General features: G+C 65.5%; 93 protein-coding genes, 4 rRNA genes and 1 pseudogene (2 of these 98 only partly in view). 48 read left to right on the top strand and 50 right to left on the bottom strand.

The features are described 5' to 3' along the window. The 6 genes and pseudogenes from HNR05_RS15160 to HNR05_RS15135 form a co-directional block, all read right to left on the bottom strand. Window positions 1-1,583, bottom strand: partial view of an N-acyl-D-amino-acid deacylase family protein gene (locus HNR05_RS15160; protein ID WP_179579899.1) — the 5' portion only. Its footprint begins 7 nt before the window's first position; only the first 1,583 of its 1,590 coding nucleotides appear in the window; it begins with the start codon at window positions 1,581-1,583; the stop codon falls past the left edge of the window. Between the two features lie 121 nt (window positions 1,584-1,704). After that, the gene (locus HNR05_RS15155) at window positions 1,705-2,637 is read right to left on the bottom strand and encodes an SDR family NAD(P)-dependent oxidoreductase (RefSeq protein ID WP_179579898.1); all 933 of its coding nucleotides are present in this window, start codon (window positions 2,635-2,637) and stop codon (window positions 1,705-1,707) included. 248 nt (window positions 2,638-2,885) lie between these two features. Further along, window positions 2,886-3,197: pseudogene (locus HNR05_RS17660) on the bottom strand (chorismate mutase); the annotation flags it as partial. Between the two features lie 81 nt (window positions 3,198-3,278). Next, window positions 3,279-4,241, bottom strand: coding sequence for a DMT family transporter (locus HNR05_RS15145; RefSeq protein ID WP_343062622.1), 963 nt, complete (start codon window positions 4,239-4,241; stop codon window positions 3,279-3,281). Between the two features lie 232 nt (window positions 4,242-4,473). Then, window positions 4,474-4,590 (bottom strand): 5S ribosomal RNA (gene rrf, locus HNR05_RS15140). Window positions 4,591-4,669: 79 nt separating this feature from the next. After that, window positions 4,670-5,689 (bottom strand): YeiH family protein, encoded by a 1,020-nt coding sequence (locus tag HNR05_RS15135; protein WP_343062621.1) that lies wholly within the window; start codon window positions 5,687-5,689, stop codon window positions 4,670-4,672. Between the two features lie 183 nt (window positions 5,690-5,872). Between HNR05_RS15135 and HNR05_RS15130 the strand changes: the two genes are divergently transcribed. Beyond that, window positions 5,873-6,805 carry a LysR family transcriptional regulator gene (locus HNR05_RS15130; protein ID WP_179579896.1) on the top strand — a complete coding sequence of 311 codons (933 nt, stop codon included), beginning with the start codon at window positions 5,873-5,875 and terminating at the stop codon, window positions 6,803-6,805. 1,538 nt (window positions 6,806-8,343) lie between these two features. Here the strand turns inward: HNR05_RS15130 and rrf (HNR05_RS15125) are convergent. From rrf (HNR05_RS15125) to HNR05_RS15115, 3 genes are all read right to left on the bottom strand, one after another. After that, window positions 8,344-8,460 (bottom strand): 5S ribosomal RNA (rrf, locus tag HNR05_RS15125). Between the two features lie 168 nt (window positions 8,461-8,628). Further along, window positions 8,629-11,757: ribosomal RNA gene (locus tag HNR05_RS15120) — 23S ribosomal RNA — on the bottom strand. A 473-nt stretch (window positions 11,758-12,230) separates the two neighbouring features. Further along, window positions 12,231-13,753 (bottom strand): 16S ribosomal RNA (locus HNR05_RS15115). The 16S, 23S and 5S rRNA genes sit together here, the layout of an rRNA operon. A 639-nt stretch (window positions 13,754-14,392) precedes the next feature. Between HNR05_RS15115 and HNR05_RS15110 the strand changes: the two genes are divergently transcribed. Then, on the top strand, window positions 14,393-16,123 hold the full coding sequence (locus tag HNR05_RS15110) for an amidase (protein ID WP_179579895.1): 1,731 nt from the start codon (window positions 14,393-14,395) through the stop codon (window positions 16,121-16,123). An 85-nt stretch (window positions 16,124-16,208) separates the two neighbouring features. On the opposite strand, the gene HNR05_RS15105 is transcribed toward HNR05_RS15110, so the two are convergent. The 6 genes from HNR05_RS15105 to HNR05_RS15080 all read right to left on the bottom strand — a co-directional run bounded on the left by HNR05_RS15105 (window position 16,209) and on the right by HNR05_RS15080 (window position 21,824). Then, the gene (locus HNR05_RS15105; protein WP_179579894.1) at window positions 16,209-17,495 is read right to left on the bottom strand and encodes an adenylosuccinate synthase; all 1,287 of its coding nucleotides are present in this window, start codon (window positions 17,493-17,495) and stop codon (window positions 16,209-16,211) included. Window position 17,496: 1 nt separating this feature from the next. Next, a complete protein-coding gene (locus tag HNR05_RS15100; RefSeq protein WP_179579893.1) occupies window positions 17,497-17,955 on the bottom strand; it encodes a DUF3151 family protein in 459 nt (152 codons plus the stop codon). A gap of 77 nt (window positions 17,956-18,032) precedes the next feature. Next, a complete protein-coding gene (locus HNR05_RS15095; protein ID WP_179579892.1) occupies window positions 18,033-18,422 on the bottom strand; it encodes a hypothetical protein in 390 nt (129 codons plus the stop codon). A gap of 145 nt (window positions 18,423-18,567) precedes the next feature. Beyond that, window positions 18,568-19,149, bottom strand: a complete 582-nt coding sequence (locus tag HNR05_RS15090; RefSeq protein ID WP_179579891.1) for a TetR/AcrR family transcriptional regulator — start codon at window positions 19,147-19,149, stop codon at window positions 18,568-18,570. A gap of 33 nt (window positions 19,150-19,182) precedes the next feature. Beyond that, complete coding sequence (locus HNR05_RS15085; protein WP_179579890.1) at window positions 19,183-21,147, bottom strand: YhgE/Pip family protein; 1,965 nt, start codon at window positions 21,145-21,147, stop codon at window positions 19,183-19,185. Between the two features lie 2 nt (window positions 21,148-21,149). After that, window positions 21,150-21,824, bottom strand: coding sequence for an ATP-binding cassette domain-containing protein (locus tag HNR05_RS15080; RefSeq protein ID WP_179579889.1), 675 nt, complete (start codon window positions 21,822-21,824; stop codon window positions 21,150-21,152). A 146-nt stretch (window positions 21,825-21,970) separates the two neighbouring features. Here HNR05_RS15080 and HNR05_RS15075 point away from each other — a divergent pair, with 146 nt between their 5' ends. Both HNR05_RS15075 and HNR05_RS15070 read left to right on the top strand, forming a co-directional pair. Further along, the gene (locus tag HNR05_RS15075; protein WP_179579888.1) at window positions 21,971-22,609 is read left to right on the top strand and encodes a hypothetical protein; all 639 of its coding nucleotides are present in this window, start codon (window positions 21,971-21,973) and stop codon (window positions 22,607-22,609) included. Further along, entirely contained in the window at window positions 22,606-24,504 is a 1,899-nt protein-coding gene (locus HNR05_RS15070; RefSeq protein WP_179579887.1) for a YhgE/Pip family protein, read from the top strand. The genes HNR05_RS15075 and HNR05_RS15070 overlap by 4 nt, the downstream gene beginning before the upstream one ends. A 263-nt stretch (window positions 24,505-24,767) precedes the next feature. On the opposite strand, the gene HNR05_RS15065 is transcribed toward HNR05_RS15070, so the two are convergent. The 6 genes from HNR05_RS15065 to HNR05_RS15040 form a co-directional block, all read right to left on the bottom strand. Next, window positions 24,768-25,421, bottom strand: a complete 654-nt coding sequence (locus HNR05_RS15065; RefSeq protein ID WP_179579886.1) for a TrmH family RNA methyltransferase — start codon at window positions 25,419-25,421, stop codon at window positions 24,768-24,770. A 38-nt stretch (window positions 25,422-25,459) separates the two neighbouring features. Continuing rightward, the gene (locus HNR05_RS15060; protein ID WP_179579885.1) at window positions 25,460-26,725 is read right to left on the bottom strand and encodes a sugar ABC transporter permease; all 1,266 of its coding nucleotides are present in this window, start codon (window positions 26,723-26,725) and stop codon (window positions 25,460-25,462) included. Next, complete coding sequence (locus tag HNR05_RS15055; RefSeq protein WP_179581049.1) at window positions 26,722-27,474, bottom strand: ATP-binding cassette domain-containing protein; 753 nt, start codon at window positions 27,472-27,474, stop codon at window positions 26,722-26,724. Before HNR05_RS15055 ends, HNR05_RS15060 begins: the two co-directional genes overlap by 4 nt. A 192-nt stretch (window positions 27,475-27,666) precedes the next feature. Further along, window positions 27,667-28,782: a sugar ABC transporter substrate-binding protein gene (locus tag HNR05_RS15050; protein WP_179579884.1), complete on the bottom strand. Its 1,116-nt coding sequence runs from the start codon at window positions 28,780-28,782 to the stop codon at window positions 27,667-27,669. Window positions 28,783-28,879: 97 nt separating this feature from the next. After that, a complete protein-coding gene (locus tag HNR05_RS15045) occupies window positions 28,880-29,995 on the bottom strand; it encodes an ROK family protein (RefSeq protein ID WP_218869242.1) in 1,116 nt (371 codons plus the stop codon). A gap of 131 nt (window positions 29,996-30,126) precedes the next feature. Then, complete coding sequence (locus HNR05_RS15040; RefSeq protein ID WP_179579882.1) at window positions 30,127-31,731, bottom strand: DUF222 domain-containing protein; 1,605 nt, start codon at window positions 31,729-31,731, stop codon at window positions 30,127-30,129. Window positions 31,732-31,935: 204 nt separating this feature from the next. Between HNR05_RS15040 and HNR05_RS15035 the strand changes: the two genes are divergently transcribed. The 3 genes from HNR05_RS15035 to HNR05_RS15025 all read left to right on the top strand — a co-directional run bounded on the left by HNR05_RS15035 (window position 31,936) and on the right by HNR05_RS15025 (window position 34,843). Beyond that, entirely contained in the window at window positions 31,936-33,273 is a 1,338-nt protein-coding gene (locus HNR05_RS15035; protein ID WP_343062620.1) for an Nramp family divalent metal transporter, read from the top strand. Window positions 33,274-33,298: 25 nt separating this feature from the next. Continuing rightward, the gene (locus tag HNR05_RS15030) at window positions 33,299-33,940 is read left to right on the top strand and encodes a metal-dependent transcriptional regulator (RefSeq protein WP_179579881.1); all 642 of its coding nucleotides are present in this window, start codon (window positions 33,299-33,301) and stop codon (window positions 33,938-33,940) included. Between the two features lie 102 nt (window positions 33,941-34,042). Further along, window positions 34,043-34,843 carry an HAD-IIA family hydrolase gene (locus tag HNR05_RS15025; protein WP_179579880.1) on the top strand — a complete coding sequence of 267 codons (801 nt, stop codon included), beginning with the start codon at window positions 34,043-34,045 and terminating at the stop codon, window positions 34,841-34,843. Between the two features lie 50 nt (window positions 34,844-34,893). On the opposite strand, the gene HNR05_RS15020 is transcribed toward HNR05_RS15025, so the two are convergent. The 11 genes from HNR05_RS15020 to HNR05_RS14970 form a co-directional block, all read right to left on the bottom strand. Then, on the bottom strand, window positions 34,894-36,576 hold the full coding sequence (locus tag HNR05_RS15020; protein WP_179579879.1) for a hypothetical protein: 1,683 nt from the start codon (window positions 36,574-36,576) through the stop codon (window positions 34,894-34,896). Next, window positions 36,573-37,124 carry an orotate phosphoribosyltransferase gene (gene pyrE / locus HNR05_RS15015; RefSeq protein ID WP_179579878.1) on the bottom strand — a complete coding sequence of 184 codons (552 nt, stop codon included), beginning with the start codon at window positions 37,122-37,124 and terminating at the stop codon, window positions 36,573-36,575. Before pyrE ends, HNR05_RS15020 begins: the two co-directional genes overlap by 4 nt. A 241-nt stretch (window positions 37,125-37,365) precedes the next feature. Further along, window positions 37,366-38,865: a CoA-acylating methylmalonate-semialdehyde dehydrogenase gene (locus HNR05_RS15010; protein WP_179579877.1), complete on the bottom strand. Its 1,500-nt coding sequence runs from the start codon at window positions 38,863-38,865 to the stop codon at window positions 37,366-37,368. A gap of 433 nt (window positions 38,866-39,298) precedes the next feature. Next, on the bottom strand, window positions 39,299-40,618 hold the full coding sequence (locus tag HNR05_RS15005; protein ID WP_179579876.1) for an aminotransferase class III-fold pyridoxal phosphate-dependent enzyme: 1,320 nt from the start codon (window positions 40,616-40,618) through the stop codon (window positions 39,299-39,301). Between the two features lie 107 nt (window positions 40,619-40,725). Next, a complete protein-coding gene (locus tag HNR05_RS15000) occupies window positions 40,726-41,886 on the bottom strand; it encodes an ABC transporter substrate-binding protein (RefSeq protein WP_179579875.1) in 1,161 nt (386 codons plus the stop codon). A 100-nt stretch (window positions 41,887-41,986) separates the two neighbouring features. After that, window positions 41,987-42,766, bottom strand: a complete 780-nt coding sequence (locus HNR05_RS14995) for an ABC transporter permease (protein WP_179579874.1) — start codon at window positions 42,764-42,766, stop codon at window positions 41,987-41,989. Next, entirely contained in the window at window positions 42,763-43,599 is an 837-nt protein-coding gene (locus tag HNR05_RS14990) for an ABC transporter ATP-binding protein (RefSeq protein ID WP_179579873.1), read from the bottom strand. Before HNR05_RS14990 ends, HNR05_RS14995 begins: the two co-directional genes overlap by 4 nt. Next, window positions 43,596-44,555, bottom strand: a complete 960-nt coding sequence (locus tag HNR05_RS14985; RefSeq protein WP_343062619.1) for an ABC transporter permease — start codon at window positions 44,553-44,555, stop codon at window positions 43,596-43,598. The genes HNR05_RS14990 and HNR05_RS14985 overlap by 4 nt, the downstream gene beginning before the upstream one ends. Beyond that, window positions 44,552-45,568: a TIGR03842 family LLM class F420-dependent oxidoreductase gene (locus HNR05_RS14980; RefSeq protein WP_179579872.1), complete on the bottom strand. Its 1,017-nt coding sequence runs from the start codon at window positions 45,566-45,568 to the stop codon at window positions 44,552-44,554. Before HNR05_RS14980 ends, HNR05_RS14985 begins: the two co-directional genes overlap by 4 nt. Before the next feature lie 11 nt (window positions 45,569-45,579). Further along, window positions 45,580-47,040: a dihydropyrimidinase gene (gene hydA, locus HNR05_RS14975; protein WP_179579871.1), complete on the bottom strand. Its 1,461-nt coding sequence runs from the start codon at window positions 47,038-47,040 to the stop codon at window positions 45,580-45,582. A 367-nt stretch (window positions 47,041-47,407) separates the two neighbouring features. After that, window positions 47,408-48,271, bottom strand: a complete 864-nt coding sequence (locus tag HNR05_RS14970) for a nitrilase-related carbon-nitrogen hydrolase (protein WP_218869208.1) — start codon at window positions 48,269-48,271, stop codon at window positions 47,408-47,410. A gap of 180 nt (window positions 48,272-48,451) precedes the next feature. Between HNR05_RS14970 and HNR05_RS14965 the strand changes: the two genes are divergently transcribed. The 5 genes from HNR05_RS14965 to cofD all read left to right on the top strand — a co-directional run bounded on the left by HNR05_RS14965 (window position 48,452) and on the right by cofD (window position 54,142). Beyond that, complete coding sequence (locus HNR05_RS14965) at window positions 48,452-49,819, top strand: aminotransferase-like domain-containing protein (RefSeq protein ID WP_179579870.1); 1,368 nt, start codon at window positions 48,452-48,454, stop codon at window positions 49,817-49,819. Between the two features lie 250 nt (window positions 49,820-50,069). Then, complete coding sequence (locus HNR05_RS14960) at window positions 50,070-51,113, top strand: putative F420-0 ABC transporter substrate-binding protein (RefSeq protein ID WP_343062618.1); 1,044 nt, start codon at window positions 50,070-50,072, stop codon at window positions 51,111-51,113. Between the two features lie 10 nt (window positions 51,114-51,123). Next, window positions 51,124-52,230, top strand: a complete 1,107-nt coding sequence (locus HNR05_RS14955) for a putative F420-0 ABC transporter permease subunit (protein ID WP_179579869.1) — start codon at window positions 51,124-51,126, stop codon at window positions 52,228-52,230. Continuing rightward, the gene (locus HNR05_RS14950; RefSeq protein WP_343062617.1) at window positions 52,221-53,147 is read left to right on the top strand and encodes an ABC transporter ATP-binding protein; all 927 of its coding nucleotides are present in this window, start codon (window positions 52,221-52,223) and stop codon (window positions 53,145-53,147) included. Before HNR05_RS14955 ends, HNR05_RS14950 begins: the two co-directional genes overlap by 10 nt. After that, complete coding sequence (gene cofD, locus HNR05_RS14945) at window positions 53,144-54,142, top strand: 2-phospho-L-lactate transferase (protein WP_179579868.1); 999 nt, start codon at window positions 53,144-53,146, stop codon at window positions 54,140-54,142. The genes HNR05_RS14950 and cofD overlap by 4 nt, the downstream gene beginning before the upstream one ends. A gap of 246 nt (window positions 54,143-54,388) precedes the next feature. Here the strand turns inward: cofD and HNR05_RS14940 are convergent, their stop codons facing one another. The 3 genes from HNR05_RS14940 to HNR05_RS14930 are packed head-to-tail and all read right to left on the bottom strand — an operon-like array spanning window position 54,389 to window position 57,179. Then, window positions 54,389-55,300 (bottom strand): CofC family guanylyltransferase, encoded by a 912-nt coding sequence (locus tag HNR05_RS14940; RefSeq protein WP_179579867.1) that lies wholly within the window; start codon window positions 55,298-55,300, stop codon window positions 54,389-54,391. Continuing rightward, window positions 55,297-56,175 (bottom strand): coenzyme F420-0:L-glutamate ligase, encoded by an 879-nt coding sequence (gene cofE / locus HNR05_RS14935; RefSeq protein WP_179579866.1) that lies wholly within the window; start codon window positions 56,173-56,175, stop codon window positions 55,297-55,299. Before cofE ends, HNR05_RS14940 begins: the two co-directional genes overlap by 4 nt. Before the next feature lie 2 nt (window positions 56,176-56,177). Next, window positions 56,178-57,179 (bottom strand): TIGR03557 family F420-dependent LLM class oxidoreductase, encoded by a 1,002-nt coding sequence (locus tag HNR05_RS14930; protein WP_179579865.1) that lies wholly within the window; start codon window positions 57,177-57,179, stop codon window positions 56,178-56,180. An 81-nt stretch (window positions 57,180-57,260) separates the two neighbouring features. Here HNR05_RS14930 and HNR05_RS14925 point away from each other — a divergent pair, with 81 nt between their 5' ends. From HNR05_RS14925 to HNR05_RS14910, 4 genes are all read left to right on the top strand, one after another. Then, complete coding sequence (locus tag HNR05_RS14925; protein ID WP_179579864.1) at window positions 57,261-58,097, top strand: exodeoxyribonuclease III; 837 nt, start codon at window positions 57,261-57,263, stop codon at window positions 58,095-58,097. Window positions 58,098-58,213: 116 nt separating this feature from the next. After that, window positions 58,214-58,756, top strand: coding sequence for a hypothetical protein (locus HNR05_RS14920; protein ID WP_179579863.1), 543 nt, complete (start codon window positions 58,214-58,216; stop codon window positions 58,754-58,756). An 86-nt stretch (window positions 58,757-58,842) separates the two neighbouring features. Further along, the gene (locus HNR05_RS14915) at window positions 58,843-59,676 is read left to right on the top strand and encodes an alpha/beta fold hydrolase (RefSeq protein WP_179579862.1); all 834 of its coding nucleotides are present in this window, start codon (window positions 58,843-58,845) and stop codon (window positions 59,674-59,676) included. A 196-nt stretch (window positions 59,677-59,872) separates the two neighbouring features. Next, window positions 59,873-60,427 carry a hypothetical protein gene (locus tag HNR05_RS14910; protein ID WP_179579861.1) on the top strand — a complete coding sequence of 185 codons (555 nt, stop codon included), beginning with the start codon at window positions 59,873-59,875 and terminating at the stop codon, window positions 60,425-60,427. Between the two features lie 77 nt (window positions 60,428-60,504). On the opposite strand, the gene HNR05_RS14905 is transcribed toward HNR05_RS14910, so the two are convergent. Beyond that, window positions 60,505-61,611, bottom strand: coding sequence for a hypothetical protein (locus HNR05_RS14905; protein WP_179579860.1), 1,107 nt, complete (start codon window positions 61,609-61,611; stop codon window positions 60,505-60,507). 12 nt (window positions 61,612-61,623) lie between these two features. Next, window positions 61,624-62,637, bottom strand: coding sequence for a serine hydrolase (locus HNR05_RS14900; protein ID WP_179579859.1), 1,014 nt, complete (start codon window positions 62,635-62,637; stop codon window positions 61,624-61,626). A gap of 94 nt (window positions 62,638-62,731) precedes the next feature. Here HNR05_RS14900 and HNR05_RS14895 point away from each other — a divergent pair, with 94 nt between their 5' ends. Continuing rightward, window positions 62,732-63,493, top strand: a complete 762-nt coding sequence (locus HNR05_RS14895; RefSeq protein ID WP_179579858.1) for a nucleoside/nucleotide kinase family protein — start codon at window positions 62,732-62,734, stop codon at window positions 63,491-63,493. 42 nt (window positions 63,494-63,535) lie between these two features. On the opposite strand, the gene HNR05_RS14890 is transcribed toward HNR05_RS14895, so the two are convergent. Then, window positions 63,536-64,369 carry an SDR family NAD(P)-dependent oxidoreductase gene (locus tag HNR05_RS14890; RefSeq protein ID WP_179579857.1) on the bottom strand — a complete coding sequence of 278 codons (834 nt, stop codon included), beginning with the start codon at window positions 64,367-64,369 and terminating at the stop codon, window positions 63,536-63,538. A gap of 398 nt (window positions 64,370-64,767) precedes the next feature. On the opposite strand from HNR05_RS14890, the gene HNR05_RS14885 reads away from it, so the two are divergent. The 4 genes from HNR05_RS14885 (at window position 64,768) to HNR05_RS14870 (ending at window position 68,901) form a co-directional block, all read left to right on the top strand. Then, window positions 64,768-65,670 carry an ABC transporter ATP-binding protein gene (locus HNR05_RS14885; protein WP_179579856.1) on the top strand — a complete coding sequence of 301 codons (903 nt, stop codon included), beginning with the start codon at window positions 64,768-64,770 and terminating at the stop codon, window positions 65,668-65,670. 59 nt (window positions 65,671-65,729) lie between these two features. Further along, on the top strand, window positions 65,730-66,773 hold the full coding sequence (locus HNR05_RS14880; protein WP_179579855.1) for an aliphatic sulfonate ABC transporter substrate-binding protein: 1,044 nt from the start codon (window positions 65,730-65,732) through the stop codon (window positions 66,771-66,773). Between the two features lie 179 nt (window positions 66,774-66,952). Beyond that, window positions 66,953-67,828 carry an ABC transporter permease gene (locus tag HNR05_RS14875; RefSeq protein ID WP_179579854.1) on the top strand — a complete coding sequence of 292 codons (876 nt, stop codon included), beginning with the start codon at window positions 66,953-66,955 and terminating at the stop codon, window positions 67,826-67,828. Between the two features lie 80 nt (window positions 67,829-67,908). Next, window positions 67,909-68,901: an LLM class F420-dependent oxidoreductase gene (locus tag HNR05_RS14870; RefSeq protein ID WP_179579853.1), complete on the top strand. Its 993-nt coding sequence runs from the start codon at window positions 67,909-67,911 to the stop codon at window positions 68,899-68,901. A gap of 133 nt (window positions 68,902-69,034) precedes the next feature. On the opposite strand, the gene HNR05_RS14865 is transcribed toward HNR05_RS14870, so the two are convergent. Together HNR05_RS14865 and HNR05_RS14860 are read right to left on the bottom strand one after the other, a co-directional pair. Then, window positions 69,035-69,202 carry a hypothetical protein gene (locus HNR05_RS14865; protein WP_179579852.1) on the bottom strand — a complete coding sequence of 56 codons (168 nt, stop codon included), beginning with the start codon at window positions 69,200-69,202 and terminating at the stop codon, window positions 69,035-69,037. Between the two features lie 196 nt (window positions 69,203-69,398). Next, window positions 69,399-69,962: a hypothetical protein gene (locus HNR05_RS14860; RefSeq protein WP_179579851.1), complete on the bottom strand. Its 564-nt coding sequence runs from the start codon at window positions 69,960-69,962 to the stop codon at window positions 69,399-69,401. 472 nt (window positions 69,963-70,434) lie between these two features. Here HNR05_RS14860 and HNR05_RS14855 point away from each other — a divergent pair, with 472 nt between their 5' ends. After that, window positions 70,435-71,634: a methyltransferase gene (locus HNR05_RS14855; RefSeq protein ID WP_179579850.1), complete on the top strand. Its 1,200-nt coding sequence runs from the start codon at window positions 70,435-70,437 to the stop codon at window positions 71,632-71,634. Window positions 71,635-71,708: 74 nt separating this feature from the next. On the opposite strand, the gene HNR05_RS14850 is transcribed toward HNR05_RS14855, so the two are convergent. Further along, complete coding sequence (locus HNR05_RS14850; RefSeq protein ID WP_343062616.1) at window positions 71,709-72,392, bottom strand: uracil-DNA glycosylase; 684 nt, start codon at window positions 72,390-72,392, stop codon at window positions 71,709-71,711. A 295-nt stretch (window positions 72,393-72,687) separates the two neighbouring features. Beyond that, on the bottom strand, window positions 72,688-74,016 hold the full coding sequence (locus HNR05_RS18000; RefSeq protein ID WP_179579849.1) for a DUF488 family protein, N3 subclade: 1,329 nt from the start codon (window positions 74,014-74,016) through the stop codon (window positions 72,688-72,690). 230 nt (window positions 74,017-74,246) lie between these two features. On the opposite strand from HNR05_RS18000, the gene HNR05_RS14840 reads away from it, so the two are divergent. After that, the gene (locus tag HNR05_RS14840) at window positions 74,247-74,579 is read left to right on the top strand and encodes a hypothetical protein (RefSeq protein WP_179579848.1); all 333 of its coding nucleotides are present in this window, start codon (window positions 74,247-74,249) and stop codon (window positions 74,577-74,579) included. Here the strand turns inward: HNR05_RS14840 and HNR05_RS14835 are convergent. After that, window positions 74,576-75,196: a LysE family transporter gene (locus HNR05_RS14835; protein WP_179579847.1), complete on the bottom strand. Its 621-nt coding sequence runs from the start codon at window positions 75,194-75,196 to the stop codon at window positions 74,576-74,578. The two genes, HNR05_RS14840 and HNR05_RS14835, sit on opposite strands and share 4 nt — an antisense overlap. 258 nt (window positions 75,197-75,454) lie before the next feature. Here HNR05_RS14835 and HNR05_RS14830 point away from each other — a divergent pair, with 258 nt between their 5' ends. The 9 genes from HNR05_RS14830 (at window position 75,455) to HNR05_RS14790 (ending at window position 84,926) form a co-directional block, all read left to right on the top strand. Further along, on the top strand, window positions 75,455-76,867 hold the full coding sequence (locus HNR05_RS14830; RefSeq protein WP_179579846.1) for a DUF6421 family protein: 1,413 nt from the start codon (window positions 75,455-75,457) through the stop codon (window positions 76,865-76,867). Window position 76,868: 1 nt separating this feature from the next. Then, window positions 76,869-77,636 carry an SDR family NAD(P)-dependent oxidoreductase gene (locus HNR05_RS14825; protein WP_343062692.1) on the top strand — a complete coding sequence of 256 codons (768 nt, stop codon included), beginning with the start codon at window positions 76,869-76,871 and terminating at the stop codon, window positions 77,634-77,636. A 199-nt stretch (window positions 77,637-77,835) separates the two neighbouring features. After that, window positions 77,836-78,927 (top strand): carboxypeptidase regulatory-like domain-containing protein, encoded by a 1,092-nt coding sequence (locus HNR05_RS14820; RefSeq protein ID WP_179579845.1) that lies wholly within the window; start codon window positions 77,836-77,838, stop codon window positions 78,925-78,927. Between the two features lie 24 nt (window positions 78,928-78,951). Then, window positions 78,952-80,463 (top strand): sensor histidine kinase, encoded by a 1,512-nt coding sequence (locus HNR05_RS14815; RefSeq protein ID WP_343062615.1) that lies wholly within the window; start codon window positions 78,952-78,954, stop codon window positions 80,461-80,463. Then, window positions 80,460-81,242, top strand: coding sequence for a response regulator transcription factor (locus tag HNR05_RS14810; RefSeq protein ID WP_179579844.1), 783 nt, complete (start codon window positions 80,460-80,462; stop codon window positions 81,240-81,242). The genes HNR05_RS14815 and HNR05_RS14810 overlap by 4 nt, the downstream gene beginning before the upstream one ends. 283 nt (window positions 81,243-81,525) lie before the next feature. After that, the gene (locus HNR05_RS14805) at window positions 81,526-82,152 is read left to right on the top strand and encodes a hypothetical protein (protein ID WP_179579843.1); all 627 of its coding nucleotides are present in this window, start codon (window positions 81,526-81,528) and stop codon (window positions 82,150-82,152) included. Further along, complete coding sequence (locus HNR05_RS14800) at window positions 82,152-82,382, top strand: helix-turn-helix domain-containing protein (protein ID WP_179579842.1); 231 nt, start codon at window positions 82,152-82,154, stop codon at window positions 82,380-82,382. Before HNR05_RS14805 ends, HNR05_RS14800 begins: the two co-directional genes overlap by 1 nt. Window positions 82,383-82,440: 58 nt before the next feature. Beyond that, the gene (locus HNR05_RS14795; RefSeq protein ID WP_179579841.1) at window positions 82,441-83,364 is read left to right on the top strand and encodes an aldose 1-epimerase family protein; all 924 of its coding nucleotides are present in this window, start codon (window positions 82,441-82,443) and stop codon (window positions 83,362-83,364) included. 29 nt (window positions 83,365-83,393) lie between these two features. Then, window positions 83,394-84,926, top strand: a complete 1,533-nt coding sequence (locus HNR05_RS14790; RefSeq protein WP_246318419.1) for an AAA family ATPase — start codon at window positions 83,394-83,396, stop codon at window positions 84,924-84,926. A 38-nt stretch (window positions 84,927-84,964) separates the two neighbouring features. Here the strand turns inward: HNR05_RS14790 and HNR05_RS14785 are convergent, their stop codons facing one another. Next, complete coding sequence (locus HNR05_RS14785; protein WP_179579840.1) at window positions 84,965-86,143, bottom strand: ABC transporter permease; 1,179 nt, start codon at window positions 86,141-86,143, stop codon at window positions 84,965-84,967. Between the two features lie 268 nt (window positions 86,144-86,411). Between HNR05_RS14785 and HNR05_RS14780 the strand changes: the two genes are divergently transcribed. From HNR05_RS14780 to HNR05_RS14760, 6 genes are all read left to right on the top strand, one after another. Further along, window positions 86,412-87,308, top strand: coding sequence for an ABC transporter ATP-binding protein (locus HNR05_RS14780; protein ID WP_179579839.1), 897 nt, complete (start codon window positions 86,412-86,414; stop codon window positions 87,306-87,308). Further along, a complete protein-coding gene (locus HNR05_RS14775; RefSeq protein WP_179579838.1) occupies window positions 87,305-88,459 on the top strand; it encodes an ABC transporter permease in 1,155 nt (384 codons plus the stop codon). The genes HNR05_RS14780 and HNR05_RS14775 overlap by 4 nt, the downstream gene beginning before the upstream one ends. A 101-nt stretch (window positions 88,460-88,560) precedes the next feature. Then, a complete protein-coding gene (locus HNR05_RS17820) occupies window positions 88,561-88,689 on the top strand; it encodes a hypothetical protein (protein ID WP_281369828.1) in 129 nt (42 codons plus the stop codon). Between the two features lie 4 nt (window positions 88,690-88,693). Then, window positions 88,694-89,764, top strand: coding sequence for a threonine aldolase family protein (locus tag HNR05_RS14770; protein WP_343062614.1), 1,071 nt, complete (start codon window positions 88,694-88,696; stop codon window positions 89,762-89,764). Between the two features lie 51 nt (window positions 89,765-89,815). Beyond that, window positions 89,816-91,510, top strand: a complete 1,695-nt coding sequence (locus tag HNR05_RS14765) for a long-chain-fatty-acid--CoA ligase (protein WP_179579837.1) — start codon at window positions 89,816-89,818, stop codon at window positions 91,508-91,510. 103 nt (window positions 91,511-91,613) lie between these two features. Then, window positions 91,614-92,207 carry a nitroreductase family protein gene (locus HNR05_RS14760; protein WP_179579836.1) on the top strand — a complete coding sequence of 198 codons (594 nt, stop codon included), beginning with the start codon at window positions 91,614-91,616 and terminating at the stop codon, window positions 92,205-92,207. Between the two features lie 674 nt (window positions 92,208-92,881). On the opposite strand, the gene HNR05_RS14755 is transcribed toward HNR05_RS14760, so the two are convergent. After that, window positions 92,882-93,964 (bottom strand): NADP-dependent oxidoreductase, encoded by a 1,083-nt coding sequence (locus HNR05_RS14755; RefSeq protein ID WP_179579835.1) that lies wholly within the window; start codon window positions 93,962-93,964, stop codon window positions 92,882-92,884. An 84-nt stretch (window positions 93,965-94,048) separates the two neighbouring features. On the opposite strand from HNR05_RS14755, the gene HNR05_RS14750 reads away from it, so the two are divergent. Next, on the top strand, window positions 94,049-94,630 hold the full coding sequence (locus HNR05_RS14750) for a TetR/AcrR family transcriptional regulator (protein WP_179579834.1): 582 nt from the start codon (window positions 94,049-94,051) through the stop codon (window positions 94,628-94,630). A 55-nt stretch (window positions 94,631-94,685) separates the two neighbouring features. On the opposite strand, the gene HNR05_RS14745 is transcribed toward HNR05_RS14750, so the two are convergent. Together HNR05_RS14745 and HNR05_RS14740 are read right to left on the bottom strand one after the other, a co-directional pair. After that, window positions 94,686-95,735, bottom strand: coding sequence for a zinc-dependent alcohol dehydrogenase family protein (locus HNR05_RS14745; protein WP_179579833.1), 1,050 nt, complete (start codon window positions 95,733-95,735; stop codon window positions 94,686-94,688). Window positions 95,736-95,843: 108 nt separating this feature from the next. Then, window positions 95,844-100,919 (bottom strand): beta strand repeat-containing protein, encoded by a 5,076-nt coding sequence (locus tag HNR05_RS14740; protein WP_179579832.1) that lies wholly within the window; start codon window positions 100,917-100,919, stop codon window positions 95,844-95,846. 104 nt (window positions 100,920-101,023) lie between these two features. Between HNR05_RS14740 and HNR05_RS14735 the strand changes: the two genes are divergently transcribed. From HNR05_RS14735 to HNR05_RS14710, 6 genes are read left to right on the top strand one after another with little or no spacing between them, the layout of a single operon-like run. Next, the gene (locus HNR05_RS14735) at window positions 101,024-101,476 is read left to right on the top strand and encodes a DUF6916 family protein (protein WP_179579831.1); all 453 of its coding nucleotides are present in this window, start codon (window positions 101,024-101,026) and stop codon (window positions 101,474-101,476) included. Next, the gene (locus HNR05_RS14730) at window positions 101,476-101,985 is read left to right on the top strand and encodes a GNAT family N-acetyltransferase (RefSeq protein WP_179579830.1); all 510 of its coding nucleotides are present in this window, start codon (window positions 101,476-101,478) and stop codon (window positions 101,983-101,985) included. Before HNR05_RS14735 ends, HNR05_RS14730 begins: the two co-directional genes overlap by 1 nt. After that, a complete protein-coding gene (locus tag HNR05_RS14725) occupies window positions 101,982-102,302 on the top strand; it encodes a DUF6916 family protein (protein WP_179579829.1) in 321 nt (106 codons plus the stop codon). The genes HNR05_RS14730 and HNR05_RS14725 overlap by 4 nt, the downstream gene beginning before the upstream one ends. A 4-nt stretch (window positions 102,303-102,306) precedes the next feature. Beyond that, the gene (locus HNR05_RS14720; RefSeq protein WP_179579828.1) at window positions 102,307-102,813 is read left to right on the top strand and encodes a phage tail protein; all 507 of its coding nucleotides are present in this window, start codon (window positions 102,307-102,309) and stop codon (window positions 102,811-102,813) included. A gap of 36 nt (window positions 102,814-102,849) precedes the next feature. After that, the gene (locus HNR05_RS14715) at window positions 102,850-103,350 is read left to right on the top strand and encodes a phage tail protein (RefSeq protein ID WP_179579827.1); all 501 of its coding nucleotides are present in this window, start codon (window positions 102,850-102,852) and stop codon (window positions 103,348-103,350) included. A 36-nt stretch (window positions 103,351-103,386) separates the two neighbouring features. Continuing rightward, window positions 103,387-103,926, top strand: coding sequence for a phage tail protein (locus tag HNR05_RS14710; protein ID WP_179579826.1), 540 nt, complete (start codon window positions 103,387-103,389; stop codon window positions 103,924-103,926). A gap of 600 nt (window positions 103,927-104,526) precedes the next feature. Here the strand turns inward: HNR05_RS14710 and HNR05_RS14705 are convergent. After that, the gene (locus HNR05_RS14705) at window positions 104,527-106,707 is read right to left on the bottom strand and encodes an ATP-dependent Clp protease ATP-binding subunit (RefSeq protein WP_179579825.1); all 2,181 of its coding nucleotides are present in this window, start codon (window positions 106,705-106,707) and stop codon (window positions 104,527-104,529) included. Between the two features lie 130 nt (window positions 106,708-106,837). On the opposite strand from HNR05_RS14705, the gene HNR05_RS14700 reads away from it, so the two are divergent. The 3 genes from HNR05_RS14700 (at window position 106,838) to HNR05_RS14690 (ending at window position 113,379) form a co-directional block, all read left to right on the top strand. Further along, a complete protein-coding gene (locus tag HNR05_RS14700; RefSeq protein ID WP_179579824.1) occupies window positions 106,838-107,836 on the top strand; it encodes an acyltransferase family protein in 999 nt (332 codons plus the stop codon). Between the two features lie 340 nt (window positions 107,837-108,176). Further along, window positions 108,177-111,764, top strand: coding sequence for a DEAD/DEAH box helicase (locus HNR05_RS17395; protein ID WP_246318418.1), 3,588 nt, complete (start codon window positions 108,177-108,179; stop codon window positions 111,762-111,764). Between the two features lie 307 nt (window positions 111,765-112,071). Then, complete coding sequence (locus tag HNR05_RS14690; RefSeq protein ID WP_179579823.1) at window positions 112,072-113,379, top strand: glycosyltransferase 87 family protein; 1,308 nt, start codon at window positions 112,072-112,074, stop codon at window positions 113,377-113,379. Window positions 113,380-113,409: 30 nt separating this feature from the next. Here HNR05_RS14690 and HNR05_RS14685 read toward each other — a convergent pair whose 3' ends face one another. Both HNR05_RS14685 and HNR05_RS14680 read right to left on the bottom strand, forming a co-directional pair. Then, complete coding sequence (locus tag HNR05_RS14685; RefSeq protein WP_179579822.1) at window positions 113,410-114,174, bottom strand: TIGR00645 family protein; 765 nt, start codon at window positions 114,172-114,174, stop codon at window positions 113,410-113,412. A gap of 182 nt (window positions 114,175-114,356) precedes the next feature. Next, a protein-coding gene (locus HNR05_RS14680) for an APC family permease (protein ID WP_246318417.1) crosses the window boundary here: on the bottom strand, window positions 114,357-115,343 show its 3' portion. The gene runs 459 nt beyond the window's last position; the window shows 987 of its 1,446 coding nt (coding positions 460-1,446); its start codon lies off the right edge, out of view; the stop codon is at window positions 114,357-114,359.

Genomic DNA, 115,343 nt, shown 5'->3' with positions numbered 1-115,343 from the left:
GTCGCGCGCCGCAGACCCCGGCCGGGCAAGGCCGCCGTGAGACGGCCACCGTGGAGCACCGGTTCCCCGGCGACGAACACGTCGTCGATGCCAGTGGCTACCCGCAGCGGATTCTCGTAGGTTGCCGCATCCGTGACCCGCTTCGGGTCGACGACAATGACATCCGCCAGCCACCCCTCCCGCAGTTGCCCGCGCCGACCGAGGCTGAACCGCTCGGCCGGCCGGGCCGCGAGCTGCACGGCAGCCGACTCCCAGCTCAGAAAGCCGTGCTCCCGCACGTACTCGCGCAGATAGCGGGCAAACGTTCCCCGGGCACGCGGATGCGGATGCGCTCCGACGAAAATTCCGTCGGAGCCGCCCAGGAGGCTGGTGCTTGCAATAATGCGGCCGAGCTCGGCCACCGAACGTTCGAAGCGCACCGCCATCACCGCATTCACCTCGAGGCGCGAGGCGATCAGCACGTCGAGAGCAAAATCGATGGCATCCTGCCCAGACTTTTCGGCTGCCGCAGCGAGAGTCAGTCCGTGGGCCCATCCGAAGTCCGGAGCTGCGATGTGGCCGAGTGTGATCATCTCGGGCCAGAGCGGACCGAGGCTGGGCTTCAGCGCGACCTGGGGAAACCAGTCAGTGCGCAGTGCCTCACGCCGGGTGGGAGACGACAACGCTTCGAGGATCTCGGCGGCGGGCCGCACCGAGAGTTCGGGCGGAAGGAGAGGCATGGCGAGCAGGGTGCATCCGCGTGTGTACGGGTACGCGTCGAAGCTCACGTCGTGGCCGGCCTCCTGCAACTCGGCGAGCAAAGGCAGCAGAGTGTCGGCCTCGGCATGAAAATGCGAGATATGTGCGGTCACCCCCGACTGCGCGCAGATCCGCGCGATTTCGTTCGTTCCCTCGGCCGAATTCGCCTCGTACCCTCCCCGCATATGACTCACGTAGACAGCACCGGCCTGCGCAACGGGCTCGGCCAATGCCGCAAGCTCGGCGGTGTCGGCGAAGATCCCGGGCACATAGTCGAGGCCGCTGGACAGACCGACCGCTCCGTGCTGCAAACCCGTGGCGACAAGCTGACGCATCCGTCGCAGCTGCTCGGCGGTGGCCGGGCTGGTGTCGCGTCCCATCACTTCATTCCGAACCGTGCCAGCCGGCACGAGGTACGCGAAGTTGAGGCGGGTCGTGTGATCGAATGTCGCAAGCAGATCCGCCACTGTGTCGCCCCGATAGCGGGGGTGCTCACCGTTGATCGCGGCGAAATACTCGCTCGCGTAGCGTCCGTCGCCCGGTGCGAATGAGACCCCGTCTTGGCCTCCGATCACCGTCGTGACGCCCTGGCGCAGCTGGGCGAGTTGCACGTCCTCATCAAAGAGCAGCGCGTCGGTGTGCGAGTGCGCATCGATGAAGCCCGGCATGAGCAGGCGACCGTTGACGTCGTGGTCGATGTCGCCGGGCTGGGCCGCAACCTCCCCGATCTGCTCGATCACGCTGCCACGGATGGCGAGGTCGGCGGCGCGCGGGCTTCCCCCGCCGCCGTCGACAACCAGGGCGTGACGCAGCACGCGCCGGGGTTCCGCAACAGAAGCAGCCATCGTTCCACGCCATTCTCTGGTCGAGCAGGAGCCAGCCCTGTGCGTGTTGCAACATATGCACGGGCGTTGCGCTATGTGCGCATATGCTCAATAGTAGGGGAGCATCCGACCACGCCCGCCGCTACAGCGCGAAGGTGACCCCCGTGATCTGCTCAGACTCGGTCCAGAGCCGCTCGGCGACCCGACGATCCGTCGACGTGCGGGTGGGAGTCTGCAACGCCGGCCGCCCTTTGACCACGAACCGCGGGCCGTAGTACTGACCGCCCGTGGCATCCGGGTCAACGGCGGCGCGCACGATCGCGAACGCGCCGCGATTCTTGCCCTGAGTGAACGGGGCTTGAAGGTTGTCGACGAAGCGTTTCATCAGCCCCGGCTCGTTCACCCCACGAATGCCCGGGGTGCGGCCCGAAATCGAATACCCCGGGTGCGCGACCACGCTGCGCACGCCGTCGCTCCCGCCGAGCCCGGCCGCGCGCAGGCGCCGGTCGAGCTCGAAGCCGAACACCTGCATCGCGATCTTGGACTGCGCGTAGGCCGTCGCAGAGTTGTAGCGAGTTTCAAGCTGCAGGTCGGTCAGTGCCGAATCCATCAGGCGCGTGATCAGTGAGCCCACGGGGATCACGCGGCTGCCCGGCGTGCGTTGCAGCACCGGGAGCGTCTGCGCTGCGAGAGCGAAGTGTCCGAGATAGTTGGTAGCGAGAACGAGCTCGTTGCCGTCGAGGCTCACTTCCCGGTCCTTCGGGGGGTGCACGATTCCGGCGTTCAGAATCAGCGCGTCGATGCGCGGCAGCTCGTTCAGCTCGGCGGCGGCGCGACGGACCGATTCGAGATCGGCGGTGTCAAGCGACAGGGTCGACACGACGGCGCCGGGCACCCGGCCGCGGATTGCTGTGGCGGCGGCATCCGCCTTGATCGGATTCCGGCAGGCGAGCACGACCTGCGCCCCCGCGCGGGCAAGTGTCTCACTCGTGAAGTAGCCGAGACCTGCGTTGGCCCCCGTGACGACGATCGTCTTGCCTGCCTGCGACGGCAGCACCGCCGGATCCCAGCTCATGCCGACGGACGCGTCGGTGAGGGCTTCGGCCGAGCCGCGCCGGCGGGAGTCGCCGGGGCTGGATTCGGATGCGCCGGATCAGAGTGCACGGGATTCGGATGTACGGGAGCCACAGCGGTGTGAGCAGGCAGCGCGACCGTGGCACGACGGTCGCCGGGAGTGGGCCCCGACGCAGGCGTAGGCGCAGCCGCAGCCGCAGGAGTCGCAGCCGCAAGCGCAGGTGCAGGTGCAGGTGCAGTCGCAGGCGTCGCAAGTTTCACGTGGTGGTGGATCACTTCGGCCACGACGAAGTTGAACCACTTTTCGGCAAACGCCGGATCGAGGTGCGCACCCTCGGCGAGCGCGCGCAACCGCTGAATCTGGCGCGCTTCGCGACCCGGATCAGAGGCCGGCAGACCATGCTCGGCCTTCAGCTTGCCCACTTTCTGCGTGCATTTGAACCGCTCGGCCAGCAAATGGATGAGTGCGGCGTCGATGTTGTCGATACTCTGACGAAACTCGTTCAGGTCATCGAGAACTGCCTGGGCGTCATCGGCGGGGATGTTCTCGTGTGCGGTCATAGTCTGACGATAATGCAGCGGCGGAATCACGGCTTCATCCACACAGCCGTTTCATGACACTCACCGACACCGTTCAGCCGGCTACAGCCTCTCGCCCACGGCATCCGTCGTTCGCGCACCGAACCGCCCCAGCGTCAACCGCTTCTGCGCGAGCAGAATTCCGACGAGCACGAACGCCGCCCCGACCGGCTCATGCCACGAGAAGGTCTCGGAGAGCACCAGCACCCCGAGCACCACACCCACGATCGGGGTGATATAGGTCACGGTCGACACACTCGTGGGCCCCCAGGCGCGCAGAACGTTGATGTTCCAGATGTAGACGACACCGGTCCCGAGGCAGCCGAGGGCGAGCAGACCGAACACGATGGGCAGACTGAGCGTGACGGGTTGCCCGGCAATCACCGGTGTGAGCAGAAGCATGATCGCGCCGGCCACGCCGATATTCAAGAAGGCGAAGGTGCTCCCCGCGATGGGTCTGCCGCTGAGGAATTTACGCGTATACCCAAAGGTGAAGCCATAGCTGGCGGATGCGGCCAGGCACGCGATTTGCCCCCAGAAGTCGCCCGTCACAGTGGCGTACTGCCAGGGCGCGATGATCACAACAACCCCGACGACACCGACGAACACCCCGAGGATCTGACCGCGACCGAGCTTCTCGACGCGAAACGCGAATGTCGCCAACACCGCGGTCATGATCGGCGTCACCGCGTTGTAGATGCTCGCGAGGCTCGACGACACGTATTGCTCGGCCCAGGCAAAGAGGAGGTACGGAATGACACACCCGGTGATCGCGATCACGAGAAAATGCAGCCAGACGATGGGCTCACGCGGCAGGACCGGTCCGCCGTTGACTCGTGGGCGAACGACGAGCACAACCACTCCGAGCGTCAGACCGCCGAGCACCAACCGCGACCACGCCACCTGCCCGAAACTCACCCCGTCGAGCGCAATCTTTATGAACAGAAAACTGGCGCCCCAGGTGAGTCCCATGCCGAGAAACTGCAGGGTGACGAGGGCCTTGCCAGTTCCGGGGGTTGCGCTCACTTATCGACAGTACCTCCCCGCGCAGACCTCCGAATCATCCCTGTGAACTCCAACCACTCGGACGTCCACGTTTACGCGAAGAAATCCTTCAACCGGTGTTGACGATGAAACGCAGCGCCGGACCACTTCCAGTGCGGTCGAAAGCGATGCGGGGGGTTATCAGCACCACCGTGTAGAGAGGGAACGGTTAAAGCAAGAAAGCCACCCCGAAGGGTGGCTTTCTCAAAATGGAGTCCGGCGGTGTCCTACTCTCCCACAGGGTCCCCCCTGCAGTACCATCGGCGCTGAGAGCCTTAGCTTCCGGGTTCGGAATGTGACCGGGCGTTTCCCTCTCGCTATGGCCACCGAAACAGCACATAGTTTTGTTATGCCCTAAGCATACGTGCAATTCAGCGGGCGGCTGACCATCGGCCGCCGGCCACGAGCCACTAGCCGAGTTGGACGGCACCCCAGGCCAGGACGCCGATCAGCGCCCAGGACAGAAAGGCGACCATCACGGCGCGCCACCCGGTGCGCACGAGCTCCCGAAGCCGCACGGCCGTGCCGAGGCCGAACAGCGCCATCGCCAACACAATCGTCTGTGCGATATCGAACAGCTCGGCGATAGGTTCGGGAATCGCGACACAGGTGCGCAGCAGCATGGCGGCGATGAAACCGACTACGAAGAGCGGGACGATCGGTGGCCGCTTGCCTGCGGTGACAGGCCCCTCGCGTCGACGTGTCGCAACCGAAGCGATGGCGACCATGGGCGCGAGCATGAGCACTCGGGTGAGTTTCACGACGATGGCGACGGCCAGTGCGGGCGGCCCGGCCATCTGGGCGATCGCGACGACTTGGCCGACATCATGAACACTGGCACCGACCCAGTGCCCGAACTGCAGTTCGGTAAAGCCGAGCGGATGCCACAGCAGCGGCAGCACCGCGATGGCCAGGGTTCCGCAGAGTGTCACGAGCGCGACGGGGATGGCTGTGTCTTCGTCTTTCGACTTCACCACTCCGCTCATCGCACCGATGGCCGATGCTCCGCAGATCGAGAAGCCGGTCGCGATCAGAAGCGGCTGCTGGCCCGGCAGCTTGAACAGGCGTCCCAGCCAGTATGTGCCAACGAAGGTGATCACCAATACCGCAATCACCGTGGCCACGGCAACCCAGCCCAGATGCGCAATGTCGATCAGGCTGAGCTTCAGTCCGAGCAGCACGATCCCGACGCGCATCAGGCGCTTCGCTGCGAGACCCAGTCCCGGCGCGAGCGGCCCCACAAGGGCAGGCCTCGCTACAGGGATCTGGGCCACGATCACGCCGAGCGCCACCGCAGCGGTGAGCAGCGGCACAGCAGGAACGAGAAGATGAATGCCCCACGCGGCCAACGTCGCCAGACCCGCGGCGGTCACTCCCGGCAGCCAGCGCACGGTGCGCGGACGGCGGCGCGTCAGCTGCCCGGCGGACACGGTGGCTGAGGATACGGTGGCTGAGGATACGGTGGCTGAGGATACGGTGGCTGAGGATACGGTGGCGGGTGGATCCTGAGTGGGAGAGATTTTCTTCACACTTCTACTTTCATCGCCACGGCACAGCGACAGTAGAGGGCATATCCTTGTCTGGTCACAACCTGACGTTGTGGATGGAGGATCATGCTCGGCTCACGTGTTCCCGGCCTGTCCGATCTTCAGATGCTCGTCGCGCTCGGCGACCTCGGCAGCCTGACCCAGGTGGGTCAGCGGCTCGGAATCTCCCAGCAGGCAGTGTCGGCGCGCATGCGTGCCATCGAGGTCACCGTGGGTGCCACCCTCGTGCGGCGCTCGGCTCGCGGCTCCACCCTCACGCCAACCGGCCTGATCGTCGCCAACTGGGCCGGCGACGTGATCGCTGCCGCGGAACGCCTCGAGGCCGGCATCGAGTCCCTGCGGTCCGCGGCAACACTCCAGCTCCCTGTGGCCGCGAGCCTGACAATCGCCGAGTACCTTTTGCCGCGCTGGCTGCTCGCGTTGCGCAGGCAGCAGACGCTTGCGGGCGACACCACTACCCAGATCGGCCAAACGGTCACGAACAGCGAGAAGGTGATCGCGCTTGTGCGTGACGGCAGCGTGCCACTCGGGTTCATCGAGACGCCCGAGATCCCCGCCGACATCCGCTCGACCCCGGTTGGCTGGGATACGCTGCACGTCGCGGTGGCACCTGGCCACCCCTGGGCCAGACGACGGACTCCACTCTCCGCGAGGGAGTTGGCCCGAACACCGCTGGTCACGCGCGAGGAGGGCTCGGGCACGCGCACCGCGTTAGAGCAGTTGCTCCGCTCATCGCCGGATGGAATCGACGAGCTTGCCAGCCCGCTCATCGAGCTGGCTGGTACGGCCGCGGTGCGCTCCGCGATTGCCTCCGGACTCGCGCCGGGCGTGCTGAGTCATTTGGCCATCGCGGATGATCTCGCTCTCGGCCGTCTCGTCGCCGTCACTGTGACGGGCGTGACGCTGCGCCGGCGGCTCTCGGCGATCTGGCTGAGCGGTCCTCACCCGGCCGAACAGGCCGCCCAGGATCTGATCGCGGTGGCCCGGCGCCAGACGTGACCTCGTCGGCTGTTGCGCCGGTCGAGACTCGGCGAGCCGCCCCGAGACACGGTCACGAGATCTCGACAGGCTCGATCAACGGTGGGATCGATCAACGACGACCCCTTTCCGTTGGTCGAGCTCGTCGAGACCCGGCGAGCCATCCCCAAGACACGGTCACGCGATCTCGACAGGCTCGATCAACGGTGGGATCGATCAACGACGACCCCTTTCCGTTGGTCGAGCTTGTCGAGACCCGGCGAGCCACCCCCGAGACGCACTCACGTGATCTCGACACGCTCGATCAACGGTTGCGCTGGTCGACGCCCCTTCCGCTGGTCGAGCTCGTCGAGACCCGGCGAGCCGCCCCCGAGACACGGTCACGAGATCTCGACAGGCTCGATCAACGGTTGCGCTGGTCGACGCCCCTTCCGCTGGTCGAGCTCGTCGAGACCCGGCGAGCCACCCCGAGACACGGTCACGAGATCTCGACACGCTCGATCAACGGTTGCGCTGGTCGACGCCCATTCCGTTGGTCGAGCTCGTCGAGACCCGGCGAGCCATCCCCGAGACACGGTCACGAGATCTCGACAGGCTCGATCAACGGTTGCGCTGGTCGACGCCCCTTCCGTTGGTCGAGCTTGTCGAGACCCGGCGAGCCATCCCCAAGACACGGTCACGAGATCTCGACACGCTCGATCAACGGTTGCGCTGGTCAACGCCCATTCCGCTGGTCGTGCTCCTCGAGACCCGGCGAGCCACCCCCGAGACGCACTCACGAGATCTCGACAAGCTCGATCAACGGTGGGATCGATCAACGGTGGGATCGATCAACGACCCCTTTCCGTTGGTCGAGCTTGTCGAGACCCGGCGAGCCACCCCGAGACGCACTCACGAGATCTCGACAGGCTCGATCAACGGTTGCGCTGGTCGACGCCCCTTCCGTTGGTCGAGCTTGTCGAGACCCGGCGAGCCATCCCCAAGACACGGTCACGAGATCTCGACACGCTCGATCAACGGTTGCGCTGGTCAACGCCCATTCCGCTGGTCGAGCTTGTCGAGACCCGGCGAGCCGCCCCCGAGACGCCCTCACCTGATCTCGACACGCTCGATCAACGGTTGCGCTGGTCGACGCCCCTTCCGTTGGTCGAGCGTGTCGAGACCCGGCGAGCCATCCCCGAGACGCAGTCACGAGATCTCGACACGCTCGATCAACGGTTTGGGTCGATCGACGACCCCTTTCCGCTGGTCGAGCTTGTCGAGACCCGGCGAGCCGCCCCGAGACACGGTCACGCGATCTCGACAGGCTCGATCAACGGTTGCGCTGGTCGACGCCCCTTCCGTTGGTCGAGCTTGTCGAGACCCGGCGAGCCATCCCCGAGACACGGTCACGAGATCTCGACACGCTCGATCAACGTGGGCTCGATCAACGTGGGCTCGATCAACGTGGGCTCGATCAACGGTGGGTCGATCGGTGGGCGGGGTCGATCGGCGGGCGGCGCGTTAACGCAAGAAAGCCACCCCCGAAGGGATGGCTTTCTTGTGTGTTTCTAAGTTAAGTCCGGCGGTGTCCTACTCTCCCACAGGGTCCCCCCTGCAGTACCATCGGCGCTGAGAGCCTTAGCTTCCGGGTTCGGAATGTGACCGGGCGTTTCCCTCTCGCTATAGCCGCCGAAACATCTTGTGATGAACCACCAGGGTGGTCGTCAAGTTGTTTCAACATCTTGCGTGTACCGACTCGAAAGACGGCACTATTCAATTGTTGTTTGCCTATGAAGGCGGTTGTTCTCGACCGTACATCGAGAACCACATAGTGGACGCATAGCAGCTTATTCAAACTGAGTGTTATCAAATTATCGGCTTATTAGTACCGGTCAGCTCCATGAGTCTTTAGTCCTCACTTCCACATCCGGCCTATCAACGCAGTAGTCTAGCTGCGAGCCTCTCCCCCTAAGGGATGGAAATCTCATCTCGAAGCCGGCTTCCCGCTTAGATGCTTTCAGCGGTTATCCGTTCCGAACGTAGCTAATCAGCGGTGCTCCTGGCGGAACAACTGACACACCAGAGGTTCGTCCATCCCGGTCCTCTCGTACTAGGGATAGATCTTCTCAAATTTCCTGCGCGCGCAGCGGATAGGGACCGAACTGTCTCACGACGTTCTAAACCCAGCTCGCGTACCGCTTTAATGGGCGAACAGCCCAACCCTTGGGACCTACTCCAGCCCCAGGATGCGACGAGCCGACATCGAGGTGCCAAACCATGCCGTCGATATGGACTCTTGGGCAAGATCAGCCTGTTATCCCCGAGGTACCTTTTATCCGTTGAGCGACAGCGCTTCCACAAGCCACTGCCGGATCACTAGTCCCGACTTTCGTCCCTGCTCGACTTGTCAGTCTCACAGTCAAGCTCCCTTGTGCACTTACACTCGACACCTGATTGCCAACCAGGTTGAGGGAACCTTTGGGCGCCTCCGTTACTTTTTAGGAGGCAACCGCCCCAGTTAAACTACCCACCAGGCACTGTCCCTGAACCGGATCACGGTTCGAAGTTAGATATCCAATATGACCAGAGTGGTATTTCAACGATGACTCCACCTGAACTAGCGTCCAAGCTTCAAAGTCTCCCACCTATCCTACACAAGCCACACCGAACACCAATACCAAGCTGTAGTAAAGGTCACGGGGTCTTTCCGTCCTGCTGCGCGTAACGAGCATCTTTACTCGTAATGCAATTTCGCCGAGTTCGCGGTTGAGACAGCTGGGAAGTCGTTACGCCATTCGTGCAGGTCGGAACTTACCCGACAAGGAATTTCGCTACCTTAGGATGGTTATAGTTACCACCGCCGTTTACTGGGGCTTAAATTCTCAGCTTCGCCTTACGGCTAACCGTTCCTCTTAACCTTCCAGCACCGGGCAGGCGTCAGTCCGTATACATCGTCTTGCGACTTGGCACGGACCTGTGTTTTTAGTAAACAGTCGCTTCCCACTGGTCTCTGCGGCCTTCAAACGCTTCGGAAGTAAATTCCTACACGCCTCAGGCCCCCCTTCTCCCGAAGTTACGGGGGCATTTTGCCGAGTTCCTTAACCACGATTCTCTCGATCTCCTTAGTATTCTCTACCTGATCACCTGAGTCGGTTTGGGGTACGGGTGACTAAAACCTCGCGTCGATGCTTTTCTTGGCAGCATAGGATCACTGATTTCGCCCATACGGGCTACCCATCGGGTCTCAACCTTATATGAGAGACGGATTTGCCTATCTCTCGGCCTACATCCTTAGACCGGGACAACCATCGCCCGGCTCAGCTACCTTCCTGCGTCACACCTGTTAATACGCTAACCGCACCAGCATAGGGTCGTGTGCTAGGCCCAACGCCTCACCCCGAAGGGATCAGTCAGTGGGATTCAGACACTTAGCATCACTGGATTAGTTTGGGCGGTTTTTCGCCAGTACGGGAATATCAACCCGTTGTCCATCGACTACGCCTGTCGGCCTCGCCTTAGGTCCCGACTTACCCAGGGCGGATTAACCTGGCCCTGGAACCCTTGATCTTTCGGAGGACGGGTTTCTCACCCGTCTTTCGCTACTCATGCCTGCATTCTCACTCGTGTAGCCTCCACGGCTGGTTTACACCGCCGCTTCGCTGGCCACACGACGCTCTCCTACCCATCAACACGGCTGAACCAACACCACAAGGGTGCGGCTTACCAAAAATATCAATGCCACAACTTCGGTGGCGTGCTTGAGCCCCGTTACATTGTCGGCGCGGAATCACTTGACCAGTGAGCTATTACGCACTCTTTCAAGGGTGGCTGCTTCTAAGCCAACCTCCTGGTTGTCTGTGCAACTCCACATCCTTTCCCACTTAGCACGCGCTTTGGGACCTTAGTTGGTGGTCTGGGTTGTTTCCCTCTCGACGATGAAGCTTATCCCCCACCGTCTCACTGCTGCGCTCTCACTTACCGGCATTCGGAGTTTGGCTAACGTCAGTAACCTTTTAGGGCCCATCGGCTATCCAGTAGCTCTACCTCCGGCAAGAAACACGCAACGCTGCACCTAAATGCATTTCGGAGAGAACCAGCTATCACGAAGTTTGATTGGCCTTTCACCCCTATCCACAGCTCATCCCCTCCATTTTCAACTGAAGTGGGTTCGGTCCTCCACGACGTCTTACCGTCGCTTCAACCTGGCCATGGATAGATCACTTCGCTTCGGGTCTAGGACATGCGACTGAATCGCCCTATTCAGACTCGCTTTCGCTACGCATTCCCCTCTCGGGTTAAGCTCGCCACATATCACTAACTCGCAGGCTCATTCTTCAAAAGGCACGCTGTCACCAGAATCAGACTGGCTCCAACGGTTTGTAAGCAAACGGTTTCAGGTACTATTTCACTCCCCTCCCGGGGTACTTTTCACCTTTCCCTCACGGTACTTGTTCACTATCGGTCATGTAGGAGTATTTAGGCTTATCAGGTGGTCCTGACAGATTCACACGGGATTTCTCGGGCCCCGTGCTACTTGGGATACTCTTCGCGCCATTGCTGCATTTCGACTACGGGGTTCGCACCCTCTATGACCAGGCTTTCAATCCTGTTCGTCTATACAACGTTGTAACGCTCACTGTTCGGCAGAATCAGCAGAAAAGTCCCGCAACCCCGACCATGCAACGCCTGCCGGCTATCACACATGATCGGTTTAGCCTCATCCGGTTTCGCTCGCCACTACTAACGGAATCACTGTTGTTTTCTCTTCCTGTGGGTACTGAGATGTTTCACTTCCCCACGTTCCCTCTACCCGCCCTATATATTCAGGCGGGAGTCACCAGGTCACCTTACGGGCCTGGCGGGGTTTCCCCATTCGGAAATCCTCGGATCAAAGTTCGTTTATCAACTCCCCGAGGCTTATCGCAGATTACTACGTCCTTCTTCGGCTCTACATGCCAAGGCATTCACCGTTTGCTCTTAAAAATTTGAAATCACATGAGTTTGAATCGATTAAGTATCACGAATAAATTCGCGATCGAAATTGACCAATGATCTATGCACACTCACCCCAAAGGGCTCATGTGCTTTTGATCTTTGTAATCTATGCCCGAAGGCACAAATTTAAGATGCTCGCGTCCACTGTGTAGTTCTCAAAGTACGGGCGGTATCCCCTCCCATCCGCGGCTGCAAAACAGCTCGACTGCGAATGAAAAAAGATCCAGAGGAAAGGTTCATCAGCCCAAAGGCTCATGTTCCGGTCCCTCAGGACCCAACAGCGTGCGTCATACAAACCCTCAAAAACCAAACCTTTCCAACCCCGCAAGGGAGCGTACTGAGTTCAACTTCATCCTGTTTGCATCAATGTCAATGTTCCACCCATGAGCGCCATCCAACCCGAACAGGTTGGTATGACTGTCAGCTGTTATCTCCCTGTATACAGAGGAGAGCTGAACGTGCTCCTTAGAAAGGAGGTGATCCAGCCGCACCTTCCGGTACGGCTACCTTGTTACGACTTAGTCCTAATCACCGATCCCACCTTCGACAGCTCCTCCCCTTGCGGGTTAGGCCACTGGCTTCGGGTGTTACCGACTTTCATGACTTGACGGGCGGTGTGTACAAGGCCCGGGAACGTATTCACCGCAGCGTTGCTGATCTGCGATTACTAGCGACTCCGACTTCATGAGGTCGAGTTGCAGACCTCAATCCGAACTGAGACCGGCTTTTTGGGATTCGCTCCACCTTACGGTATTGCAGCCCTTTGTACCGGCCATTGTAGCATGCGTGAAGCCCAAGACATAAGGGGCATGATGATTTGACGTCATCCCCACCTTCCTCCGAGTTGACCCCGGCAGTATCCCATGAGTTCCCACCATTACGTGCTGGCAACATAGGACGAGGGTTGCGCTCGTTGCGGGACTTAACCCAACATCTCACGACACGAGCTGACGACAACCATGCACCACCTGTTTACGAGTGTCCAAAGAGTTGACCATTTCTGGCCCGTTCTCGTATATGTCAAGCCTTGGTAAGGTTCTTCGCGTTGCATCGAATTAATCCGCATGCTCCGCCGCTTGTGCGGGCCCCCGTCAATTCCTTTGAGTTTTAGCCTTGCGGCCGTACTCCCCAGGCGGGGAACTTAATGCGTTAGCTGCGTCACGGAGACCGTGGAATGGCCCCCACAACTAGTTCCCAACGTTTACGGCATGGACTACCAGGGTATCTAATCCTGTTCGCTCCCCATGCTTTCGCTCCTCAGCGTCAGTTACGGCCCAGAGATCTGCCTTCGCCATCGGTGTTCCTCCTGATATCTGCGCATTCCACCGCTACACCAGGAATTCCAATCTCCCCTACCGCACTCTAGTCTGCCCGTACCCACTGCAGGCCCGAGGTTGAGCCTCGGGTTTTCACAGCAGACGCGACAAACCGCCTACGAGCTCTTTACGCCCAATAATTCCGGACAACGCTTGCACCCTACGTATTACCGCGGCTGCTGGCACGTAGTTAGCCGGTGCTTTTTCTGCAGGTACCGTCACTTTCGCTTCTTCCCTACTAAAAGAGGTTTACAACCCGAAGGCCGTCGTCCCTCACGCGGCGTTGCTGCATCAGGCTTTCGCCCATTGTGCAATATTCCCCACTGCTGCCTCCCGTAGGAGTCTGGGCCGTGTCTCAGTCCCAGTGTGGCCGGTCACCCTCTCAGGCCGGCTACCCGTCGTCGCCTTGGTGAGCTATTACCTCACCAACAAGCTGATAGGCCGCGAGTCCATCCTTGACCGAAATTCTTTCCACCCCCTGGAGATGCCTCCGAGGGTCGTATCCGGTATTAGACGTCGTTTCCAACGCTTATCCCAGAGTCAAGGGCAGGTTACTCACGTGTTACTCACCCGTTCGCCACTGATCCAAAGAGCAAGCTCTTCTTCACCGTTCGACTTGCATGTGTTAAGCACGCCGCCAGCGTTCGTCCTGAGCCAGGATCAAACTCTCCGTAAATGTTTGATTGCCAAGCCACCGAAGCGACCGGCACATCTAGTGTGTTCCACCACCGGAATAGGCGGGAAGAACACAAGTTTGAAACTGACAGAACAAATCATTACTGACTTGCTTTGTTGTTATAAATGTTTTCCAAAGGAATCTCCTACGCGGTACCCCCTAGAAAGGGACCCTACGTACGAGGTTTTTGGCATTTGACATTGTGCACGCTGTTGAGTTCTCAAGGATCGGACGCACCCAACTTCAGGCCACTGAAACAGTGACTTTCGCTCTGGGGCAACGATGCTAAAACAATTTCGCCCCACCTCCCGAAGAAGATGAAACTCATCAAACAAAGAATGAACGAACAAGTCCGTTTTGTTTTGCTTGGGATTGGTCCCGCTTGAGGCCGGCGAGCGTTTCGCTTTCCGAACCTGTGGGGTGACAAGAGAAAACAATACGCGGATCCACACACCCCCGCAAACCAGCCCGCCACCCGGGCGTGTCGGAATCCGACCCCTAAAGGGCTCCCCCTTTCCCCCCGCGGCGAAAGGGCGGAACGGGCCGACTCGGACCTTGACACCGGCCAACGACCTCGATACATTCAGCGGGTTGTTGATCATGTGATCAACAGATGATCTGAAGAACGTTGGAGACCCCATGCCGAGCCAGCTCGCCCCCGACTTCGAGGTTGCCGAGGCGAGCATCGCCGAGCTTCGGACCGCACTCGAAACGGGACGGGTCACCAGCGTCGGGCTGGTCACCGCCTCTCTCGCTCGAATCGCTGCCTTCGATCGGAACGGTCCGCGACTGAACGCGGTCGTCGTCTCCAATCCCAGCGCGCTCGACGACGCCCGCGCATCCGACGAGCGCCGCGCACGCGCTGCGACTCGTGGCCCTCTCGATGGCATTCCGTACACCGCGAAAGACAGCTACTTGGTTGCCGGCTTGACTGCGGCGGCCGGTTCACCGGCGTTCGAACACCTCGTCGCGCAATGGGATGCCTTCACCATTGGGCGGTTGCGCAACGCCGGTGCCGTGCTGATCGGGCTGACGAACATGCCGCCGATGGCAAATGGCGGCATGCAACGTGGTGTCTATGGGCGTGCCGAGAGCCCGTACAACGGGGACTATCTGACGGCCGCGTTCGGGTCAGGGTCGTCGAACGGTTCGGGTAGCGCGACCGCGGCGAGCTTCGGTGCGTTCGGGCTGGGTGAAGAGACGTGGTCGAGCGGGCGAGCCCCCGCCTCGAACAACTCGCTCTGCGCTTACACCCCCTCGCGGGGTGTGATTTCGACACGCGGTAACTGGCCACTCGTTCCGACGATGGATGTCGTCGTGCCACACACCCGCACCATGGCAGACCTGTTCGAGGTGCTCGAGGTGATCGTCGCGGATGATCCAGAAACCCGCGGCGACTTCTGGCGAGCCCAACCCTGGGTCAGCCTGCCCGCGGCATCCGCTGTGCGCCCGACCCACTACAGCGATCTGGCCCAGGCGGAGGCGCCTTCCCCCTTGGCCGGCAAACGATTCGGCCTGCCGCGCATGTATGTGAATGCCGACCCGGATGCCGGCACGTCGACGCGGCCGAGCCTGGGCGGTCCGCTCGGGCAGCGCATTGACACGCGCGCGTCGGTCATCGAGCTCTGGGATGCGGCGCGCGGCGCACTTGAAACCGCCGGGGCAGAGATTGTTCTGGTCGACTTTCCCGCCGTTTCGAACTATGAGGGAGATCGCGCCGGCGCTCCCACCATCACCACACGTGGGCTGGTCGGCCCGGATTTCCTGAAACGTGAGATCGTCGATCTCTCAGCCTGGGCCTGGGACGATTTCCTGCGGGCGAACGGCGATCCGACTCTGGATCGCCTCGCGGACGTGGATGGCGCGTCAATCTTTCCGCAGCCCGACGGCGCACTTCCCGACCGTTACGACGGGTTCGAGGACGACATTTCGGATTACCCGGGGCAGGTCAGAGAGCACCCGGTCGAGCACTTCACGCAGATTCCGCATCTGGAGTCCGGCATCCGTGGGCTGGAGGAGACGCGACGCATCGACCTCGAGGAGTGGATGGATGACCTCGGGCTTGACGCCGTAGTCTTTCCCGCTGCTGCGGACGTCGGTCGGTCCGACATGGACGTGAACGAGGCCTCAGCCGATCTGGGCTGGCGCAATGGTGTCTGGGTGTCGAACGGGAACCTTGCGATCCGGCACCTCGGCATTCCAACCGTGACGGTGCCGATGGGTGCGATGGCCGACATCGGGATGCCCGTGGGCCTCACGTTCGCGGGCCGCGCCTACGACGACACTGCGCTGCTCCAGATCGCCGCGGCGTTCGAGGCGACCGGCGATCGTCGGGTAGCGCCGCCGCGCACTCCGCCGCTCTCGCGGTAGAAGACCGAAGCCTACCCACCCGGGTCTCGACGCTCTCGACCAGCGGGACTTCGTTGATCGAGCGCGTCGAGAGCCCCCGGGGGGTTTAGTCGATCAGGTCGTGACGCACCACGATCGCCTCGCGGTCGGGGCCGACACCGATGGCCGAGATGCGTGCTCCGCTCATTGCCTCGAGAGCGAGCACGTATTCCTGCGCGGTCTTCGGCAGGTCGTCGAAGTTACGCACGCCGGTGATGTCCTCGGTCCAGCCCGGAAACTCCTGAAGGATCGGAACAGCGTGGTGGAAGTCGGACTGGTTGACCGGGACCTCGTCAAAACGAACGCCGTCGACGTCATAGGCGACACAGACCGGGATGGTCTCGAGACCGGTGAGCACGTCGAGCTTGGTGAGCACGAAGTCGGTGACGCCGTTGATACGCGCCGTGTAGCGCGCGATCGGGGCGTCATACCAACCACAGCGGCGCGGACGTCCGGTGGTGGTGCCGAATTCGAAGCCGTTGGCGCGCAAGAACTCACCCGAGTCGTCGAACAACTCGGTCGGGAACGGGCCGGCGCCGACACGGGTCGTGTAGGCCTTGACCACGGCGATGACGCGATCGATGCGGTTCGGAGCGATGCCGGAACCGGTCACCGCGCCGCCCGACGTGGCGTTCGACGACGTGACGAACGGGTAGGTGCCGTGGTCGACATCCAGCATCGTCGCCTGGCCACCCTCGAACAGCACGGTCTTGCCGGCGTTGAGAGCCTGGTGCAGGGTGAGGGCTGTGTCGTCGACCATGGGGCGCAGGCGCTCGGTGTAGCTGAGCAGGTCAGTGACGATCTCGTCGACGGTGATCGCCCGGCGGTTGTACATCTTGACGAGCATGTTGTTCTTCTGCTCGAGCGCGCCCTCCACCTTCTGGCGCAGAATGTTCTCGTCGAACAGGTCTTGAATACGGATGCCGACGCGATTGATCTTGTCGGCGTAGGTCGGGCCGATGCCGCGACCCGTTGTGCCGATCTGACGCTTGCCCAGGAAGCGTTCGGTGACTTTGTCGAGGGTGCGGTGGTACTGGGTGATCACATGCGCGTTCGCACTGATCTTGAGCTTGGAGACGTCGACGCCGCGCGAGCTGAGTGCATCGAGTTCTTCAAAGAGCACCTCGGGGTCGATCACGACGCCGTTGGAGATGACCGGGGTGACGCCCGGGCTCAGAATGCCGGACGGCAGGAGGTGCAGCGCGTACTTCTCAGTTCCGACGACCACGGTGTGGCCGGCATTGTTTCCGCCGTTGAATTTGACGACATAGTCGACTCGGCTTCCGAGCAGGTCGGTCGCCTTCCCCTTGCCCTCGTCGCCCCACTGGGCGCCGATCAGTACGATCGCTGGCATGTTATTCCTCTCCTCGGATGGTGATCACCTGAGTCGTCGTGTGTTCTGACTCGATCCGGCCGATGGCCGTCGCGTCGGAATCGTTCAAAAATGTGGTCAGCCGTGTGACTTCGTCGGTCTCGCCGATCTCTCCTGCGGCTCGGCGCAGTGCATAGAGCGCACGCAGAACGCCCTGATTGGGCTCGTGGCTCCAGGGGATGCGTCCGTGTCCGCGCCACCCGGCCTTGCGCAGGGCATCGAGACCGCGGTGGTAGCCGACGCGGGCAAATGCGTAGGACTCGATCGTTCGGCCGTCTGCGTGCGCGATGTCGGCCAGTTCGGCCCAGGCCAACGATGAGGTGGGGTGCGCTGCCGCAACGACGGCGATCTCGGCCCTTGCGGTTCGACTGAGCGCCGCGAGCACCTCCGGTTCTGTGGGGAGGAGGATCTCGGGCTGGTCGAGCAAATTGTCGCCGGGCACACCCCATGGTATCGCAGGGGCTCGTCCGTGCGGTGCCGTGCCGCAGGGCGCAGCCCATCGAAGCGCGTGATGGTGAGTCAGGCCCGCGCGATCAGGCCACGTGCGTAGTTGGCCCGATTCTGCAATTCATAGAGCTGGCCCATGCGGTTGAGCTGAACCGGCTCAGCCGCTTGATACGTGAAGGTTCCGTTTGACACCGTGATCTGCATAAAGCCTGTCGTGCGCGTCTCTTTCACCAGCAGAAAGAGCAGGCCCAGCAGGAAGACGAAGAATCCGATGACTGCCAACGCGATGGCCCAGCCCGGAGTGTACTTTTCTTCGCGCGTCAGATCGGCGACGAAGACCTGGGTGCCCGCCAGCGGCATTGTTCCGTGCGGCGTCACCAGCCAGTGTTCAGTCATCTGAATATCACCAAATGTGACGAGGATCGGCTCCGGCTGCGCAGCGACGGACTCAGGTGTGCTCACGTACGGTGCCCCCTTCGGTTCCGCGACTGCGGAATCGTTCCAGACTACCGACCTCCTGTGCCCGGATTCGGAGAATCGAGCGACACCCCGGGCGAGATCGCCCGACACGCCGCAGACGTCGCCATTCTCCGAATCGCGGGACAGGCTAGGAGCCTGCAGGGCGCAGCTGACCACCGAGGGCTTGGAGGATCGTCGCCGCCACCTCATCCTTCGTGCGCTCCGGCTCGAAGACCAGCCATTCCAGCCCGCCCATCAGCACGGCACCGAAGACACTCGAGGCCATCAAGTCATGCGTGCCACGCGCGGCCGAATCCGGTGCCGACTCGGCGATGGCCGCCGCGAACTCAGCCAAGGCGTCGTGCCGCAGGGCGAACAGCGTCTTCTGCCAGGCTCGGTCTGTGCGGAAGATCTCTGACGCCATCAGCTTCGCCAGCGCCGAATTCTCCTGAATGCGGCCCAGGAGCGTGTCGACGAGCGCCTCAAGCGCTGCCCATCCGTGCAGACCGGACCGGGCCTCGCGCAGAACCTCCGCGAGGGCACCGACCCCCTGCTCCAGCAACTCTTCGAAGAGCTGATCTTTGTTGGTGAAGTTGTAGTACAGACTGCCCTTGGCGACCCCGGCGAGTTCGGCAACCTCGTCCATGGTGGTGCCGGTGATGCCCTTCGTGGCTGCAAGTTGCAGGGCCGCGTCGAGAATCGCCTTTTTGGTTCCGGTCACCCGTGGCATGCCGCACCTCTTCTAATCGAACGTATGAATCGTCTAGATCGTCAGCTCAGGGTGCAGACGCTTGATCGTCCACATCCGCTGCTTGCCTGCACTCCACGCGCTGATCGCGAGTGAGCCGATGAGAAGGGCCGCCAGCGATGCCACCGAAACCCACAGCCTATAGTCGATGCCACCCGTGATGAGTTCGCGCAGGCCCGTGACGACCCATGAGGCCGGCATGAACGGATGCAGCGCCTGGAAGAACTCCGGCGTCGTCTCAACCGGGTACGTTCCGCCCGACGAGGTCAGCATCATCATCAGCAGCACCAGGCTGACCACGCGGCCCGCGGCCGAGCCGAGCAGCACGATGAACATCTGCTGCACCGCCAGGAACGCGAGGGCGGCGAGATACATGAATGCGCTCATCCCCAGCCAATAGGTCGGTTCCAGCCCAATTCCATAGACCAGCACCAGCACCATGATGACGACCTGACCGAGGCCGATCGCCATGGCGGGCAGGAAACCGGTCATGATCGTCCGGATGCCGCTGGCCGACGTTGCGAGTGCCCGCGTCGGCAGGGCCCGCAGGATCAGCCAGGTGATGAGTGCTCCGACGAAGGTTGCCAGGGCGATGAAGAAGGGCGCGAAGCCCTCACCGAAACCGGCCGATTCGTTGTCCCAGGTCTGGTCAAGCGAGACCGGGTCGGCGATCACGACCGACTTCTGGCTGATCAGCCCGTCGGAGTCATTCGGGATCTTCTCGGCGCCGTCAGTGAGTGCCGTGGCAAGAGTGTGGCTGCCGTCGACGAGTTGCCCCGCGCCGCTCTCCAGCTTGCTGCCGCCGTCGAGCAATGCCTGGGATCCATCGGCGAGGGTCTGCGTGCCGGCGGAAAGATCGGAGGCGCCAGCTGAGAGTGCCGCGGCCCCGGAATGAGCGCTCGACAGGCCGCCGGCGATCTGGCCGGCCCCCGCAGAGAGCTGTGCGGAGCCGTTGGCGAGCGCGGATGCCGCCCCCGAGACCTGCCCTGCGCCCGCATTGGCATCCGCCGCCCCGGCGGCGACCTTCCCTGCGCCGACCTGCAACTCGCCGAGGGCGGGCAGGAAAGCTGCGGCGGGGGTGCCAGCGGGGGCCGCATTGATCGCGGCAATGAGCTTCGTCACGCTGTCAGAAACAGTGCTGGTGCCGGTCGCGACCGCGCCGGTGCCGGCCGCGAGGCCTGTCGCTCCGGCGGCGAGCTGCCCCGCGCCCGTGGCCAGCTCACCCGATTTGTCCGACAGTGTTGCAGCGCCGCTCGAGAGCGTCGCCAAGCCGTCGGTGAGGGTGGTGGCACCCGCATCCAGCTTCCCGGCTCCGCTGTTCAGCGTGGCGGTGCCGTCGGCGAGCGAGGCCAGCCCGACGACTAGGTCGCCTGCTCCGGCCTTGGCCGTGTCGAGGCCGTTGGCGAGCTGGGTGGCGCCGTCTGCAGCATCCCGGATGCCGGCGCCCGCGTCGTGCAGACCCACCAGCAGTGTGTTCACCGTCTGCTCGCCCACGTTCACGGCGACGGCCTCCCGCACCTGTGCCATGGCCGATTTACCGAGCGTCGAGGCCAGGAAGCTGTTGCTGTCGTTGTAGTTCACCTGCAAGACGGCGGACTGGGGCAGGTCGGTGCCGGCCGAGATCGCGCTGGCGGAGAAGTTCGCCGGAATGGTCAGAGAGAAGTAGTACTCGCCGTTCGAGACACCCGCTGCGGCATCCGCGGCATCCGTTTGATGCCAGTCGAGATCTTTGCCGTCGACGAGCTTGTCGACGACATCGTTGCCCGCGAGGAGGCGCTCGCCGTCGTTCACCGCGCCGGTGTCTTCATTCACGAGGGCGACAGGCAGGTTCCTCAGCTCATCGGTCGGCGCCCAGAAGGCCCAGAGGTAGAGAGCCCCATAGATGAGGGGGATGAAGAGGAGCACCGCGACGGCGATCTTGGGCAGAGCGCCCTTGCGAAACCGGCGGAGTTCGGTGCCGGATGACAGAAATGCAAACATTCTCAGTTGTCCTCGGTGAGTGAAATAACGGTCGGTTGGCTCGAAAGCCCGGTCCAGAGTTGCGGTTCCGGCTCGGTCGCGGCCACGACCACGGCGGTGCCGGTCTCGGCGAGCGCGCCCAGGCGCTCCCAGAGAATCCGTCGTGATCGAGGCTCATGTACCTGTTCGATCTGGTCGACGAAAAGAACGCTGGGGTTCGACATCTGCGCGAGCGTCACGCGCAGCAACATGCTCTGCAGCTCGTTTAGATCCCAGATCGTCGTGTTCACGGCCGGAATCGGCACGTCCCCGAAGATCGGCTGGGCCAACTCAGCGAACGAGCTGTTGCTCGGACGCTTCACGATCGACCACCAGGGAGCGAGCCAGGCGCGGCGCTCGCGCACGGCGGCCCCGACGGAGACCGAGACTTCGAGGTCATCGATGTCGTCGAAGCCCGCGATCGAAGTTTTTTTCTGCACCGAGCGCGCCTGCCGCGGGAGGGCATAGCCGAGCACTTCGGCCGTTCCGCTGCTCGGGCGCATGCGCCCGGCCAGGGTGAGCAGCGCGCTCGTGCGACCACTGCCCGACGGCCCGCAGAGCACGGTGACTCCTTCGCCGATTTCGAGGTTGACCGGCCCATAAACGCGGCCGCGCTTGGCGGTCAAGGCCAGGGCATCCGCCCAGATAGTCGACTGCACGTCGATTCCTTCTCTCTCTCGCAGCACATGGTAATTTGTACTGACTAGTCAGTTTAGTTGATCAAACCCGAAAGTCAACGCGAGGGCGCCCTGTTCGCCCCCCAACACGCGCATCTACACTGAATGCACCACACTGAGGAGGGCTCATGATTGTGACTCTGACCGAGGTGAGTAAGGGCCGACACGGCTCGGCCTTGCCCCCGATCTCAGCCGAATTCCGAAGCGGGCGGGCCAGCCTCGCGGTGGTCGAGACCGAGCAGCGGCCCAGCGTGCTTGGCCTTATTGCGTCGGGCCGGATGCGGCCGGATGCCGGCACCGTCGCCATCGACGGCGCTGTCGATCCGCGGACCCTCCGCCAGAGGGTCGCCCTGGTCGATGCCCCCGAGGTGAATGATCCCTCGTCCGGCGTCACCGTCTTCGGCATCGTCGCCGAGGAACTCATGTTCGCCGGCCGCCCATCCAGCCCCCTCGCCACAAAAAGGGCTCTGAGCGAACTCGAGGTCGAGAAGTGGAGCAGGTGGACGATCGGCACGGTGCCGGCGATCGTGCGCATCCGTCTGCTCACCGAACTCGCCGTCATGCGTGACGAGGTCGAAGGAGTCGTGCTCACCGCACCGGACCGTCATGGTGGGGACCCGGCCGAGTGGTGGAACCGGGCAAACGAACTGGCGGCACGTGGCTACGCGATGCTCGTGATCGCGGGAGTCGCATCGGCCACTGCGCTCGGGAGTGCAGCGGACGCTCCTGAGGAGTCGGCTGCCGATCAAACGGAGGCGGACTCATGAAGATCCCGGCCATGATCGCGGCCGAGCTCCGTCGGCTGACGCGCTCACCGATGGCGCTCATCGCACTGCTCGCCCTTGGAATCGTGCCCTTGCTCTACGGCGGCTTCTACCTGTGGGCGAACCAGGACCCTTACGCGAAACTCAATGCCATTCCTGTCGCGCTCGTCGTGAGCGACACCGGTTACTCCTCGAACGGGAAGCACACGAACTACGGCGATGAGGTCGCCACGCAATTGCTCGCGGACGGTACCTTCAACTGGCACCGGGTGTCGGCCGCGGCCGCCGCACACGGACTCAACGACCAAAAATTCGACTTCAGCGTCACACTGCCCGCCGACTTCTCTGAGGCCATCGTGTCGTCGTCGACACCTCGCCCTCAACAGGCCACGGTCATTCTCACCACGAACGACGCGAACAGCTACCTCGGAACGACGATCGGCGAACAAGCTGTCAAGAAGATCCAGGCACAGATCGTAGCGCAGGTGAACGAGCAAGCCGCCGGGCAATTTCTCGTGGGACTTTCGACAATTCGGACCAGTCTGGTGAGTGCGACAGATGGCGCCCAGAACCTCCTCGACGGCGCAACCGCCGCTGCCGACGGGGCCGCCCAGCTGGCGACCGGCACTGCCTCGTTGGCCGCGGGCACGGTGAGCCTGCGCGATGGCCTGGGCGCTGTGGCGACGGCCACCTCCGCGCTTCCGGCGCAGAGCGCAGCTCTCGCCGATGGAGCCTCGCAGGTCGCCGCTGGCAACCAGCAACTCGCCGGAATCGGCGATCGCGTGGGCACGGTGTCGGCCGACGTCGTGAATCAGCTGCAACCGACGCGCGACCAGATCGAGCAACAACTCGAGTCCTCTGCCGTGCTCAGCCCGGCCCAGATCGACGCGGTGCTCGCCACGCTCGATCGGCTCGGTGCGGCGGTGCGCAGTGGCAACGATCACGTTCAGCATGCCGTCGGAACGATCGACGCGCTCGCTGAGGGGTCGGCTCAGGTCGCCAGTGGCGCGCAGCGGCTCGCGGATGCGACTCCCGCCTTGGTCGCGGGGATTCAGGCCGCGACATCCGGCTCGAGCAGTCTCGCCGAGGGCGCAGCCCAGGCCAGTGCCGGAGCCGCGCAGCTCTCGAGCGGGTTGCCCGATCTCGTCACCGGTCTGACCACCCTGCACGGTGCACTGCACAGCGGCTACCAGAGCATCCCCGAGACGACGGAGGCTGAGCGCACCGCCCAGGCCAAGAACATTGCCAACCCGGTGGCGGTACAGGAATCCGCCGTCGCACGGGCGGGAACCTACGGCGCCGGGTTGGCGCCATTCTTCGTTGCATTGGCCGCCTGGATCGGAATCTATGCGCTCTTCCTGATCGTCAAACCCGTCTCCCGCCGCGCGATCACCGCGCTGCACTCGCCGATTAAAATCACGTTCGCCGGCTGGCTCACCCCGGCCCTGATCGGGGCGCTACAAATGGTGGGCCTCTACGTGATCGTGGCCGTCGTGCTCGGTTTCAAGGTCGAGAACCCGCTCGGAACCTACGGACTCATGGCGCTCTCATCGATCACGTTCGCCGCGATGATCCTGGCCCTCAATATCTGGCTCGGCAGCGTCGGCCAGTTCGTCGGCCTGGTGCTGATGGTCGTGCAACTGGTCACGGCGGGCGGCACGTTCCCCTGGCAGACCTTGCCCGCGCCGCTCGCATTCGTGCACCATCTGTTGCCGATGTCATATTCCGTCGACGGATTGCGGCAACTCATGTATGGCGGCAATCTCGCGGAGGCGATGAGCGATGTGTGGGTGCTCATCGCCTGGCTTGCCTGCGCGGTCGCCATCGCGGCGCTCGGCGTGGTGCGAATGACGCATTTCCGCACGCTGCGTGACTTAGAACCGAGCCTGATCGGGTGAAGCGGGCCCGAGGAGAAACGATGAGAGTCTCCGCCGACTCGTTGTTCTCCGGCATATCGTCAGGAGACTCTGGGTCGACGGTCGCATTGTTGACAACCTTCGGGTAAGCAGTAGCCTCGACCCTGGCGCTCACGATGAGCGTCGGGGCCGCGGCTCCGGGCGCCGGCGTGCCAGCCAGTTCACTGGAGATCACGGTCTGGCCGGTGGACGGATCGACCTCGGCTGCACTGCAGTTCCAGGCGGCGTCGCTTAGAACGACCTGTCTACGGGGTGAACGTCACATGCTGCATGACCCAGTTGTGCATCGTCACAGCGGCCGCGGCCGAGGCGTTGATCGATCGGGTCGAGCCGAACTGGGTGATCTCGACCACGGTGTCTGCAGCCGCGATCGCCTCGGGCGAGAGGCCCGGGCCTTCCTGCCCGAAGAGCATCACGCAGCGCTCAGGAAAGCTAAAGGTCTCGATCTTCACGCACCCCGGAACGTTGTCAATGGCGATCACAGGCAGGTTTGCGCTCTGCGCCCAGGCCAAGAAGTCGGCGACATCCGGATGGTGCATGACGTGCTGGTAGCGATCGGTGACCATGGCCCCGCGCTTGTTCCAGCGCTTACGCCCCACGATGTGCACGGTGTCGGCGGCGAAGGCATTCGCGCTTCGCACGATCGACCCGATGTTCATGTCGTGCTGCCAGTTCTCGATGGCCACGTGGAACGGGTGCCGGTGCGTGTCGAGGTCGGCGACGATGGCTGCCATGCTCCAGTAGCGGTAGCGATCGATCACGTTGCGCGTGTCGCCATGCGTCAGAAGTTCGGCGTCGTAGTGCGACTCTTCCGGCCATTCCCCCTGCCACGGTCCGACGCCGTAGGTCGTCAACTCGACGGTGAGGTTGTCTGCTTCGGATGCCGCGTGCTCAGTCACGGTTCCACCGTAACCGCTCGCACGCGCGTGAAACTCCGCTAAGCCTGACCGTGACTGGCGCGAGAACGCCGGGAGAGCGAGTCGATGATGACGGCGAGGAGCAACACGGCCCCGGTGATCATGTAGCGAATCGACGAGTCGAGGTTGAGCAGGGTGAGACCGTTCGAGATGGACTGCAGAACGAGAATTCCAAGCAGGGCGGCGTAGGCGCTGCCGCGACCACCGAACAGGCTCGTTCCGCCGATCACCGCCGCGGCGATTGCCACCAGGTTGGTATCACCGCCACCGCTTGAGAGGCTGGCTGCCGTGAGACGGGATGCAGCGAGCAAGCCGCCCAGCGTGGCGAACGTGGTGCCGAGCATGAGCACCGAGATGTAGACCCGGTTGACTTTGATGCCCGAACGCCGGGTCGCCTCGACGTTGCCCCCGATGGCGTAGACCGAGCGCCCCCACCTGGTGCGAGTGAGAAAGAAGTTCATCACAACGACAAGCACCAGAAAGAGCACGAACATCAGCCCGACGCCTCGGTCCAAAGCCAGATACCAGACGGCAACCGCGAGAACCACGAGCAGCAGCACGCTCTTGACGAGAACGATGCTGAGCGGGCCGGTGGAGAGACCGGCCCGCGCTCGGCGACGATTACGCATGAGGTCGGTGGCGAAGAGGGCTCCGGCGGTGAGTACCGCGAGGATGTAGGCCAGCCACGGCGGCAGGAACATCGATGTCGCAAATTGCACAACGAACGAGTCATAGGGCAGGTTGATCGACCCGTTCGGCCCCAGCACCTTGAGCTGTAGCCCCAGAAAGGCGAGCAGCCCGGCGAGCGTGATCACGAAGGTGGGCACCCCGAACCGCGTGAACAGAATGCCGTAGAGGAGGCCGATCAGTGCACCGACGGCCAGCGCCACAATGATGGCGAGCCAATCCGGCCAGTTCAGCTGAGTGAGGGAGACGCCCAGGATGGCCGCAGCGAGACCACTCACCGAGCCGATTGACAGGTCGATCTGCGCGACGAGTAGCACCACGACCACGCCGATTGCAATCGTTCCGCTGGCCGCAGACTGCAGCGCCAGGTTTACCAGGTTGTTGGGGGAGAGAAAGTTGGGGTTGAGAATCTGAAAAATCGCCCAGATCAGAATGAGTCCGATCACAACGGGCAGCGAGCCCAGGTCGCCGCCACGCACCCGCTGACCGAACGCGGTGATCGACCCCCTGATCCCCTCCCGCGGCGTCAGGCGTTCGTCGAGCCGATCGGCCGCCAGCGGCGGCTTCCCCGGTGCGGGCACGGGCGTTGATATCGTCATTGGTGCGCTGCCTCTCCGCTGGAATGGGTGGCCGCCCGACGGGTGACAACGTTGTCTGTCGCACCCGTGATGGCCGAGATGATGTCTTCATAGCTGACGTCGGCCACCTGAAAGTCTCCGTTGTTGCGGCCCAGCCGCAACACGACCACCCGATCGGCGACTGCCTGCACGTCGGCCATGTTGTGGCTGATCAGCAGGATGCCGTGGCCGCGTTCACGGAGCCGCTCGATAAGGTTCAACACCTCGGCCGTCTGCGCGACTCCGAGTGCTGCCGTGGGTTCATCCAGGATCACCACGCGTGGCTCGCCGATCAGCGAACGCGCGATCGCCACGGTCTGGCGTTGCCCGCCCGAGAGAGAGGCGACCGCGATGCGTACCGAGGGGATCTTGGCCGACAGCTGCCGCAGTAACTCCCAGGAGCGCTTCTCCATCTCTTCCTCGTTGAGGGTGAAGTTGCCCACCTCGCGCCCAAGAAAGAGATTCGACACGACGTCGAGGTTGTCGCAGAGCGCGAGATCTTGAAACACCGTGGCGATTCCGAGAGCCCGCGATGCCGCGGGCGACGGAATGCTCACGGGGCGGCCCTGAAAGGTGATCACGCCGGTATCGGGTGGGTACACCCCCGCGAGTATCTTCACCAGGGTCGACTTGCCTGCTCCGTTATCGCCAACGATGGCGACGACCTCACCGGGATAGACCTCAAGGTTCACCTCGGTCAACGCTCGCACGGCGCCGAAAGCCTTTGACATCCCGCTCACCGTCAGAACCGGGTCGCCGTGTGGAACCGGCGGCGACGGCTGCGGAGTCTGTACGGATTCCACCGACACGATTTCTCCTTTGAAATGCTGTGGCCGGGCGTGCCCCGCCACTTTGCGGTGCGTTGGGGAAAGTACACCCGGTCGAGGGTCACTGTGCGGGAGCCCCTCGACCGGGCTGGGTGGTTACTTGATTCCTGCGGCGTCGCAGGCTGCCTTGTAATCTGGGGTGCAGATTTCAGCGGCAGTGTAGAAACCGTCCTTGACGACGGTGCTTTGAATGTTGTCGACTGTGACAGAAACCGGCGTCAGCAGGAACGACTGAATCTCGGCGCCACTGGCGGTCTTCACCGTCGTGTCACCCTTCACTGTCTTTCCGTTGACGAGGTCGACGGCGAGCTGAGCCGCCCGCTCCGCCTCGGGCTTGAGTGCCTTGTACACGGTCATGTACTGGTCACCGGCGAGGATTCGCTGGATTCCAGCAAGTTCGGCATCCTGCCCGGTCGTCGGCGGAACCGGCGTGAGACCCGCAGCCTTCACCGCAGCAATCGCACCACCCGCCGTGCCGTCATTGGCCGCGTAGATACCCTTGATCTGCCCGGCAAACTGCGTCAGCTGACCGGCGACCCAGTTCTGGGCCTGAGCAGGGTCCCATCCCGGTGTGTCGTACTCGGCGAGGATCTTGTAGCCGCTCGGGTCGATGATCTTGTGCGCACCAGCCTTGAACAACGTTGCGTTGTTGTCGGTGGGCGACCCGTTGACCATCAGGATGCCTCCGTCGCCGGGGGCGACTCCGTCTTTCTTCAGCTTGTCGACCAGTGCCGTGCCCTGCAGTTCGCCGACTTTCTCATTGTCGAACGAAATGTAGAAGGCCAGGTCGGGGCTGTCGATGAGGCGGTCATAGGAGATGACCGGAACGTTCTGAGCCTTCGCCTCATTCACGATGGCGGCTGCCGCGACACCGTCGAACGGGTCGAGCACCAGCACCTTGACACCCTGGGTCAGCATCGACTCGGCCTGCTGTTGCTGCTTGGCCGCGTCGCCGTCGGCGTTGGCATAGAGCACTGTGCAGTCGGGGCACAACTCTTTGACCTTCGCCTCGAAGTACGGCTTGTCTGCACTTTCATACCGGGCGGTCACCGAGTCAGGCAGAAGCAGCCCGATCTTGGCGCTCGAGGCACCGGCAGTGTTCGCCGAGCTTGAGCTCGACGTCGATGAGCCGTTGGAACACGCTGTGAGGGTGCCCGCGGTGAGCAGGATTGCGGTCGTTACGACGAGCGCTCTCCGGGTGAAAATCTTCATTGACTTACCTCTCAATCGTGCCGCCGCGCGGCGGTGCGTTGAGCATTCCACCAGGCACAGTTGTCGTCAAGGCCTGAAGTCAATGATGAAGTAACGCTCAGGCTACGATCTCCGCAGAGGTGACGGAGAGCTGGTCGATTGCGAAGACGACGGCACCGAGAACCGCACTCCGCTCGCCCAGTTCTGCCGGGACGATGTTCGGCAGCGAGCCTTCACTGACCAGTACCGCTCGCTCCACGGCATGTCGGATCGGCCCGATCAGCAATTCGCCGGCCCGGGCAAGCTCGCCGCCGATCACGAGGCGCTCGGGGGCGATCAGATTACAGAGATTCGCTGCCGCAACACCGATGCTTCGCCCTGCGTTCACGATTTCGCGCGCGCACCCGGCGTCGCCAGCGATGGCACGCACGACGACATCGGTCAGCTTCATCGCTCCGTGGCTCTCGCGCAGGTTACTGAGCACTGCGGCTCCCCCGGCGATCGCCTCCAGACATCCCCGAGTTCCGCACGCGCACAGCGGCCCGTTGTCGCGAATGACGGTGTGCCCAAACTCCCCCGCTCCCCCGCTGAAACCCCGAAAAAGCTGCCCATTGATAATCAATCCAGCGCTGATACCGTCACCGATGTCGAGGTAGACGGAGTCGGCGCGGCCGCGTGAGGCACCGCTCCGATGCTCGGCCAACGCTGCGAGGTTGGCGGCGTTATCAACGAAGACCGGGCGACCGAGTCGCCACGACAAGACGTCGGCGACCGGCACGCCGTCCCACCCACGCAACAGCCCCGAGCGCGCGGTCATGCCGGTCTTGCTGTCGACCGACGTCGGCAACGCGATCCCGACGGAACGCACCTCGTCAAGGGAGCCGCTGACGGATTCGAGCATGTCGGCAACCATGCGGGCGACGCGGTCGAGTTCGTTATCGGCGCGGTGATCCTTGGCCAACGGAACGTGGTTTTCGGCGACGACTGTTTGGGCGACATCCGTGAGGGCAATGCGCATGTGCCGCCGTGAGAAGTGCACCCCGACGATGAGGCCGAGGGCGTGGGCGAGAGTGACGTACTGCGCGCGGCGCCCGTTCTGAGTGGTGCGGGAGGTGTGCAGGACTCCGCTGGTCGAGAGCTCTTTGACGATGTTCGAGACGCTGGCCGCCGAGAGCCCGGTGACTCCGGCCAATTCGACCTGGGTGAGACCGCCGTGCCGCGTGACGGCGTTCACGACGCGTGCCTTGTTGGCTTCACGAAGTGAACTCTGAGAGCCCGGGGTTCGTCGCGGAGTGACCACGAGAACACGATAGCCGTCGCGAGGCGCATTCTGGTGGTTTTGGTCGCGCGGCCACCGGGTCAGGGTTAGAACGGTGGATCGACGGGTAGCGGTGCCGGTCGTGAACCTGGTCGTGGGCCCGGTCGTGGGCCCGGGAGTCGATCCGGGAGTGGGGGTGCCGGGGTGGTGCGGCTGCGGTAGCCGGTGGGGGTGTTGATGGTGACGGAGCCGTCGGGTTCTTTTGTGAATCTGAGTGTGGAGTGTGTTTTCAGGCGGTGGTCGGGGCCGCAGAGGGGGAGCAGGTTGGCGAGGTTGGTGGGGCCGGTGTCGCGGGCCCATTCTCTGACGTGGTCGATGTCGGCGGTGACGGCGAGGCGGGTGCAGCCGTCGCAGGCGCAGGTGCCATAGATCACTGCGAGTAGGTCGCGTTGGGCTTTGCTGGGTCGGTAGCGGGTGCGGTCGAAGTTGAGGATCTCGCCGGTGATCGGGTCGGTGCCGACCCGGCGAAATGCGGGGGCGTTGGTGAAGAGTTGCGCGGTGGTGACGGGGTCGATGGGGCCGTAGCCCTGCAGCACGGCCGGCTGGTCGCTTGTGCCGAGCAGGCCGAGGATGGGCACGAGCAGCAGGGGGCGCACTTTCGCGGCGGTGGGGGTGCCGTCTCCGGCCAGCCAGGCCACGAGCAGGTCGGCGCGGATCTGGTCGCGGGAGCGGCGGCGACAGCGTGCGGCGGCATCCTGTTCGGCTGTCGCGATGAGGTCTTGGGTCTCTGCGGGGCTCAGGCCGGCGTGTCGGGCGGTGCGGCGGGCGGTGGCGCGGGCGGTTGCGATGGCTTTTCTGCGGGCGGTGGTTTCGTTGTGGGCGATGCGTTTGGCTGTGGCGTTCAGGCGGGCGCTGATGCGTGTCGCGTCGACGCCGCTGATGTTCGCGTTCAGCCAGGCCATGCCGTTGGGGACCGGTTCGACGCTGACACGGCGTTCGGCGAGGTCGTGGGCGTGGCGGTGTGCGGCAGGTTCGGCGCGGAGGCATTCGGCGAGGGTGCGGGCCTTCTGTCGGAACGCGCCGGGTGTCAGCGTGGGGCCGACCCCGGCCAGTTCGGTGTCGAACACGCCGACCTGGGCGGGGTCGGTGATGCTAGTGAGAAAGTGCACCGCGGCGCTGGCCTGCGCGTAACCGAGTGTGCCGTCCTGGAACAGGGCCCAGAGCTGGGGCAACGACTGGGTGAGCACGTGGCCTTCGTGGGCGCGGGTGCGCACCACGTCGGAGGAGAGATGCAGGTGCAACGCCGCATCCACTGCCGCCGAACGCACGGCCAGGTCGAGGGCGTCGGGTTGGCGAAGCCCGGACGCGGTGAGGGAGATGCTCGGGTTCTGCCGGGCCACCTCGATCACCCGGGTCAGGGCGGCGAGGTGCGCGGCCATCGCCCGGTTCGCCTGCCGCACGGCGACTCCCGCATCAGCGATCGCCTGCCCGACCACATCGATGGCCACAGCCGTGACAGGCGCCGGCGCGCCCATGATCGCGGTCAGGGAGGAAACCAGCTCCCGTGGAGCCGAACCAGCACCAGCACCAGCACCAGCACCAGCACCAGTGCCAGTGCCAGTGACGGGAGCCCACGCCGCATGCCCTTTGAGGCCGAGGACACTCGGCGGGTCGAAGGTCGGTTCTGGCGGGATTACGAACATGTCGTCCATGCATCCATTTTAGAACAAGCATTCGACGACAACAAGAGTATCTCTCATGATTAGGCGGGCGAAATTAGATTCTTTGTTCGAGAATTGCGCCGACGATTCTTCCCCACCCGGCCCGGCCGGGTCGCTGCGCCAAGCCTTCGGCGATCGGAACCCCGCGCTCGTTGAGATCTTTCGGGGCACCTAAATATCGTCTAGTATTTCGGTGTGCCTAAAAAACCGATGACGGCGGATCCCGTGCCACTCTCGTCGTCCGACGCAACGTCCGACGACACCACTGCAGAGCGGAGTGCGCCCGGTGACGATGCAGCGTGCCGCGCCGCCCGCGCCGGTCGTCCCACACCAGTTCGCCTGCTCTGGCTGCTGGGCCCGGCGCTCGTCGCCGGTATCGCCTACCTCGACCCGGGCAATGTCGCCAGCAACATGTCGGCCGGCGCCAGCTACGGTTATCTTCTGCTCTGGGTGGTCGTTGCCGGAAACGTGATGGCCTGGCTGGTGCAATACCTCTCGGCGAAGCTCGGAATCGTGACGGGTAAGAGCCTGCCCGAAATTCTGGGCGCACGGCTCACCCGGCCGCTCGCTCGCCGCCTGTACTGGGTTCAGGCCGAACTCGTGGCGATGGCCACCGACCTCGCCGAGATCATCGGTGGGGCGGTCGCGCTCAACCTGCTGTTCAACGTGCCGCTTCTGCTCGGCGGTGTGATCACCGGCGTGGTCTCGATGATCGTGCTCTCGGTACAGAACCGCCGCGGGCCGCGGTCGTTCGAGGGCGTCATCATCGCGCTTCTCGTGATCATCACCGTGGGATTTACCGTGGGAATCTTTTTCGCGCCGCCGGATGCCGCCGGAGTGCTGGGTGGACTCGTTCCACGCTTCAGCGGCAGTGACTCGGTGCTGCTCGCGGCGTCGATTCTCGGCGCGACGATCATGCCGCACGCCATCTATGCCCACTCCGCGCTGGCCCGCGACCGGTTCCCGGAGCTGCGGGCACCATCCGACACCCGTCGGCTGCTCTGGGCCACGAAATGGGACGTGACCCTGGCCCTCACGATCGCCGGCACGGTCAACGTGGTGCTGTTGCTGCTGGCCGCATCCGCTCTGCAAGGTGTGCAGGGAACCGACACGCTCGAGGGCGCCTATCGCGCGCTCTACGACTCGCTGGGGCCTGTGATCGCGACGATATTCGCCGTCGGGCTGCTCGCATCCGGGCTGGCGTCGACGTCGGTCGGCGCCTATGCAGGCGCCGAAATCATGCACGGTCTGCTCAACCTGCGGATGTCGCTGCTGCTGCGACGCAGCATCTCGCTCATCCCCGCCCTGTTCATTCTGGGCGTCGGCTTTGACCCCACGCAGGCACTCGTGCTGAGCCAGGTCGTGCTGTCGTTCGGAATTCCGTTCGCCCTGATTCCACTGGTCTGGCTGACGGCCCAGCGCGGGCTGCTCGGCGTGTTTCGCAACCGCTGGTTCACCACCGTGATCGGAGCGCTCTGCGCCGTGCTGCTCGTGACACTCAACATCGTGCTGCTCGTGCTCGTGTTTGCGTAACGGGCGGGGCTAGCCTGGAGAAGCCATGAAGCACACCACTCCCGCCGCCGAAGACTACCTTAAGACCATTTACGCGCACACCGAATGGCAACCCAACCCGATCACCCCGTCTGCGCTGGCCGCGCGACTGGGTGTGGCTCCGTCATCCGTCACCGAAATGGTGAAGAAGCTGGCCGCTGCGGGACAGATCACGCATGTGCCCTACGGCCCACTGACGCTGACGGACGCCGGTTCGCTGCGCGCCACGGCCGTGGTGCGTCGGCATCGACTGATCGAGACCTGGCTTGTGCAGGAAATGGGTTACGACTGGGATGAAGTGCACGACGAGGCCGAGATTCTCGAGCATTCGATCTCTGACCGCCTCCTGGCAGCCATCGATGCTCGGCTGGGCTCCCCCACCCACGATCCGCACGGCGATGCCATTCCGGCGGTGGACGGCAGCGTCGCATCCGTTCGCGGGGTGGTGCTCGCCACGGCCCCTCTCGGCCACACCGGTTCGATTGTGCGTATCAGTGACAGAGATCCGGCGGTGCTTCGCCTGCTGGCGGGCCACGAGGTCGGCATCGACTCGCCGATTGAGCGGGTGGATGGCGGAATCCGGGTGGGACCCGGCTTGACGGTTAGGTTGACGGCGGAGGCCCTGGCCTCGATCTGGGTCACTGCCTAGCGCCCCTCATCGCGTCGCCTCCTCGTTCGAGACGGCGGGGCCCGACAGGGTGACGACTGCACTCCGGATTCGCCCTAGGCTGGAGACGACGGAAGGATGCTCATGGCACGTCGCGACGAGATCGAATGCTGGCTTACTGACATGGATGGCGTGCTCGTGCATGAAAACGCCGCCCTGCCCGGAGCAGCAGCGCTGCTCCAGCAGTGGACCGACACCGGCACCCCGTTTTTGGTTCTCACGAACAACTCGATTTTCACTCCGCGCGATCTGAGTGCGCGCCTGCGCGATTCGGGCTTGAACGTTCCAGAAGACCGCATCTGGACCTCCGCCCTCGCAACGGCCGACTTTCTGCGCTCCCAGATCCCCGGCGGCAGCGCGTTCGTGATCGGTGAGGCCGGCCTGACGACCGCCCTGCACGAGGCAGGCTTCATCATGACCGAGACCGACCCCGACTATGTCGTCGTCGGCGAAACTCGCAACTACTCGTTCGAGGCAATCACCAAGGCCATCCGTTTGATCGCAAAGGGCGCACGTTTCATCGTGACGAACCCGGATGCCACGGGCCCGAGCGTCGACGGTCCCATGCCGGCGACCGGGGCGATTGCCGCTCTGATCACGAAAGCTACCGGGATGGACCCGTACGTCGTGGGCAAGCCCAACCCGATGATGTTCCGCTCGGCGATGAACAAGATCGGGGCGCACTCGGAGAACACCGGAATGATCGGTGACCGCATGGACACCGACATCATCGCGGGCATCGAGGCGGGCCTGCACACCATTCTGGTGATGACCGGAATCAGCGATGAGGCCGAGATCAACCGCTACCCGTTCCGTCCCGACGAAATTCTGTCGGGCGTGCACAAGCTTGTTACGGCCGCACCGTCGGAGTCAGACGAGATCTGAGCACGGGCTGCGCGAGTGGCGGCATCCGGTCCGTCTTCTGCGTAGCTACGTCAGGCCGCGGGACCGGGGCCAGCAAGGCTGGTCGTGAACGGCTCACCCGATGCGCGACTGACGAAGCAGTAGTAGAAGCGGTCGCCGTCAGTCCACTGTTCAGCAGTGGCCGGGAAGCTCCCCTGCACCTGCACGTCGGGGTACGGGCCGGCCGCGACCAGGTCGATGACGCCGGGCGCACTGCACAGCAGGTTCATCTGCGCGGCTAATTCGGCCTCACCCGGGTATATCGCTGCCGGGTCGGCGTTCAACACACCCCGGTAGACCAGCTGGCCCGCGTGCGGCGCGGCACAGTCGGCGACCGTGAATTCTTCACTCCACGGCGACGTGTACGGCTGCAGGCACTCCCCGCCGCGCAGGGTGTTCCAAGCATGCTCGCCCACCGACTGCGCGCCCGTGGGTTCCACCGTCGGAGTGGGAGTGGGAGTGGGAGTCGGCGTGGGAGTCGGTGTTGCTGTGGGAGTCGGCGCAGCGACAGGAACGCCGCCACCGACTTTCTGCCCCAGAAGGAACAGCCCCCCGAGAACGAGGATGACCAGCAGTGCGGCAGCAATCGAAATCAGGATCTTCCGCGTCGCGCTGGGGCTGCCCGGGCCCGTCGAAGTGCGCGGCTCCTTCGGGGCGCTCGGGCCTTTCGGGGTAAGTGAGTCTTTCGGGGTGCGCGGCTCCTTCGGGACGCCTCGCGTCCCCGAAGCGGATGCCCGCCCCGAGGCTGGCGGATCGAACGGCGACGACGCGGGCAGTACAGCGTCCACCGAGACGGCGGCTGAATTGGCAGCGGCCGTGCTCGCAGTAGCGGCTGAGGTTGTCGCCGCCGGTGAGGCCTGAGGCGGTAGTGCTGCCGAGTCGGCGACGGGGAGTGCGGCCGCCGCTGCAATCGCCGCGGCGAGTTGGGCGGGTGCAGTGGTGTCGGGCGTCGCAGTATCGGGCGTCACAGTATCGGGCGTCGCAGTATCGGGCGTCGCAGCGGGAGGGGCGGCAGCCGCTGCAGCCGCACCAGCGCCCTGCGTCAGCTCGTCAAAAGTGAGACCACGAGTGGTCTCTGAGCCTGGGTTGAAACCTGGAGCTGTTGTGTCCTCTGGCTTGGATTCCGAGTCGGCCGCCACGTCGCGGGTCGGAACCGGGGCCGGAGCCGGAGCAGAGCGTGGGGCGGACCTCGGGATAGACGGAGCCGAGGCGGCACTCGCCGGCAGGGCGATTTCTTCAGTGCTGAGAACGAGCGGCGACTGCACGTATGTCGTCCACCAGGGTTCTTCACCCTCAGTCGTTGCAACCTCAGGCGCTGCAACCTCAGGCGCTGCAGGCGTGACCGAATGAGCGGCGGACGCAGAAACATCAACGGGAGTCAGCGACTCGATCGAGGCCGATTGCTCGGGAGAATCAGCCATGGGAACGATCACCTGGGACGCGTCAGGTTCGAGAACCGGCCACGCGGCCGGCACAAACCCCGCCGCCGCCGGCTCAGCGGCATCGGTAGCGGCATCCACATCAGCAGGCTCAGCGGCGTCGGTAGCGGCATCGGCATCGGTATCGGCATCGGCATCCGTCGGATCGGAGGCGGTGCCAGCGTCAGGCGTGGTGTCGGCATCAGTTTCGGAGGCGTTCGTACTGCTCGACTTCTCGCCGCCGAACTGAGAGTTCAACCACTCAAGCCCCGGATCGGGCTCGTGATCTTTGCTCACTCGGTCAGCCCCAGGTCGTCTAAGCCGATGGCGTAGTAATAGGGGTAGCCGGCGGCTTCGATGACCTCACGTGCGCCCGTATTGCGGTCGACCACCACAGCGACACCGGCAATGATGGCACCCACCTTGAGGAGAGCGTCGATGGCGGCCAGCGGCGATCCGCCGGTCGTCGAGGTGTCCTCGAGCACAATCACACGCTTGCCGGCGAGGTCGGGGCCTTCAACCTGCTTGCCGCGGCCGTGGTCCTTGGGCTCCTTGCGCACGACGAACGCATCGTATGTCGCTCCGCGCGCTGCGCCCTGGTGCAGGATGGCGGAGGCGACCGGGTCGGCACCCATGGTCATGCCGCCGACAGCCGCGACATCGGGGATCTCGGCGATCAGATCGAGCATGACCTGCCCGATCAGAGGTGCCACTCGGTGATCGAGGCTCACCTTGCGCAGGTCGACGTAGTACGTCGCCTTCTTGCCGCTGGTGAGCGTGAAGTCGCCATGGAAGACGGCCTCGGCCGAGATGTGGTCAATGAGCTGCTGCCGTGTATCCGTCACACACTCAACTTTAGGCTACGCAGGTGACCGCTGCTCTCGGCTCTCCGGCTCGGCGGTCGTGCGTCGACAGGCTCGATCAACGGGGGCGCAGTCCCACTGGTCGAGCCCGTCGAGACCCAGTGAGCCAGATTCGAGACCATCGCACGGGATCTCGACAAGCTCGATCAACGGGGGCGCCCGATCTGCGGGGGGCGCCCGATCTGCGGGGGCGCCCGACCGGCGGAGGGGCGCCCGACCGGCGCTAGTGGTTCTGCGGGAAGCCCAGGTTGATCCCACCGTGGCTCGGGTCAAGCCAACGGCTGGTCACGGCCTTCTCACGGGTGAAGAATGCGATTCCACTCGGACCATAGGCCTTCGCGTCACCGAACGCCGACTCCTTCCAGCCACCGAACGAGTGGTACGCCACCGGAACCGGGATCGGCACGTTGATGCCGACCATTCCCACCTGCACCTCATTCTGGAACCGACGACCGGCCCCGCCGTCATTGGTGAAGATGGCTGTTCCATTGCCATAGCGGCCGGTGTTGATGATGTGCAGTCCCTCTTCGTAGCTGGCGACCCGGATGACGGACAGCACCGGACCGAAAATCTCGTCCTGATAGACGGCTGAGTCGAGGCTGACGTTGTCAAACAGCGTGGGGCCGAGCCAGAAGCCCGAGGCGTCGCCGTCGACCTCGACTCCACGCCCATCGACGACGACCGTAGCGCCGTCGGCCGCCGCGATGTCGATGTAGCCGGCCACCTTGTCACGATGGGCTTCGGTGATCAGCGGGCCCATGTCGCAACCGCGCATGCCGTCACCGATCTTCAGCCCCTTCATGCGCTCGGTGATCTTCGCGATCAGCTCGTCGGCAATGGGTTCGACGGCCAGCACGACGCTGATCGCCATGCAGCGCTCACCGGCCGAGCCGAAGCCGGCGTTCACCGCGGCATCCGCCGTCACGTCCAGATCGGCGTCGGGCAGCACCAGCATGTGATTCTTGGCACCGCCGAGTGCCTGCACGCGCTTGCCGTGAGCGGATGCCGTCTCATAGATGTAGCGCGCGATGGGTGTCGAGCCGACGAACGAGATTGACTGCACCTCGGGGTGCACGAGCAGCGCGTCGACGGCTTCTTTGTCGCCGTGCACGACGTTGAACACGCCGGCGGGCAGGCCGGCCTCCGTCATGAGCTCGGCCATCCAGTTGGAGGCCGACGGGTCTTTCTCGCTGGGCTTCAGCACCACGGTGTTGCCGGCCGCGATCGCAATGGGGAAGAACCACATCGGCACCATCGCCGGAAAGTTGAACGGACTGATGACGCCGACAACGCCGAGCGGCTGGCGCAACGTGTACACGTCAACACCGGTCGAGACGTTCTCAGAGAAGTCCCCCTTCGACAGGTGCGGCATTCCCAGCGCGAACTCGACGACCTCAATGCCGCGCGCGATCTCGCCGAGCGCGTCGGAGGTGACCTTGCCATGCTCGGCGGTGAGAATGTCGGCCAGTTCACCCTTGCGAGAGTTCAGCAGCTCACGAAAGTTGTACATGATCGTCTGGCGCTTGGCCTGCGAGGTGTCGCGCCATGCCGGGTAGGCAGCGGATGCCACGGCGACGGCAGCATCGACGTCGGCAGTGCTGGCCAGGCGCACGTTCTTCGCAACGGCACCGGTGGCCGGGTTGAACACGGGCGACGTGCGGGAGGAGGTTCCGGTGGCGTCAGCACCATTGATGTAGTGGTCGAGCGTAGGGATGTCGGTCATGGGAGGTGTCCTTTCGGGGAATGCGGGGGTTGCGATTCGGTGCGTGTGGAGGGTGTCGTTGATCGAGCTCGTCGAGATCAAGCGAGGGTCTCGACAAGCTCGACCAACGGAGGGGGCTCGACCCGCGGGAGGGGCTCGACCCGCGGGAGGGGCTCGACCCGCGGAGGGGGCTCGATCCGCGGAGGGGGCTCGATCCGCGGAGGGGGCTCGGGTGGATGTGGAGGGTGTCGTTGATCGAGCTCGTCGAGATCAAGCGAGGGTCTCGACAAGCTCGACCAACGGAAGGGCTCGACCCGCGGAGGGGGCTCGACCCGCGGAGGGGGCTCGACCCGCGGAGGGGCGAGGGTCTCGACCAACGGAAGGGCCCGACCAACGGAAGGGCTCGACCAACGGAAGGGCTCGAGGCGCGGATGGGGCTCGACCCGCGGGCGGACTAGAGGAGGTCGAGCGAGAGCACCTCGTCGTAGATCGCGAGGGCCTCGGCGACCTCGGCATCCGTCACGATGCACGGTGGCACGACATGAATGCGGTTCTCGGAGAGGAAGGGCAACAGATTGCGCGCCATCAGCTCACTCTTGATGCGCCCCATCACGGCGGCACTCACGGGTTCGCGCGTCTCGGGGTCGCTGACCAGGTCGAGCGCCCAGAAGACGCCGATTCCGCGCACCTCCCCGATGATCGGATGCTTCTCGGCCAAGGCGGCAAGGCCGGGAGCCAGCACATCACGGCCGATACGTGCCGCATTCTCGACGATGCCGTCGTTCTCCATGGCGTCAAGTGCCGCCACGATCGAGGCCATCGCCAGCGGATGCCCCGAGTAGGTGAGCCCACCCGGGAAGACCTTCGTGTCGAAATCACTCGCGATCGCGTCCGAGATGATCACGCCGCCAGTCGGCACATAACCCGAGTTCACGCCCTTGGCGAAGGTGATCAGGTCGGGCACCACGTCGTAGTTCTCGAAGGCAAACCAGCTGCCGGTGCGCCCGAAACCGCACATGACCTCATCGAAGATGAGCATGATGCCGTATCTGTCGCAGAGCGCGCGCACACCGGCCAGATAGCCGGGCGGCGGAATCAGCACCCCCGCCGTGCCGGGCACGGTTTCGAGCAGCACGGCGGCGATGGATTCGGCACCTTCACTCTGAATGACGCGCTCGAGGTGGTGCAGTGCCCGCTCCGATTCCTGCTCGGGCGTCGTCGCCCAGAACTCGCTGCGGTAGGCGAACGGTCCGAAGAAGTGAGCGTGACCGCGCGCATATTCATTGGGGATGCGGCGCCAGTCGCCCGTGGCGACGATGGCTGAGCCGGTATTGCCGTGGTAGGAACGATAGGTCGACAGCACGGTATCGCGCCCCGTGTGCAGGCGGGCCAACCGCATGGCGTTCTCGTTGGCATCCGCACCGCCGTTGGTGAAGAAGACCTTGTTGAAGCCCTCGGGCGCCCGGTCCACGATGCGCTTGGCAGCCTCACCACGCGCCAGGTTCGCCGTGGCGGGCGCGATTGTCGTGAGCACCTGTGCCTGCGCGGCGATGGCGTCGATGACGGCCGGATGCTGGTGGCCGATATTCGTGTTGACCAGCTGGCTCGAGAAGTCGAGGTAGCTGCGTCCGTCGTAATCCCAGACCCGGCAGCCTGCGCCACCCGCGACGACGAACGGGTTCAACGCGGCCTGGGCCGACCAGGAATGGAAGACGTGTGCCTTATCGAGCTGCACGGTGCGCTCGTGGGCGGAAGTCGAGGTGGGGTCAGTCACGATGGTCGCGCTTCTTTCTGAGTTGCGGGTTTCTGTGCTGCGGTTTCTGTGCTGCGGGGTGGACCCTCGGTCGGGCGGCCCAACGGCCGCCCAACCGAGGGGTGCGGTTACTCGCCGCCCTGCTTGAGGGTGACGGTGAGCGGCGTGTAGGAGGTTCCCATCACGTCGACGCCTTCATCCTTCAACTCGGCGAGAGCCTTGGTCACGTACTCGTTCGAGAACGCAGTCGCGGGCGGCTCCGAGGTGATAATCGTCGCGCCGGTTTCGTTCTTGGTGTTCATGGCGATCTTGACGGTGTTCTTCCAGGCGGCTTCGTCAATCATTCCGACGCCGTTCGTCGACGGCCAGATGAGCTTGTTGACCTCGTTGGTCATCCACAGCTGGTGGCCGGCCGGCAGCTGTGAACCTGCCGCTGCCACGATTTCGGCCGACTTCTCGGCGTTGTCGCGCGCGTAGGCCCAGCCCTTGATGGAGGCCTTGATGAACTTCACCGTGTTGTCGGCGTAGGCCGTGTCGCTGGCCAGCTTGTCGGTGTTCGCCCAGATGGCATCCTGCAGCATGGCCGTTCCCACGTCGTTCCAGTTGATGACATTGAGGTCAGCGGGCTGGTAGAGGTTGCCGGTGGCCGGGTTGATCGTCTCGAGCACCTGGGCGTACTCGTTGTAGGTCATGGCCTGAGCAGCGTCGATGTCTCCCGCGAGGAAGCCGTTCATGTCGAACTGCTGCTGCACCAGGTTGATGTCGCCCACCTCGACGCCCGCTTTCTGCATACCGGCAAAGAGCTCCCACTCGTTGCCGTAGCCCCAGCTGCCCACATTCTTACCCTTGAGGTCGGCTGGGTCGGTGATGTTCTTGTCCTTGAAGCTGATCTGCGTGGTCGCACTCCGCTCGAAGATCTGCGCGACATCGGTGATGTTGGCGCCCTGTTCGATCGACCCGAGCACCTTGGGCACCCAGGAGATTGCGTAGTCGACATCGCCCGACGCAAGAACGTCCTGCGGCACGATATCGGAGCCACCCTCGGCGATGGTCACGTCGAGGCCTTCATCCTTGTAGAAGCCTTGGTCGACCGCCGCGTAATACCCGGCGAACTGAGCCTGCGCCGACCATTGCAACTGCAGGGTGATCGGCGTGAGCCCGCCGCCGCTCGAGCCTGCGTCATCCGTGCTTCCGCCCCCGCTGCCGCCTGAGCTGCAACCGGTGAGGACAAGTGCGGATGCCGTGGCGAGAGCGCCAACCGTGCCGAGCCATCGTGTGCTGTGTTTCATGTCTTCCTCCTAGCTAGTTCGGTGCCTTGACATGCCATGTACGTGCTTCTTGGTGCTGCATTCGCACGACCCGCGAGGATGCGGGTCGACGTTTCGGGGGTCAACTGCCGGGACGGCGACTGACTAGTTTCTCGAGCCCGAGGGCTGCGCAATAGAAGAGGAGACCGAGCAGGATGCTGCCGAGCACGTAGGCCCAGGCCAGCCCATAGTTACTGCTCGACGCGGCGGAGGTGATCGAGCGCCCCAGCCCGCCGACCGGGCCACCGAAGTACTCGGCGACCAGCGCGGAGATCACGGCCAGGGACGACGCGATACGCAGGCCCGTGAAGACATACGGCTTGGCCGTGGGCAAGGTGACCGTGCGGGTGGATTGCCAGCGGCTGGCGGCGTAGGCCTGCATCAGGTCACGGTGCACCGGGCGCACTTGGCGCAGCCCCTTGAACGTGTTGAAGTAGACCGGAACGAACACGGCCAACCCGGCCACGATCTGCCGCGCCGTCTCGGCGTTGGCCCCGAACATCGTGTACAGCACCGGGGCCAGCGCCACGATCGGCACCACGGCGAGCGCCGCAACAATCGGGGCCGCGAGCTCATCGAAGAGGCGAATGAGCGCCGAGAGGATCGCTGCGATCACGCCGAGAATGGCACCAATGACGAGCCCGATCAATGCGTTCCTGCCGGTGACCAGCATTCCCGCGGCAACCGTCTGCAGGTTGTCGCCGAATTGCGCGCCGATCTGGAACGGGCCAGGCAAGATGAACGGCTTGATGTCGAAAACCGTCACCGCTGCCTGCCAGAGCAGTATCACTGCGACGCCGAGCACGATGGGCGCGAGAGCCGTACGGCCCAGCCCCGCGCGCGTCGCCTCCCCCGGCCTCATCGGGTTTCGACCCCGCGTGCCCCGACGGGCACCTCGCCGTGCAACAGTTCCCGCACCTGGCTGACGGCCTGGAAGAACGACGACTCCTCCCGCAGGTTCTCGCCGCGCTCACCGGTCTCACCCAGGCGCACGCTGAGAATGTCACGGATGCGGCCGGGCCGCGGCGACATGACGACGACCCGGTCCGAGAGAAAGACAGCCTCGGGAATCGAGTGGGTGACAAAGACCACGGCGGCCCCGGTCTCGCCGCAGATGCGAACCAGTTCGTTCTGCATCCGTTCGCGGGTCATCTCATCAAGCGCGCCGAACGGTTCGTCCATGAGCAGCAGGCGGGGGCTTTCCGCCAACGACCGGGCAATCGCGACGCGCTGCTGCATGCCTCCGGAGAGCTGATCAGGGTAGTGGTGTGCGAAGTCAGACAGGCCGACCAGATCAAGCAGTTCGGCGGAGCGGGCCTTGCGGGCCGGTTTCGCGACACCGTGCAGTTCAAGCGGCAACTCGATGTTGCCGGCCACCGTGCGCCACGGCAACAGGCCGGCCTGCTGGAAGGCAATGCCATAGGACTGATTGAGGCGCGCTTGGCGGGCGGACTGCCCGAACACCTCGATGGTGCCGCTCGTCGGGGTGTCGAGATCGGCGATCAGGCGCATGAGCGTGCTCTTGCCGCATCCGCTCGGCCCGATCAGCGAGACGAACTCCCCCGGGTTCACCGTGAGACTCACGTTGTCGAGCGCAGCGACGGATGCACCCTTCTTGCCCGTGAAGATCCTGCTGACCTCAGTCACGTCGACGGCGAGCGAACCCGCAGCCACTCCCGATGCTTTCGCACTCATGATGCAACCTCTCCCCTGCGAAAACGACGAAGGAACAAACCGATGAGGCCCACGAACCCGGCGGCCACCAGGCCGACGAGAACGGAACCGAAGATGGGCGCCCAGGGCTTTCCCGGGTCGCTGCTGGCGGCGCCGGCATACTCGACGATCAGCCGACCGATGCCGCCGCGCAGACCGATCGACACCTCGGCGACCACGGCACCGATCACCGCGCTGGCCGCAGCCAACCGCAGGGCGGGCAGCAGATAGCCGACACTGGCCGGCAGGCGCAAGCGCCAGAGCGTCTTCCACCACCCGACCGAATAGCAGTGCATGAGGTCGACGTGGGCGGCATCCGGCGAACCGAGGCCGCGCAGCGCGCCGACCGAGACCGGGAAGAACGCGAGGTAGGAGGCGATCAGGGCGACCGACATCCAGTTCTCCCAGGTGAATTCGCCGAAATGGATCTGCGCGCCCCAGCGCCGGACGAGCGGGGCAATGGCGATCAGAGGAACCGTCTGGCTCAGGATGATCCACGGCAAGACGGCCTGCTCGGCCAGACGAAAGCGCTGCATAAGCAACGCCAGCGCCATCCCGACCGACACTCCGACGAGCCAACCGACCGCGGCGATGCTGAGCGTGAAGAGCGAGCCTTGCAGAACGGCCTGCCACACCGGCAGGGCATTCGCGCCACCGGTGACCGGCTCCAGCGCCCGGCTGAACATCGTCCAGAGATGCGGCATGGCCAAGTCGCTGGTGCGTGGCAGCACGGTGACGCCACCGATGACGACGCCCTCGGCGGGTCCGAGAAACTTGTACAGTTCCCAGATCAGGCCGAGCAGAACGATGCCCAGCGCGCCAATGCTCGCCGTGCGCCACATGCCCGTGCGACTCCGCCGCGTTCGAGACGAGCCCGACCGGCCCGCGTTCAGTTGCGCGGTGCCGATCGACTGCGTCGTCTCGAGGGTGCGAGTCATGCCTTGGCCACGATGTGCTCGGAAAGTGCCGGGATGACCGTCTCTCCGTACACCCGGAGGGTCTCCTCTTTGTTGTCGTGCTGCAGGTAGCCGGCGAACTGGTCGACGCCGAGTTCTTTCAGGGCCTTGAGCTTCTCGATGTGTTGGTCGGCCGTGCCCATCACGCAGAACCGGTCGACGATCTCGTCGGGCACGAAGTCGGCGTGGGTGTTGCCGGCTCGGCCGTGCTCGTTGTAGTCGTAGCCCTCACGACCCTTGATGTAGTCGGTGAGCGCCTTCGGCACTGCCGAATCGGTGCCGTACTTCGAGACGATGTCGGCCACGTGATTGCCGACCATGCCGCCAAACCAGCGGCATTGGTCACGCATGTGCTCGATGTCGTCGCCGATATACATGGGCGCTGCCACACAGAACTTCACAGCCATCGGGTCGCGCCCGGCGGCTTCGGCAGCGTTGCGAACGGTCTTGATCATCCACTCGGCCACATCGAGGTCGGCCATCTGCAGGATGAAGCCGTCGCCGACCTCACCCGTGAGCTTGAGCGCGAGCGGCCCATACGCGGCAACCCAGACATCGAGTTTCGAGCCGGTGCTCCACGGGAACTGCAGCGTCGCACCGTTGTATTCAACCGAGCGTGAGTTCGCCAGCTCACGGATGACATGAATCGACTCCCGCAGGCTCTTCAACGTGGTCGGGGCTCCGTTGGTCACCCGCACCGCCGAGTCGCCACGGCCGATGCCACAGATCGTGCGGTTGCCGTACATCTCATTGAGCGTGGCGTAGGTAGAGGCCGTCACGGTCCAATCCCGGGTCGCCGGGTTGGTGACCATCGGTCCCACGATCACCTTGCGGGTTTCCGCGAGGATCTTGCTGTAAATCACATAGGGCTCCTGCCACAGCAGGTGAGAGTCGAAGGTCCAGACGTGGCTGAACCCATGCTCCTCTGCCAGCTTGGCCAGCTGCACCGTGCGTGCCGACGGTGGGTTGGTCTGCAGTACTGCTCCGAAATCCATCTGGTTCGCCCTTAGATCAGGTACTGGCTCAGGCCGCGCTTGACGAACTGGCCGTCTCCCTTGCGCCCGAGGTACTGGTTGTTGTCGACAATGACCTTTCCGCGTGAGAGAACGGTGTCGACGTGACCGTCGATCTCGTAACCCTCCCAGGCGGAATAGTCCATATTCATGTGGTGAGTGCGCCCCGTCGGAGCGCCATGCGCATCCGTCGGCATGCCGATTGAGGTATGACCATTGGGGTCGTAGATGACGACGTCGGCGTCGGCACCGGGCTGGATGACGCCCTTCTTGCCGTACATTCCGAACATGCGTGCGGGGGTCGTTGAGCAGACTTCTACCCAACGCTCGAGCGTGATCTTCTTGTCGACCACTCCCTGATAGAGCAGGTCCATGCGGTGCTCGACCGAGCCGATACCGTTCGGGATCTTCGAGAAGTCGGTCAGGCCCATGTCTTTCTGCCCCTTCATGCAGAACGGGCAGTGGTCGGTCGAGACCATTTGGATGTCGTTGGTGCGCAGGCTTTGCCACATGTGATGCTGGTGGCCCTCGGCCTTCGAACGCAGCGGCGTCGAGCAGACCCACTTGGCCCCCTCGAAGTCGCCCCACTCTTCGCTCGACGCGCCGAGCTGGTCTTCCAGAGAGAGGTAGAGGTACTGCGGGCAGGTCTCACCGAACACATTTTGACCGTTGTCACGGGCCAGAGCGATCTGCTCGACCGCCTGCTTGGCCGAAACGTGAACGATATACAGAGGAGCGCCGGTGAGGTTCGCGAGCATGATCGCTCGATGGGTGGCTTCCTCCTCGGCCTGCCACGGCCGCGTGATGCCGTGATAGAAGGGAGCGGTCTTGCCGGCGGCGAGCGACTGCTGCACCAGCAGATCGATGACGCTGCCGTTCTCGGCGTGCATCATGATCATGCTGCCGTTGTCGCTGGCCCGCTGCATGGCCTTGACGATCTGGCCGTCGTCCGAGAGGAAGACGCCCTTGTAGGCCATGAAGAGCTTGAAGCTCGAGACGCCCTCGGCAACGAGTTCGTCCATCGCTGTCAGGCTCGAATCCTGCACATCCGAGAGGATCTGGTGAAAGCCGTAGTCGATGGCGCAATTGCCGAGCGCCTTCTCGTGCCAGAGCTTGTACTGATCGATCACGTTCTCGCCGGCATACTGCACAACGAAGTCGACGATGCTCGTCGTTCCGCCATGGGCCGCGGCGCGCGTTCCCGTTTCAAAGGTGTCGGAGGCCTCGGTGCCACCGAACGGCATCTGCATGTGAGTGTGGGCGTCGATGCCGCCGGGGATCACATACTTGCCGCCCGCGTCGATCACGGTATCGACGTTCCGTTCGATGTCGAAGCCGAGCAGCGAGCTGCCGGGTGCGAGCACCGCGGCGATGGTCTCACCGTCGATCAACACATCGGCACGCGCAGTGCCGGTCGCGTTGACGACAGTTCCGTTCTTGATAAGCGTCTTCATGGGGTCTCCTGGGTTGTGCGGGATTCCTGTGGTGCGGTGAGCGAGGCGGACCGCTGATCGAGCTTGTCGAGATCCGCTGACATTGTCTCGACAAGCTCGACAAGCGGTGAGGCTGTGTTTCGACAAGCGGTGGGGCAATGTCTCGACAAGCGGTGGGGCAATGTCTCGACAAGCGGTGGGGCAATGTCTCGACAAGCGGTGAGGCTGTGTTTCGATACACCGTGAGGCTGTGTTTCGATACACCGTGAGGCTGTGTTTCGATACACGGTGAGGCTGTGTCTCGACACGATTGACAAGCCATGGTTCGGCGGGTTCGCCGATCGTGCGTGCCGAGAGCGGTCTCGGCACGCAGTCGGGCGATCGGTCGTTAGGGAGCGACGATCGGGCCGTAGGAGTCCGGACGACGGTCGCGGTAGAACTGCCACGAATTGCGAACCTCACGAATGAGACTCATGTCGAGGTCACGAATGACGATCTCTTCGGTATCGGTCGAGGCAACCTCGCCGACGTAGTTGCCGCGCGGGTCGGCGAAGTAGGAGCTGCCGTAGAAAGTCACGGCATCCTCGCCGAACTCTTCGGTCTCGGTGCCGATGCGGTTGTTGGCCCCCACGTAGTACTGGTTGGCGGCCGCAGCGGCCGGCTGCTCGAGCTCCCAAAGCCGGTTCGAGAGACCCGGTTTCGTGGCCGAGGGGTTGAAGACGATTTCGGCGCCGTTCAGACCCAGCACGCGCCATCCTTCAGGGAAGTGGCGATCGTAGCAAATGTAGACGCCGACCTTGCCCACGGCCGTGTCGAAGACGGGGTATTCGAGATTGCCGGGACGGAAGTAGAACTTCTCCCAGAACTGCGGCAGGTGAGGGATGTGATGCTTGCGGTACTTGCCGAGGTAGGTGCCGTCCGCGTCAATCACGGCTGCCGTGTTGTAGAGCACACCCGGCTGGTCTTCCTCGTAGACGGGAAGCACGATCACCATCTTGTATTCGGCGGCGAGCTTCGAAAACCGCTCGGTGAGCGGGCCCGGAACCTTCTGCGCAAATTCGTAGTATTTCGAGTCCTGCACGATACCGAAGTACGGACCGTGAAAGAGTTCCTGGAAGCAGATGATCTGCGCGCCCTGCGCAGCGGCTTGCCGCACGAATTCCTCGTGCTTGGCGATCATCGATTCCTCGTCACCCGTCCAGGTGGTCTGGGTCAGGGCTGCACGCACAATTTTTGAGCTGTCAACGGTCATTGTTGCCTCCACATGGTGCTCGGCGATGAGCTCGTGCACACCGCCGAAAATGAGTTTGAGTCGAACCTCGGACTGCGTTGTCCTTTTGTTATTATTCGACGTAAACATTTCTGTTGTGTTTCTGAGTGTGACGCACGCGTTAAACATCCTGTCGTCGAAATCAGTCTGGGGCAAGAGCTTATGCAAATCTTTCTCGACGCAATTGAGCACCGCACACCCGCCGGAATCGCTGCCGCGATCGGTCGACTGATCGCGGCCGGAACACTCGCGCCCGGCGACCGATTGCCCACGGTGCGTGAGTTCGCCGCCGCTTTGGGCACCAGCCCGGCCACCGTTAGCCATGCCTGGCAGGCTCTCGGTGCTGTCGGCCTGATCGCTTCCCGCGGACGCAGCGGAACGTTTGTGCTCGACGCCGCACCGAAGTGGTTGCCGGCCCGCAGCCATTCCATGGTCGGCCGACACCAGAACGCCAGAATCGACCTCTCACGCGGCATGCCCGACCCGGTTCTGCTGCCCGCGCTCGGCCCGGCGCTGTCGCGGGTCTCGGAGCGCGCGGTGACGCCGAGTTACCAGGATCTACCCGTCATTCCCGAACTGCTCGCGGTGCTGAGCGACTCCTGGCCCTACCCTGCCCCGTCGATCACGGTGGTCGATGGAGCCCTCGATGCCATCTCCCGCAGCCTCGATGCCGTGACCCGGTTCGGTGACCGGGTGATCGTCGAGAGTCCCGGTTTTCCGCCGTTCTTCGACCTGCTCGACCAGCTCGGCCTGGAGCGCGTGCCGGTCGAGATCGATCAGCACGGAATCGTCCCCGCCTCGTTCGAGGCGGCCCTGACGCTCGGCCCGACCGCCATCATCCTGCAGCCTCGCGCACAGAACCCCACCGGTGCGTCGATGACGGCGAAGCGGGCCGAAACGCTGGCACGACTGCTGCAGATGCACAAACGCAATGCGGATGTGGTGGTGATCGAGGACGACCACTCGGGCGAGATCAGCATTTCGCCCGACGTCAGCCTCGGCACCTGGCTGCCCGAGCGGGTGCTGCATGTGCGCAGCTACTCGAAATCGCACGGTCCGGACCTGCGTATCGCCGCGCTCGGCGGGCCTCCCGCACTCGTTGACCCGATCGTGGCCCGGCGGATGCTGGGGCCCGGCTGGACCAGCCGCATGCTGCAGAAGATTCTCTACGATCTGCTCACCAATTCCGACAGCATCAGCCAGATCAGCGAGGCACGGCGCATCTACTTCGCCCGGCAAAAGGCACTGACCGAGTCGCTGCGCCGGTGCGGGGTCGATCTGCCGCAGGCCGACGGGATCAACGCCTGGCTGGCCGTGGAGGACGAGCGGGATGCGATCGTGCAGCTCGCGGCATCCGGCATCCGTGTCGCGGGCGGGTCGCCGTTCTTCGCAATCGAGGGGGCGGGCTCGTTCGTGCGGGTGACCGCCGGTGCGTTGCCCGCAGAGATTGAACCGATCGCCGAAGCGCTGGCCGCGACGACGCTGCAGCGCACGCCCGGGGAGTATTCGCTGATAGAGCGCTGGGCGTAGGGGAAACCGTCCCGAGATCGGCTCGCGCCGTCCCGAGACGGGGTGCCACTCCCACCCGACGCGATTCATGCCCTAGGCTCTCGTCAGACCTCCGGTTGGCTTGACCGGATGCGCTGTCCGGATTTGGTCAGTAGGTCACTGCGTTCACCGCCCCTTGCGCGGTTCCCTGCCCGTCTTCGCCCATGCGAGCCTGCGTCCGGTGTTTTTCCCGGCACACTCGCTGCGGCATCCGTCAGTGAAATGAGCCCTGGTGACCTCTCGTTACTCGCCCTCCCGCGCGGCAGTGCCCCGCATCGCGTTGTCGACCGTCGCGGTCGCCGCCTCGGCGTTGCTGCTGGCCGGCTGCGCGACAGCGCCCGCCGGTGCCGCCGGTGGCAGCACCGGCTCGGCGGCGGCGTCTGCTCCCGCATCAGACGGCTTTCCCGTGACCGTCGACAATTGCGGCACCGCGGTAACCGTGACGACCGCGCCACAGCGCATCGTCAGCATCAAGTCGTCGACGACCGAGTTGCTGCTCGCCCTCGGGCTCGAGGACCGTATCGTCGGCACGGCATTCCTCGACGGCCCGCTACCTGAAAACCTGGCCGCGGCCGGTGCTGCGCTTCCCTCGATCAGTGACTTTCTTCCCGGCCAGGAGGCCGTGCTCGCGCTGAAGCCGGACTTCATCTACGGCGGCTGGGAGTCGAACTTTGCCGCCGACGGCGTGGGCGAGCGCTCGCAGTTGGCCGGCTTCGGCATCGGCAGCTACGTTTCACCGGCCGCGTGCAAGGGCGACGACTACCGGCCGGATCCGTTGACGTTCGACACGGTATTCGGGGAGATCAGCCAGGCCGGCGATATTTTTGGGGCGCAGGATGCGGCATCCGCCCTCGTTTCAACGCAGAAAGCCGAGCTCGCCGCCCTCGCCCCGGCGACCGGCGCGCCGACCGCACTGTGGTATTCGAGCGGCACCGACAGCCCCTATGTGGGCGCGGGGATCGGCTCACCCCAGATGATTCTGGCCGCGGCCGGGCTGCACAATATCTTCGGCGACGTGCACGACAGCTGGACCTCGGTGGGCTGGGAGTCGATTGTGGCCGCCGACCCGAGCGTGATCGTGCTCGTCGACGCGAGTTGGAACACCGCCGCCTCGAAGATCGCCACCCTCGAGTCGAACCCGGCCACGCAGGGGCTTACCGCGGTGCAGAACAAGCGCTACATCGTGCTGCCGTTCGCGGCGACCGAGGCGGGCACTCGCAATGTGGAGGCCGTCGCGTCGACGATCAGCCAGTTCGCGGCGCTCGACGGTCAGTAGCGCACCGACCATGACCTCTCCCCCTGTGCCCGGATTCGGAGAACGCAGCCGTCTGCAGCGTGTCGACTCGTTGCGACGCGGTGTGTCGCGCAATTCTCCGAATCCGGGCACAGGGGCGCGCGCGTGGCTGGCGGTATCCGTCGTCGCACTGGTCGTGGTGTGCGCCGTCGCCGTCACCATCGGGCCGGCCGGGTTGTCACTGACGGATGTCGCGCGAAGCATCGCCGCCCACCTCGGCTGGGGAGCTTCAGGCGTCGACCCGCTCACCGACGCGATCGTCTGGCAGCTGCGACTGCCGCGCGTGCTCACGGCCGCCGCGGTCGGCGCCGGACTCGCGCTCTCGGGCGCCGTGATGCAGAGCGTGACCCGCAACCCGCTCGCCGACCCCTACTTGCTCGGCCTCTCTTCGGGGGCCTCGCTCGGGGCAGTCTGCGTCGTGATTCTCGGCCTCGGCTTCGCCCTGCCGCTCGCCGCATTCGTCGGCGCGTTGGCCGCGCTCGTCGCGACCCTCAGCATCGCGCGCACGGGCGGCACCATCCTGCCGAGCCGCGCCGTGCTGGCGGGCCTGGCCATCGCGCAACTCGGCGCCGCCGGCACCTCGTTCATCATCTTCTGGTCGGCCAAGGGCGACTCGTACCGCGAAATTCTCAACTGGCTGCTCGGCTCGGTCGCCGGCGCCTCGTGGGACAGCGTGGGCATCTCGCTCGGCGCTCTTCTCGTGGTGGGCACCGCCATCCTGCTCTCGGCCACCCGTCTCGACGCCTTCGCCTTCGGCGACACGGCGGCCGCCTCACTGGGCATCAACGTGAACGCAACCCGCTGGCTGCTTCTCGGCGGTGTTGCGCTGCTCACCGGTGCCATGGTCTCGGTCAGCGGCGCGATCGGTTTCGTCGGCCTGATTCTTCCGCACCTCGTGCGCGGGTTGAGCGGCCCCGGCCACCGACGGATGCTGCCGCTCGCCACCGTCGCCGGCGCGCTCTTCCTGGTGGTCGCCGATACCCTCGCCCGCACCGTGTTCGACCCGCGCGAGCTGCCCGTCGGCATCATCACGGCATTCATCGGCGTTCCCGTGTTCATCCTGCTGATCACCCGAAAGAGAGGTGCGACGTGGGCGTGACTCGGGGCGCGAACGCAACCCTCGCCATCCGAAACCTGTCGTTTTCGATCGGCGAGCGGCGCATTCTGGACGCGGTGTCGGCAGAGCTTCCACCCGGCCAGGTGACGGGGCTGCTCGGCCCGAATGGCGCCGGCAAGTCCACACTGCTGCGGCTGATCGCCGGCATCGAGAAGCCGAACACCGGCAGCGTTGACCTAGATGGTTCCCGGGTGTCAGAGCTTCGACGACGCGAAAGTTCCCAACGCATCGCGTTGCTCGAACAGAGCGCGTCGCCGGGCGTCGACCTGCGTGTTCTCGACGTTGTGCTGCTGGGCCGCATCCCCCACCGCACCGGACTTTTCGGCGGGTTCAGCGGGGACGAGGACCGTTTGATCGTCACGGAGTCCCTGACTCGAGTCGGTATCGCCGATCTGACCGACCGTTCCTGGCACAGTCTGAGCGGAGGCCAACAACAGCGTGTGCAGATCGCGCGCGCACTCGCGCAGCAGCCCCAGCTTCTCTTGCTCGACGAGCCGACCAACCACCTCGATGTCAACGCCCAGCTCTCGCTGCTCAGCCAGGTGCGCGAGCTCGGCTTCACGACCGTCGCGGCCCTGCACGACCTCAATCTGGCGGCCACCTACTGCGATCACCTGCTGCTGCTGCAGGAGGGCCGGCTGGTCGCGGCGGGCCCCCCAGCCGAGGTGCTGACACCGGCGACGATCGCGGCGGCCTACGGTGTCGACTGTGACGTCATTCCGCATCCGCGGGGTGGGCATCCGCTCATTGTGTTTGCACCAGTGGGGAGGTCGACTTCGACGCCCCCAGCCCCAAGGGCGGGGTCGCGAGTGTTCCAGACGCGCGCTGGCGCTCGCTTCTCACCGAACGACATGGTGAGCACTCGTGAGCAACGAAACGGAATGGAACGTCAGAGATGAAGATCGTTGTTCTGGCCGGCGGCGTCGGCGGCGCCCGTTTTACTCGGGGGCTGCTGCACGAGCTGGAGCGCCGCGCTGTGCCCACGGATGCGCCCACCGAGGTCACCGTCGTCGTGAATACCGGCGACGACATGTGGCTCGACGGATTGCGGATCTGCCCCGACCTCGACACTGTGATGTACACACTCGGCGGCGGCATCAACGAGGAGCAGGGCTGGGGGCGTCCCGACGAGACACGGCGCGCGGCGGCCGAGATCTCGGCTTACGGGCGCGGCTGGTCCTGGTTCACCCTCGGCGACCTCGACCTGGCGACCCACATCGTGCGCACCGACCTGTTGCGCACCGGATCGACGCTGAGCGAGGCGACCGCGTTCCTGTGTCGGCGCTGGCAGCCGGCCGCGCGCATCCTGCCGATGAGCGACCAGCCGGTCGAGACGCATGTGCGCCTTGCCGCCGACGTGGACGAACACCGCGCGGGCGACCTGCTGCATTTCGAGGAGTGGTGGGTGCGCTATCGGGCACAGGCCGAGGTGACCGAATTCATTCAGGTTGGGCTCGATCAGGCCGAGGCTGCACCGGGCGTTCTTGAGGCTATTCTCGACGCTGATCTGGTCATTCTGCCGCCGTCGAACCCGGTGGTGTCGGTGGGGACGATCCTCGCCGTTCCCGGCATCGCCGACGCACTGCGCACGACATCGGCCGCGGTCGTTGGCGTCTCGCCGATCGTCGGAGGCAGCGCCGTGCGCGGCATGGCCGATACCTGCCTCAGCGTCATCGGCGTCGAGACCTCGGCCGCCGCCGTCGGGCTGCACTACGGCGCACGCAATGCGGGTGGACTGCTCGACGCCTGGCTGGTCGACGAAACGGATGCCGCAGCCCTGCCCGCGCTGCTGGCCGCCGGTATCCGCTCGGCTGCGGTGCCGCTCTGGATGCGCGACGTTGCCTCGACCGCGGCGATCGCCGCCGCTGTGCTCGCGCTCGGTGCCGGCTCGTAGGCGGCGCGCAGAGTTTCGACATTGGCTCACGGGGTCTCGACGAGCTCGACCAACGGGGCAACCCGACCCCCGACATCCGTTGATCGAGCGTGTCGAGATCACGCGACCACGTCTCGACATTGGCTCACGGGGTCTCGGCGAGCTCGACCAACGGGGCAGCCCGGCGGGTCTCGACGAGCTCGACCAGCGGGGCAGCCCGGCGGGTCTCGACGAGCTCGACCAGCGGGGCAGCCCGCTTCGCTCGCCCTACAGCGTCGGACTGATTACTGTCGTCGCGGCGATCAAGGCACTCGTCGCGCGGCCAACTCCGAGCCGAAGCGCCTCGGCGAGGTTGTCTACCGTGTCGACGTCGCGGCGACAGGTGCAGTCAAGCGGGAGATCGAGCGGAATATGCCCCGCCGCCTCATGTGCGGCGCGCGAGCCGACGCCGAACCGGGGCTCGAACGGCACGCCCGCACGGGCAAGCAGCATCGTCGTTCCGGTGCCCTCCTCGTCGGCGACCATCGACCGGTCGTGGGTGCTGGCCAGTGCCAGCACGGTCTCGAGGTCGGCGACGGTCAGCGCAGGAAGGTCGCCCGTGACCACGGCAACATTGCACCCTGGGTCCGTCGCGCACGTGACCACGACTCCCTGACGGATGGCGGCGTTGAGCGCGTCGAACGCGCCGGGTGTCCCGCTCGCGCCGGGCGTGCAAGCCGCCATATCCGCTTCGCGAGATACCCCAGATCGCCCCATCGATGCCGGCGAAGGGGCATCCTGCGGCAACTCGCGTAACTCGGGCGCTGTCCATATCTCGCGAGATACCCCAGATCGCCCCATCGATGCCGGCGAAGGGGCATCCTGCGGCAACTCGCGTAACTCGGGCAACCCGGGCAACCCGGGCAGCTCGGGCGCGCTGCGGAACTCGCGCACGTCGGGCGCCCCGGGCGCCCGGCGCGGCGGCTCGCGCACGATCTCGGCACCGAGGGCGCGCATCCGCTCGGCGACCTCGTCGTCGGCCGTCACGACGCAGACGCGCGCGACCGACGGCGCCGCCAACAGCGCCGAAACCGTGTCGATCGCGAACGCCTCGGCCAGTCGGATGCGCTCGGGATGCGCGGCCAGGCGACTCTTGGCGGCGGGCGTTCCCTTCACGGGAACCACAGCGACCCAGCTCACGCTTCGACGTCGCTGGCCTCGTTGCGGCCCGCTTCCAAGCCGTCGTCGACGCCCTCGGCATAGCCGGTTTCGTAGCCGGTTTCCTGCCCCGCCGCGTATCCCGCCGCGTATCCTTCGGCGTGGCCCTCGGCATGCGCCTCGGCGCTGCCCAGCCGGAACATGTCCTGCGCGCTCGCCCGCTGCAGACGTCGTGCCCCGCCGACCGTACCTCCGTCGAGCGCCACCGGCACCAATCGCCCGAGCCCGCGCACCACGGCGACCGGGTTGCCGCTCGCTTTGCCCTTGACCAGGTCGGCGGCCCCGGCGATCTCATCGGCGACGGCCGCGACGGTGACGTCGAGGCGGCGACCGGAGGCATCCGTCGTGCCGCGTAAGTCGTCGAGCACCGCAACCCCGGCCGCACCGATCGCGATGTCAGTCTGACCGTCGCGCCAGGGGCGTCCGGCCGTGTCGGTGAGCAGCACCCCGAGCGCTAGGCCCGTGTGGCGGCGCAGTTCGGCGCAGAGGGCGCGGGCGGAGGCATCCGGGTCGATCGGGAGGAGCAGCACGACGCCGTCGGGCGTATTACTCGCGTCAACGCCCGCGGCGGCCATGACGAGGCCTTGCCTATTCTCGACGATGCGCGTCACCCCACCCGGATGCGTACGGCTCGCCACGACACGCACGGTTTCGTCGGTGATCGCCTGTTCCCGGTCGATCGCGGCGACCTGTCGCCCCTCGGCTTTCGACACGATCTTGCTGGTCACCGCTAAAATATCGCCGTCGCACAGCCGGTCACCGGCCGCCGTAGCGATAATCGATGCGAGGTCGTCCCCGGCGGCAATCTCACCAATGCCGCTCAGCACGAAGACGTGCAGTCCATCGGAATTCGTCATGGTCACCTCACCAGTTTCGGAAGTACGTCGCGGCCGAACACGTCGATCCACTCACGTTGATTGCGGCCCACATTGTGCAGATAGATGCGATCGAAGCCCAGGTCGACATAGCGCTGAATCTGCGCGCGATGCACGTCGGGGTCGGCCGAAATCACCATGCGCCCGTCGAAATCTTCGGGCCGCACGAGCTTGGCGATCTGTTCGAATTCAAATGGCGAGCGGATATCGCCCTTCGGGAACCGCATGGCCCCATTCGGCCATTCGCGCAGCGCGTTCGCCATCGCGATCTCATCGGTCTCGGCCCAGCTCAGATGCAACTGCACCACCCGGGGCATCACCGCGGGGTCCTTGCCCACCTCGCGCGCACCCGCCTCGAATTTGCTCAAGAGCAGGGGAATCTTCTCGAGCGGCGCACCGACAGTGATCAGGCCGTCGGCCACACGCCCGGCCCGTTTGGCCGTGACGGGTCCGGCCGTGGCAACGTAAATTTCGGGGGCGACGGGCGGCATCGTCCAGAGCCGTGTCGACTCGAGCGTGAAGTACTGGCCGGAATGTTTCACGTCACGGCCGGCGATCGACGCAGTAAACAGCTTGCTGATGATGTCGATGGCCTCGAACATGCGGTTGATGCGCTCGTGCGGTTCAGGCCAATAGGCCCCGGAGATGTGCTCGTTCAGTGCCTCTCCGGCACCGAGGCCGAGCCAGTGCCGACCCGGATACATCGAGGCGAGCGTGGCTGAGGCCTGCGCGACCATGGCCGGGTGGTATCGAAAGGTGGGTGCCGTCACGCCGGGCCCGAAGTCGCCCGTCGTTCGCTCCGCCAGCGCGCCGAGCACGCTCCAGACGAACGAGGACTGCCCTTGCGCCGGCATCCAGGGCTGAAAGTGGTCTGAGGCCATCACTCCGCTGAATCCGTGCTGCTCGGCATAGGCCGCGTGAGCAACGGCATCCGCCGGAGCAAACTGCTCCAGCATCGCCGCATAACCGATCTGCACTGATGTCATTGACCTATTCTGCCCTCTGCACCCGGCATCCGCTCGACCCGTTGGCGCCGACGCGCACGCCCAGCAAATAGGCTTGATGTCATGCGCATCGCCACCTGGAACGTCAACTCGATTCGTGCCCGCGTCGACCGCACCGTCGACTGGATGGTGCGCGAGGACATCGACGTGCTCGCCATGCAGGAGATCAAGTGCAAGCCGGAGCAGTTCCCCCGGGAGCAGTTCGAAGAGGCCGGCTACGGGCTTGAGATTCACGGCCTCAACCAGTGGAACGGCGTGGCTTTCGCCAGCCGTGTCGAGATGACGGATGTCGTCACCAGCTTCCCCGGCATGCCCGGCTTCTTGAAAGGCCAGGAAGGCCCCGACCAGCCGCAGGAAGCCCGCGCGCTCGGCGTGACGGTGAACGACCTGCGCCTGTGGAGCCTGTACGTGCCGAACGGTCGGGCGCTCGGCGACCCGCACCTGCACTACAAATTGGACTGGCTGGCCGCCCTCGACGCCCACACCCGCGCCGAACTCGCGCGCAATCCGCAGCTCGCGCTCGCCCTGATGGGCGACTTCAACGTCGCACCCACAGACGCCGACATGGGCGACCCGAGCTTCGTGCACGGCACCTCCACGCACATCTCCCCGGAGGAGCGCGCCGCCTTCCACGCCTTCGAGGCGGCCGGGCTGACCGACGTCGTGCGGCCGATCGTGCCTGACGGTTTCACCTTCTGGGACTACAAGGCGCTGCGCTTCCCCCGCAACGAGGGCATGCGAATCGACTTCATCCTCGGCTCACCGGCCTTCGCCGACCTGGTCACGGATGCGTCGATTCACCGTGACGAGCGCAAGGGCGACGCCCCGAGCGATCACGTGCCCGTTGTCGTCGACGTCGAGATCGACGGCGAGGACGACGACCGCCCGATGATCTTCTAGACCTCCACGAACATGGCTGCAGACGATAAGAGCCAGCTAACGAAGGCGAATAACGTCGACATGTTTCTCACCGGTCAGAGCACGGTGACTGACTACTACGCGGTGAAGGAGTAGTCATGGCAAGAACTACGGCACAGCACCGATCGATTCGTGGGGTGGTGCTGGGACTGATTTTCGTTCTGGGAACGACGCTTGCCGGATGCAGTGCCTCCGCGCCCGCCGGGGAGTCCGCCGCCCAGACGACACAACGGATTCTTGCCATCGATGGCGTCAGTGATGCCACAGTTGATGTGCGCAGCTCGCTGTCGGGCTTCACGACCTACCGCACGACATCCGTCACCATCACTCTCGATGACGGCTACACGGTCGGGGATGCCGACGCGGCCCTGGATTGGGCGCTCCGAACCGGCTGGGCGGTGAACGACGAGAGCCCAAACACCTCCGTTCGAGTTGGGTTCTTCACCCCATCGGGAGACGTCGTCGACTGGGATTGGGCGGGGGCCGCCACAGCCCACGGGCTCGTCGATCCTGACCGCCCCCTGTCCCTGGGCGAAACGGGGCAGGTCTCCTTCCCCAGCGCCATGATCGCCTCGCACCTCGGCAAGTGGCCGGGCGAAGTTCCCACGTTGCCGGACGACCTCTTTGTGAAGGACGAGTAACCATGGCATGGCGCGCAGCAACTCCGCGTTTCCGGACGAACTCGGCAAGATCCTCGCATCTCAGCCGTCCGTATTAGCCTGTGGGCATGCCCCACCTCGACGTTCCCGATGCCTCGCTCTACTACGAGACCGACGGCCACATCTCAGCCCCTGCCCTGCTCCTGATCCATGCCGGTGTGGCACACCTGCGCATGTGGGATCCGCTGATCGAGGCCCTGGCGGCCAACCATTTCGTCATCCGCTATGACACCCGCGGTTACGGGCAAACCAGTGCCAGCAATGCCGAGTTCTCGAACCGGGCCGATGCGTTGGCCGTGCTCGACCACCTGGGGGTGGCGCGGGCGACGGTGATCGGATGTTCGCGCGGCGGCTCGATCGCCATTGATATCGCCGTGGAGAACCCCGAGCGCGTGGCCGGACTGGTCACGATCGGATCTGGGCCGAGCGGTTTTCCCGACGTCGCGCTCACCGACGCGGAAGAGACCGGCTTTCGCGAACTGGGCCTGCTCTTCGAGGCCCAAGACTGGCACCGGCTCTGCCGCGCCGAGGTCGAGCTGTGGGACTTCGGGCCGCGTCGCCGACAAGCCGATCTCGACCCGGAATTCGTGCGGCTCGCCTACGAGTTGCACCGAATGAACGCCGCGCACCGGGCCGAACGGCCGGCGCCGACTCCGCTCAAGCCCCCGGCGTACGGTCGGGTCGCCACACTCACTGTGCCGGCGCTGGTCACTGTCGGCGAGTGTGACCTCAGCCCAGCCCTGGCCGAGTACGAGTATCTGGTGACGACGATTCCGGGCGCCGACGGACACGTGTTCCCCCGTACCGCACACCTTCCAAGCGTCGAGAGTCCCGACGAATTTCTGCGCGTACTCATGGGGTGGCTGCTGGAAGCCGATGCCCGTTTGTCGCGGATCGTCTGATGGTCTGGTCGCGTACGGATCGGGGGGCGAGCGAGCCGTCAGGCATCCGCTACGAAGCGACAATCCGGCGGAACGCGGCGACAGCCGTTGTGAAGATGAGCGAATGCAACATTTTGAATGTGCACAGCGGGAAGAGCCGGCAGACCGATGCGGCACGACAGAATTGTTCAAACGGTTGTTAAAGAGGGGCTCTGGCGTGACACACGGCACAAGGACTATTCGGGCTGCGGCGACGACACTGGCGCTGTTCGCTCTCATTGCAGTATCAGTCAGCGGCTGCGCCGCGGCAGGAAAGGACCCCGAAATGGATCATCTGCACGCACTCACCGAGGCTGACGAACTGCTCGTTGCCGCGCAAAACGTGCTCGGCGGCGAGTGGGAAAACGCCGACGGCGGTGCCGACACCTGCGTACTGCCCAGCGGTGAAAGCGGTGTGCAATATGGGCTCACGCGCGGAGGTGGAAACCCGGTCGGCGACGCGCAATCCGTGGCAGCGTCGGTCACCGCAGTCGCCACCCTGTGGACGTCGGCCGGGTTCGAACCCACAGTGATCGAGCTCCCGGCCCTCGACGGCCTGGCCCTGACCGAGGTGCGGTACCCCGAAACCGGCTACGGCGTAGACGGCCTCTACCTGAGCTTTCAAGCCACCACGGCCGGTGCCAGCGTGCAGGCACTCACGCGGTGCGTGCCGGGCGACGCAGCGGAGATCAACCGCGCCTGGCACGAAGCGAACGACCCGGCGATGCCGTAGCAACAATCGTGCTCGAATTTCGAGACACGCGTGAGCCCTGACTGTTGGAGCACTGCCTCTCGCCGGGAGGCAGCGGCCTACAGGCCTTCGGTGATGTTCGAGAAGCCAACGATCAGCATGCATCCCGGTAGCCCGTATAAGAAGAAGCCCACCACATACACACGGATACCGAGCAGAATTGACCGCGCGACCCCTCGCCGATCGCGGACATTGAGTCGGCGGCCTCCCGGCCCGATGATCGGTACTGGTGCGACCCACGTGGCCTCGGGACGCTCGTGCTCGGCCGTGATCCTGTTGAGAGTCCAGGGAATTTCTTGGCCAGGCACGCGTTCGTCGCGGAACCGCCGGGCTTTTGTGACGATGCGCGGAACCACATTCGTCACGAGAGCGTCAAGCGAGCTCCACGTCTCCGATACGGAGAAGTCGGCCGCTCGGGGCGTGAAGAAGACCAGGGTGCTGTCGATGATCTCAACGTTGTAGCTCCCGGCATCATCAATAAGTGCCGCCATCAGGTCGGGAGTGAGCACATACAGTGCGTCTCTGCGGTATTCGGGAGGCGAATACAGCTGGAACGACTTGTCGAAATCTCCCTCCAACGACAACCGCTCGGCCTGCTTGAACTCGACAGGCAATTCCGTGCTGATGCGTCTGTTGGACGTGGCATCCAGGATGAGGTGCGGCAATGGTGCCGGCAACGTGACGGCAACATAATGCCACTTGTTGAAAAGGGTGCCGAACTCGATACCCGGTGCGACGAATCGGGGATATTGGAAGAACGTGCGGGTGCCGGCGGCGGCCATGATCGAGGTGAACGCCACTTTCCGGATGCACCTCGGTTCGAATCCGTTGGCGAGGGCAGTCAGGGTGCTCCGTGAATCATTCAACCTCGTGTGACGTTCCCCTGACCCGACCCATCTGCGCAGCCCACATGCGCCGATGATCCATACCCCGAGGATGGCCAGAGCGAGGAGCTCCCCGGCACCAAACGGAACCGTGCCGAGGCCGTACGGACGGAAGCCAATGGTCACCAGAGTGATGCCGGCATACCAGAGCACCAGACAGTCGTTCACGTTCGCCAGCATCCACCGCTTCCGTGGCACCGGTGTCGAGCGGATGCCGCGACCCAGCGCCGCCATCGCGGCTCTGACCTCGCTCTCGGGAGCCTCCAACCACCTCAGATCCACGATCAGGGATGTCTAGCCGTCGAGGCGCTCGTCGAGCTCGCGGATGACGTCCCAGGCACCTTCTTCGGAATTGCTCAGCACCACCACGTCGAGGCCGGCACCGTAGTAGTGACGCAGGATGCCGCTGGCCCCCGGCGCGACGCCGTCGGCGTAGTAGGAACGCACCGAGCCGTCAATGTCGAGATCGAACTCCAGACCGAAGCCGTACCGGGTGCCGTCGTCCAAGTCCACCTGCGGGGAGAAGAACTCCTCAGTCAGCTCAGCGCTAAGCAGTGCTCCGGCGCGGAGGGCATCCAGAAACTTGATTAGATCGGATGCGGTCGACTGCGCACCCTCGTGTGGTGCGCCGATCGGCAGCGCGCTGTCGGCGTTCGAGATCCACGAGCCGTCGTCCGCCTGGTCCCAACCCTCGGCCAGGCGAGGTGTGGCATCCGCTCGGTCGAAGAAATCCGTGTCGTCAAGGCCGGCGTGCGCAAAAATCTCGTTGTCGATGTAGGCACGGTAGCTCTGCCCGGCCGCGCGTTCGAGGGCGAGGCCGGCCAGGATGTAGCCGGCGTCGGAATAGTTGCTCTCGACACCCGGACCGGCAAGCGGCTCTTTGTGTGCGAAGAGCGGAAGAAAATCTGCGGTCTCTCTCATCGAGGAGAGGGGTGTCTTCGCCCAGAGCTCGGCGTAGCTTTCACCGGCTTCTTCGTCGACGAGGTCGGCAATGCCGCTCGTGTGCGTGAGCAGGTGCAGCAGCGTGACGTCGGTGCCGATGGTCGTTCCGGCCAGGTCGGCGTAGTAGTGGATCGAGGTCTCCAGGTCGAGCTGTTTCGCTTCGATCTGCTGCAGAACGGCGACGCTCGTGAACAGCTTGGTGATCGAGGCGATGTCGAACCGGGTGTCCGGCGTGTTGGGGGCGCCGGTGGTCTGGCTGGCGAGCCCCATCGCAGCTTCGAACACGGTTTCGTCGCCCTTCCTCACGAGCACAACGCCCGAGAAGTCGTTGTCGGCCAGAAACTCGTTCAATCCAGTGATATCCACGCTCCAAGTGTAGGGATTCCCGGCTGCGCGATCGCCCGGCGCCGGGCACGCGGCACACGCATGGGCATGCGCATCGCGCACTAGCATCGGCAGGGTGAGCATTCTGCGCAGCCTCGATGAGATCGTGCGTGTCGTCGCTGCCGCGGCGGATGCCGCTGGTGCGTCTACCGCCGGTGCGAATGCCGCCGGTGCGCACGGTGCCACGGGGGTTCCGCGCATCATCGTCGGGATTGCCGGCTCACCCGGCGCCGGCAAGTCGACGATTGCCGCGAGCCTCGTCACGCGGCTGCAGGCCGCGCCGGCCGCCTGGCTCGGCTCGGCCGGTCGGGTCGGCCCAGCCGACGTGTCCGGACTGCCCGACTCGGCCGTCCGGCAGAGCGTGCTGCTCCCACTGGACGGCTTCCATTTCCCGCAGAGCAGGCTGGTCGAACTCGGCCGACGCGACCGCATGGGCGCACCCGACACCTTCGACGTAGGGGCCTTCGTGGCCGCCCTCACCGCCGTTCGCACCGCGGATGCACCGGTATCGATTCCCGGATTCGATCGCCAGATCGAGCAACCGGTTGCCGACGCGATCACGATCGGACCGGGCCCGCGCATCGTCGTGGTCGAGGGAAACTACCTGCTTCACGCGAGTGGAGGGTGGGAGCACGTGCAGCCACTTCTCGACCTCAGCCTGTTTGTGGACTTGGCTCGGGACATCCGTTGGGAAAGGCTGGTCACGCGGCATGAACAGTTCGGGAAGACTCCCGAGGCCGCGAGAGCCTGGGCGACAGGGCCCGACGAGCGCAATGCCGAGCTGATCGAGGCGTGCGCGGTGCGGGCCGACCATCAGATTCGGCTCGAGGCGGTGTGAGGCATCCGCGACTCGTGCGGGTCGACAGGATCGACCCGTGAATCAGCGACCGGTGAACTTCTCCATTGAGCGGTAGACGCCGAAGACTCCGCCGGCGATCGAGTCCCAGACCGGTAACGGCAGCGTGGCCCGCAGCGCCTTGGCGAGGTTGACGGTCCAAGGCAGCGAGAGCATCGGTTTACCGGCGAGCATGGCCGTCCAGACCCGGTCAACGACGTACTCCGGGGTCATGACCGGCGTGAGCAACGGCCCGCGCGCGCCCGCGAACATCCCGGTCGAAATGTAGCTCGGGGCGACCGTGGTGACCTTCACGTTGCCGTGGTGCTGTTGCACGAGTTCGAGGCGCAGCGAGTCGCTCCAGCCGATCAGGGCGGCCTTCGACGCCGCGTAGACGCTCATGCGCGGGTTCGAAAGTGTGCCGGCGGCCGAGGCGATATTCACGATGCGCGCCGCCCGCGAGGCGTTGTCGATCATGCCGGGTAAGAACTCGCGCGTGATGTACATGGGCGCCAGCGCGTTGATTTGCATGGTCGGCCGGGTATCTTCGCCGTTGTCGTGCTCCCAAAAGAACTTGCCGCGAATGATTCCCGCATTGTTGATCAGGATGTCGGGATTGCCCACTTCGACGCGCACGCGTTGCGCCGTCTGGGCGATCGCGCCGAGATCGGCGATGTCGACGACATAGGGGATGACGCGGGTGCGAGCACCGGCGATGGAGCTGAGTTCGGCAGCTGCCACGGAAACTCCGGCTGAATCACGGTCCCAGAGGATCACGGCGGCAGCGCCCTCGGCAACGGCACGCGCGGCATATAGCCGGCCCATCCCGCTGGCCGCGCCGGTGATGAGCACGCGGGCACCAGCAACGGTTCGAGTCATAGTTCCATCATTGCAAGGTTCGCCGCTCCCGCGTGACCCGAGGCGGTTCTGGCTGCCGCCCGTCGCGCGTCGTGAGCCCGTCGCGCGCTCACTCGTCGCCCGCCTTGTCGCCTCGTCGGCCCCTCGTCAGCCCCTCGTCGGCCCCTCGTCAGCCAGATCTTGCCACGAGAGTGCAGTTGTTGTTGCTTCACGCACCCGGAAGCAACAACAACTGCACTCTCGCGAGAACCCGGAGGGACCCGTCGACAGGAGAACCCGGAGGGGCCGGTCGGCACGCGGGCCCGGAGGGGCCCGGCCGCGACGAGACTGTTACGCCCCGCGTCAGCGGCCCTGCGGCGCGCACGGGCAAGTCGATAACGTCGAGGAAATTCCACCGAGACGAGAGACGGAGTTGAACGATGCCGAGCGTAACCGCAACCCTCCCCCGCGTCGACCAGCGCGCGGAAGTGAGGGCGGATTCTCCTTCCGTTCCTCCCGTCGCACCGCGAGAAAACTCGTCGTTCAGTGTTACTTTCGACGGCATCGGCCGGGTTTTCGGCACCGACGGCGCACGCGGCGCATCCGCTGGCCCACGTGCCGTACTGGGCGATGTGTCGCTCACGGTACCGGCCGGAGAGATTCTCGCGATTCTTGGCACGAGCGGATGCGGAAAGTCGACGCTCCTGCGCATCGCTGGAGGCCTCGACACACCCTCCTCCGGCACTGTCACGATCGACGGAACCTCCGTTCGCGGAATCGACCCGCGCTGCGCCGTGGGTTTTCAGGAGCCACGCCTGCTGCCGTGGCGCACCCTCGCCGCCAACGTGGCCCTCGGACTGCCGCGAGGCACCCCGCGCGCGTCCGGGCGGGCTCACGTCCGTGAACTTCTCGAGCTCGTCGGCTTGACCGCCTTCGCCCAGCACCGCCCGCGGGAAGTCTCCGGCGGCATGGCGCAGCGCGCCTCGCTCGCACGCGCGCTCGCGCGAAACCCCGGCGTGCTGCTCCTCGACGAGCCGTTCGGCGCCCTCGACGCTCTGACCCGCCTCAAGATGCAGGATCTGCTGCTCGACGTTCACCAGGCCGCGCCGACAACGGTGCTACTCGTCACGCACGACGTCGATGAAGCCCTGCAGCTGGCGGACCGCATCATTCTGCTCGGCCGCTCAGACGGTGAGCGCTCCGCCGGCATCCGACACGAGATCGTCGTGCCGGGCGCACGCCCCCGCGACCGCGGTTCGGCCGAACTCGCCGAGCTGCGGGCCGAGCTACTCGCCGGCCTCGGCGTCGACCGGCACCGCGGTGCCGCCTCGAGATTCCCCTGACGCGGGATCCGTTTTTAAGCACCACAGTATCCATCACCCGCCCTAGCCGAGAGAACTCCATGACCACACGACGCGTGACCACCTCTGCCTTGATCGCTGCCGCCGCGGCTGCCAGCCTGCTGCTCAGCGGCTGTGTTGCCGGTGAGAATCAGCCCGCCCAAGCCAAATCGAAGGGCTCCGCGGGTGCCGTCATCCAGGGTGGAACCCTCACCATCGACTTCGCCACCTACAATCCGCTCAGCCTGGTCATCAAGGATCAGGGCTGGCTCGAGGATGCCCTCGCGAGCCAAGATGTGACGGTCAATTGGGTGCAGTCGGCCGGCTCAAACAAGGCCAACGAGGCCCTGCGCGCCGGCGCCATCGACGTGGGCTCGACGGCCGGCTCAGCCGCGCTGCTGGCCCGCTCGAACGGCTCGCCCATCCAGACGATCGACATCTACTCCCAGCCGGAGTGGTCTGCGATCGTGGTTGCCGACGGCTCACCGATCACGTCGGTTGCCGACCTCAAGGGCACGCATGTCGCTGCCACCAAGGGCACCGACCCGTACTTCTTCCTGCTGCAGGCTCTCGAGGCTGAGGGCCTCACGCCTGAGGACATCGTCGTCGAGAATCTGCAGCACGCCGACGGCTGGGCTGCTCTGCAGAGCGGCGCGGTCGACGCCTGGGCCGGGCTCGACCCGATTATGGCCGGCGCCGAGCAGGCCGGTGCCCAGCTCATCTACCGCAACGTCGACTTCAACAGCTACGGCTTCCTGAACGCGACTGAGTCGTTCCTGACCGCGAAGCCGGATGTCGCCCAGACCGTCGTCAACGCCTACGAGCACGCTCGGGTCTGGGCGTTGGCCAACCCGGAGAAGACCGCCCAGATCCTCTCCGATGTCGCGGGACTTGACCTCGCCGTGGCCACCACGGTGATTGCCGAGCGCACGAACCTCGACATTGACAACGTTCCCGGTGACGCGCAGCTGAAGGTACTCACGAAGATCGGCCCGACCTTCGTCGCCACCGGCGACGTACCCAACCAGGGCAAGATCAACGACGCCCTCGCCACCCTGCTGAACCCGACGTTTGCGACGAAGGCCGACGCCTCGGCGATCAAATAGCCTCGCGTCGCGCCGGCATCCCGTTCACAACTCCTGCAATTTCTCAGTGCCGATTTCGGTGCGGCCCGTCTTTCGGCGGATCACGCCACTGGGGCGAAGGAAATGCAGGAGTTGTGGGAGCAGGTCGGGCGCGACCTCTCCTCCCGCAACCCGACACTCGTTGAACAGGACCACAACCGATGATTGACACCGCCACCAGCGGGCCGGGTGGCCCGGCCGCTAGCCACCCGTTCGGCAGAGGCCCGGCTGCCCGGGGCCCGGCCGCCCGGGGCTACGGGCTCGGCTCCTCCGCGCGCTTCGGCGCCCGCCGCTGGGCCGTCGTACTCGGCGGCCTGCTGCTGCCCGCACTGATCTTCGCGGTCTGGCAGATCGGTACCACAACCGGACTCATCAACACATCCCAGCTGCCCTCACCGGTCATGGTGTGGGAGGCGGGCGTCGACCTCTTCGACCGCGGGCTGCTCACCCTCTATGTGGCGATCTCGACGCAACGCGTACTCATCGGGTTTGCCATCGGCGCCAGCCTCGGACTCGTCGTCGGCGCCTTCGTCGGCCTCTCGCGGGCCGCCGACATCCTGCTCGGCCCCACTCTCGGCGCGATCCGAGCCGTGCCCTCGCTGGCCTGGGTGCCCCTGCTGCTGCTCTGGCTCGGAATCCAAGAGGACTCCAAACTCACCCTCATCGCGATCGGCGCGTTCTTTCCCGTCTACACGACGGTCGCGCAGGCGCTCCGCCACGTCGACGCGCAGCTCGTCGAGGCCGGCCGCGCGTTCGGTCTCAGCGGGGTGCAACTCTTCCTCACCGTGCAGCTGCCGGCCGCTGTCCCGACGGTCATCTCGGGGCTACGACTGGCTCTCGCGCAATCGTGGCTGTTCCTCGTTGCCGCCGAACTGCTCGCCGCGTCGATGGGGCTCGGCTTCCTGCTCTCGGAATCGGGCGGGAACGGGCGCATCGACCGCATCCTGTTGGCCATCATTCTGCTTGCCGTGCTCGGCAAGCTGACGGATGCCCTCGTCGGCATCCTCGAGCGCTGGGCGACTCGCCGCTGGGCGTGACGCCCGTCGTCCGCTCACCCGACCCGCTGGGCGTGCTGAGAAGTCCCTACCCTGAGGCGCCGGGACCCTAGGCTGTGTGCATGCGATTCGGACTCTTTGTACCCCAAGGCTGGCGGCACGACCTCGTTGGCATCGATCCGGCCGAGCAATGGGCTGCCATGAGCAGCCTGGCTGCGCATGCGGATGCCGGCGCCTGGGAATCGATCTGGGTCTACGACCACTTCCACACCGTTCCGGTTCCCACCGAAGAAGCGACCCACGAAGCCTGGACCCTCATGGCCGCCTTCGCCGCCACGACAACGCGCGTACGGCTCGGCCAGATGTGCAGCTGCATGAGTTACCGCAATCCGGTCTATCTGGCGAAGGTCGCCGCGACGGCCGACCTCATTTCAGGCGGTCGCATCGAGATGGGCATTGGAGCCGGCTGGTACGAGCACGAGTGGAAGGCCTACGGCTACGGTTTCCCGCGCGTCGGCGAGCGCCTCGCCCGCCTCAACGAGGGCGTGCAGATCATGAAGCAGGCTTGGACGACCGGCAGCGCCACCCTCAACGGTGAGCACTACAAGGTGGATGGCGCCATCGTGCGGCCGCTTCCGCTGCAAGAGGGCGGCATCCCGCTGTGGATCGCGGGCGGGGGAGAGAAGGTCACGCTGCGTATCGCAGCGAAGTACGCGAACTACACGAACTTCGGCGGAACACCCGAGGAGTTCGCCCACAAGAGCGAGCTGCTGCGCGAACACTGTGAGCGCGAGGGCACCAGCTTTGCGGCGATCACCCGGTCGAGCAACTTCAACACCATCGTTGCAGCGACCGAGTCCGAGGTATCCGACCGCATCGATGCGATCGAAGCGCGTGTATCCCCGTATCTCGGAGTCAACGGGGCCGCCGCGTTCGTGGCCGAGTACCGCAGCGGCGATGCTCTCGGCGTGGGCACGCCCGAGCAGGTCGTCGAGCGTTTGACGGCCATGCAGAAGCTCGGCCTGGGCTATGCGATCCACTACTTCCCCGAGGCTGCCTACGACCGCTCGAGCATTGAACTGTTTGAGCGCGAGGTCATGCCGGCACTCGCGTAGGCACGGCACCGGATGCTCGCGGGGCGGCATCCGCAGGCTTCTCACCGAGTTCTCGATGTTGGAGCAGTTTTCAGCGCGATGGTGCAGAGCGTCAGATTTCCGCGTCGAATCCCGAGCCTCAAAGGGAACGATGTCACGTGACGACTACGCAAACGACACCGACCAGCACACCATCGTCGAGGGTCCAGATCTGAGGCGGCTGCGCTACACCACCCTGGGTGACACAATGCCCCGCCTCATCGGACAGATCGATGACGTCTGGGAGGCCGACGATGTCTTCATGCGCATCTTCAGTGCCCACGACGAGCTGGTCACGTTCAGGCGGATCCTTCCCCCCGTGAAATGCCGGCCGGCACGGTACACGCCGCCTGAATCCACACCTGCACGCGCCCGTCGATTCTCGAGCCGGCATCCTTCGAATTCGCCCGCAATCGTAAAACTCGGAGAGTCTCGCCACCTCACCGGTCAGGCCGGTCAGGCCGGTCAGGGGCTGCCCACTACTCGAGCAGCGCTAGGCGGCGTTCGTCGAGCAGCCAGCCGGTTGACGTCGGCACGTGGTCGGGCGCGGTGAACGGCCGCACCGCGCCGAGCGTCACGGCACCCCGAAACGGGAGCGCCACCAGGTCCCCCGCGACCAGATCGGACGGCACGCCGTGCGGGAGCGCCACGTCGCCTGCCGCCCCCTCCATCAGACGTGCCGGCGCGACCCGCGCCGTCGATGCACGCCCGATCAGGCGCGCCTCCGACAGCACGACACCGGCTCCGAGAGTCGCGTCGATGCGGATCCGCAGCGTCCCGTCGGTTGTCCGCTCGACGGACTTCACCCCCACGACGACAGCCGTTGCCCGTTCCGTCGCCGACGGACGCCCCCGCGTTCCCGGAATCACGGCCGCGGCCGTGTGCACGCACGGAGTGCCGCACAGGTCCACAACATGCATCAGCGAGATTCCCGACACCGTGATGTCGGTGGTGCTGGCTCGGGTCAACTCCGGCCACAGATCGAGGTCGATTGGGTCGGGGATGCTGCGCCGCAGCGTCGGAAGAATATGGGTAAGGGTCATCGTGACAACCGTGCGGCCGTGGCGGGGCATCCGTTGGGCCGGTCGCGGGGCCGGTCATTCGGCCGGTCGCTGGGCCGGTCATTCGTGCGGTGACGTTTCGGAGACATACCAAGATTTCTACGCCCTCACCCGAGGCGCCGGACGGATCCTCACGAAACCTGTGCGGATTCCCGGCCAGTCCTGACGTGTTTCCAACGGCCGCCCGGTTTCCCCTCCGCCGTTCGCGAGAGTGCAGTTGTTGGGGTTCTGAGCGCGCTGAAGCAACAACAACTGCACTCTCGCGGGCTGTGTGACGCGAACGCGGCGAACGCGGGCGAACGCGGGCGAACGCGGGCGAACGCGGGCGAGCGCGGGCGAGCGAGCAGGGCGGCCTGCGATACTGGGACGCGTCAGCGGATCGCTCCGCACCACCCTCCGTGCACGAGCCGAGGGCGGTTTTGCCCAGCCGTGTCGTGTCACAGAAACTGGCCGCATGCCCCGCACCTCGCCCCCGGCCGCACGCGTCAGCTGGGTCGAAAACGGTGAAGCGCAGAGCGCGCTCTGGCGTTCCGACGGCGGCTGGCCCGCGCCGACCCGCATTGTGATCGCCGACGACACAACGACGGCCGATGCGGCCTACCGGCACGCGGCATCCGGCACCGCACTGCTCTGGCGCGGCGATTTCAACAACGCCCGCCAGCTGCTGTCGGCGCTCGGCGCCCGCATCGATAAGCGTCAGAAGCCGCGGCACACCGACCTGACCCAGGCATTTCGCACCCACCGCACGGATGCCGCCACCCGCGCCCGCCTCCTCGGCCTGCTTCTCGTGCCGCTTGACGCCGACTTCGCGGTGCCGCTGCGTCGGGCTCCCGATGTGCGCACTGCCTGCGTCGAAGCGTTCGGTGCAGTGCGTGGCGCGGCGGCGGCCGAATCCGCGGTGGACACGGTGGACTCACGGGACACGGTGGACTCGCTGATCTCGCTGCGCGAACTCGTCGGCGTGATCGGCGCGCACGAGTGGCGCGAGCAGGGCGTGCCGGTCCCGGCGCTCGGCGCCCGCATTCACCCGCACTACGGGGTCTTCTCTCCCATCCGCGGCGAATACCTCGACCTCGTCGCCCAGGCTCCATTGCCGGGCGCAGCGACCGACGCCGGCGGCATCGCGTTCGACATCGGCGTCGGAACGGGCGTTCTGTCCGCGATCCTCGCGACCCGCGGCGTCACCCGGGTGCAGGGCACCGACCTCGATGACCGAGCACTGGCCTGCGCCACCGACAACATCACGCGTCTCGGCCTGAGCGATCGCGTGGACATCGTGCGTGCGGATCTGTTTGCCGAGGGCACCGCAGACCTCATCGTCTGCAACCCGCCGTGGATTCCGGCCGAGGCCACCACCTCGACCGACCACGCCGTCTACGATCCCGACAGCCGGATGCTGCGCGGCTTCCTCACCGGGCTGGCCGCTCACCTGAACCCCGGCGGCGAGGGCTGGCTGATCATCTCCGACATCGCCGAGCGGCTCGGCCTGCGCTCCCGCGGCGAACTGCTCGACCTGATCGACGCCGCGGGGCTCATCGTCGTTGCTCGCCTCGACACGCGCCCGACGCATCCGCGGGCCACCGACCGCTCCGACCCGCTCTATGCGGCCCGGGCCGCCGAGGTTACCTCACTCTGGCGGCTCGCCACCGCGTAGAACGCTCACCCACGTCCGTGTGAGGTCGCGCAGATGACCCTTCCCGAGTCCCAGGAAGGGTCATCTGCGCGACCTCACCGTGAATCAACCGCCACATCGTCGATTCCGGCGGCCAACAGGTCGGCCAGGCCGTTCCGGAAGGCGACCTTGCCCCCGTGAGACGGATGCCGCACCTTCACGACCTCCGGATACACCGTGACGACGCTGCGGTAGCCCACGTTGCCGACCGCGACCACTCGGGTGATCGAAAACAGCTCCGCCAATTCTTGCCAGAGCGGTCGACCGACCGCGATCTCGGCACTCGCCGGCAGGCGGTTCGTGAGCGGGTTGCCGGCGCGAAACGGATGCAACGGAAATGCACTCCAGAGCAGCGGAAGAAAGCCCAGCTCGGCGAGCACCTGCCAGAGCACGCTCGCGGTGGGCTCGAGGGCAACCCGCGGAAAGTCGGGCGGTTCGACATACCCTTTGCCCGGCCCGAGCAGCCCGAATGCAGACACCCCGTTCTGCAGCAGCACGCGGTTCGTGAATGGCACCCCGGTGATCCGCATTCCCCGATAACTGGGCGCCTCGCCCACCAGCAGCACCCTCGGTGCGCGGTGGGCCATTTCCAAGAGGTACAGCTCGAGATTGCGCCGCCGCACGGCGTTCTCAGGGCGCGTCTCATCGAACTGATTGACCGCGTTCGCACGCACCGGCACGGCGGCCAGCCGCGCGACGAACGCGGCGATCGCATCCGCTGACCCCAGCGCACGCGGCACAGCGGTCGCAGGTATAGCGGTCGCAGGTACAGAGGTCGCAGGTACAGCGGTCGCAGCTACAGCGGCGCGGTGATCAGCGGCCCCCGTCACCGCGTCCGCGCGCGCAGCAGACCTGTGCACAGCCTCCCCGCGAGCATCTACCCTCAACACACGCCTCCTTCTCTGGTCTCGGATTCGGTCTTTCCGGCGTCCCGCTGGGTGAGTGCCACACGCGGGCGGATGCTCCAGGCACCGAGTCCGGGGAGCACACCGACGCGGCGCTCAGGTTCCAAACAGCCTGCATCAGCGACTGCTGTCACTGAGCGAGCAGCTCGGCAATGACCGTGGCATCGCTGATGTCTGCAGCCTTCGAAGCCGTGATCAACGTGAGGGTGCCGTGCCGGGCCAACTCGCGCAGATGTTCGACGATCGCCGCCCGCTCGGGCTGCCGAAGTTCAGCCCGGTAGCGGCGGCGGAACTCGGCGAACAACTCAGGATCGTGGCCGTACCAGGTGCGCAATTCGCTCGACGGCGCAACCTCTTTGCACCACTCGTCGAAATGCGCCGACTCCTTCTTCACCCCGCGCGGCCACAGGCGGTCTACCAGCACCCTCGTGCCATCGCTCGGCGTCGGCTCGTCATACGCTCGGGCCACCCGCACCGTGAAATGTGGCTCTGTACTCATGGTTCCTCCGCGATCGGTACCCCTCGTGCCATTCTGCTCAGGCCATCGCACCCGGGCAAGCACCGCAGCCCGAACGACAGACAGTACTTGCAGCCCGATCGACCGACCGGGGCCGTCTGCCCGAACCATGGTTTCTCGCCGCGGTGAGTCATTGCGGGAGCCACGTCCGACCCGTTCTGACTGCGCTTCCTCACGCATCCGATACACGGCGCGCAGCTCCGGCGCGAGATGCTCGGTGGCTGAGCTCAGCGCGGTGCGCGGCATCCGCGTTGCATGCTCGTCAAGGAACGCGAGAAGCAACTCGCGGTCGACCCGTTTGCCGACCTCGCGCAGCATCCAGCCCACGGCTTTCTGGATGAGGTCGTGTGGGTCATCACGCAGCAGCGCCGCCAGCTCGAGCGTGGTCGACGCGTCTGCGCGCCTGACGAAACCCTGAGTGCTGATCATGGCGACCCGGCGTTCCCACACGTTGTCGCTGGCGGCCAATTCGAACAATACGTCGCGCGGCCTGTCGAAAAGCCAGCCGCCCAGGATGCCCGGGGCCGAGCTGTCGACAATGTCCCAGTTGTTCACTCGCCCGCGCCGCACCGTTTCCAGGTACCACTCGGCGATCTCGCCGCGCCTCGCCTCGTCGAGGCCGCGCGTCGAACTCGCCGTCGTGAACTGCTCCGTCGCAATGAGCACACCCGTGAGGCGATGCTCGTGCACGCCGCTGTCGAGCAGCAGGTCGAGTTCGCTCTGCGGGAGTGCGGCATGGGCCCGTGCCACACGGCGTTGCTGCGGAACCGTCACGCCCAGGAAGACGTCGCCCTCGCCGTAATCGCCGGGGCCGGTCTTGAAGAACCCCTGGCTCGATCGGGCTCGGGCCGGGTCGGCGAGCACGGCGAGCGCCGCCTGCACGAGTGCTGCGGTCGGCGATTGTGGCCGCACGGCCTCCGGCGTCTGAGCCACTGTGACCATCACGGTTCCTTTTCGAGAGCGGCGCCGCTGTCGCCCGGCGTGCACTGATTCTCGCAGCCCTCGGCGCGGATGCCGACTGTGGCGGCGGAGGGTCTGGCCGCGCAGGGTGCGGCGGCGCAGGGTGCGGCGGTGGGCGCACGGTCTACCGTGCGCGCAGCGGACTAAGGTGCGCGCAGCATGCGGCGGCGCAGGGTCTGGCGGCGCAGGGTGCGGCGGCGCAGGGTCTGGCGGTGGGCGCAGGGTCTGGCGGCGCAGGGTGCGGCGGCGCAGGGTCTTGCGGTGGGCGCACGGTCTACCGTGCGCGCAGCGGACTAAGGTGCGCGCAGCATGCGGCGGCGCAGGGTCTGGCGGCGCAGGGTGCGGCGGCGCAGGGTGCGGCGGCGCAGGGTGCGGCGGCGCAGGGTGCGGCGGCGCAGGGTGCGGCGGCGCAGGGTGCGGCGGCGCAGGGTGCGGCGGCGCAGGGTCTGGCGGTGGGCGCACGGTCTACCGTGCGCGCAGCGGACGAAGGTGCGCGCAGCACCCGAGGGCGCAGGCCCCCACGCCGGGCCCCCCACCAGCGCTAGTGGATGAACGCGAGCAGCCCACCGACCGCGACGAACAACACGCCGAAGACTCGATTCAGCACCCGCTGCCCCCGGGCGTCGCGGGTGAAGCGGTGGAACGAGCGCGCGGTCGCGGCGAAGAAGAACCACATCACGAGAATGTCAATGACGATGACCGTGACGGCCACGATGACATATTGCCCGATCAGCGGCTGATCGAGTCGAATAAACTGAGGCAGGAAAGCCAAAAAGAACACAATCGCCTTGGGGTTCAGCAGATTCACCCACATTCCGCGACGAAACATCGACCACGCTGACTCCGTGCCGAGCGACTCGGCACCCTCGTCGACCTGCGGCTTGCTCATGAACTGCCGGATGCCGAGGTAGACCAGATACGCCGCCCCGGCATACCGGATCACGGTGAACGCGACGGGCGAGCTGGCCACCAGCACACCGACACCGAGCGCGACAATAAGGATGTGGATGATCAGCGCGGCTTGCTGACCCAGGATTCCCCAGATCGAGCGGCGAAAGCCCGAGTTCAGGGCGTTGCTCATGGTGTTGATGGCTCCGGCACCGGGCGTGAAGCTAATCAGCGTGCCCGCGCCCAGCAGGGCCAGCCAGAGTGAGAATTGCACGGAGGCCAGCATACGGGGCGTGTGCGGGGTGAGGCGCGGGCCGGCCGACACAGCCCCGAGGTTCGATCCAGCGCGGAGCCGGCGATCCGACAGAGCGAAACGACGCGAAACCGCCATGGACGCAGCTTTACTGCGCTCGGGCACAAAAAAATGCAGCCATTACGCGGATACGCTGGGAGATGGCGCATACTCGCGCCACACTCGCCGCTGTCGTCGCACGCCTACGTCGCGGCCTATCCACGAGGACGGGAGGTTCCCATGTCGAATTTTGTTGCAGAAACACTGGTCGGTGAGCCCGAGGTTGTCGAGGATGCCCGCGCCCTCTCCCTCGGCGTCGAAACCCACCCCGCCTGGCTGCGCCTCAAGGCCGCCGCCACCGCACTGCAACTCGTGCAGGCGCAGGACGGTTCGATTCCGGATGCCTCCGAGCACGCCGCCGCGACGGCTCACGTCGCCGCTCTCACCAGTGCCATCACCGAGCTTGCCCCGCTGTTCCCGCACGATGCCGGCTACCTGGCCGCTCTCGTGGTCGACTTCGACCGCTGGGCGAGCGGCACGGGTGAAAACGGCAGCTTCGGCGTGCCGGACTTCTTCGACTCGCTGATGGCCTTCCAGCCGCAGCAGCACCGTGCCGACGGCATCCGTCACCTCGTCGTCTTCCCGATGTACACGCAGAACGGCAGCACGAATCGGTTCGTCGAAGCCGTGCTCGTCGAGGTCATCTGGCCGGAATTCATCGCCGAACTCGAAGAGCAATACACGAACGGACTGTTCGTGCCGATTCGTTTTGTTGACTTCACGGCCGGCTACGACACCAACTCGGCCGTGCTGTTCCCTGAAACGGTTGCGATGCGCGAGATTCCCACCTTCACCTGGGGTGCGATTTTTCAGGACCGCGAGGCCGCCCGGTACCGTCGGGTCGTGCGCGCGGCCGCCGAGATCACCCGGTTGGAACTGCCGGAGGACGCCGCGGCCCTGCTCGACGATCAGCGCCTTACCGAGGAAATGTTCGTCATGTGGGACCTCATCCACGACCGCACGCACATGCGCGGCGACCTGCCGTTCGACCCGTTCATGATCAAGCAGCGCATGCCGTTCTTCCTCTATTCACTCGAGGAACTGCGGTGCGACCTGACGGCGTTCCGCGAATCCGTGCAGATTGAGCGCGACGAGAAGGCGAGCCCCGAAGCGCGTAAGCACGCCAAGCTCGTGCAGTACGGCGTGATCTTTGACCGCATTTTCAGGTTCTCGATCACCGGCAGCCGGGTGCGCAACTATGACGGCCTCGGCGGGCAACTGCTGTTCGCCTGGATGCACCAACACCACGTGTTGCACTGGACCGACACCAAGCTCACCTTCGACTGGGATGCCGTTCCGGACGTGGTCGTGGCTCTGGGCGCGAAGATCGACGAGCTGTACTGGCGTTCGATCGACCGCCCCAAGAAGGCGCACTGGCTGGCCGCGTACGAGATGCTCACCGAGACGCTGACGCCGAACCCAGCCTCGGTCTGGGCGCGCGGGCTTCCCGACGACGTGCTTGCCGGGCCCCCCAAGGGCTACACCGACCTGGTGCTGGACGACGAGTTCCCGCTGTCGATGTTCTTCGAAGCCCTCGACAAGAAGATGAAGCCCGTCATCGAGTCGACAATCGGAATCACCGCTCGTGACTGACATTTCCTCCTCCGCTGAGGCCGACCCTGCTGACGTTGGTCGCGCCGTCGCTGGGCACACCGTGCTCATCGCCGGGGCGACCAGCGCGGCTGGCATCGCCGTGGCCTCCGCCTTGACGGCGGCAGGGGCGCATGTCATCGCCGTCGGCTCGAACGCTGCACGCCTCGACGCGCTCACGGCTCAGGTTCCGGATGCCATCACCCGCGTCTGCGATTTGTCCTCTTGGCCCGCCGTCACGGCTCTGGCCGCGTCGTTGCGGGCCGAGACCGGCCACCACGGCACCTCCCGCGACGGCGCCGCACTCGGCTTCGGCCCCATTGACGGCCTCATCCATCTGGTCGGCGGCTGGCGTGGTGGCGGGGGCCTGGCCGGGCAAAGCGATGACGACTGGGATTTTCTGCACCGCAACGTGGTGACGACACTGCGCAACACGACGCGTGCGTTCAACGCCGATCTGCTGGCCTCTCCGGCCGGGCGACTCGCCATCGTCTCGGCGACGGCTGTCGACAAGCCGGCGCCGGGCGGGGCCAACTACGCGTCGGCGAAGGCCGCCGCCGAGACCTGGACCCGCGCCGTTGGCCAGGGCTTCGCGAAGGCCGCCGCGACCGCTGCCACTGACTCGACTGCCCCGCCATCGAGTGCGGCGGCCGTGATCTTCGTGGTGCGCTCGTTGGAGGGGCTCGAAACCGAACTCGCCGAGAACGTCGTGGGTCTGTGGGACGCGGATGCGGCATCCGTGAACAACACTCGGGTGCGCCTCGGCGCGTAGCACGCCCGTCGGAACTGAGCTTTCGGTGAGCTTTCGTCACCCCCATTTCGGGGCGTGCTTCTTCGATCGCGCCGTTCGACCAGTAGGCTCGCCACGGAGCCAACGGGGGACAACTTTCCTACGTTACGACACGTGGTCGCACTGTCGTGTCGATTCTCCGCGCGATCACACTCACACTCTGACGTAAGGAACACAGCACGTGACACAATCCCCTCTCTCCCGTGTGCGCCGAGCGACCGCGCTCGTTCTCGGCCTGGCCCTCGTCGGGGGGATCACCCTCGTGGCCGCCCCCGCACAGGCAATGCCTCTCACTTACACGGTTTCTGGCAACGCCTACCGGACGAGTGGCTACGGTCCCTACGGCATCTCCGTCAGCATCGACGCGACCCACACCGCCACGACGGACGTCAACGGAGAATTCGTCATCGCTGACGTGGCCAACGGCACCTACGACGTCACCTTCTCGGCGACCGACTTTGCTCCCCAGGTGCAGAGCGTCACCGTTCTCGACGCCAACGTGTCGATGGATCCCGTGCAGCTCGTACTCCTGCCGCAACTGGCCGCCGGAACCGTCACCCTGACCGGCACTCCCACCGTTGGCGCGACGCTGACCGCCGTTGCCACCGGCTGGCCTGCGGGCGCGACCCTGCACTACTCCTGGGGAGCGGTGGGCCCTCACGCCCGCCACTCTAATGACCTCGACGTGCCGGATGCCCCCACTCTCCTTGTCACCGACGCCATGATGGGAAAGCGCATCTGGGTTCAGGTCGACGCGAGCCTGGACGGATTCTCGCACTCCACCGGTTACTTCATCACCGCACCGCCCAAGCTGCCCACAGCGGCCCCGATCGACGGGAACGCGGCCGACCTCGCGGAGTTCCTCACCCAGTTCGGAGGCGTCTCGCAGTCGCAGGAATCAACCGGACTGCCGGCCGGCGCGTTGAACCCGTCGAAGAACTACACGGCGAACGTGACACTCGCCGGTGACGACCTCTGGGCCGACGTCTACCTGTACCCGTCGGGCACCATCGTCGGCACCTTCCCCGTCATCAATGGGGTCGTTCAGGTCGAGTTGAGCGCCGAGGTTCTCAGCTCGCTCGGCGCCGGAGTCCACACGCTGGTCGTGACCGGTCAGTTCTTTGATGCGGCGACAAGCGTCGACATCACCATCGCCGCGGTGCTCGCCGAAACCGGCTTCAACGGACTCGTTCCGGCCGGCACAGCAGCGCTCGTGCTGCTGCTCGGTGCCGCCCTGCTGGTGGCGCGTCGCCGCCACAGCACGACGGCGTAAGCACTCCGCAGTCCAGAAGGGGGCGTGGCCGACCGGCCACGCCCCCTTGTGCGTGCGCTCCCCCTCGCGACGGATCCGCGCCGCCGCGACGCCCGCTACCGTGGAAGCATGACCGTCGCCGCCGACCTCGCCGATCCACTCGCCGAAGGCTGGCGCCGGCCCCGGCCCGGCGCATCCGCCTTTCGATCCGACGCCTGGGCCGCATTCGTGCTGGCCGCCGGCACCGCGCTCAGCGTGAGCCTGTCGCGTGGAGCCGGTTTCTACGACGAATCGCCCGTCTGGCTGGTTGCGCTCTGGGTCGCGGGCCTCACCGTTCCGCTGGCCTTTCGACGGCGCTGGCCGGAGGCCGTCGCGGTCATCGTTGCCGTCGTGTTCAGCGTGGGCAGCATGCTGGGCGCCGTCGATCTGTTGTTCTCGAATATCTGCCTCTACCTGGCGATTTACACGATCGGAGCGTGGGGCCGCAATCGCGCCCTCGCCCGCTGGGTGCGCCTCGCTCTCGTCGCCGGAATGTTCGTCTGGCTGTTCTGGGCACTGCTCGTTCAGGCCAATCAGGCCACGACGCTGCCCGAGCTCTCCCGCGACGGCGCCTTCTCGCCGTATGCCGCGTGGGGCCTTTTGCAGGTTCTGATCAACCTTCTCTACTTCGGCGCCGCGTACTATTTCGGCGAGACGGCGTGGCAGGCCGCGCGCCGCTCCGCAGCCCTCGACGCCCGCACGCACGAACTCGGTGCCGAACGCGAGCGGGTCGCGGCGCAGGCCGTCGCCCTCGAACGGGTGCGGATCGCCCGCGAGCTTCACGATGTGGTGGCCCACCACGTCTCGGTCATGGGCGTGCAGGCCGGCGCGGCGCGGCGCATCCTGAACCGTGATTCGATTGCAGCCGAGCACACGCTCGCCCAGATCGAGCAGAGCGCCCGCAGTGCCGTCGAGGAGTTGGGCACCATGCTGGTGGCCTTGCGCTCCGAGGACGCGACCACGGCTGCAACGGGCAGCGCCGACACCACACGCTTTGTGGCCAGTGAGAGCACGAGCACGCGCGGCATCGAACAGCTTGAACAGCTTGCCGATGCCAGCCGCCAAGCCGGTCTGCCCGTGTCAGTGCGTGTCATCGGCTCCGTCCGCCCTGTGCCCGGCACGATCAACCTCAGCGTGTACCGCATCGCCCAGGAGGCTCTCACAAACGCGCGCAAGCACGCCGGGGCCGGGGCCTCGGTCGACCTCCGTCTGCGCTACGAAGCGGATGCCGTCGAGCTCGAGGTCGCCGACGACGGCGTGGGCCCGCGGGCAGGTGCGGGGGCGCACTCGGGGGCGGGAGTCGCATCGGGAACGGCAACGACACCGGGTCATGGTCAGCGCGGCATGCGCGAACGAGTCGCGGCCGTCGGCGGGGAGCTCCAGCTCGGCGCCCGCCCGCGCGGCGGCTACCTTGTGCGGGCGCGCTTCCCGACACCGGCGCTGCCCTCGCCGGACGACTCACCGTTTGACACCTCACCCGACACTTCACCCGAGACCTCCCCTCTGGAGCGTGCATGATCGACCTGCCCATTCGCGTTCTTCTGGTGGACGACCAGGCACTCGTGCGCGCCGGATTCCGCACGATCCTCGAGTCAGAGCCGGGTATCGAGGTCGTCGGTGAGGCCGGCGATGGGCAGGCCGGAATCGATGCGGCCCGCGCCCTCAACCCTGATGTGATCTGCATGGACGTGCAGATGCCCGGCGTCGACGGGCTCACTGCGACTCGGGAGATCGTCGCGGATTCCGGCATCCGTTCGGCGGTACTCGTGCTGACCACGTTCAACCGCGAGGACTATCTCTTCGAGGCGCTGGCGCACGGCGCGAGCGGGTTTCTGTTGAAGAACGCGACTCCCGAGGCCTTGATCGAGGCCGTGCAGGTGCTCGCGCGCGGCGATGCGCTGCTGGCCCCGGATGTGACGCGGCGCGTGATCGAGAAGTTCTCCGGCGTACACGGGGCCGGCCCTCACCCCCCGGCGGCGCCGGCATCGGCAACTGCACCTGCACCTGCACCTGCACCAAACACGGCACCGGTTGAGTCCGTCGCGACGGTCGATTCCGCGCCGGCCGATTCCGCGGCCCAGGCACTTGCCGAACTGACCGACCGCGAGGCCGAAGTGCTCAACCTGCTCGCGCTCGGTCTCGCGAACGCCGAGATCGCCGGCCGCCTCTACCTGGGCGAGGCGACGGTCAAGACTCACGTGTCGAAGGTGCTGCTGAAACTCGGCCTGCGCGATCGCGTGCAGGCCGTCGTCTTCGCCTATGAGCACGGTGTCGTGACTCCGGGGGCCACTGCCTAGATTTCTAGCGATGATCACTCGATGGTCGAATCTCAGGGCGGCCCACGAGGTCTCGACGGGCTCGACCAACGGTGCGTCGATCGAGCCCGGCAACATCAGACGATGGTCGAATCTCAGGGCGGCCCACGTGGTCTGGCTCGACCAACGGTTCGTTGGTCGAGCCTGTCGAGACCCGACGCACGGACTCGACCACGCGACCGACACCGGCGCCCAGGTTGACAGTCGCATCCGCCCACCCTATGTTTAACGACAATCGTTATTATCGATAATCGTTAGGATGCTCATGCGAATCTCCACCCGTACGAACGGCCTGCGCCGGTCCGAGCGCCTGTCGCTCGCCTTTTGCGCTGCCGTCGCGGCGATTTTCGGCGTGCTGGCGTTCATCGGAGCGCTCAGCCAGACGATTGCGGCACTGTTCAACACCGAGATTCAGGCCACACTCAGCACGGTCGCCACGGTTCCGGCGGATGCGGCCAACGGCAGCGCCGCCCTCGTTACGGGCACCTTCGCCACCGCCGACGTCACGTTGACCGGGGTGTCTGTCGCGGCCCGAGTGCTGCTCGGCAGCGGCATCCTGGCCACTGGCCTCATGTACGCCACGCTCGCGGCGGCCGTCGTGTTCCTCTGCGTGAGTCTGTGGCGCGGACGACCGTTCTCGCGCCTGGCGACCTGGCTGCTCGCCACGGCGAGCATCACGCTGCTGGCCGGCGGCGTTCTCGGGCAGGGGCTGAGCGTGGCCGGACAGTTCATGATCGCCAGTGAACTCAACCCCGACCCAATCGGCAGCGTCTTTCCGTTCGCCGGCACGGGCACCTTGTTCCCGCTCGTCGCCGGGATCGGCTTGGGCGTCATCGCCGCGGCCTTCGAATTCGGCCAGCGTCTGCAGCGCGACACCGACGGACTCGTCTAGTGGGCGACGACGGTCCCACCGGCGTGCACTGTCGTCTCGACGAACTGCTCGCCGCGCGATCGATGACGCTCACCGAGCTCGGCGAGCGCGTGGGCATGAGCATCGTGAACCTCTCCATTTTGAAGAACGACCGGGCCCGCGCCATCCGTTTCTCAACGCTCGTCGCGATCTGCGATGTGCTCGAGTGCGAGGTCGGCGAGCTGCTGGTGCGCAGCCCTCCGGAGCGGTGAGGCGACCCGCCCGCCGGCCGTGAACTCGGCACACCGAAATCACGGGCAGAATTGAGGGATGACCACTCCGCTCTCCGGCACCCAGTTCGAGCTCGTTTTCGGCGATTACACCGCCCGCATCGCCAGCGTGGGCGCGACCTTGCGCAGCCTCACGCACCAGGGCCGCGACCTGGTCGTGCCGTTCGACGCCGACGAGGTGCGCCCGGCATTCCGCGGCGCGACGCTCGCCCCCTGGCCGAACCGGGTCGTCGACGGGCGCTACACGGTTGACGGCGTCACCCACCAGCTCAGCCTCAGCGAACCCGAGCGCGGCCACGCCCTGCACGGCCTGGCGAGCTGGCTCGACTTCATCCCCCTCGAAGAGTCGGCCGACAGCGTCACACTCGCCGCGACCATCGAGCCGCAGACCGGCTACCCATTCCGCCTGCAGTTGCGCGTGATCTTCACACTCAGCGCCGAGGGCCTGCGCCAGACCGTGATGGCTCGCAACACAGGCAACGTGCCTGCACCGTATGGTGCCGGCCCGCATCCGTACCTCATCGCCGGCGAGGGCCGCGTCGACGACTGGACGTTGACCCTTCCCGCCGCACAGGTGCTCCTCGTGACCGAGGATCGACTGATTCCGATCAGCCTGACGGATGTCGCCACCGAGGCCGACGGGGCGCTCGACTTTCGCACGCCGCGCGTGATCGGCGAGACGTTCATCGACCACGCGTTCACCGAGCTGACCCGCGACGGGGAGGGCACAGCCGAGGTGCGCCTGACGGCTCCGTCGGGAACCGGCGTCTCGATGAGCTGGAGCACCGGCTGCACATGGGTGCAGGTGCACACGGCCGATCAGCCGACACGCAAGGCCAGCCGTCGCGGCCTGGCCGTCGAACCGATGACCTGCCCGCCCGACGCGTTCAACTCGGGCACCGACCTGATCATGCTGAACCCGGGCCAGCTGGCCTCGGTGGGCTGGAGCATCGCCGCGCTGTAGCATGACCCTACGACGACGTGGGGGCTGCAATGGACGATCAGCACACCGGCCAGAACACCGATCGGGAGACCGACGCGAGCCCCGACGCGAGCCCCGACGCAAGCCCCGACGCAAGCCCCGACGCGAACGCCGCATTCATCGAGACGTTTCGCCGGTTCATGGATGAGCTGATCAACGCCCCTCGGCCGGTTACGGTCATGCGCACCCCGCTGGGCGAGGTCGTTCAGGCCCACCTGGCGGCGGACGTGGCCACCCTGCCGCTCGTCACCGAGGACGTGCCGCCGCACCGCCTCATCGACGCCGATATCGCCCTCGACGAGCTAGCCGCGACATCCGGTTCGGACCTGGACCTCGCCCACCTGATTGGCGTCACCGGCGGCCAGCAGCGTGAAAGCTCCTCGTTTCCGGAGCTGCTCAGCAACCCGTTCTTTCAGTACGCCCCGGGGCCGGTCGACTATGTCACGAGCGCGACCGGGCCCGATTCCGAACGTCGTGTCGTGTCGTTTGGGTTGCGCCTTTTCACCATCGGCGGGCAACCGATCGCCGTGCTGCAGCGCGGCCCGAAGCCCGAGTTCGGCCGCAACACGGCCCGACTCGAGATCCTCGCCACGGATCCCGCTGGCTCGGCGCTCCTCCTCACCGAGTTACGGCGTCTGATGCTTCTGCGCAGCGTTCTGCGCGGGCACGTACTCACCTTCAGCGGCAACGAATACGGCTACGGGGCCGCCGGCGCCGATTTTCTCCCGCGCCCGCAGGTCTCGGCCGCCGACGTGATCCTGGCCCCCGGAACCCTCGACGCCGTGGTGCGACATGTGGTCGGCATCGGCGAACACCGGGACGCCCTGCGCAAAGCCGGCCAGCACCTGAAGCGCGGCGTTCTGCTCTATGGGCCGCCGGGATCGGGCAAAACACTGACCGTTCGGCATCTGCTCAGCGTTACCGCTGGCACAACGGCCGTCGTGCTGACCGGCAACAGCATCCAATTCATCACCCAGGCCGCCGAGCTCGCCCGCGCCATGCAGCCGGCCATCGTGGTGCTCGAAGACGTCGACCTGATCGCCGGAGATCGTGACCTGAGCAGCATGCCGCAACCGCTGCTGTTCGCGATGCTCGACGCGCTCGACGGTCTCGACGGCGATGCGGATGTCGCCTTCGTGCTCACCACGAACCGAGTCGACGTGCTGGAACGCGCGCTGGCCGACCGCCCCGGCCGCGTCGACCTCGCCGTCGAGATTCCCATCCCCGATACGGCGACCCGGGAGCGCCTGTTCGCCCTCTATGCAGCGGGGCTGCCCCTGTCGCCCGCTGCCGTCGCCGTCGCCGCCCGCCAGGCCGAGGGGGTCACCGGTTCCTTCGCCAAGGAGCTCATGCGGCGCACGGTGCTCCTCGGGGCCGAAGCCGGTCGCGAGCCGACGGATGCCGATCTCGCCGAGGCGCTCGGCTCGTTGCTGTCGAGCCGGGAGCATCTCACCCGCCGACTCCTCGGTCATCATCCGGCGCCCGATCCCGCTGACCGGGCCGATCAGTCCGACCCGGATCCGACCGGCCGCCTCGACGGGTAGGCGCTTCGCGCCCACCTACCGCTCGACATGTGCGCCGGTCAGTCAGCGACGACGCAACGGCTCTCCCCCGTCAGAGTGACGATGCCGAAGCTGTAGTCCACGTGCAGAGAGACCGCCGGAGCGCCGGTCGGACCGGCGAGCGCGATGTTGCCGCCCAGGCCGCTGTCGTCCTGGTAGCCCAGGCGCTCCCACGCCGCCACGATGCGCTCGGCCGCGGCCACATTGTTGCCTGTCACCTCACGGTCGTTCTCGTCGGTGCTCATGTCGGTGATGGTTCCGGTCGAAAATGTCGTCGGCGGGATCAGATACGACACTCCCGTCTCGAGACAGGGCACTACCACCAGTGCGGGAACCAGGACTCCGTTCGGTGTGACAGCGGGCGCCTTCCCGGGCGGCAGATCGATCCAGCGCACCATCGGACCCGCGGCCTCGACGGCCAGGTTGACCAGGTCCTGCATCCCGCTGCGCAGCTCGGCTTCGGTCGGGCTGGAGCCGGGCGTCCCCAGGGCCAGCGCCTGGTCCTCGGCCGGTCGGCCGGAATCGATGTTCTGTGATTCGGATGTCAGGGGCGCTTCGTCACGAAGCCCCCCTTCGCCGGAGGAGAACACGACCAGAAACGCCCCCGCTCCCACCGAGGCCAGAAGAAAAATCAGGGCAACCACCACCGCGCCGATGGGAACGTCCATCGTCACGCCCGCCCGATGTCTGAGAACGGAGGCGACGAGGATCAGCACGAGCGCCACGAGCGGGACGAGCCCGGCAAGCACGAGCGGCACCAAGAACAGGTCCCTCACCGCGTCCGACCTGACCGAAATGACCACCAGGATGAGCAGCAGGAACGGCACGATGCTCAGCATCACGAGCACCAGCCCCGCGGTGCGAAGCGCACCTTCCGGCCGCTTCGCCTGACGCTCCACCGACCTCACCGTGCCGGCGTGCTGCACCCCACTCGACTCGACGGGCGGCTCGACGGGCAATTCGACGGGCAATTCGACGGGCAATTCGACGGGCAACTCGAGCGTGTCGCGATGCACAGTCCCGGACGGCCCGTACCCCGGCCGAGGCGACGTCACGCCGGGAGGAACCCCGACCTCCCCCCGGGCGGGCGCAGCGGCGGCTTCCGGCTCCGGCGTCAACTCCGGCGTCCTGATTGGCGTCTTACCTGACTGCTGGTCGACATCCGACTCATCGTTCCCCCTGTGATCGCCTTCCCGCATGCGCTCCAACTTACTGCCCCCTCCTACGCTTGTGCCCGGATTCGGTTAACCGCGCGACACGCCGCGTCTGCGCGACGCGACTCGCGGCATCCGCCGCCGTTTACCGAATCCGGGGACAGGATCGCCCGCCCAGACACGCGCAACTCCCCCACGCGGGTGAGATTGTGGGGCCGCACCGCCTGCATCCACCCCTCCGTTCCCCCACGCGACGGATGCGCTCACAGCAGCCCGTTTTGTAGCCTGGCTAGATCAGGAAGAAGGGGTTCCCATGCTCGAGATCAGAAACGTCAACAAGCACTACGGCAGCCGCCAGGTGCTGCACGACGTGAGCTTCACCGTCGGCGACGGTCGGATGACCGGCTTCGTCGGCGGCAATGGAGCCGGCAAGACCACGACCATGCGCATCATTCTCGGCGTGCTCTCCCCGGATGCCGGCCCCGCGTCGGGCGAGGTTGTGCTCGACGGCGTTCCGCTCACCGCCGGCGACCGCCGCCGGTTCGGCTACATGCCCGAAGAACGCGGCCTCTACCCCAAAATGAAAGTCGCCGAACAGCTGGTCTACCTGGCCCGCCTGCACGGGCTCAGCCCGGCCGATGCCCGCCGCAACACCGCCGATCTGCTCGTGCGGCTCGGCCTCGATGAGCGCGCCGGCGACGCCGTCGAAGCGCTCTCACTCGGCAACCAGCAGCGCGCCCAAATCGCCGCGGCCCTCGTGCACGACCCGGAATTCTTGGTGCTCGACGAGCCGTTCTCCGGCCTCGACCCGATGGCTGTCGACGTTGTGCAGAGCGTGCTCACCGACTACGCCGCCGGCGGCGCGCCCGTGCTCTTTTCGTCGCACCAACTCGACATCGTCGAGCGTCTCTGCGACGACCTCGTCATCATCGCGGCCGGCGAAATCCGCGCCAGCGGCCCCCGCGACGAGTTGCGTGAACGCTTCAGCACCCCCCGGTTCGAGATTCACACCGACGCCGACGCCGGCTGGATCCGCGAGGTTCCCGGCATCAGCGTGATCGAGTTCGACGGCGGTTTCGCCGTCTTCGAGGCCGACACGGATGCCGCCAGCCAACACGTTCTGCACCAGGCCCTCACCCGCGGCGCGGTCCACTCGTTCAGCCCGCAACGCCCGTCGCTCGCCACAATTTTCAAGGAGGTCGTGCGATGAGCATCGACACCGCGTCACAATCCGCGCGTGAGACCGCGCCTCGCACCGGCATCCGGCGCACTCACCCGGCACCCTCGTTCGGCCAGAGCGTCTCACTTGTCGCAGGACGTGAGATTCTCGCCCGAGTGCGCAGCAAGGCGTTCCTGATTTCCACCGGAATCCTGCTGCTGCTCTCGGTCGGTTCGGTCGTGGTCGGCGGCATCGTCGGTGCGAACCCGACGCTGCCCAAGGTTGCCGTGGTCGGCACGGCAGCCGAGGTCGTGGCCGGGTCGCCCACCCTCGAAGCGGTCGCCGTCGACAGTGTCGACGCTGCGAAGAAGCTGGTGCGCGACGGCACGGTCTCGGCGGCAGTCGTTCCGTCGACCGACACCGCGTCGGCCCTCGATGTGTCGGTGATCGCCTTGGACTCCCCTCCTGGCGACGTGCTTCAAGCGCTGAGCGTGACCCCCGAAGTCGAGTTGCTTCAGCCCGCCGACCAGAACGGTTTTCTGGTCTATCTGGTCGCCATCGGATTTGGTCTGATCTTCTTCGTCTCGGCCATGACGTTCGGCTCGATCATCGCGCAGAGCGTTGTTGAAGAGAAGCAGACCCGAGTGGTCGAGATTCTGATGTCGACGATTCCAGTGCGCGCCCTGCTGGCCGGCAAGATCCTCGGCAACAGCATCATGGCGTTCGGGCAGATCGTCGTGATCGGGGTACTCGTCTCGATCGGCATGATCGTCACGGGGCAGCGGGTGCTCCTGGCCGACGTCGGACCCTCCATCGCCTGGTTCGCGGTTTTCTTCGCCTTCGGCTTCGTTCTTCTCGCGGCACTCTACGCGGCGACCGCCTCGCTGGTCTCCCGTCAGGAAGACGTCGGCTCGGTCACCTCCCCGGTGATGATGCTCGTGATGCTGCCCTACATTCTGGTCATCCTGTTCAACGACAACCCCCTGGTGCTTGGCATCATGTCGTACGTGCCGTTCTCGGCTCCGGTCGGCATGCCGCTGCGCCTCTTCACCGGCAGCGCCGAATGGTGGGAGCCGCTGCTCTCGCTCGCCATCCTGATCACGACGACCGCGATCGTGATCGTGATCGGCTCACGCATCTACTCGAACTCGCTGCTGCGCATGGGCGCCCGGGTGAGTCTGCGCGAAGCGCTGCGCGGGTAGTCGCCACGCCCGGCCACGCCCGGCCGGCATCCGCGGCCCGTTCCCTGAAAAACTCCGTGAGGTCGCGCGAACGACCCTTCCCGTGCGTTGGGAAGGGTCATTTGCGCGACCTCACCGAAACGGATGCCGGATGCCGGATGCCGCATGCCGCATGCCGCACCGACACCGACACCGACACCGACACCGACACCGACACCGACACACAGCATCCGCCCACGGTGGGAGGATAGAAGGGTGACCCAACTCCACGACCTTTCCTCCCGCGGTTTCGCCTCTGACAACTACTCGGGCATCCATCCCGAGATTCTCGACGCGATTGTGGCCGCCAATGGCGCCCACCAGATCGCCTATGGCGAAGATGCCTACACGGCCCGCCTGCAGGAGGTTTTCGCCCACCACTTCGGCGAGGGCGTCGAAGCGTTCCCGGTCTTCAACGGCACCGGCGCGAACGTGCTGGGCCTGCAGTCGATGCTGCCCCGCTGGGGCGCAGTGATCTGCTCGGCCACCGCACACATCAACACCGATGAGGGCGGCGCCCCCGAACGCGTCGGCGGCCTCAAACTGCTGCCGATCGAGACGCCCGACGGCAAGCTCACGCCCGAACTGATCGACCAGGAAGCCTGGGGCTGGGGCGATGAGCACCGCGCCCAGCCGCTCGTCGTGTCGATCACGCAGACCACCGAGCTCGGCACCGCGTACACGCCGGACGAGGTGCGCGCCATCGCCGACCACGCTCATGCGCGCGGCATGACCCTGCACATGGACGGCGCCCGTATCTCGAACGCGGCGGCCTCCCTCGGCGTACCGCTGCGCGCCTTCACGCGCGACGCCGGCGTCGACGTGTTGAGCTTCGGCGGCACGAAGAACGGGCTCATGCTCGGCGAGTGCATCGTGGTGCTGAACCCCGCGGCATCCACCGGCCTGAAATACCTGCGCAAGCTCAACATGCAACTCTCGTCGAAGATGCGCTTCGTCTCGGCCCAGTTCATCGCCCTGCTGGACGGCGACCTCTGGCTGCGCAACGCCTCACACGCCAACGCCATGGCCCACCGCCTGCGCGGCGCCCTCGAGACCGGCATTGCCGAGGGTGCGATCGAGGGAGTGTCGTTCACGCAGGCCACCGAGTCCAACGCGATCTTCGCCATTCTGCCCGCCGGTGTTGCCGATCGCTTACGCGAGTCGTTCCGCTTCTACGACTGGAACCCGGCCACGGGCGAGGTGCGCTGGATGTGCGGCTTCGACACCACGGAAGCCGACATCGACGCGTTCATCGTCGCACTCACCCGGGAACTTGCCCACCACTGAGAGTGACACCAGCACCGCCCCAGCACCGCACCTGATTGAGGAGGATCGTTGATGAGCGTCTTCGACACCAAACCGTGGCTGAGCGCCTACGCACCCGGCGTTCCGCAGTCGGTCCAGCTCCCCACCGACTCGTTGGTCGACATGATGGATGCCGCCGTCACGAGATACCGGTCGGCGATCGCCCTCGACTTCTTCGGCGCCACCACGAGCTACAGCCGCCTGGGCGACGAGATCTCGCGCGTCGCATCCGGTCTGCGCAAGCTCGGTGTCACAGCCGGCGATCGGGTCGCACTGGTGCTGCCGAACTGCCCGCAGCATATCGTGGCGTTCTACGCCGTGCTGCGGCTCGGCGCCATCGTCGTCGAACACAACCCGCTCTACACGCCGCGCGAACTGCGGCACCAGTTCGAGGATCACGGCGCCCGGGTCGCCATCGTCTGGGACAAACTTGTCGACACGGTTGTGGCGTTCCCGAAAGACATCGCGGTACGCACCGTCGTCTCGGTCGACCTCACCCGCGCGATGCCGGCGAGCAAACGCTTCGCCCTGCGCCTGCCGATTCGCAAGGCCCGGGACGCCCGCGCCGCGCTCACCAGTGCACGGCTCAGCACGGGAGCCACCAGCTGGCAGTCGCTGCTGGGTGCCCGTCCGCTGCGCCGCTCGTTCCCCCGCCCGGCCCCCGGCGACACCGCTGTGCTGCAGTACACGAGTGGCACAACCGGGTCACCCAAGGGCGCCATCCTCACCCATTTCAACCTGCGGGTGAATGCCCTGCAGGGCGCCGCCTGGGTGCCCGGCCTGAAACCCGGCGTCGAGGTCGTCTACGCCGTTCTGCCCATGTTCCACGCCTACGGACTCACCCTCTGTCTCACCTTCGCCATGAGCATGGGCGCCCGGCTGGTGCTGTTCCCCAAGTTCGACCCCGACTTGGTTCTGGATGCCGCGCGCACCAGCCCGCCCACCTTCCTGCCCGCGGTGCCGCCGATCTACGACCGACTGGTGCGCGCGGCAGAGAGCCGCAGGGTGAGCCTGTCGAGCATCCGTTTTGCAATTTCGGGCGCGATGAATCTGCCCGTGGCGACGGTTGAGCGCTGGGAGGAGGCCACGGGCGGGCTTCTCGTCGAGGGCTATGGCATGACCGAAACCTCCCCCGTGGCCGCCGGCAACCCGATCGGACCGTCCCGACGACCCGGCACCGTCGGCGTGCCGTTTCCGAACACCGAGATTCGGGTGGTCGACCCCGAGGATTCTACGGTTGACCGCGGCTTCGATGAGGAGGGCGAGTTGCTCATTCGCGGGCCTCAGGTGTTCTCGGGCTATTGGAATCGGCCCGACGAAAGCGCGGCCGTGCTGCTGGCCGATGGCTGGTTGCGCACTGGTGACATCGTGACGGTCTCCGCGGACGGCTTCATAACCATCGTCGACCGCATCAAGGAACTCATCATCACGGGCGGGTTCAATGTGGCGCCCTCCGAGGTTGAGGAGACCCTGATGTCGCATCCGGATGTTGCAGATGTGGCCGTTGTCGGCCTTCCGCGCGCGAGCGGCGGAGAGGATGTCACGGCCGCCGTCGTGCTCGTGCCCGGCGCTGAGCTCAACGTGGAAGCCCTCCGCGCTTACTCCCGCCATCGATTGTCGGCGTACAAGGTGCCGCGTCGCATCGTGCAGGTCGACGAGTTGCCGCATTCGCTCATCGGCAAGGTGCTGCGCCGCCAGGTGCGTGCGCAGCTTCTCACAAATCCATAGCTCCAATATGTATCTTCGGGAATAGGCCGCCTCCCTAGCGTGTTGGCCCACGTGGGTCAGAGTCGCCCCGCCACATTATTCGCGCGAGGAAAGTTCTGCACTCATGACACTGATCACCGACACCGTCAACCGATCCGCCGACACCGAAGCTCCCCTGCTCGTCACCCTGGCCGAGCGCTGGAGCCCCCGGGGCTATGACGCCAACGCCGTCATCGACGACAGCACCCTCACCACCGTGCTCGAGGCCGCCCGCTGGGCACCGTCGGCGGCAAATATGCAGCCGGCCCGCTTCATCGTCACCCGCCGCGGCTCGGCGGGCTTTACCACCATCCACGACAGCCTGACCGGATTCAACAAGGCCTGGGCCGATTCGGCCAGCGTGCTGATCGCCAACGTCGCAGACGCCACGATGAAGCCCGACCAGGACAACCCCTGGGCCAGCTACGACTTGGGTCAGGCCGTCGCGCACCTCAGCATCCAGGCCCAGCACGAGGGCATCCACACCCACCAGATGGGTGGATTCGACGCCGCCGCTCTCGCCACGGCCTTCGGCCTCGGCGGGAAGCAGGTCGTCGTCTCGGTCATCGCTCTCGGCATGCTGGCGGATGTCGCCACCCTGAGCCCCGAGGTTCTTGAGCGCGAGTCCACGCCGCGCACCCGCAAGCCGCTGGGCGAGCTGCTCCTCGCGAACGACTAACCAGGCGCAGTGCCGGCTCGCTGGTCGGGCCCGGCACACCGTCGGTCGAGCGGTACACCGTTGATCGAGCCGCACACCGCTGATCGAGCCGAACACCGTTGATCGAGCCGAACACCGCTGATCGAGCCTGTCGAGATCCCGCAAGCCAAACCCGAAACCGCACACCAGGGTCTCGACAAGCTCGACCAACGGAAGCACGACGGGTCGAGCTCCACACCGCTGATCGAGCCGAACACCGTTGATCGAGCCTGTCGAGATCCCGCAAGCCGACCTCGAAACCGCGCACCAGGGTCTCGACAAGCTCGACCAACGGAAGCACGACGATCGCGCGGCGCACCAGGGTCTCGACACGCTCGACCAACGGAAACTCGACGCTCGCGCTCCACACCGCTGATCGAGCCGAACACCGCTGATCGAGCCTGTCGAGATCCCGCAAGCCAAACCCGAAACCGCACACCAGGGTCTCGACACACTCGACCAACGGAAGCACGACGGTCGCGTTGCCGCGAACCAGGGTCTCGACACGCTCGACCAACGGAAACTCGACGATCGAGTTCCACACCGCTGATCGAGCCTGTCGAGATCCCGCAAGCCAAACCCGAAACCGCGAACCAGGGTCTCGACACGCTCGACCAACGGAAGCTCGTCGAGATCGGGGCAGCCCGCCGCAGTGGTCAACCCGCGTCGCTGAGACGGCTTCCTGCGCCGACACGCACGACCATCTTGCCGATGTTGCCGCCGCGCATCAGGTCGAAGAAGGCGTCGACACTGTGCTCGATGCCATCGACGACCGTCTCATCGAAGACGATGTCACCGTTCTGGAACCACTCGGTCATCTCGCGCATGAACTCGGGGAAGTGGTGCATATAGTGGCCCACGGTGAACCCCTTCAGCGTGAGTCCACGCGTGACGAGGTTGCCCATATTGTTCGGACCGGGGGTGGGCTCGGTGCTGTTGTAGGACCCGATCGCGCCGCACATCGCCGCGCGTCCACCGTCATTGAACGAGGCGAGGGCGGCTTCGAGGTGGTCGCCTCCGACGTTGTCGAAGTACACGTCGATGCCGTCGGGAGCTGCCGCGGCAAGCTGCGCCCGAACGGGCCCCTCCCGGTAGTTGAACGCGGCGTCATAGCCGTACTTTTCGGTCAGGAGTGCGATCTTCTCGGCGGTTCCGGCCGAACCGATCACCCGGCCCGCGCCCTTGAGCCGGGCGATCTGGCCGGCGGCAGTGCCCACGGCTCCGGCTGCTCCCGAGATGAAGACAGTGTCGCCTTCTTTCAGCGCGGCGATGTCGAGCAGTCCGATGTATGCCGTGAGGCCGGTCAGACCTAAAATTCCGAGGTAGGCCGAAAGCGGCACGCCGGGTAGTTCGGGCACCACACGAAAACCGGCGGTGGCATCCTCCTGCACGATGTCGCGCCAGCCGAAGTTGTGCAGCACCACATCGCCGACGGCGAGCGTGTCGCTGGCCGATGCGACCACTCGGCCGACCGCGCCGCCGGTCATGGTCGCGTCAAGCGCGTAGGGCGGGGTGTAGCTCTTGACGTCGTTCATGCGGCCGCGCATGTACGGATCGACCGAGACGAACTCGTTGACGACGCGCACCTGGCCGTCGGAAAGTGGCGGCAGCTCGACGGTCACGGTGCGGAAATTGTCGTGGGTCGGCCAGCCGACCGGCCTCGCCGCGAGCTGAATCTGGGTGCTGAGGGCGGTGTCGGCTGGGGCATTGGGCGCAGCGGCGGCTGGCGTTGAGTTCATGAATGGGGTCACTTTCTTGTTTGTGTACCAATCAATCTAGTTTATACTGGATCGAGTAGTACACAACCTGAGAGAAACATCATCATGGGACGAACCCAAACTTTTGACAGCACCCAGGTGGTTCGCGCTGCCCGCGATGTGTTCTGGGACAAAGGCTTCGATGCCGCCTCCCTGCCCGATCTCGAAGCGGCAACCGGCCTGGGCCGCTCCAGCCTTTACCACGCCTTTGGCAGCAAGCGCGGCCTGTTCGACGCTGCGGTGCAGGACTACCTCGACACCATCATCCGTCCTCGGCTCGCGGTTCTCACCGAAGCCCCCCTGTCAACGGATGCCGTCGGTGAGTATTTCGGCGGACTGATTCAGGCCATCGAGACGCTGCACGAGGATTCGCCCCAACGCGGCTGCCTCCTGGTGAACAGCGCGATCTTCGCCTCGCACGACGAGGCCCTGCGCGGCGTGATCGAGAACTACCGCGCCGAACTGCATGATGCGATCGGGCAGGCGCTGCGCAGTCGATTCACGGATGCCTCGTCCGAGACGATCGTCCAGCGCACGCGGCTTCTCACGTCGCTGACGGTCAGCGCACTACTCATCGCCCGAATCAACCGGGCGGAAGCAGTGGCGGTGCTGCACAGCGCCCTGGACCTGCTGGCCGACTGGGAGTAGTCGAACCCGCCCGCTCAGCCCCGTCGGATGCGGAAACGCCCCGTGGGCGACGCCTCTACGGGCGCAGCAGCACCTTGATCGCCCGGCGTTCATCCATCGCGGCGTAGGCCTCGGCGACATCCGTCAGCGGAAGCTCCAGGTCGAATACCCGCCCGGGCTCGATCGCACCCGAGAGCACGTCGGGCAGCAACTCTTCGATGTAACCGCGCACGGATGCCACCCCGCCGTTCACGCCGACGTTGCGGTTGAACAGCGAGCGAACCGGCAACTCTGGCCCGCCGTTCGGGGCGCCGACATAGCCGACCATTCCGCCGGGACGCGCCCCGCGGATCGCCTGATCCATCGACTCCTTGGTGCCGACACATTCGAGCACACAGTCGGCACCGATGCCGTCCAACAGCTCACGGATGCGCTCCACGCCGTCATCCCCGCGCTGCTCGATGATGTCGGTCGCTCCGAACTCTCGGGCGAGCGCCTGGCGTTCTGGATTGCGGCTCATCATGACGATGCGGCTGGCCCCGAGGCGCTTGCTCGCGATCACGGCGCAGAGGCCGACGGCGCCATCGCCGACAACGACGACGCTGCTGCCCGTCGTCACGCCGGCCGAGACCGCGGCGTGATGCCCGGTGCCCATCACGTCGGCGAGGGTCAGTAGGCCGGGAATCTGCTCGGCCGTTGGCATCTGTTCGGTGGCCACGAGGGTGCCGTCGGCGTGCGGAACCCGCACGAGTTCGCCTTGCGCACCATCGGCGAATCCACCGATTTTGTCGTGTGAGCCCCACCAACCGCCGGCGAGACACGAGGTGCTCACGCCGTTGCGGCAGTTGATGCACGTGTTGTCGCAGTCGTAGAACGGGGCAATCACGAAGTCCCCCACCGCGATGCGGGCGACATCCGGGCCGATCTCCTGCACGATGCCAACGAATTCATGACCGATACGATGCGGTTCGTTCGTGGGTGTCACGCCACGGTAGGGCCAGAGGTCTGAACCGCAGACGCAGGCGGCGACCACCTTCACGATCGCGTCGCCGCCGGTGGAGAGCACCGGGTCGGCCACGTCTTCGAGCCGGATGTCTCGTTCACCGTGAATCACTGTTGCGCGCATGTTCCGAGCCTAGACCCGCTCCGGCGCTCATGCACGGGATGCGACCGGTCGAGCCCGTCGAGTTCCGGTCACCGAATCTCGACGCGCTCGACCACAGTCGGCAGGCTCCTAGAGATGTGCTCGGCGACGCCGCACGGCGATCAGGAGTCCGCCGGCGAGCATCAGCAGTGCCAGGCCGGCCAGCAGCGTCACGTCACCCGCGACTCCCGTGCTGGCGATCACGCCGGAGCCGCTGCCGGCCCCGTTCCCACTGCCGGTCCCGCTGCCATTGCCATCCGTATCCGGCGGATTCACCGGCGGCACGGACGCCTTTTCGAGCGTCACCGCATGGGTCACGAAGCGCTCTGCGCCCTGCTGGGTGAGCCCTGAAGCCGCCAGCGTGTGCAGGCCGAGCAGATCGCTCGGGAGCGTGAGCTGCGTCGTGGCCGAGCCCGACGCATCCGCCGTAGCCTGCGCCAGCTGGCGCGGGGTCGAGTAGATCCCGAACGTGATCGGCGCCCCCGCCGCAAAACCGGTCGCCGTCACGGTGATCGTCTGGCCGGGGCGGGCCGTGTCAGGCACTCCCTCGAGCACGCCGGTGCTCGGTGGCAGCACGATCGGCAGCGGCACCACGGCCGCGGCGACGACCGACAGGGTCAGGGTCCGGGTGGCATCCGTTCCCACGCCGTTCGTTGCGCTCAGCAGCAGATCGACGGATGTTCCCACCGGGTCGGTCGCAACGCCGGCGAGAGTTGCGGTTCCGTCGCCGTTGTCGGTGAACGTCAGCCCACCCGGCAGCGGCGAGGCCGTCGTGATCGCCACGGTGTCGGGGAAGCCGAATTCAGTTGCGATCGTGACCGCAGCAACGATGCCATGCGTGACGTGAGCCGATGCGTCACCGGCGAAGTGCGGCGCTTCAGCGACGACCACCGTGAGCGCCTGCGTAACGGACGCACCCGACGCATTCCGTGCGGTCACGGTCACGGCGTAGCTGCCTCCCGTTTTCGCAGCGGCCGTTCCGGCGAGAGTCGCCGTTCCGTCACCGTTGTCGACGAACGTCACGCCAGTCGGCAGTGCTCCGGCGAGGGTGAGAGTCGGGTTGGCCGGGAACCCCGCGCCTGTTGTGACCGTGAAATCTCCCGGAACGCCGGCCTCGAATGCGGCCTGCGCCGCGCTCGTCACAACCGGAGCCTCGTTGACGGTGAGGGTGAACGTCTGCACCGCGTCGGCACCAAAGCCGTTGGATGCGGTGAGCGTGAGGTCGTACACCCCGCCACTGCCGACGGGCGGAGTGCCCCCCAGCGTGCCGGTGCCATCGCCGGCATCGGCCAGGCTCAGCCAGGCCGGAACCGGGCTGGTCACGCCACCGATGAGGCCATCCGTCAGCGCGAGCGTCGCACGGGGCGTTCCCGACGTCGTGATCGCAGCGCGTTGTGCGCCGCTGTCGACCGTGAACGTCGCGGTGGCGCCGCTGGTGATCTGTGGCGGTGTGCCAACAGTGAGAAGCGCCGCATCCGTTGTCGTCGAGCCGATCGAGTTCGTGTAGACGGCCCGGTAGAGCCAGCCGTTCTGACTCTGCGCCGAAGCGACCTCGAGTGTCTCGGCGGTCGCAGTCAGCCCGGTGACGTTCGTGAACGCGGTGCCACCGTCAGTCGAGACCTGCCAGCGCACGGTGGGCTGCGGATAACCCGATGCCCCGGCAGAGAATGTCGCGACCTCGCCCGCAATCACGCTCTGCGGCAGCGGATTCAACGTGATTGAGGGCGCCTGCACAACCCTGATTGTGATGTTCTGCACGGCGGAACGCCCAAAACTATTCGACGCTTGAACCTGAACCGTGTATTCGGTGCCCGGGCTTCCCGGCGGGGTGCCGTAGAGCCGTGGAGGGCCGTTGAGCCCACTTTCCGATCTCAGCCACGACCAAACGGCTTCCGTGGCGGCGACGGTGAACAGCGCCGCCGGGGATCCGTCGGCGGTCAGGGCGAACGATTGTTCGCCACCGCCGGCCAGGAAATTCACCGTGTCGGAACTCGTGATGACCGGAGCGCGGCCCACCACGAGGGTGGCCTCGGCCGTGGTCGCGGTGCTTCCGTTGCTGAAGACAGCCCGATACCGGTTGCCGTTCTGCGACTGCGCCGCCGCGAACGTCACCGTGGGCTGGGTCTCTCCGGCGAGATCCGTGAACGGCCCGCTCGCGGTCGTGGCCACCTGCCACTGAACGGTCGGAATCGGGAATCCTCGTGCCGCAGCCGTGAACGTGACCTCGGCACCGACAAGGCTCAGAGAATTGGCCGGATCGGTCGTGACGACGGGCGATTCGTTGACGGTCAGAGTGAACGTCTGCACCGGGTTCGGCGCAATTCCGTTGCTCGCGGTGAGGGTGAGTTCATACACCCCACCGGATGCCGCGGCCGGCGTTCCCGCCAACGTCGCCGTGCCGTCACCATTGTCGGTGAAGCTCACGCCGGTCGGCAGCGCCCCCATCAGGGTGATGGTGGTCGCGTTGGGTTCGCCGGCCGTCGTGGTCACGGCGAAGGAGCCGACTGATCCGACGCGGAAGGTTGAGCGGTTCGGACTCGTGAGCACGGGGGCGGCGGTCACCGTCAGAGCGAATGTCTGCACGTCTCCGGTGCCGAAACCATTCGCCGCAACGATCGGGAAGGTCCACACTCGTGCACTTCCCGCGGGCGGCGTTCCGGTTACCGTTGCGGTTCCGGGGCCGCTGGCCGTCAGGGTCAGCCAGCCCGGTGCTCCCGCGCCGAGACTGAGCGTGGCGGCCGGCGACCCGGTGCTGACCACGGTGAATGATTGCCCGGCCACGCCCTGGGAAAACACGGCGGAGGGTGCGCTCGTGAGGGTCGGGGCAGTGCCGACAGTCAGCGTGGCGGCCATCGTCGTGGCAACCGTGCCGTTGCTGAACACCACACGATAGCGGTTGCCGTTCTGTGCTTGAGTCGCGCTGAAACGATACGTCGTCGAGGTGGCACCGGGCACGTTGGTGAAGGACGCGCCGGCATCCGTCGACACCTGCCACTGCACCGTGGGAACGGGGAACCCGGAGGCCCCGGCCGCGAATTCCACATCGGTTCCTGCGATGGCCGTCGTCGACTCCGGCTGCGTTGTGATCGCAGCCGGCTGCACCACAGTCAACGTAAAGCCCTGCGCTGCCGCCGGGTTGATGCCGTTCGTCGCCGTGAACGTGAGCGGGAACGTGCCGCTCACCGTCGGCGTGCCCGAAAGCGTGGCGGTTCCGTCCGCCTTCGCCGTGAAGCTGATCCCGTCGGGCAGCGTGCCCGAGAGAGCAATTGTCGAGTTGGGGAATCCGCCGGCTCGAACGGTGAACGTCTGCTCGGTGCCTCGTGCGAACTGAGCCGCCGTGGCGCTCGAGAATCCAGGCGCCTCCCGAACCTGCACGGTGAGGGTCTTGCCGGCGGCCGAGCCTGCGCTGTTCGACGCCCTGATCGCAAGCGCATAGTCCCCACCTGAACCGGCCACCGGCGTACCGGCAATAGTGGCCGTGCCGTCTCCCGAGTCGACGAACGTGAGCCCCTCCGGCAGCGCATCACTCGTCGCGATGGAGGGCGCCGGGAAGCCCGTCGTCGTGATCGTTGTCGCCGCCGCCGCCCCAACAAGGAAGACCGCCGAGGCGCCGCTGGTGATCGCGGGCTTCGTGTGCACTTCGAGCACGGCGATCGCCGGTGAGCCGTCGAGTGCGGCCCGAGCGCCTCCGACGCCTTCGGTCGCGCGTGCGTCATAGTTCGCGGTGGCGACACCGGCGTTCAGCACGGTCGTGGCGGGCACGAGGGTTGCCCCGCTGGGCAGCGGAGTCGACCACGCGATCGGCAGCCCGGCGAAGGCTGTGAGCTTCGACGCACCAATCGCGGTCCCGGCCGAGTTCTTCAGCAGGGATGCAGTGATCACCGCGGACCGATCGGCTGCGATGATCGGGGTCGGATTCGCCGTGGCCGTCAGCGTGAGAAACGGGGTGACGGTCGGCTTGGTCGAGGTGGCCACCGCGACCGCGTCGCATCCGCTCGCACCGGGTCCGCCGACACACCCCCACCAGTTGTTGGTGGCGGTGATCGGCACAGCCGGATTGGCGGTGCTGCCGAGGCCGATTCGGCTGGCCCCACTCACGTTGCCGCGAATACGGTTGTATTCACCGGCGAACGTGCCGTTGTTGATCTGGATCGCCCCACCGATCGCACTCGAGGTGCCATCCATGATGTTGTCGGTCACGGTCGACGCGGTCAGCGAGAGCGCACCGCCGTCTTGAAGAATTGCCGCACCGGAGGTCGCGTGCGTGCTCGCCCCTGAGCCGGTGGTGACGATGTTGCCGGTGAACGTGCTGTCGGTGATGGTCATTGCGGCGGGGCCGGCCACGTAAAGCGCGCCACCGCCGTTCGCTAGGGACACGACGCTGGTCGCGGTATTTCCGGTGAATGTCGAACCCGTGATCGTGAGGGTTTCGGCGGCCGAGGCAGCCCCCATTGCTTGATAAGCCACGGCCCCGCCCGCGCTGTCCCCCGAGGAGTTGTTGGAGAAAACCGAGTCGATGATGCTGAGCGATCCGCCGAGGAACTGAACCGCGCCACCTGGATTCGGGGGCACACTGACGGGGTTCGGAGCCAGAACGGTATTGGCCTTGTTGGCGGTAAGGGCTGTTTTTTTCAGCGACAGGGTGTCAGCCACGCTGGCATTGCCCGACCCGCCGATGAGGGCGCCGCCGCCGAAAACGTTGTCGACGCCGTTGCTGATCGTGAGTTCCGAGAGGCTGACCGCGACGCCGCCGACCATCTCGGGGTCGAGAGTCATGATCTGGTGAGTGCCCGCGCCGGTGATGACGGTCGACGCTGTCGAGTTGCCCGAGATCGAGAGGGTGCTGCCGGTTTTCGTTCCGACGATGAGCGGGCCGAGCGCGGCATTAAGGCTGTACGTGCCGGCAGCCAGCGTGATGTCGACCGTGCCGCCCGCGTTGCTCGCCACACAGAGCGCGGTGCGCAGCGTGACCGGCGAGTCGAGCACCTCGGTCGGCGAACAGACCCACCCGGCGGCCCGGTCGGCCGTCGACGTCACACTGATCGGGGGCAGTGCGGCGTGTGCCGAGGAGACGGGGCCGACGTTGCCGGCAACGACCAAGGCGAGCGTCAGCGCGGCAGCAACGAGCGGGGTTTGAAGGCGCGTACGCGCGAAGTGTGCAGACATCGATTGCAAGAGTGTCAGAACGCAGGCGTTTCGTCCCTCCCCAAAGTGGGGGTGGTTCCTCCGCTTCACAGTAGATAACATTGCCGACGTTCTATTCATACGTCGTGGATTTTTACCGGGAGTTGCTGTTGCCGCACATTTCACGTCGCACGGCAGTCACCTTCGGGCTCGGAACCCTCGGTCTCACGGCGCTGAGCTTGGCTGCGAACCCGGCTACGGTCGGCGCGACGCTGTCGGCTCTGGCCGACGCACTCAACCCGCCCGCCATTCCGGCCCGATCCATCTTTCTCGGCTCCGTCGGCAAGATTTTCACCGCTGCGTCAGAGGCGGACAGCTTTCCTGTCACGCTGGCAGCCATCGAGGATCTCGCCCCCCTCGTGACCCCCGACGACGAGGACCGCTTCAACTTGCTGTTCGCCTCGACCGATGCTCGATTCCAGCCCGGCATCTACCGCATCAGCCGCGCGGGTGTGCCCACGACCGAGCTGTTCGTCTCTCCTGTCGGCGTCGAATCGAAGACGCGCACCCTGCAGGCGCTCGTCAATCGGCAGGCGTGATGCGCCACGCTCCCAGCAGCGTCGTGTCATATCGCCCTGCCGGACCGGCCGATGAACCCTTCCTGCGTGGCCTCTTCGCCGATTCTAGGGCTTCGGACTTCGCGCACGTGCCGGGCACGGATGCCGCAGTGCAGCAGATCGTGTCGCTTCAGTTCGACGCCCAGGCTGCCATGCTCACCGCCCACCACCCGCGTGCAGTGCATGAGATCATCCTCATCGAAGGCCGCGCTCGAGGCCGGGTCATCACCGACACGACTGCCGAGCGCATCCACCTGGTCGATATTGCGGTTGTGGCCGATCACCAGGGTCAGGGCATCGGCAGCCAGGTCGTGTCCGAGATCTGTCAGCGCGCGGCCTCGTCGGGGCGCACCGTGGAGCTTTCGGTCTGGGGCCAAAACGATCGGGCCATCCGTCTCTATGTCCGACTGGGCTTCGAGCCGGGCGAGACGACCGGCCACTATCTGTCGATGCGCTGGGTCGCCGGCATCGACACGGAGGCTTTCGCATGACTGACACCCCCGCCCTCGGCCACGAGGACTTCGCCTCACGGGTGGGTGACACGTTCACCGTCGCGGGTGATTCGGGAGGCGCCGAGCCTGACACCAGCGTTGAACTCGTGCTCGTCGGATGCAGCCCGCTGGTCGCATCCGGCGGCTGGCTGTCGTTCTCGCTCACCTTCCGCGGCAGCGCGGCCACCCCTCTGGGGCAAGGCACGTTCACATTCACGGCAGCCGGGTTCGACCCGGCCGCTCTCTTCGTCGTACCGATCAGCTCGACACCGGCCGGTATCGACTACGACGCTCACTTCACCCTGATGGAAGGCTGAACCCATGGCGACCCCGTACGTTGGCGAGATTCGTATCTTCGCAGGCAACTTCGCTCCGGTCGGGTGGATGTCCTGCGAGGGGCAACTGCTGTCGATCGCAGAGTACGACACGTTGTTCAACCTGATCGGGCCCACGTATGGCGGCGACGGGCAGTCGACTTTCGCCCTTCCCGACCTGCGGGGCCGCATCCCGATGCACCAGGGAGCGGGTTCCGCACTGGGGCAAACCGGCGGGGTTGAGCAAGTCATCCTGAACCAGAATCAAATTCCGGCGCACACCCACCCGGTCATGACCGCTGCCGTTGCCACAACCGCGCAGGCCAGTGGTTCTCTGCCCGCCGCCTGGCCCGACACCCCGTATTCCACGACGACCGACCCGGCCGCATTGGTCGCGCTCGGAGCGCACACCATCGGTGCGGCGGGCGGTAACCAGCCGCATCCGAATATGCCGCCCTATCTGGCGGTGCAGTTCATTATTTCGCTCTTCGGCATTTACCCGTCGCAGTCATGATCGCCGTGCTCTCACTTCTTCTGAAAGGCAACACCCATGTCTGAGCAATTTTTGGGCGAGATTCGCATGATGTCCTTCACGTTCGCGCCGAAGAATTGGGCGCTCTGCAACGGACAGCTGCTGCCGATCTCCCAAAATCAGGCGCTTTTCTCTCTGCTGGGAACCACCTACGGTGGAAACGGTCAGACAACCTTTGCCCTACCCAATCTTCAGGAACGGTTGCCGATGCATTTCGACGGCGGCCATCCGATAGGACAGAACGGCGGAGAAGCCGCGCACATCCTCACGCCGGCCGAGCTTCCGAAGCACTCGCACACCCTCACCGCTGCGGCGAATGCCGATAGCGTCGATCCCACAAACGGCTCTCTCGCGTCGCCCGGCAAGCCCGCGTTCGCGCAGAATATGAGTCCGAACGCGGCCATGGCCAGCACGGCCGTGGGACTCACGGGCGCCAACCAAGCACACGAAAATCGCCCGCCCTATTTGACCCTGACATTTGCCATCGCCATCGTGGGCATCTTCCCCAGCCGAAATTGATCCGGCTTTCGTTCCAACGGTTGAAAGTGAACAATCATGACTGATCCCTTCGTCGCTGAGATCCGCTTGGTCGGGTTCAACTTTGCCCCTCAGGGATGGGCATTCTGCAATGGCCAGATTCTCCCGATTGCACAGAACACGGCGCTGTTCTCCCTGATCGGCACGTTCTATGGCGGCAATGGAACGTCGAACTTCGCCCTGCCCAACCTGCAGGGCTCGATGCCGCTCGGCCAGGGTCAGGGTCGGGGATTGTCGCAATACTATCTGGGTGAGTCGGGGGGATCAGCAGCAGTCACACTTATCACCGGCGAGATGCCCAATCACAACCACAGCGCCCACGCCGTGAAGGCGCTCGGAAACTCCACGTCGCCGGCCGGCGCGGTGTGGGCCCAGCCCCGCGTCGGCCGGGCGGCATCGAAGACGTATGCCCAGAGCCCAGCTGCCGGAACGCTGGTCCCGCTTGCGGGCGAAGCCCTCGGCGCATTCGGCGGCGACCAGCCGCACAACAACCTTCCGCCTTATCTGACGATGAACTACATCATCGCCCTGCAGGGCATCTTCCCAGCGCGCTGGTAGCTCCGCCCGGGCGGCAGCTCGCTGGTCGAGCTTCCGCTGGTCGAGTTTCCGCTGGTCGAGTTTCCGCTGGTCGAGTTTCCGCTGGTCGAGCCTGTCGAGACCCCGCCAGTCCCGCCGATCAAAGCCCCGCTGGTCGAGCTTGTCGAGACCCCGCCAATTCCGCCGATCAAAGCCCCGCTGGTCGAGCGTGTCGAGACCCCGTGAGCAGATCTCGACACGCTCGATCAACGGGATTGGCCCGCCACCAGATCTCGACACGCTCGATCAACGGGATGGACCCGCCAACTCCGCCGATCAAAGCCCCGCTGGTCGAGCCTGTCGAGACCCCGTGAGCAGATCTCGACAAGCTCGATCAACGGGATTGGCCCGCCACCAGATCTCGACACGCTCGATCAACAGGATGGACCCGCCAATTCTGCCGATCAAAGCCCCGCTGGTCGAGCTTGTCGAGACCCCGTGAGCAGATCTCGACACGCTCGATCAACGGGATTGGCCCGCCAATTCTGCCGATCAAAGCCCCGCTGGTCGAGCTTGTCGAGACCCCGCCAGCCGCACCCGGGACTCCGCCACCAGATCTCGACACGCTCGATCAACGGCGGCCTAGAGAGTGTCGGGAACTGCCTCGGTAACGTCGGGGCGGGCCGCGGATGCCACGGTGAGTGACTCACCGTCGCTCGCCAGATCGACGCGCACCAGGTCTCCGTCTCGCACCCGCCCGCCGAGCAGCGCCTTGGCCAGGTTGTCGTCGATCTGCTGCTGCATCAGGCGGCGCAAGGGACGCGCACCATACAGGGGGTCGTAGCCGCGCTCGGCCAGCCAGGCTCGGGCATCCGGAGTGACGGCCAGTTCGAGCCGACGGTCGCCGAGGCGCCGCTGCAGTCGGTCGATGTAGAGCTCGACGATCTGACCGAGGTCGTCGACCGAGAGCGCCGAGAACACGACAATGTCGTCGAGCCGGTTCACGAACTCGGGCTTGAACGCCTGGCGCACCATCTGCATCACGGCCTCCTCCTTCTCAGTAGGAGACAGTGCCGGATCGATGAGGAACTGGGAACCCAGGTTTGAGGTGAGCACCAAGATCGTGTTGCGGAAGTCAACGGTGCGGCCCTGCCCGTCAGTGAGACGGCCGTCGTCGAGCACCTGCAGCAGCACATCGAAGATCTCGGGGTGTGCCTTCTCAACCTCATCAAAGAGAATCACCGAGTACGGGCGACGCCGCACGGCTTCGGTGAGCTGCCCGCCCTGCTCGTAACCGACATAGCCGGGAGGGGCGCCGACCAGGCGCGAGACCGAGAACTTCTCGCCATACTCACTCATGTCGATGCGCACCATGGCTTTTTCATCGTCGAAGAGGAACTCGGCGAGTGCTTTCGCCAGCTCGGTCTTGCCCACGCCGGTCGGACCGAGGAATAGGAACGAACCCGTCGGCCGGTCGGGGTCCGAGATGCCGGCACGGCTGCGGCGCACGGCATCGGCGACCGCGGTGACGGCCTTCTTCTGGCCGATCAGGCGATGCCCCAGCTCGCCCTCAAGGTGCAACAGCTTCTCGGTTTCACCCTGCATCAGGCGGCCCACCGGGATGCCGGTCCACATCGCGACCACGGCGGCGATGTCCTCACTGGTGACCTGGTCGTTGACCATGCGCGGCCCGGTCGAATCGGCCTTCTCTGCTTCGGCTAGCTCGCGTTCAATCACCGGAATCTCTCCGTAGAGCAGCTTCGACGCTTTCTCGAGGTTGCCCTCGCGCTGCGCGCGATCTGCGGCGCCGCGGGCAGCGTCGAGCTTTCCCTTCAAATCGCCGACCCGGTTGAGTGAGGCGCGCTCCAGGTCCCACCGGGCCTGCAACTCGCCCAGCTTGGCTTGCCGCTCGGCCAAGTCTTCGCGCAACTTGCCGAGGCGCTCTTTCGAGGCGTCGTCCTTCTCTTTCTTTAGCGCGAGCTCTTCAAGCTTCAGCCTGTCGACGCCACGGCGCAGCTCGTCGATCTCGACCGGGGCCGAGTCGATCTCCATGCGCAGCCGGCTCGCCGCCTCGTCGATCAGGTCGATGGCTTTGTCGGGCAGCTGGCGAGCGGTGATGTATCGATTCGACAGGGATGCGGCGGCCACGAGCGCCGCGTCGGCGATCGCAACCTTGTGGTGTGCCTCGTAGCGCTCTTTGAGTCCACGCAAAATGGCCACGGTGTCTTCGACCGTGGGCTCCCCGACGAATACGGGCTGGAAGCGGCGCTCAAGCGCAGCATCCTTCTCGATGAACTCGCGGTACTCATTGAGGGTTGTGGCACCGATCAGGCGCAGTTCACCACGCGCGAGCATGGGCTTGAGCATGTTGGCCGCGGCCACCGACCCTTCGCCGCCACCGGCGCCCATCAGGGTGTGCAGCTCGTCGACGAAGGTGATGATCTCGCCGTCGGCGTCGTCGATCTCTTTGAGCACAGCCTTGAGGCGTTCCTCGAACTCGCCGCGGTACTTGGCCCCGGCGACGAGGGCGGCCAGGTCGAGCGAGACGAGCTGCTTGTCTTTGAGGGATTCGGCCACGTCGCCGGCGACGATGCGCTGGGCCAGCCCTTCGACGACGGCTGTCTTGCCGACGCCGGGTTCGCCGATCAGTACCGGATTGTTTTTGGTGCGGCGGGTGAGCACCTGACTGACCCGGCGAATCTCGGCATCACGCCCGATCACGGGGTCGAGCTTGCCACTGCGAGCGATGTCGGTGAGATTCACGCCGTACAGTTCGAGGGCGGTCTTAGCATCTTCTTGTGGTGGTTGCTGTCCGGCCTGCATCACGATCTCCTCCGAAGTTGAGTCAAGGTGGCTCAAGTCTAACGAAACCTGCGGTCGCGCGCCAGCCGCCGGCGCATCGAACTAGGCTTTCCACAACGACACGTGATCACAGTGAGCGGGTGAGCCGAACGTGACGAGGTCTGGAGCGATCGACGCGGTGCGCGTGCTCGGTGTTGCGGCCGTCGTCGCGGGACACAGCCTGGCCCTCCCTCTCATTCGCCCGCTCGTTTACAGCTGGCATGTGCCGTTGTTCTTCTTTTTGGCGGGCTACTTCTGGTCGACCCAGAGACCGCTCGGTGTCGAGCTGCGAGCCAGAACGCGAACCCTCGCGCGGCCGTACGTGTCGTGGTGGCTCCTCATCGCCGTCGTGTTCGTCCCGCTGGATGCGACGCGTGAGACGACCACGTTCGCCCGGCTGCTCGGCCCCCTTTTCAACGGCGAGAACTCGGCGATGCCGTACACGACGTTCTGGTTCGTTTCTGCGCTATTCTCCGCGGTGCTGCTGCTTCGCATCATCTGGGGTCTACCCCGAGTGCTCGTCTGGACCATCGCGATCGGGGGCTCCCTCTGCGGATATCTCGTGGGGGGCACCCTCGCCCAAACCCCCCTCGCAATCGGCACGGCGCTCCCCTGCCTCATCTTCATGATGCTCGGCACCGTCGCCCATGCTCTCCGCCCGCGCATCCTCAAGCCCGGTCTCACCGGGTTCGTGCTCCTTCTGGCCTGCACGGCACTCGTGGCGACCGGGATTTCGGCGCCTCTGGATCTCAAGCAAGGAAACTACGGCACTCCGGGCGTGAGCGTGCTGACCGCCTCTGCCATCTCTTTCGGGTTGGTCCTGGTGGCCGAGAGCCTCTTCGCGCGTCTCGCGGCCTCGCACTGCTCCTCGCTGCACGTGCGGCTCAGCGCCGGCGCAACCCGGCTGGCCTACGCCGGGTTCGCCGTTGTGCTTCTGCACCCGCTCGTGCTCTGGCTCCTCCTGCGGTTCGCCCCGCCGCTGCCGAACTGGTTCGTGTTCGTCGTGACCCTCACCATTCCCTGGTTGATCGGCGCGGCCGCGTTGCTCACCCCCGCATCTCCCTGGCTGACCGGGGTGTCCCGCATCACTCGTTCCTCCGACGAGGTCTGAGACTCGAAGGCCACCAACGCACCCCGGATGCCTCGCTCGGGCACGGAACCCTGACCGGCGGCCTGGTCGCGGCGTCGACGTCACTTCCGGTGCCACTGCTCATCAATGCAAAATTTCCGCAGCGAGCCGCGACCATAACTCCTGCTCCCTGCCGCCGAGGTTGCCCGTAATCCCCTGAAACAAGCCCCACTCCCGCCCCTACGTGTCGAATCTGCAGGAGTTATGGCAATCTGGGCCACCCAACCCCGGAGCAGACCCCGCCCGCTGCCAGCACACCCGCGTTCGCCGCGTGTGAGAATGGAAGGTCACCACCTGAGCCAGATTGGACTCCCGCCGCTTTATGCATCCTCGCCTCGGCACTCATGAGATCGCCCGCCTCGTCGGAAGCCAAGCGTTCTCCCGCGGTGAGCGCTACGCCCGCAACGGCAACGTTCTCGAAACCACATGGTTTGGCGACGGCACCCAGCTCTTCGCGACGGTTGCCGGCAGTGGCACCACGCCGTACTCGGTGACCGTCACGTTCTCGATGACGGCCTCAGGGGCCGTGGCACGCGCATCCGGTGTATGCACCTGCCCGATGAAGGGCAACTGCAAGCACGTCGCGGCCGTCTTGGTCGCCAGCTTGAGCCTGCCCGAAACGGATGCCGACGGCGCGACCACCACCTCGAGCGGCACCACGGCAGCACCCGTGGCCGGCCGAGTCGGCGGCGCGGCAGGCGCATCAGTAGCCGCAACGCCGACGCTGCCGTCCGCCCGCCCGAAGACGGCGACCTCGCGTGCGGCGAAAGCCGGGGCGGAACCCATTCCAGCCTGGCAGCGCCAGCTCGCCCCACTCGCCCAGCCCGCCCTCGTAGAACACAGCACCGGCAGCCCGCTCGCACTGCAATTCGAGGTGCTCGAGCCCTCGCGTTCCACCCGGTTCCTGCCGGGCCGGCCGGCCCACCATCTGGGCGTGCGGCCGATGGTCATGGGCAAGCAGGGAAAGTGGATTCGCGGAAACCTCAACTGGACCAATCTCGCCTACGCTCGCGGCTCATTCAACCCGATACATCAGAAAATTCTCGGCTCGCTCTACGCCTTGTTCTCGGCCGGGCAGAGTTACTACGTGCACATCGAGCAGTGGATGCACCTCGACGATTTCGGCAATCGTGCCCTCTGGGATCTGCTCGCCGAGGCCCGCGCCGCCGGACTGCCCTTCATCACGACGGCCCGCGACCAGAGTGAGGTCGTGCTCTCGACACAGCCGGCCACCGTCGCCATGGACATCTCCCGCACCGACACCGGCCTGTGCATCGCGCCCGCGCTCGACCTGCCCGACCACGCGCTCCTGGACGCCCCCTTCGGCTTCATCGGCCAACCCGCGCACGGTGTTTTCTCGTGGCGGCACGCCGACGCCCGGCTCGGCTCCCAGGCCGGCACCCAGCTCACCCTCGCACCGCTCGCCCAGAAGGTCGATACACCGCTGCGCCGGCTGCTCTCCGCCCCCGACCCCATCCTGGTTCCGACGTCCGACGAGAGTGACTTTCTCGCGGGCTATTACCCGTTTTTGCGCCGGCAGGTCGCGCTCACCTGCCGCGACGGCTCCTTCCAGCTGCCGGCCACCGCGCAGCCACAGCTTGTGCTCGACATTCGTCACCGCACGGATGCTGCCATCACCCTGCGCTGGAACTGGCACTACATCGCACCCCCCGCCGTCGTCGACGGTGCCACTGACGTCACGGCAGGCACCGACCTTGCCACCGGCACCGACGTCAAGGCGGGCACCGACCTTACGGCAGACACCGACGTCACGGCGGACGCCCACGACGCCCGCCGCGCCCCGGCCACCCCGGCGTCGGTCGGCCCCCGGCTGCCACTGCGCGAGGCATCTGCCGGCACCGACTACCGCGACGTCACCCGCGAGACCGAGATTCTGCGCGAGCTCGCCCCTCTGCTTGCACCGTTTGACACCCTGCACGAGCAGCACGCGGGGCGCACCCGCCTGGCCGAGCATTCCTCTCTCACGGGCGCCCGCATGATCGAGTTCCTCGACGCGACGGTGAGCGAGCTGACGGCATCCGGCAACGTTGTGGTGCAGCTTCCCGACGACGGCCCCCACTACCGCGAAGCCGATGAGGCCCCGGTGATCAGCCTGGCCACGAGCGAGCGCGCCGACGATCGCGACTGGTTCGATCTGGCCGTCACGGTGTCAATCGAGGGCGAAGAGATTCCGTTCGATGACCTGTTCCGGGCCCTCGCCACCGAGCAAGAACTGCTCATTCTCGGCAGCGGCACCTGGTTCAGCCTGGACCGCCCCGAGCTGGTGCAGCTGCGCCACCTCATCGAAGAGGCCCGCGGTCTGCAAGATTCGCACGCCGATTCGCTCGGCATCAGCCGCTTCCAGACCGATCTCTGGGCGGAACTGCAAGAGCTCGGTCTCGTCGCCGCGCAGGCAGCCGCCTGGCGTCACGCCGTCGAAGGCCTGACGGATGCCACACAGGTCGCTTCCCAGAAACTTCCCGACTCGGTGCACGCGACACTGCGCACGTATCAGCAGAGCGGATTCGACTGGCTCAGCTACCTTTACGACAACCAGCTCGGCGGCATCCTGGCCGATGACATGGGCTTGGGTAAAACCCTGCAAACCATTGCGTTGGTCGCCTATGCGCGCGACAAGCAGCGCGCGACCCAGCTCGAAACCGGGGCGGAGTGCGCGCCGTTTCTCGTGGTGGCTCCCACCAGCGTTGTGCCCAACTGGGCGGCCGAGTGCCGCAAGTTTGCGCCGGATCTGACCGTCGTCACCATCACCGAGACCACGGCCAAGAGCCGCGTCGCCCTGGCCGAGGCCATCGCCGAGGCCGACATCGTCATCAGCTCGTACACCCTGTTCCGTCTCGATTTCGAAGAGTACAACGCCGAAACCTGGGCCGGGCTCCTGCTCGATGAGGCCCAGTTCGTGAAGAACCATCAGTCCCGTGCGCACCTTTGCGCGAGACGCTTGAGAACTCCGTTCAAGCTGGCGATCACAGGCACGCCGCTTGAGAACAACCTGATGGAGTTCTGGTCGCTCACCTCGATCACCGCCCCGGGACTGTTCCCAAGCCCGTCCCGGTTTGCCGACTATTACCAAAAACCGATCGAGAAGGATGCCGACGCCGAGCGCCTCGGCCAGCTGCGCCGGCGCATCCGCCCATTCATGCTGCGTCGCACCAAAGACCAGGTGGCCACCGATCTGCCGGCGAAGCAGGAGCAGGTGCTCGAACTGGAGCTGCACCCGAAGCACCGCAAGGTCTATCAGATGCACCTGCAGCGCGAGCGGCAGAAGGTGCTGGGCCTGATCGATGACATGAACCAGAACCGGTTCGAGATTTTTCGCTCGCTCACCATGCTGCGCCAGCTCAGCCTCGACGCGAGTCTGTACGACGAAAAATATGCCGACATCCCGTCGACCAAACTTGATGCGTTGCTCGAACTGCTTGAGGATGTCGTGGCCGAGGGGCACCGCACCCTCATCTTCAGCCAGTTCACCCAGTACCTCGGTAAGGCGCGCGAACGTCTCGACGCGGCCGGCATCACGTATTCCTACCTCGACGGCAAGACCCGGAACCGGGCCAAGGCGATCGCTGACTTCAAGGACGGCACCGCCTCGGTGTTCCTGATCAGCCTCAAGGCGGGTGGCTTCGGCCTGAACCTGACCGAGGCCGACTACTGCATTCTGCTCGACCCGTGGTGGAACCCGGCGACCGAGGCGCAGGCCGTCGACCGCGCTCACCGCATCGGCCAAACCAAGAACGTGATGGTCTACCGGCTGGTCTCGAAGGACACCATCGAAGAGAAGGTGATGGCGCTGAAGGCAACGAAGGCGCGCTTGTTCGAGAGCGTGATGACGGATGGCGCGGTGCAGGCCACGGGACTGACGGCGTCAGACATCCGGGAGCTGCTGGCGTAGGCATCCGCTGAACGTCGACCCACGCGGTCTCGACTGACTCGACCAACGGGAATCCGCTGATCGAGCTCGTCGAGATCCCGCGACCGACTCTCGCGGTCGACACATGCGGCCACCACACGCGGTCTCGACTGGCTCGACCAATGGTTGGGGAGCAGCGAGCCTCTCCCTCCACTGAGAGCACTCACAGAGTGCGCCCTCGATTCACCAGCTTCTGCGAACCCCGCGTTCACCTCACGTTCTTAGACTTCACGGGAATCCTTGTGATTCACAACAGTGCGGATGCTCGTCGTGTGTGAAATCGGGTGACATGTCTTCTCTTCTCGACCAGATCGACAGCCAGGTCTCCCAGCTGCTCACCCGGCGCCGGCGCCGCTGGCTCTCACAACCGCGCACCCTCTGCGGCGGGTTTCTCACGTTGTACGCGATCTTCTTCGTGGCGCTTCTGCCCACCATCATTCGCGGGGAGGTGCTCGGCGACCTGCCGCTGTATCGAATCTGGGCCGAAAACGGGTTGCAGGGCGGAGTCTGGCCGGGCATCTCGATGCCGTGGGTGTACCCGATCGGCGCCCTCGTACCCATCACGCTGGCTGGCCTGGCCGGGCCCGCTTTCTACCAACTGCTCTGGTTTCTGCTGACCATGGTGCTGAACGCGGGCGCCCTGGCCGTGCTGACCGATTTTGGCCGCAATCGCCGTGCCTACTCCGCCGCCTGGTGGTGGCTGCTGATCAGCCTCGTGCTCAGCCCCGTCGCCCTGCTGCGCCTCGAAGGGCTGACCGCGCCACTGGTGATCGCCGGCCTGGTTCTGCTCGCCCGCCGCCCGGTCGTCGCGAGCGCGCTGCTCACTGTGGCCACCTGGATCAAGGTCTGGCCCGTCGCCGTTCTGCTGGCCATCATCGCAGCAGGCCGCCACCGGATGCGCGTGATCGTCACGGCGAGCGTTGTCACGGCGGCCGTCGCCACCACGGTGTGGGCGCTGGGAGGCCTCGCCACGCTCACCAGTTTCGTGACCATGCAGTCCGACCGGGCGCTCCAGCTCGAAGCGCCGATCTCGACCCCCTGGGTCTGGTTGGCCGCGGTCGGCCATCCGGGAAGCTTCATCTACGAAAACGTCACCCTGGCCACCCGCGAGGTCGCCGGGCCGGGTGCCACAGCCGCGGCCGCCGCGATGACCCCACTCATGCTGCTCGCCGTGGTCGGAATCTTCACTCTGATTCTGCGGGCCAAGCGGCGCAGCCGCGACGTGACACAGCTGATGCTGGTGGGCGCCCTGGCGCTCAGCACCGCGCTCGTCGTCTTCAACAAGGTCGGGTCGCCCCAGTACATGCTCTGGATCGCGCCCATCGTGGCCGTGGGTATCGCCAACGACGGGCAGCGTTGGCGTGTTCCGGCCTACCTCATGCTCGGCATCGGCCTGCTGACCACTCTGGTCTTCCCGGTGTCGTACCAGCCGCTGATCGCGGGCGACCCCGCAGCCGTGCTGCTGCTCACTCTGCGCAACGCCCTGGTCGTGCTGATGCTGCTCTGGTCATCGCGCAGCCTCTGGCTGCTGGAGAATGTCTCCGTGCCCGCCCCTCACACGCGCGAAATCGGAGTTGTGGCGGTTCTCGACACGTGAGAACGACCACAACTCCGATTTCGCGAACGGCTAGACCAGCGGGTGGGAAAAGTCCGGCATTTGCTTGGCGGGAGCCTGGAGTGAGGCTTCGTGGCTGGCCGGAGACACGCGGTGCGAGACCGCATGCTGCGACTCAGCGCCGGTCCAGTGCGCGCCCCGCGGCTCGCCGTGGGGAATCTCGTGGTGATCGACATCACGGGAGATCTTGTCGATCCAGGCCAGGGCGAGAGCCGAGAAGATGAAGACCATGTGGATGATGACCTGCCACAGCACGCCATCCCAGGTGTAGCGCTCACCCGTGAGAGTCTCGCCGGTATCGACCTGCCCACGGGGAGGCATGTTGCCAACCTCGATGAAGGTCTTGAGCAGATGAATCGATGAGATGCCGATGATGGCCATGGCCAGCTTGACCTTGAGCACGTTGGCGTTGACGTGCGAGAGCCACTCGGGCTGGTCCGGGTGGCCGTCGATCTTGATCTTCGAGACAAACGTCTCGTAGCCGCCGATGATCACCATGATCAGCAGGTTCGCGATCATCACGACGTCGATCAGGCCGAGCACCGAGAGCATGATCACTGACTCATTGACGTGGCTCAGGTCACTGAAGACCTCCTGCGCCAGGTGCACGAGTTCGGTGATGAAGACAACAACGTAGACGAGCTGGGCCACGATCAGGCCGAGGTAGAGCGGGGCCTGCAGCCATCGGCTGAAGAAGATCAGAAAGCCGACGCTTTGCAGCCAGCGGCTCTGGGGCGGGAAGTGACGGGTGGTCGGCGGGTTCGTCGGCGCGGTCATCCGTTAATTTTATTTGGCCGGAGGTATTCCTCCGGACCATTCATGCTTCTGAACAACCGTGAATCTGCCCCACATCCGCCCGTGCCAACGACGCAGCGCCTCCCCTGAATCAGGGAAGGCGCTGCGTCGTTCGCTCGACCCGCGAGCGGGAGCGGGGAAGTTGCCCGGTGAGTCGAAGCCGGTTAGCCCATGCCCTCGAGCTGGTCGGTTTCGGTGTTTCCGATGTTCATGATGACCTCGGGGCGCTTCTTCGCCAGGTAGACGTACCAGCCGATTGCCGCGAGCATCACGACAAGGAAGATGTACGGGATGACGTTCAGCGGGTAGGCCGGCATCGGATAGACGTTGGCGATGAACACGTAGATCATGCTGAGCACGGCGATGGTGGCGGCGATCCAGACGAGCACATTCGGCATCTTCTCGCGGCGCGTGTAGATCACGCAGGCGATGGCGACGAGCGAGTAGGCGACCATGTAGCCGTAGGTGCCGAAGGTGTCGACCCAGACGGTGATGTCCATGGCGTGCGTGCCGAAGCTCAGCAGGATGATGTCGAGCACGATCGCGGCGGGGCCGGCGACGAGCAGCACGCGGTGCGGCGTGAGGTGGCTCTCGTGGGTGCGGCCGAAGCGCTCGGGTACAACGCCTTCCTTGCCCATCACGTAGATGATGCGGCCGACAACGTTCAACGGCGCGACGACGACGGCGAAGAATGAGGCGCCGACACCGAACGTGATCAGCAGCGGGAACCAGCTCGGCATGCCGATCTGCGTGGAGATATCTTCGAGCGGGTTGGCGCTGCCGGCCAGTCCCTCACCGAGCACGACGACCTGCGTGTAGGCGGCGAAGACGTAGAGGATGCCGACGGTCACGGCGCTCCACATGATGGCGCGGGGAATTGCGGTGTAGGGGTTCTTGGCTTCGCGACCCAGGGCATCCGCCGAGGAGAAGCCGACGAAGCCGAGGATGCCGAGCACCATCCCCGTGGCGACGCCCGAGAGCGGCACACCGGTCAGGTCGAACTGCGACGGGTCCCAGGCGGCGGGGCCGGCCCAGACCAGCGCCATGACAAGCAGCACCATCACGATGGTCACCGAGACCAGCTCGAGCACGAGCGAGATGCGGGCCGAGACCCGGATGCCGCGAATCGTGAACAGCGTGGCAAGCCCACC

It is taken from the genome of Leifsonia psychrotolerans, from assembly GCF_013410665.1.
Lineage (GTDB): Bacteria > Actinomycetota > Actinomycetes > Actinomycetales > Microbacteriaceae > Cryobacterium > Cryobacterium psychrotolerans_A.
This window is presented reverse-complemented; position numbering and strand designations above follow the sequence as displayed.

Bases quoted from the DNA above. Each gene is read 5' to 3' on its own strand.
- HNR05_RS14725 (WP_179579829.1), top strand. From the start codon at position 101,982: ATGACTGACACCCCCGCCCTCGGCCACGAGGACTTCGCCTCACGGGTG.
- HNR05_RS15025 (WP_179579880.1), top strand. From the start codon at position 34,043: ATGGCACGTCGCGACGAGATCGAATGCTGGCTTACTGACATGGATGGC.
- HNR05_RS14980 (WP_179579872.1), bottom strand. From the start codon at position 45,568: ATGGATTTCGGAGCAGTACTGCAGACCAACCCACCGTCGGCACGCACG.
- HNR05_RS14780 (WP_179579839.1), top strand. From the start codon at position 86,412: ATGCTCGAGATCAGAAACGTCAACAAGCACTACGGCAGCCGCCAGGTG.
- HNR05_RS14705 (WP_179579825.1), bottom strand. From the start codon at position 106,707: ATGCAGGCCGGACAGCAACCACCACAAGAAGATGCTAAGACCGCCCTC.
- HNR05_RS15110 (WP_179579895.1), top strand. From the start codon at position 14,393: ATGCCGAGCCAGCTCGCCCCCGACTTCGAGGTTGCCGAGGCGAGCATC.
- HNR05_RS15000 (WP_179579875.1), bottom strand. From the start codon at position 41,886: ATGAAACACAGCACACGATGGCTCGGCACGGTTGGCGCTCTCGCCACG.
- HNR05_RS14920 (WP_179579863.1), top strand. From the start codon at position 58,214: ATGGCAAGAACTACGGCACAGCACCGATCGATTCGTGGGGTGGTGCTG.
- HNR05_RS14785 (WP_179579840.1), bottom strand. From the start codon at position 86,143: ATGCGGGAAGGCGATCACAGGGGGAACGATGAGTCGGATGTCGACCAG.
- HNR05_RS14790 (WP_246318419.1), top strand. From the start codon at position 83,394: ATGGACGATCAGCACACCGGCCAGAACACCGATCGGGAGACCGACGCG.
- HNR05_RS15075 (WP_179579888.1), top strand. From the start codon at position 21,971: ATGATTGTGACTCTGACCGAGGTGAGTAAGGGCCGACACGGCTCGGCC.
- HNR05_RS14745 (WP_179579833.1), bottom strand. From the start codon at position 95,735: ATGCGCGCAACAGTGATTCACGGTGAACGAGACATCCGGCTCGAAGAC.
- HNR05_RS14740 (WP_179579832.1), bottom strand. From the start codon at position 100,919: ATGTCTGCACACTTCGCGCGTACGCGCCTTCAAACCCCGCTCGTTGCT.
- HNR05_RS15070 (WP_179579887.1), top strand. From the start codon at position 22,606: ATGAAGATCCCGGCCATGATCGCGGCCGAGCTCCGTCGGCTGACGCGC.
- HNR05_RS15155 (WP_179579898.1), bottom strand. From the start codon at position 2,637: ATGAGCTGGGATCCGGCGGTGCTGCCGTCGCAGGCAGGCAAGACGATC.
- HNR05_RS14880 (WP_179579855.1), top strand. From the start codon at position 65,730: ATGACCACACGACGCGTGACCACCTCTGCCTTGATCGCTGCCGCCGCG.
- HNR05_RS14970 (WP_218869208.1), bottom strand. From the start codon at position 48,271: ATGACCGTTGACAGCTCAAAAATTGTGCGTGCAGCCCTGACCCAGACC.
- HNR05_RS14985 (WP_343062619.1), bottom strand. From the start codon at position 44,555: ATGACTCGCACCCTCGAGACGACGCAGTCGATCGGCACCGCGCAACTG.
- HNR05_RS15050 (WP_179579884.1), bottom strand. From the start codon at position 28,782: ATGAAGATTTTCACCCGGAGAGCGCTCGTCGTAACGACCGCAATCCTG.
- HNR05_RS18000 (WP_179579849.1), bottom strand. From the start codon at position 74,016: ATGGTCACAGTGGCTCAGACGCCGGAGGCCGTGCGGCCACAATCGCCG.
- HNR05_RS15030 (WP_179579881.1), top strand. From the start codon at position 33,299: ATGAAGCACACCACTCCCGCCGCCGAAGACTACCTTAAGACCATTTAC.
- HNR05_RS14685 (WP_179579822.1), bottom strand. From the start codon at position 114,174: ATGACCGCGCCGACGAACCCGCCGACCACCCGTCACTTCCCGCCCCAG.
- HNR05_RS15090 (WP_179579891.1), bottom strand. From the start codon at position 19,149: ATGCCACGGGTGACCGGAACCAAAAAGGCGATTCTCGACGCGGCCCTG.
- HNR05_RS14710 (WP_179579826.1), top strand. From the start codon at position 103,387: ATGACTGATCCCTTCGTCGCTGAGATCCGCTTGGTCGGGTTCAACTTT.
- HNR05_RS14720 (WP_179579828.1), top strand. From the start codon at position 102,307: ATGGCGACCCCGTACGTTGGCGAGATTCGTATCTTCGCAGGCAACTTC.
- HNR05_RS14715 (WP_179579827.1), top strand. From the start codon at position 102,850: ATGTCTGAGCAATTTTTGGGCGAGATTCGCATGATGTCCTTCACGTTC.
- HNR05_RS14775 (WP_179579838.1), top strand. From the start codon at position 87,305: ATGAGCATCGACACCGCGTCACAATCCGCGCGTGAGACCGCGCCTCGC.
- HNR05_RS14870 (WP_179579853.1), top strand. From the start codon at position 67,909: ATGCGATTCGGACTCTTTGTACCCCAAGGCTGGCGGCACGACCTCGTT.
- HNR05_RS14890 (WP_179579857.1), bottom strand. From the start codon at position 64,369: ATGACTCGAACCGTTGCTGGTGCCCGCGTGCTCATCACCGGCGCGGCC.
- HNR05_RS14860 (WP_179579851.1), bottom strand. From the start codon at position 69,962: ATGACCCTTACCCATATTCTTCCGACGCTGCGGCGCAGCATCCCCGAC.
- HNR05_RS14915 (WP_179579862.1), top strand. From the start codon at position 58,843: ATGCCCCACCTCGACGTTCCCGATGCCTCGCTCTACTACGAGACCGAC.
- cofE (WP_179579866.1), bottom strand. From the start codon at position 56,175: ATGACGAATTCCGATGGACTGCACGTCTTCGTGCTGAGCGGCATTGGT.
- cofD (WP_179579868.1), top strand. From the start codon at position 53,144: ATGAAGATCGTTGTTCTGGCCGGCGGCGTCGGCGGCGCCCGTTTTACT.
- HNR05_RS17395 (WP_246318418.1), top strand. From the start codon at position 108,177: ATGCATCCTCGCCTCGGCACTCATGAGATCGCCCGCCTCGTCGGAAGC.
- HNR05_RS14830 (WP_179579846.1), top strand. From the start codon at position 75,455: ATGTCGAATTTTGTTGCAGAAACACTGGTCGGTGAGCCCGAGGTTGTC.
- HNR05_RS15130 (WP_179579896.1), top strand. From the start codon at position 5,873: ATGCTCGGCTCACGTGTTCCCGGCCTGTCCGATCTTCAGATGCTCGTC.
- HNR05_RS14995 (WP_179579874.1), bottom strand. From the start codon at position 42,766: ATGAGGCCGGGGGAGGCGACGCGCGCGGGGCTGGGCCGTACGGCTCTC.
- HNR05_RS14805 (WP_179579843.1), top strand. From the start codon at position 81,526: ATGCGAATCTCCACCCGTACGAACGGCCTGCGCCGGTCCGAGCGCCTG.
- HNR05_RS14930 (WP_179579865.1), bottom strand. From the start codon at position 57,179: ATGACATCAGTGCAGATCGGTTATGCGGCGATGCTGGAGCAGTTTGCT.
- HNR05_RS14925 (WP_179579864.1), top strand. From the start codon at position 57,261: ATGCGCATCGCCACCTGGAACGTCAACTCGATTCGTGCCCGCGTCGAC.
- HNR05_RS14765 (WP_179579837.1), top strand. From the start codon at position 89,816: ATGAGCGTCTTCGACACCAAACCGTGGCTGAGCGCCTACGCACCCGGC.
- HNR05_RS14795 (WP_179579841.1), top strand. From the start codon at position 82,441: ATGACCACTCCGCTCTCCGGCACCCAGTTCGAGCTCGTTTTCGGCGAT.
- hydA (WP_179579871.1), bottom strand. From the start codon at position 47,040: ATGAAGACGCTTATCAAGAACGGAACTGTCGTCAACGCGACCGGCACT.
- HNR05_RS14730 (WP_179579830.1), top strand. From the start codon at position 101,476: ATGCGCCACGCTCCCAGCAGCGTCGTGTCATATCGCCCTGCCGGACCG.
- HNR05_RS14885 (WP_179579856.1), top strand. From the start codon at position 64,768: ATGCCGAGCGTAACCGCAACCCTCCCCCGCGTCGACCAGCGCGCGGAA.
- HNR05_RS14955 (WP_179579869.1), top strand. From the start codon at position 51,124: ATGACCTCTCCCCCTGTGCCCGGATTCGGAGAACGCAGCCGTCTGCAG.
- HNR05_RS14810 (WP_179579844.1), top strand. From the start codon at position 80,460: ATGATCGACCTGCCCATTCGCGTTCTTCTGGTGGACGACCAGGCACTC.
- HNR05_RS15055 (WP_179581049.1), bottom strand. From the start codon at position 27,474: ATGTCAAAGGCTTTCGGCGCCGTGCGAGCGTTGACCGAGGTGAACCTT.
- HNR05_RS14750 (WP_179579834.1), top strand. From the start codon at position 94,049: ATGGGACGAACCCAAACTTTTGACAGCACCCAGGTGGTTCGCGCTGCC.
- HNR05_RS14755 (WP_179579835.1), bottom strand. From the start codon at position 93,964: ATGAACTCAACGCCAGCCGCCGCTGCGCCCAATGCCCCAGCCGACACC.
- HNR05_RS15085 (WP_179579890.1), bottom strand. From the start codon at position 21,147: ATGTTTGCATTTCTGTCATCCGGCACCGAACTCCGCCGGTTTCGCAAG.
- HNR05_RS14990 (WP_179579873.1), bottom strand. From the start codon at position 43,599: ATGAGTGCGAAAGCATCGGGAGTGGCTGCGGGTTCGCTCGCCGTCGAC.
- HNR05_RS15010 (WP_179579877.1), bottom strand. From the start codon at position 38,865: ATGACCGACATCCCTACGCTCGACCACTACATCAATGGTGCTGACGCC.
- HNR05_RS14965 (WP_179579870.1), top strand. From the start codon at position 48,452: ATGCAAATCTTTCTCGACGCAATTGAGCACCGCACACCCGCCGGAATC.
- HNR05_RS14875 (WP_179579854.1), top strand. From the start codon at position 66,953: ATGATTGACACCGCCACCAGCGGGCCGGGTGGCCCGGCCGCTAGCCAC.
- HNR05_RS15105 (WP_179579894.1), bottom strand. From the start codon at position 17,495: ATGCCAGCGATCGTACTGATCGGCGCCCAGTGGGGCGACGAGGGCAAG.
- HNR05_RS14690 (WP_179579823.1), top strand. From the start codon at position 112,072: ATGTCTTCTCTTCTCGACCAGATCGACAGCCAGGTCTCCCAGCTGCTC.
- HNR05_RS14760 (WP_179579836.1), top strand. From the start codon at position 91,614: ATGACACTGATCACCGACACCGTCAACCGATCCGCCGACACCGAAGCT.
- HNR05_RS14855 (WP_179579850.1), top strand. From the start codon at position 70,435: ATGCCCCGCACCTCGCCCCCGGCCGCACGCGTCAGCTGGGTCGAAAAC.
- HNR05_RS15060 (WP_179579885.1), bottom strand. From the start codon at position 26,725: ATGACGATATCAACGCCCGTGCCCGCACCGGGGAAGCCGCCGCTGGCG.
- HNR05_RS15040 (WP_179579882.1), bottom strand. From the start codon at position 31,731: ATGGACGACATGTTCGTAATCCCGCCAGAACCGACCTTCGACCCGCCG.